The 115,343-nt window shown below is 49.5% G+C and carries 101 protein-coding genes and 2 tRNA genes (1 of these 103 only partly in view); 49 read left to right on the top strand and 54 right to left on the bottom strand.

The genetic code is table 11. The features are described 5' to 3' along the window. Nucleotides 1-191 precede the first annotated feature (191 nt). The gene (locus Pan54_RS08555) at nt 192-2,336 is read left to right on the top strand and encodes an SGNH/GDSL hydrolase family protein (RefSeq protein WP_146503083.1); all 2,145 of its coding nucleotides are present in this window, start codon (nt 192-194) and stop codon (nt 2,334-2,336) included. 140 nt (nt 2,337-2,476) lie between these two features. On the opposite strand, the gene Pan54_RS25800 is transcribed toward Pan54_RS08555, so the two are convergent. After that, on the bottom strand, nt 2,477-3,331 hold the full coding sequence (locus Pan54_RS25800) for a hypothetical protein (protein WP_165441674.1): 855 nt from the start codon (nt 3,329-3,331) through the stop codon (nt 2,477-2,479). Nucleotides 3,332-3,978: 647 nt separating this feature from the next. On the opposite strand from Pan54_RS25800, the gene Pan54_RS08545 reads away from it, so the two are divergent. Next, entirely contained in the window at nt 3,979-4,683 is a 705-nt protein-coding gene (locus Pan54_RS08545) for a hypothetical protein (protein WP_146503081.1), read from the top strand. Nucleotides 4,684-4,750: 67 nt separating this feature from the next. Here the strand turns inward: Pan54_RS08545 and Pan54_RS08540 are convergent, their stop codons facing one another. The 3 genes from Pan54_RS08540 to Pan54_RS08530 form a co-directional block, all read right to left on the bottom strand. Next, nucleotides 4,751-6,196: a sulfatase gene (locus Pan54_RS08540; RefSeq protein WP_146503080.1), complete on the bottom strand. Its 1,446-nt coding sequence runs from the start codon at nt 6,194-6,196 to the stop codon at nt 4,751-4,753. Nucleotides 6,197-6,349: 153 nt separating this feature from the next. Continuing rightward, entirely contained in the window at nt 6,350-7,828 is a 1,479-nt protein-coding gene (locus tag Pan54_RS08535) for a sulfatase (RefSeq protein ID WP_146503079.1), read from the bottom strand. 181 nt (nt 7,829-8,009) lie between these two features. Continuing rightward, nucleotides 8,010-8,095: transfer RNA gene (locus tag Pan54_RS08530), tRNA-Leu, on the bottom strand. Nucleotides 8,096-8,278: 183 nt separating this feature from the next. On the opposite strand from Pan54_RS08530, the gene Pan54_RS08525 reads away from it, so the two are divergent. From Pan54_RS08525 to Pan54_RS26770, 3 genes are all read left to right on the top strand, one after another. Further along, nucleotides 8,279-8,890, top strand: a complete 612-nt coding sequence (locus Pan54_RS08525) for an RNA polymerase sigma factor (RefSeq protein ID WP_146503078.1) — start codon at nt 8,279-8,281, stop codon at nt 8,888-8,890. A gap of 154 nt (nt 8,891-9,044) precedes the next feature. Then, the gene (locus Pan54_RS08520; RefSeq protein WP_146503077.1) at nt 9,045-9,674 is read left to right on the top strand and encodes a hypothetical protein; all 630 of its coding nucleotides are present in this window, start codon (nt 9,045-9,047) and stop codon (nt 9,672-9,674) included. A gap of 250 nt (nt 9,675-9,924) precedes the next feature. Then, nucleotides 9,925-10,152 carry an FmdB family zinc ribbon protein gene (locus Pan54_RS26770; RefSeq protein ID WP_146503076.1) on the top strand — a complete coding sequence of 76 codons (228 nt, stop codon included), beginning with the start codon at nt 9,925-9,927 and terminating at the stop codon, nt 10,150-10,152. A gap of 3 nt (nt 10,153-10,155) precedes the next feature. On the opposite strand, the gene Pan54_RS08510 is transcribed toward Pan54_RS26770, so the two are convergent. The 10 genes from Pan54_RS08510 to Pan54_RS08465 all read right to left on the bottom strand — a co-directional run bounded on the left by Pan54_RS08510 (nt 10,156) and on the right by Pan54_RS08465 (nt 26,136). Continuing rightward, nucleotides 10,156-12,471, bottom strand: a complete 2,316-nt coding sequence (locus tag Pan54_RS08510; protein WP_146503075.1) for a transglutaminase family protein — start codon at nt 12,469-12,471, stop codon at nt 10,156-10,158. Nucleotides 12,472-12,585: 114 nt separating this feature from the next. After that, nucleotides 12,586-13,143, bottom strand: a complete 558-nt coding sequence (locus tag Pan54_RS08505; RefSeq protein WP_146503074.1) for a glutathione peroxidase — start codon at nt 13,141-13,143, stop codon at nt 12,586-12,588. Nucleotides 13,144-13,272: 129 nt separating this feature from the next. Further along, nucleotides 13,273-15,549 (bottom strand): P83/100 family protein, encoded by a 2,277-nt coding sequence (locus tag Pan54_RS08500; protein WP_146503073.1) that lies wholly within the window; start codon nt 15,547-15,549, stop codon nt 13,273-13,275. Nucleotides 15,550-15,717: 168 nt separating this feature from the next. After that, nucleotides 15,718-18,174, bottom strand: coding sequence for a DUF1549 domain-containing protein (locus tag Pan54_RS08495; RefSeq protein ID WP_146503072.1), 2,457 nt, complete (start codon nt 18,172-18,174; stop codon nt 15,718-15,720). 163 nt (nt 18,175-18,337) lie between these two features. Next, entirely contained in the window at nt 18,338-20,818 is a 2,481-nt protein-coding gene (locus Pan54_RS08490) for a PPC domain-containing protein (RefSeq protein WP_146503071.1), read from the bottom strand. Nucleotides 20,819-21,058: 240 nt separating this feature from the next. After that, the gene (locus Pan54_RS08485) at nt 21,059-22,399 is read right to left on the bottom strand and encodes a DUF1501 domain-containing protein (RefSeq protein WP_146503070.1); all 1,341 of its coding nucleotides are present in this window, start codon (nt 22,397-22,399) and stop codon (nt 21,059-21,061) included. 365 nt (nt 22,400-22,764) lie between these two features. Next, a complete protein-coding gene (locus Pan54_RS08480; protein ID WP_146503069.1) occupies nt 22,765-23,871 on the bottom strand; it encodes a class I SAM-dependent methyltransferase in 1,107 nt (368 codons plus the stop codon). Then, nucleotides 23,871-24,320 carry a D-aminoacyl-tRNA deacylase gene (dtd, locus tag Pan54_RS08475; RefSeq protein WP_146503068.1) on the bottom strand — a complete coding sequence of 150 codons (450 nt, stop codon included), beginning with the start codon at nt 24,318-24,320 and terminating at the stop codon, nt 23,871-23,873. The genes Pan54_RS08480 and dtd overlap by 1 nt, the downstream gene beginning before the upstream one ends. 583 nt (nt 24,321-24,903) lie before the next feature. Next, nucleotides 24,904-25,356: a response regulator gene (locus Pan54_RS08470; protein WP_146503067.1), complete on the bottom strand. Its 453-nt coding sequence runs from the start codon at nt 25,354-25,356 to the stop codon at nt 24,904-24,906. Nucleotides 25,357-25,428: 72 nt separating this feature from the next. Next, nucleotides 25,429-26,136: a TIGR04282 family arsenosugar biosynthesis glycosyltransferase gene (locus Pan54_RS08465; protein WP_165441673.1), complete on the bottom strand. Its 708-nt coding sequence runs from the start codon at nt 26,134-26,136 to the stop codon at nt 25,429-25,431. Nucleotides 26,137-26,652: 516 nt separating this feature from the next. Between Pan54_RS08465 and Pan54_RS08460 the strand changes: the two genes are divergently transcribed. Further along, entirely contained in the window at nt 26,653-29,391 is a 2,739-nt protein-coding gene (locus tag Pan54_RS08460) for a protein kinase domain-containing protein (protein WP_165441672.1), read from the top strand. A 14-nt stretch (nt 29,392-29,405) separates the two neighbouring features. Here Pan54_RS08460 and Pan54_RS08455 read toward each other — a convergent pair whose 3' ends face one another. Then, the gene (locus Pan54_RS08455; RefSeq protein ID WP_146503064.1) at nt 29,406-30,488 is read right to left on the bottom strand and encodes a serine hydrolase domain-containing protein; all 1,083 of its coding nucleotides are present in this window, start codon (nt 30,486-30,488) and stop codon (nt 29,406-29,408) included. Between the two features lie 134 nt (nt 30,489-30,622). Continuing rightward, nucleotides 30,623-31,231: a superoxide dismutase gene (locus Pan54_RS08450; RefSeq protein WP_146503063.1), complete on the bottom strand. Its 609-nt coding sequence runs from the start codon at nt 31,229-31,231 to the stop codon at nt 30,623-30,625. Nucleotides 31,232-31,530: 299 nt separating this feature from the next. Between Pan54_RS08450 and Pan54_RS08445 the strand changes: the two genes are divergently transcribed. The 4 genes from Pan54_RS08445 to Pan54_RS08430 all read left to right on the top strand — a co-directional run bounded on the left by Pan54_RS08445 (nt 31,531) and on the right by Pan54_RS08430 (nt 39,008). Beyond that, complete coding sequence (locus Pan54_RS08445; protein WP_146503062.1) at nt 31,531-31,980, top strand: ExbD/TolR family protein; 450 nt, start codon at nt 31,531-31,533, stop codon at nt 31,978-31,980. A gap of 119 nt (nt 31,981-32,099) precedes the next feature. Next, nucleotides 32,100-32,729, top strand: a complete 630-nt coding sequence (locus Pan54_RS08440; protein WP_146503061.1) for an ExbD/TolR family protein — start codon at nt 32,100-32,102, stop codon at nt 32,727-32,729. Between the two features lie 325 nt (nt 32,730-33,054). Further along, nucleotides 33,055-36,450: an outer membrane protein assembly factor BamB family protein gene (locus Pan54_RS08435; RefSeq protein ID WP_146503060.1), complete on the top strand. Its 3,396-nt coding sequence runs from the start codon at nt 33,055-33,057 to the stop codon at nt 36,448-36,450. A 2-nt stretch (nt 36,451-36,452) separates the two neighbouring features. Next, the gene (locus Pan54_RS08430; protein ID WP_146503059.1) at nt 36,453-39,008 is read left to right on the top strand and encodes a hypothetical protein; all 2,556 of its coding nucleotides are present in this window, start codon (nt 36,453-36,455) and stop codon (nt 39,006-39,008) included. A gap of 357 nt (nt 39,009-39,365) precedes the next feature. Here Pan54_RS08430 and Pan54_RS08425 read toward each other — a convergent pair whose 3' ends face one another. Genes Pan54_RS08425 through Pan54_RS08415 form a run of 3 tightly spaced genes read right to left on the bottom strand, consistent with a single transcriptional unit; the run spans nt 39,366 to nt 41,537 of the window. Continuing rightward, nucleotides 39,366-39,773, bottom strand: coding sequence for an HIT domain-containing protein (locus tag Pan54_RS08425; RefSeq protein ID WP_146503058.1), 408 nt, complete (start codon nt 39,771-39,773; stop codon nt 39,366-39,368). Between the two features lie 25 nt (nt 39,774-39,798). After that, nucleotides 39,799-40,722, bottom strand: coding sequence for a phosphate acyltransferase (locus Pan54_RS08420; protein ID WP_146503057.1), 924 nt, complete (start codon nt 40,720-40,722; stop codon nt 39,799-39,801). 35 nt (nt 40,723-40,757) lie between these two features. Further along, nucleotides 40,758-41,537 carry an enoyl-CoA hydratase gene (locus tag Pan54_RS08415; RefSeq protein WP_146503056.1) on the bottom strand — a complete coding sequence of 260 codons (780 nt, stop codon included), beginning with the start codon at nt 41,535-41,537 and terminating at the stop codon, nt 40,758-40,760. A gap of 707 nt (nt 41,538-42,244) precedes the next feature. Here Pan54_RS08415 and Pan54_RS08410 point away from each other — a divergent pair. Further along, nucleotides 42,245-43,633 (top strand): FAD-binding oxidoreductase, encoded by a 1,389-nt coding sequence (locus Pan54_RS08410; protein ID WP_146503055.1) that lies wholly within the window; start codon nt 42,245-42,247, stop codon nt 43,631-43,633. A gap of 223 nt (nt 43,634-43,856) precedes the next feature. On the opposite strand, the gene Pan54_RS08405 is transcribed toward Pan54_RS08410, so the two are convergent. From Pan54_RS08405 to Pan54_RS08390, 4 genes are all read right to left on the bottom strand, one after another. Beyond that, nucleotides 43,857-44,177 carry an HPr family phosphocarrier protein gene (locus Pan54_RS08405; protein WP_146503054.1) on the bottom strand — a complete coding sequence of 107 codons (321 nt, stop codon included), beginning with the start codon at nt 44,175-44,177 and terminating at the stop codon, nt 43,857-43,859. A 396-nt stretch (nt 44,178-44,573) separates the two neighbouring features. Beyond that, nucleotides 44,574-45,044 (bottom strand): PTS sugar transporter subunit IIA, encoded by a 471-nt coding sequence (locus tag Pan54_RS08400; RefSeq protein ID WP_146503053.1) that lies wholly within the window; start codon nt 45,042-45,044, stop codon nt 44,574-44,576. Nucleotides 45,045-45,405: 361 nt separating this feature from the next. Then, nucleotides 45,406-45,783, bottom strand: a complete 378-nt coding sequence (gene hpf / locus Pan54_RS08395; RefSeq protein ID WP_146503052.1) for a ribosome hibernation-promoting factor, HPF/YfiA family — start codon at nt 45,781-45,783, stop codon at nt 45,406-45,408. A 236-nt stretch (nt 45,784-46,019) separates the two neighbouring features. Then, nucleotides 46,020-46,814 carry a DUF480 domain-containing protein gene (locus Pan54_RS08390; RefSeq protein WP_146503051.1) on the bottom strand — a complete coding sequence of 265 codons (795 nt, stop codon included), beginning with the start codon at nt 46,812-46,814 and terminating at the stop codon, nt 46,020-46,022. A gap of 496 nt (nt 46,815-47,310) precedes the next feature. On the opposite strand from Pan54_RS08390, the gene Pan54_RS08385 reads away from it, so the two are divergent. From Pan54_RS08385 to Pan54_RS08315, 15 genes are all read left to right on the top strand, one after another. Next, on the top strand, nt 47,311-48,357 hold the full coding sequence (locus Pan54_RS08385; protein ID WP_146503050.1) for an AAA family ATPase: 1,047 nt from the start codon (nt 47,311-47,313) through the stop codon (nt 48,355-48,357). Further along, nucleotides 48,323-49,225, top strand: coding sequence for a DUF58 domain-containing protein (locus Pan54_RS08380; RefSeq protein WP_207310086.1), 903 nt, complete (start codon nt 48,323-48,325; stop codon nt 49,223-49,225). The genes Pan54_RS08385 and Pan54_RS08380 overlap by 35 nt, the downstream gene beginning before the upstream one ends. A 112-nt stretch (nt 49,226-49,337) precedes the next feature. After that, nucleotides 49,338-51,764 carry a BatA domain-containing protein gene (locus Pan54_RS08375; RefSeq protein WP_165441671.1) on the top strand — a complete coding sequence of 809 codons (2,427 nt, stop codon included), beginning with the start codon at nt 49,338-49,340 and terminating at the stop codon, nt 51,762-51,764. Further along, nucleotides 51,761-54,214 (top strand): VWA domain-containing protein, encoded by a 2,454-nt coding sequence (locus Pan54_RS08370; protein ID WP_146503048.1) that lies wholly within the window; start codon nt 51,761-51,763, stop codon nt 54,212-54,214. Before Pan54_RS08375 ends, Pan54_RS08370 begins: the two co-directional genes overlap by 4 nt. A 192-nt stretch (nt 54,215-54,406) precedes the next feature. Continuing rightward, nucleotides 54,407-56,803, top strand: a complete 2,397-nt coding sequence (locus Pan54_RS08365; RefSeq protein ID WP_146503047.1) for a hypothetical protein — start codon at nt 54,407-54,409, stop codon at nt 56,801-56,803. 63 nt (nt 56,804-56,866) lie between these two features. Continuing rightward, a complete protein-coding gene (locus Pan54_RS08360; protein ID WP_146503046.1) occupies nt 56,867-58,606 on the top strand; it encodes a hypothetical protein in 1,740 nt (579 codons plus the stop codon). A gap of 42 nt (nt 58,607-58,648) precedes the next feature. Beyond that, nucleotides 58,649-59,680, top strand: a complete 1,032-nt coding sequence (locus Pan54_RS08355) for a hypothetical protein (protein WP_146503045.1) — start codon at nt 58,649-58,651, stop codon at nt 59,678-59,680. Nucleotides 59,681-59,727: 47 nt separating this feature from the next. Continuing rightward, nucleotides 59,728-60,969, top strand: coding sequence for an NPCBM/NEW2 domain-containing protein (locus tag Pan54_RS08350; protein WP_165441670.1), 1,242 nt, complete (start codon nt 59,728-59,730; stop codon nt 60,967-60,969). Between the two features lie 79 nt (nt 60,970-61,048). Further along, nucleotides 61,049-62,755 (top strand): S1C family serine protease, encoded by a 1,707-nt coding sequence (locus Pan54_RS08345; RefSeq protein ID WP_242631257.1) that lies wholly within the window; start codon nt 61,049-61,051, stop codon nt 62,753-62,755. Between the two features lie 22 nt (nt 62,756-62,777). Further along, complete coding sequence (locus Pan54_RS08340) at nt 62,778-63,827, top strand: S1C family serine protease (protein WP_146503042.1); 1,050 nt, start codon at nt 62,778-62,780, stop codon at nt 63,825-63,827. 242 nt (nt 63,828-64,069) lie between these two features. Next, nucleotides 64,070-66,154, top strand: coding sequence for an excinuclease ABC subunit UvrB (gene uvrB, locus Pan54_RS08335; RefSeq protein ID WP_146506365.1), 2,085 nt, complete (start codon nt 64,070-64,072; stop codon nt 66,152-66,154). 167 nt (nt 66,155-66,321) lie between these two features. Further along, nucleotides 66,322-66,954, top strand: coding sequence for a CerR family C-terminal domain-containing protein (locus tag Pan54_RS08330; RefSeq protein ID WP_146503041.1), 633 nt, complete (start codon nt 66,322-66,324; stop codon nt 66,952-66,954). Further along, nucleotides 66,951-68,093 (top strand): ABC transporter permease, encoded by a 1,143-nt coding sequence (locus Pan54_RS08325; protein WP_146503040.1) that lies wholly within the window; start codon nt 66,951-66,953, stop codon nt 68,091-68,093. Before Pan54_RS08330 ends, Pan54_RS08325 begins: the two co-directional genes overlap by 4 nt. Nucleotides 68,094-68,139: 46 nt before the next feature. After that, nucleotides 68,140-68,913 (top strand): ABC transporter ATP-binding protein, encoded by a 774-nt coding sequence (locus Pan54_RS08320; protein ID WP_207310085.1) that lies wholly within the window; start codon nt 68,140-68,142, stop codon nt 68,911-68,913. A 7-nt stretch (nt 68,914-68,920) separates the two neighbouring features. Then, nucleotides 68,921-70,009 carry an HlyD family secretion protein gene (locus tag Pan54_RS08315; protein WP_146503039.1) on the top strand — a complete coding sequence of 363 codons (1,089 nt, stop codon included), beginning with the start codon at nt 68,921-68,923 and terminating at the stop codon, nt 70,007-70,009. 80 nt (nt 70,010-70,089) lie between these two features. On the opposite strand, the gene Pan54_RS08310 is transcribed toward Pan54_RS08315, so the two are convergent. The 3 genes from Pan54_RS08310 to egtB all read right to left on the bottom strand — a co-directional run bounded on the left by Pan54_RS08310 (nt 70,090) and on the right by egtB (nt 73,565). Beyond that, nucleotides 70,090-71,124, bottom strand: a complete 1,035-nt coding sequence (locus Pan54_RS08310) for an alpha/beta hydrolase family protein (protein ID WP_242631256.1) — start codon at nt 71,122-71,124, stop codon at nt 70,090-70,092. 167 nt (nt 71,125-71,291) lie between these two features. Continuing rightward, entirely contained in the window at nt 71,292-72,254 is a 963-nt protein-coding gene (gene egtD / locus Pan54_RS08305; protein ID WP_146503038.1) for an L-histidine N(alpha)-methyltransferase, read from the bottom strand. A 45-nt stretch (nt 72,255-72,299) separates the two neighbouring features. Next, a complete protein-coding gene (gene egtB / locus Pan54_RS08300; protein ID WP_165441983.1) occupies nt 72,300-73,565 on the bottom strand; it encodes an ergothioneine biosynthesis protein EgtB in 1,266 nt (421 codons plus the stop codon). A 633-nt stretch (nt 73,566-74,198) separates the two neighbouring features. Here egtB and Pan54_RS08295 point away from each other — a divergent pair. The 4 genes from Pan54_RS08295 (at nt 74,199) to Pan54_RS08280 (ending at nt 77,046) form a co-directional block, all read left to right on the top strand. Beyond that, complete coding sequence (locus tag Pan54_RS08295) at nt 74,199-75,047, top strand: DUF692 domain-containing protein (protein ID WP_146503036.1); 849 nt, start codon at nt 74,199-74,201, stop codon at nt 75,045-75,047. Then, nucleotides 75,044-75,862: a hypothetical protein gene (locus Pan54_RS08290; RefSeq protein WP_146503035.1), complete on the top strand. Its 819-nt coding sequence runs from the start codon at nt 75,044-75,046 to the stop codon at nt 75,860-75,862. The genes Pan54_RS08295 and Pan54_RS08290 overlap by 4 nt, the downstream gene beginning before the upstream one ends. Before the next feature lie 105 nt (nt 75,863-75,967). Then, nucleotides 75,968-76,852, top strand: coding sequence for an ABC transporter six-transmembrane domain-containing protein (locus Pan54_RS08285; RefSeq protein ID WP_146503034.1), 885 nt, complete (start codon nt 75,968-75,970; stop codon nt 76,850-76,852). Between the two features lie 120 nt (nt 76,853-76,972). After that, nucleotides 76,973-77,046, top strand: a tRNA-Pro gene (locus Pan54_RS08280). Here Pan54_RS08280 and Pan54_RS08275 read toward each other — a convergent pair. Together Pan54_RS08275 and Pan54_RS08270 are read right to left on the bottom strand one after the other, a co-directional pair. Beyond that, entirely contained in the window at nt 77,028-78,521 is a 1,494-nt protein-coding gene (locus Pan54_RS08275; RefSeq protein ID WP_146503033.1) for a recombinase family protein, read from the bottom strand. The genes Pan54_RS08280 and Pan54_RS08275 overlap by 19 nt on opposite strands. 27 nt (nt 78,522-78,548) lie before the next feature. Next, nucleotides 78,549-78,755: a hypothetical protein gene (locus tag Pan54_RS08270; protein WP_146503032.1), complete on the bottom strand. Its 207-nt coding sequence runs from the start codon at nt 78,753-78,755 to the stop codon at nt 78,549-78,551. Between the two features lie 425 nt (nt 78,756-79,180). Between Pan54_RS08270 and Pan54_RS08265 the strand changes: the two genes are divergently transcribed. Then, nucleotides 79,181-79,960 (top strand): hypothetical protein, encoded by a 780-nt coding sequence (locus tag Pan54_RS08265; RefSeq protein ID WP_146503031.1) that lies wholly within the window; start codon nt 79,181-79,183, stop codon nt 79,958-79,960. Then, the gene (locus Pan54_RS08260) at nt 79,961-81,403 is read left to right on the top strand and encodes a hypothetical protein (protein WP_146503030.1); all 1,443 of its coding nucleotides are present in this window, start codon (nt 79,961-79,963) and stop codon (nt 81,401-81,403) included. 515 nt (nt 81,404-81,918) lie between these two features. Here Pan54_RS08260 and Pan54_RS08255 read toward each other — a convergent pair. Then, a complete protein-coding gene (locus Pan54_RS08255; RefSeq protein ID WP_146503029.1) occupies nt 81,919-83,091 on the bottom strand; it encodes a toprim domain-containing protein in 1,173 nt (390 codons plus the stop codon). 70 nt (nt 83,092-83,161) lie between these two features. On the opposite strand from Pan54_RS08255, the gene Pan54_RS08250 reads away from it, so the two are divergent. Next, entirely contained in the window at nt 83,162-84,070 is a 909-nt protein-coding gene (locus Pan54_RS08250) for a replication-relaxation family protein (protein WP_146503028.1), read from the top strand. Nucleotides 84,071-84,083: 13 nt separating this feature from the next. On the opposite strand, the gene Pan54_RS08245 is transcribed toward Pan54_RS08250, so the two are convergent. After that, nucleotides 84,084-84,536, bottom strand: a complete 453-nt coding sequence (locus Pan54_RS08245; RefSeq protein ID WP_146503027.1) for a SpoIIAA family protein — start codon at nt 84,534-84,536, stop codon at nt 84,084-84,086. Nucleotides 84,537-84,906: 370 nt separating this feature from the next. Between Pan54_RS08245 and Pan54_RS08240 the strand changes: the two genes are divergently transcribed. Together Pan54_RS08240 and Pan54_RS08235 are read left to right on the top strand one after the other, a co-directional pair. Continuing rightward, nucleotides 84,907-87,060 carry a type IV secretory system conjugative DNA transfer family protein gene (locus Pan54_RS08240; RefSeq protein WP_146503026.1) on the top strand — a complete coding sequence of 718 codons (2,154 nt, stop codon included), beginning with the start codon at nt 84,907-84,909 and terminating at the stop codon, nt 87,058-87,060. 60 nt (nt 87,061-87,120) lie between these two features. Next, nucleotides 87,121-87,555: a hypothetical protein gene (locus Pan54_RS08235; RefSeq protein ID WP_146503025.1), complete on the top strand. Its 435-nt coding sequence runs from the start codon at nt 87,121-87,123 to the stop codon at nt 87,553-87,555. 39 nt (nt 87,556-87,594) lie between these two features. On the opposite strand, the gene Pan54_RS08230 is transcribed toward Pan54_RS08235, so the two are convergent. Both Pan54_RS08230 and Pan54_RS08225 read right to left on the bottom strand, forming a co-directional pair. Beyond that, on the bottom strand, nt 87,595-88,551 hold the full coding sequence (locus Pan54_RS08230) for an ArdC-like ssDNA-binding domain-containing protein (RefSeq protein WP_146503024.1): 957 nt from the start codon (nt 88,549-88,551) through the stop codon (nt 87,595-87,597). Next, the gene (locus Pan54_RS08225) at nt 88,491-88,784 is read right to left on the bottom strand and encodes a hypothetical protein (protein ID WP_146503023.1); all 294 of its coding nucleotides are present in this window, start codon (nt 88,782-88,784) and stop codon (nt 88,491-88,493) included. Before Pan54_RS08225 ends, Pan54_RS08230 begins: the two co-directional genes overlap by 61 nt. A 180-nt stretch (nt 88,785-88,964) precedes the next feature. On the opposite strand from Pan54_RS08225, the gene Pan54_RS08220 reads away from it, so the two are divergent. Together Pan54_RS08220 and Pan54_RS08215 are read left to right on the top strand one after the other, a co-directional pair. Next, complete coding sequence (locus Pan54_RS08220) at nt 88,965-89,159, top strand: hypothetical protein (protein ID WP_146503022.1); 195 nt, start codon at nt 88,965-88,967, stop codon at nt 89,157-89,159. Nucleotides 89,160-89,412: 253 nt separating this feature from the next. Beyond that, nucleotides 89,413-89,784, top strand: coding sequence for a hypothetical protein (locus Pan54_RS08215; RefSeq protein WP_146503021.1), 372 nt, complete (start codon nt 89,413-89,415; stop codon nt 89,782-89,784). Nucleotides 89,785-89,824: 40 nt separating this feature from the next. On the opposite strand, the gene Pan54_RS08210 is transcribed toward Pan54_RS08215, so the two are convergent. The 3 genes from Pan54_RS08210 to Pan54_RS08200 are packed head-to-tail and all read right to left on the bottom strand — an operon-like array spanning nt 89,825 to nt 91,621. Next, nucleotides 89,825-90,613 (bottom strand): ImmA/IrrE family metallo-endopeptidase, encoded by a 789-nt coding sequence (locus Pan54_RS08210; RefSeq protein WP_165441669.1) that lies wholly within the window; start codon nt 90,611-90,613, stop codon nt 89,825-89,827. Beyond that, nucleotides 90,591-91,022: a hypothetical protein gene (locus Pan54_RS08205; protein WP_146503019.1), complete on the bottom strand. Its 432-nt coding sequence runs from the start codon at nt 91,020-91,022 to the stop codon at nt 90,591-90,593. The genes Pan54_RS08210 and Pan54_RS08205 overlap by 23 nt, the downstream gene beginning before the upstream one ends. Beyond that, complete coding sequence (locus Pan54_RS08200; protein WP_146503018.1) at nt 91,019-91,621, bottom strand: hypothetical protein; 603 nt, start codon at nt 91,619-91,621, stop codon at nt 91,019-91,021. The genes Pan54_RS08205 and Pan54_RS08200 overlap by 4 nt, the downstream gene beginning before the upstream one ends. Nucleotides 91,622-91,792: 171 nt before the next feature. Here Pan54_RS08200 and Pan54_RS08195 point away from each other — a divergent pair, with 171 nt between their 5' ends. Genes Pan54_RS08195 through Pan54_RS08185 form a run of 3 tightly spaced genes read left to right on the top strand, consistent with a single transcriptional unit; the run spans nt 91,793 to nt 94,452 of the window. Continuing rightward, nucleotides 91,793-92,926 carry a nucleotidyltransferase domain-containing protein gene (locus tag Pan54_RS08195; RefSeq protein ID WP_146503017.1) on the top strand — a complete coding sequence of 378 codons (1,134 nt, stop codon included), beginning with the start codon at nt 91,793-91,795 and terminating at the stop codon, nt 92,924-92,926. Next, nucleotides 92,907-93,374, top strand: a complete 468-nt coding sequence (locus Pan54_RS08190) for a hypothetical protein (protein ID WP_146503016.1) — start codon at nt 92,907-92,909, stop codon at nt 93,372-93,374. Before Pan54_RS08195 ends, Pan54_RS08190 begins: the two co-directional genes overlap by 20 nt. Before the next feature lie 37 nt (nt 93,375-93,411). After that, entirely contained in the window at nt 93,412-94,452 is a 1,041-nt protein-coding gene (locus Pan54_RS08185) for a CBASS cGAMP-activated phospholipase (RefSeq protein WP_146503015.1), read from the top strand. A gap of 80 nt (nt 94,453-94,532) precedes the next feature. Here the strand turns inward: Pan54_RS08185 and Pan54_RS08180 are convergent, their stop codons facing one another. The 4 genes from Pan54_RS08180 to Pan54_RS08165 form a co-directional block, all read right to left on the bottom strand. Then, nucleotides 94,533-94,883, bottom strand: coding sequence for a hypothetical protein (locus tag Pan54_RS08180; protein ID WP_146503014.1), 351 nt, complete (start codon nt 94,881-94,883; stop codon nt 94,533-94,535). Nucleotides 94,884-95,134: 251 nt separating this feature from the next. Continuing rightward, nucleotides 95,135-95,875 carry a VWA domain-containing protein gene (locus tag Pan54_RS08175; RefSeq protein ID WP_146503013.1) on the bottom strand — a complete coding sequence of 247 codons (741 nt, stop codon included), beginning with the start codon at nt 95,873-95,875 and terminating at the stop codon, nt 95,135-95,137. Then, on the bottom strand, nt 95,859-96,443 hold the full coding sequence (locus Pan54_RS08170) for a hypothetical protein (protein WP_146503012.1): 585 nt from the start codon (nt 96,441-96,443) through the stop codon (nt 95,859-95,861). Before Pan54_RS08170 ends, Pan54_RS08175 begins: the two co-directional genes overlap by 17 nt. 297 nt (nt 96,444-96,740) lie before the next feature. Beyond that, nucleotides 96,741-97,034 (bottom strand): hypothetical protein, encoded by a 294-nt coding sequence (locus Pan54_RS08165; protein ID WP_146503011.1) that lies wholly within the window; start codon nt 97,032-97,034, stop codon nt 96,741-96,743. Nucleotides 97,035-97,435: 401 nt separating this feature from the next. Here Pan54_RS08165 and Pan54_RS08160 point away from each other — a divergent pair, with 401 nt between their 5' ends. Together Pan54_RS08160 and Pan54_RS08155 are read left to right on the top strand one after the other, a co-directional pair. Next, entirely contained in the window at nt 97,436-97,684 is a 249-nt protein-coding gene (locus Pan54_RS08160; protein ID WP_146503010.1) for a hypothetical protein, read from the top strand. Nucleotides 97,685-97,971: 287 nt separating this feature from the next. Next, entirely contained in the window at nt 97,972-98,181 is a 210-nt protein-coding gene (locus tag Pan54_RS08155; protein ID WP_146503009.1) for a hypothetical protein, read from the top strand. Nucleotides 98,182-98,232: 51 nt separating this feature from the next. Here Pan54_RS08155 and Pan54_RS08150 read toward each other — a convergent pair whose 3' ends face one another. The 7 genes from Pan54_RS08150 to Pan54_RS08120 all read right to left on the bottom strand — a co-directional run bounded on the left by Pan54_RS08150 (nt 98,233) and on the right by Pan54_RS08120 (nt 104,229). Then, nucleotides 98,233-98,595, bottom strand: coding sequence for a hypothetical protein (locus tag Pan54_RS08150; protein WP_146503008.1), 363 nt, complete (start codon nt 98,593-98,595; stop codon nt 98,233-98,235). 588 nt (nt 98,596-99,183) lie between these two features. Continuing rightward, entirely contained in the window at nt 99,184-100,089 is a 906-nt protein-coding gene (locus Pan54_RS08145; RefSeq protein WP_146503007.1) for a replication-relaxation family protein, read from the bottom strand. Further along, on the bottom strand, nt 100,064-101,992 hold the full coding sequence (locus tag Pan54_RS08140; RefSeq protein WP_146503006.1) for a type IV secretory system conjugative DNA transfer family protein: 1,929 nt from the start codon (nt 101,990-101,992) through the stop codon (nt 100,064-100,066). The genes Pan54_RS08145 and Pan54_RS08140 overlap by 26 nt, the downstream gene beginning before the upstream one ends. A 1-nt stretch (nt 101,993) precedes the next feature. Continuing rightward, complete coding sequence (locus Pan54_RS08135) at nt 101,994-102,662, bottom strand: hypothetical protein (RefSeq protein ID WP_165441668.1); 669 nt, start codon at nt 102,660-102,662, stop codon at nt 101,994-101,996. Between the two features lie 71 nt (nt 102,663-102,733). Next, a complete protein-coding gene (locus Pan54_RS08130; protein WP_146503004.1) occupies nt 102,734-103,504 on the bottom strand; it encodes a S1 family peptidase in 771 nt (256 codons plus the stop codon). A gap of 63 nt (nt 103,505-103,567) precedes the next feature. After that, the gene (locus tag Pan54_RS08125; RefSeq protein ID WP_146503003.1) at nt 103,568-103,783 is read right to left on the bottom strand and encodes a hypothetical protein; all 216 of its coding nucleotides are present in this window, start codon (nt 103,781-103,783) and stop codon (nt 103,568-103,570) included. After that, on the bottom strand, nt 103,780-104,229 hold the full coding sequence (locus Pan54_RS08120; protein ID WP_146503002.1) for a hypothetical protein: 450 nt from the start codon (nt 104,227-104,229) through the stop codon (nt 103,780-103,782). The genes Pan54_RS08125 and Pan54_RS08120 overlap by 4 nt, the downstream gene beginning before the upstream one ends. Before the next feature lie 323 nt (nt 104,230-104,552). Between Pan54_RS08120 and Pan54_RS08115 the strand changes: the two genes are divergently transcribed. Genes Pan54_RS08115 through Pan54_RS08105 form a run of 3 tightly spaced genes read left to right on the top strand, consistent with a single transcriptional unit; the run spans nt 104,553 to nt 108,912 of the window. Next, nucleotides 104,553-105,359, top strand: a complete 807-nt coding sequence (locus tag Pan54_RS08115; RefSeq protein ID WP_146503001.1) for a hypothetical protein — start codon at nt 104,553-104,555, stop codon at nt 105,357-105,359. Beyond that, entirely contained in the window at nt 105,346-105,942 is a 597-nt protein-coding gene (locus tag Pan54_RS08110) for a hypothetical protein (RefSeq protein WP_146503000.1), read from the top strand. Before Pan54_RS08115 ends, Pan54_RS08110 begins: the two co-directional genes overlap by 14 nt. Nucleotides 105,943-105,951: 9 nt before the next feature. Beyond that, the gene (locus tag Pan54_RS08105) at nt 105,952-108,912 is read left to right on the top strand and encodes a CHAT domain-containing protein (RefSeq protein WP_146502999.1); all 2,961 of its coding nucleotides are present in this window, start codon (nt 105,952-105,954) and stop codon (nt 108,910-108,912) included. A 464-nt stretch (nt 108,913-109,376) separates the two neighbouring features. On the opposite strand, the gene Pan54_RS08100 is transcribed toward Pan54_RS08105, so the two are convergent. The 3 genes from Pan54_RS08100 to Pan54_RS08090 form a co-directional block, all read right to left on the bottom strand. After that, nucleotides 109,377-109,559, bottom strand: coding sequence for a hypothetical protein (locus Pan54_RS08100; protein ID WP_146502998.1), 183 nt, complete (start codon nt 109,557-109,559; stop codon nt 109,377-109,379). Further along, nucleotides 109,556-109,759 carry a hypothetical protein gene (locus tag Pan54_RS08095; protein WP_146502997.1) on the bottom strand — a complete coding sequence of 68 codons (204 nt, stop codon included), beginning with the start codon at nt 109,757-109,759 and terminating at the stop codon, nt 109,556-109,558. Before Pan54_RS08095 ends, Pan54_RS08100 begins: the two co-directional genes overlap by 4 nt. A gap of 404 nt (nt 109,760-110,163) precedes the next feature. After that, nucleotides 110,164-110,586 carry a winged helix-turn-helix transcriptional regulator gene (locus Pan54_RS08090; protein ID WP_146502996.1) on the bottom strand — a complete coding sequence of 141 codons (423 nt, stop codon included), beginning with the start codon at nt 110,584-110,586 and terminating at the stop codon, nt 110,164-110,166. A gap of 108 nt (nt 110,587-110,694) precedes the next feature. On the opposite strand from Pan54_RS08090, the gene Pan54_RS08085 reads away from it, so the two are divergent. From Pan54_RS08085 to Pan54_RS08075, 3 genes are all read left to right on the top strand, one after another. After that, a complete protein-coding gene (locus Pan54_RS08085) occupies nt 110,695-111,120 on the top strand; it encodes a hypothetical protein (RefSeq protein ID WP_146502995.1) in 426 nt (141 codons plus the stop codon). A 9-nt stretch (nt 111,121-111,129) separates the two neighbouring features. Then, nucleotides 111,130-111,468 carry a TfoX/Sxy family protein gene (locus tag Pan54_RS08080; RefSeq protein WP_146502994.1) on the top strand — a complete coding sequence of 113 codons (339 nt, stop codon included), beginning with the start codon at nt 111,130-111,132 and terminating at the stop codon, nt 111,466-111,468. Between the two features lie 77 nt (nt 111,469-111,545). Beyond that, on the top strand, nt 111,546-112,148 hold the full coding sequence (locus Pan54_RS08075; protein WP_146502993.1) for a dihydrofolate reductase family protein: 603 nt from the start codon (nt 111,546-111,548) through the stop codon (nt 112,146-112,148). On the opposite strand, the gene Pan54_RS08070 is transcribed toward Pan54_RS08075, so the two are convergent. From Pan54_RS08070 to Pan54_RS08060, 3 genes are all read right to left on the bottom strand, one after another. After that, nucleotides 112,125-113,363: an RNA polymerase sigma factor gene (locus tag Pan54_RS08070; RefSeq protein WP_146502992.1), complete on the bottom strand. Its 1,239-nt coding sequence runs from the start codon at nt 113,361-113,363 to the stop codon at nt 112,125-112,127. The genes Pan54_RS08075 and Pan54_RS08070 overlap by 24 nt on opposite strands. Beyond that, the gene (locus Pan54_RS08065) at nt 113,360-113,701 is read right to left on the bottom strand and encodes a YciI family protein (RefSeq protein ID WP_146502991.1); all 342 of its coding nucleotides are present in this window, start codon (nt 113,699-113,701) and stop codon (nt 113,360-113,362) included. The genes Pan54_RS08070 and Pan54_RS08065 overlap by 4 nt, the downstream gene beginning before the upstream one ends. A 281-nt stretch (nt 113,702-113,982) precedes the next feature. Next, nucleotides 113,983-114,351 carry a VOC family protein gene (locus tag Pan54_RS08060; protein WP_242631255.1) on the bottom strand — a complete coding sequence of 123 codons (369 nt, stop codon included), beginning with the start codon at nt 114,349-114,351 and terminating at the stop codon, nt 113,983-113,985. A gap of 24 nt (nt 114,352-114,375) precedes the next feature. Here Pan54_RS08060 and Pan54_RS25795 point away from each other — a divergent pair, with 24 nt between their 5' ends. Further along, nucleotides 114,376-114,516: a hypothetical protein gene (locus tag Pan54_RS25795; protein WP_165441667.1), complete on the top strand. Its 141-nt coding sequence runs from the start codon at nt 114,376-114,378 to the stop codon at nt 114,514-114,516. Between the two features lie 11 nt (nt 114,517-114,527). Here Pan54_RS25795 and Pan54_RS08055 read toward each other — a convergent pair whose 3' ends face one another. Together Pan54_RS08055 and Pan54_RS08050 are read right to left on the bottom strand one after the other, a co-directional pair. Beyond that, nucleotides 114,528-115,178, bottom strand: coding sequence for a class I SAM-dependent methyltransferase (locus Pan54_RS08055; RefSeq protein ID WP_146502990.1), 651 nt, complete (start codon nt 115,176-115,178; stop codon nt 114,528-114,530). A 16-nt stretch (nt 115,179-115,194) separates the two neighbouring features. Further along, nucleotides 115,195-115,343 carry the 3' portion of a DinB family protein gene (locus Pan54_RS08050; RefSeq protein WP_146502989.1) on the bottom strand. It continues 340 nt past the right edge of the window, so 149 of the gene's 489 nt are visible here — the last part of the coding sequence; its start codon lies off the right edge, out of view — the gene reads right to left on this strand; its stop codon occupies nt 115,195-115,197.

The following is a 115,343-nucleotide window of genomic DNA, read 5'->3' as shown; positions in this document are numbered from 1 at the left end:
ACGGACTGAAGTCCTGACCCCCACATGCTCTGGTGAAATTTTCCAAATGGGAAGCACCTAAAGGTTTCGCCTGGAAAATAAAGCCCCGGGAGCCGAGCCAGTCAAATTGTCTGGTTTTCACGCTTTCGCATGCTTTTGCTTTTATATATCCTCAAGTCTGGAAATTTCAACTTTTCAAATTGAGGAAGATTATGAACGCGATCCGCTTCGCCAGCTGTCTGTTTTTACTGACCTGTTCGATTCCTGTTCAGGCCGCTGAGGACGTTGCCTTTCCGTTGAAGGCAAAAAAGATTCTTTTCCTGGGAGATTCGATTACGAATGCCGGGGATTACATCGTCCATGTCGAAGCCCAACTCAGGGCTCAAGGACTTGATCCGATGCCTGAGATTATCAATCTTGGTTTATCGTCGGAAACATGTTGCGGACTTTCGGAACCCGATCATCCGTTTCCACGCCCGAATGTGCAGGAGCGATTGGAACGGGCTCTGGAGATCATCAAACCCGATGTTGTTGTGGCCTGTTACGGGATGAACGATGGGATTTACTATCCCTTCAGTGAAGAGCGATTTCAGCAATATCAGGCCGGTGTTCAGGAATTGATCGAGAAAGTGCATCGAGCCGGAGCGAAAGTTGTGGTGATGACTCCACCACCATTTGACTCGCTGCCGGTCAAAGAAAAAACCCGCCCGGCTGGAGCCGACGAGTATGCCTATTATGCCCCATTCGTCAATTACGATGACGTTCTCACACGTTATGGCAAATGGATTATGCAGGGGCTGAAAGAAGCCGATCAAGTGATCGATCTGCACACACCATTGACGGCTTACATCAAACAACAACGGAAATCGGACCCGGATTTTACGATGGCTCCCGATGGTGTGCATTGCAATGCGATTGGTCACGAGATGATTGCCAATACCATTCTCACCGCCTGGGGAGTGCAGTCGCGCGAGCCTCTTCCCAAAGAGTTGATCGATTTAGTCCGCCAGAAAAATCGAGTCTTGCATGATGCCTACCTCTCTCATGTCGGTCACAAGCGACCGGGCGGAAAACCGGGACTGCCCGTTGATCAAGCCGAGGCGAAGGCGAAGGAATTGAATGTAGAAATAGATTCGCTGGTGTCCAAATTGCGAAATCCTGAAACGACTCAGCAGCGTTCGAATAACGGAACACGTTACCAAATCCATTACCCCGCCAGTCTTTCAGAAGACGCATTGAAGTTGTATGTGGATTACTATTTGTGGATTCCCGAGGAAGCGAAACCCATTCGTGGTGTTATTGTTCATCAACATGGATGTGGCGTGGGAGCTTCGGAAGGTGGACGAACTGCAGCCGACGATTTGCACTGGCAGGCATTGGCGAAGAAGTGGAATTGTGCCTTGATGGGTTCCAGCTACGAGCCACGCGAAGGCGTGAATTGTCGATCCTGGTGCGATCCCCGGAATGGTTCCGGGCAGCAATTTGTGAAAGCATTGACCGACTTTTCTGTCGGAACCGGTCATGGGGAAATCGCAACCGCTCCCTGGTGTTTATGGGGACATTCGGGAGGCGGGTTCTGGGCTTCGCTGATGCAGACGAAGTATCCCGAGAGGATTGTCGCCATCTGGTTTCGTTCGGGAACCGCTTTTGGTTACTGGACGAAAGGAGATATTGAAACGCCGGAACTGCTGACTGGAATTTATCGAGTGCCAATGATGGGCAATCCTGGAGCCAAAGAGAAAGATCACAAACGCTTTAAAAGCGCTTGGTATGGATTGAAGGCAATGCAGGCTGCTTATCAGGAAGCCGGTGCAGACTTCTTTGAGTTCGCTCCGGACCCGAACTCCAGTCACGATTGTGGTGGGTCACGCTATCTGTCCATTCCGTTCTTCAATTTCTGGCTGGAACATCGTCTTCCAGAAGTTGCAGGCGATGAGCTACGACCTGCAAAGCTCGCACTGGCGGACTGGCAAGGAGAGATGCAAAGTAAAATGGAAGAATATCGTAAGACCGCAGCTGTCAGTGATTCGACTCCGCCACCTGCCCCTGCTAATGTTCAACTCAAGTCGAATGATAATCAAACGGTGACGTTATCCTGGACCGCAGAAGCCGATCTTGAAAGTGGGATCAAGGGATTTGTCATCACGCGTGATGGAGAAGTTGTGGCCACGCTTCCCGAGAAATCGACGGCTCGATTTTCTCGTCCACTGTTTCAGGGGCAATCTTATCATGACACTCCCGAAGCTCCTGTTCCTGCAATGACCTGGACTGATGATAAGGGTGGACAGAAATCGAAATACGCTGTGCAAACCGTAAACAGTGTCGATTTACGATCCGAGCTGACGGCTGCGAAGTAGCCAAATCACACACTCGCTTGCGTTTGTGCCAGTCTCTGCTGTCGGTTAGATCAAATATAACCTGACTACTTTCATATTAAAAAATGCAGTAGGGATTCATAATCCCTACTGCGTTTTTATCATCAATTACGAATTGTCACTTACGGTTGAACTCGGCTCACACGAGAAGTTCGAGGAGTTGCGGCAGGTTCGTCAGTCTCTTCTTCGCGAGATTTGGCAACGGCTACAGCAACCAGATTTTGGGCAGCATACAAATGAGCGTTACTGAAAACGCGTCGCGGTCCAGCAGGACCGAAATTGTTTTCAGTCTTAGCAGCCAATTCTGTCCAGCTCATATCATTGCTCAGATGCCAGGCTGCGGCTTGAGCAACGTCTTTGTTTACTTTGCCGGTAGCAATTATTTCGAGTAATTCTTGAAGAGCCACATTCTCGGTGTACTCTTCAGGTTTGACCAATTTGAACTCTGCAACGGGCGTTGGTTCTTTTTTGCCATGTTCAAGGCATACGGTATTGAGTGGGACAGCAATCATTTTATTGGCTGGAATCGAGAAGAAACCACCACCGCCACCAGCCCCGGCATTAAAACCGCCAATACCACCACCGCCACCGCCAGCACCACCACCGACAGGCTGTTGACCACCGCCACCAGCTCCACCTGCACCACCAGTTCCGCCACCGAGTCCATCATCGAACTGAGCAAGAACCTGAATTCCGACGATCGCTTTGGGCATTTCCACAGAAATGACCTCATCGGTCTTATTTTCCAGGAATAGCGTTCCCTCTTTGGAATCTTTCATGATCATCGTGTATTCGACGACTTCACTTTCAATTCCCTCGAAGAGTTCGACTTTCTCCGCATTCGGATCATAAGACAATTTCCGAATGGGTCGCTGACTGAGCTTGCCAGCCTGAATCGCTGCAGGCATCAATAAGAAACCAGCCACGACACATGCGATGGTTAAAGGGAGTGTTTGCTTGTGAACATGAAAAAGCATAGTGAATAACCTCGCGTTGATCGAAGACGAGCGTAACGAACATTTTGCGGTAGATTCAACCGCTTACAGACTTCCTGCGACACTCATGATACAGAATTCGCAGACTGCTATTACCAATGCTATCGTGTTTTCCAGTGGAGTTACAACGAAAAGTTTTTACGGAAACAAGTTTTGGTCAAAAGTTTTTCTTCACAATTGAGGAATGTAACAGCTTCAACAGCCATGCAACGTCAGATTTGCTGACTTTCGAGGATGTCAGAATTGATACAAGTGGAATAATCGGCAAAGTTGGCATTCCTCAAGCAGTTCCCCGAGTTTCCCACCCACATCCTGTTGGCAGAAATCTGTTGATTCATCTCAACAGGATTGTGCCAATTTCCTTGATTTCATTGATCAGGGAGACGATATCGAATAGGGACAGACCCATGATTATGAATTCATCAACAGTGATAATATTTACAGATGCGGTGAAGAACAAAAAACGCACTTTGCAGATCAATCAAAGTTTTCATTCTCAAGCTTTCTTAAAATTACGACTAATGAATCGCAAAATATTCAAAATCTTAATCCATTCAAAACAATGGTCCCTGCTCCTGCTTTTCGCTGGTTTGCTGCCTCTGTTTTCGGGATGCCAGCAAGGTAAAGCCATGTTGGGAAGAATTGGCTTGAAATCCGAAGATGCCGTCTATTCTTATTCTGATATTCAGCTCGACTATGAGACTAACTGCAAAACCAGTCTCATTCGCAGATCCTTTCCGTTTCTAACGCACCGGGTTGAGCAGACGAGTTTGGAAAAAACGGAGGAGTATCAATCGAATGCCCAGACTGTATCATTTGCGGATGGCAAATGGTCCAAGGCGAAAATCCAAATTCTATATCCTCACCCCGACGGAAGTCTCGATAAAGGACTTGCTCGTCTGGCGGTTACTCGATTTTGTCCAACTCTACAGGATTCGGGATTAGAACACACAACCACACGAGAACGACTGACCAATTTCATATCACTTGCCAGTTGCGAAGAGGATGCGGAACCTGTTGTGCAATCGAATCATAATTCCAGATCTGCTGAAGAAATCTGGGAGCTCGATATCCCGAAGGAAGAATTGGACATTCTAATTGCGGAACTGAAACATCGAGGATTCTTTGAAAATCAGGAGCGTCCCCGTGGTGAAGCGACCATGCATGTCGTGCTCGACAATACTCAGGTAACTAAGCGCTGGACCAACGAACCTCGCCTGGAAAATCTGATGCTTCAGGTTTACAACGAAGGAACTCTCTCTGCATTTGGTCGCAAAACGGAACCGATCGTGTGGAAAGCTGCTGTGTTCCGAAGCAGTTCCAACGGCTCCTGAATTACTCAAGCAACAATGAACAATTGTGGCTGGGGTCGAAGCGTAGCCACAGAATCTTCAGGATGGTCTATGGCATTTGACCAGCCAGCGTTTTCCAATGCTGAAGAGCCATGTTCAATTCGTCAGGATTTTCTTCCGCGAGATCGTTTGACTCGGAAATGTCATTAGCCAGGTTGAACAGTTCCCACTGGGATTTCTTATCATACAACGATTGATTCACAATTTTCCAATCCCCCAGCCGTAAGGCTGCCCGTTGTTTCTGTCTCCAGAATAGAACCTCGTGTGGATTTTCAGAACTCTCTTTCATGAGATAAGGTCTCAGATCAACCCCGTCGGTTTCACGATCACTGACCTTCAGACCGGCGGCTCGAACGAATGTCGGTACCAGATCCAGAGAAATGACAGGAGCCGGATAAACGCCTCCTCTTTCAGCCACACCCGGCCAGCGCATTAAGAAGGGAACTCGAATACCGCCTTCGTACATATCGCCTTTGAATCCACGGAGCGGTAGATTGCTGGAGGTCAATTCTTTTGTCGGACCGCCATTATCACTCAGGAATACGACCACAGTATTTTCCGCGAGCTGTTCATCATCCAGTTTTTTCAAAATCTGTCCCACACTCCCATCGAGATTAGACAGCATCGCTGCAAATATTCGTCGATGGATATCCTCAATCGAAGCAAACTTCTGCATGAACTCATCCGCACCTTGCAAAGGCGAATGGACTGCATTGTAGGCGACATACAGGAAGAAGGGCTGTTCTTTGGATCGCTCAATAAAATCACACGCTTCTCGTGTAAACGCATCCGTTAGATAATCATTTTCAACGACTGGCTGACTGCTGCGAAGAATTGGGTTGTTCGTGTCGTAAGCTGGCTCAGCATGATTCATGTGAGTTGAATAAACTCGATTTCCATATTGTACCCGCCCCAATGTTCCATCGGGCAATTTCTTGACCCGCAACATGGTCGTCACATCCTGAAATGGCGGCGGCACAAAATAGTGACCTTCATGCAGAAAACCGAAGAATTCTTCGAAGCCTCGTCGTTGAGGATGATAATAAGCGGTCCCACCCAGATGCCATTTCCCGACCAGACTGGTGCGATAGCCGGCTGACTTCAAACGATCAGCCAGAGTCACCTCCATCCGTGGCAATCCTACATCAGGATCCTCATTCACCGCTCCCACAGGATTCGTTTCATAACCAAATCGACTTTGATACCGCCCGGTCATCAACCCTGCCCGCGAAGGACTGCAGTACGAAGCTGAGACATAGCCATTCGTAAAGCGAACACCCTCTTGGGCAATGGAATCAATATGCGGAGTCGGAATTTGATGATTCCCCTGGCATACCAATTCGCCATAACCTAGATCATCTGCCAGTAAAATGATGAAGTTGGGGCGTGGTTGAGGCTGAGGTTTCTCAGCGGCAAGTCCAGTCGAGAGACCGAACCCAAATGCAAGGCAAATACAGGTCAGCAAACTCTGAAGCAAAGATCTGTCGAAAGGCATAACAAATTTCTCAATCGGTCCAAATCGCCCTCAGGTTGAGTTAGCGGAACACGTACCCCCAACTCTTGGGAATTGAATTGTTCGCATGGTCTTTGTTGGGTTACGCTTCGCTAACCCAACCTACCTTTTGCTTTTACCAGCTAAAGAGTTCTTTCAAAATTGCTTGGGAACCCGTCGTTGATTTTTAAATGAAATCTGTTTTAAACCTTTTGGGGGAACCTGAGCTTCTGCGACTCGCTTCTGCAACATTTCAGACAACTTCGCCTGAGTTTCTTTGTACTCCGGCTTGCCAATGAGATTGTTCATCTCCTGTGGGTCGGATTCGTGATCATATAATTCCTGTCCGTCGGCTCCGTCTTCTCCCCACTCAGTGTAACGATAGCGATCAGTGCGAATGCTGAAGCTGGAATGCAACTGGCTTAAAGCCGACTCCCGAGTGTGCTTCGTATGATTTTTCAGAGAGGGAGCAAAGCTAACCCCCTGCACTGTGCTCGGAGCCTTCCAGTCACACAACTCTGCCAGTGTGGGATAGAAATCCAGCATCTCCACTGGCCCCTCGACGACACCCCCCTGATCTGTAACACCCGGACCAGCGACGATCAACGGCACGTGCGTTCCATTCTCAAAGAGAGACATTTTCTGCCAGTGCCCATGCTCACCCATGTGATAGCCATGATCAGACGTGAACATCACGATGGTATTCTCTGCCAGCCCTGTTTCTTCGAGGGCGTTCAGGATTCGCCCGATTTGAGCATCGGCAAACGTAATTGAAGCATGATAAGCCTGAATAGCCTGCTGGGCAGTTTCCTGCGGCAGATCAATCTGTTGCTTCTTGGCCCGAATTGATTTCGCGGCTGGCTTGGGAATCGTATCCAAATATCCTTCCGGGACTTCAGGCACAGGAATAGAGTCTGCTGGATACTGATCGAAATATTTATGAGGAGCGACATAGGGAGTGTGCGGACGATACAAACCGACAGCCAGGAAAAACGGATTCCCCGTCTGCTTGTAATTTTGCAATTGCTCAATGGCTTCATCAGCGGCAATGCCATCGGTCTGTTCCTGATCGGTTCCATCGGCTGACATCCAGCTCAGAGTGCCGCCATAACTGCCCGGGACCAGACTGAAAATCTGATCCTGCTCAATCACATCTCGGCCACGGGGATTGATCGTAATATTCCACGAATAGGGATCATCGTGCCCACTGGTTCCGATATGCAGTGGAACATTGTAATGATAGATCTTGCCGATTCTTGTCGCCAGATAGCCATGGTCGCGAAACATCTGCGACATCGTCACAACATTTGGAACATGTTCGCGGATATAAATCGCATTGCGCGTCACAAGATTCTGGGTCGGATATAAGCTCGTCATGAACGAAGCCCGGCTTGGTCCACACAAAGCATATTGACAATGCGCATTGGCAAAACGTACGCCGCGTTGCGCCAACTTGTCGATATTCGGAGACTTGACCTGCTCGTGACCGTAACACCCCAGATCGCAATTGAGATCATCGCAAATCAAAAACAGCACATTGGGAGTTTCTGCAGCCTCGCCGTTTTGTCCTGAAAATATCAGATATGAAAAAGACAAAACGGCCAGAAAAAATAAGCGTCGTAAAAGAGCATTCATGTCGTCAAATTCCCTATAACCGAGCCGAGTTTATATTCCATAACAGGTATAAGAGGTCGCCTATGTGAAATGCAAGTCGTACAGGGAAAAATTACGAAGCCTGGAAACCATTGACAGCATGAAGTTTCATACTGTTAATGTCCTGAAAACTAACGTCGGAGCGGCCGACAAAGCGAAGAAATGCCCAGAAGAGGATTCGAACCTCCACGGGGTATTAACCCCACCAGGCCCTCAACCTGGCGCGTCTGCCAATTCCGCCATCTGGGCAGGCATTTCTCGTAGGCGAACTTTATCGTGGAGCGATGTTGGAATCAACTTAATGAGACAATTTCTACAGAATCTGACACAATTGATCCTCAAAAACTGACAAATTAACGGATTTCTCCAACATCACTCATGGAGATTCCGTATTTAAAGTAGCAGACAGGAATTCACAAAGAGTGTTCGGATATGAATCAAACAGAAATCGAAAATTTGCAGGACTCCCCTTCTTCCGCAGTCAGTGACGCGCGATTGATTGAGGATGCGCGACTGGGCGATAAAGAAGCCTTTCGTGGTTTAGTTCAGCGATACGAAAAACGATTATTCCGAGTAATCTATCGATTTGTCCACGAGGACACACTGGCCGAAGACCTGTCCCAAGAAACATTTTTGCGGGTTTATGAAAATCTGGATCAATTTGATCTTTCCCGTCGATTTGGTCCCTGGTTGTTTCGAATTGGGGTCAATTTGACTCTTGATTTCCTCAGAAAACGAAAACGACGGGGGCGAACGTCTGTCTTCAGTGAAATTCAACCTGATGAGCCCATGAATCCCGGGTCAGCCGATCCGAGAAATCATCTGGATTTATCAGAAGAAGTTTTACGAGTGATGGAAGATATCCCTGAAAAATATCGCTCTGTGCTCGTTCTCCGCGATCTGGAAAATTTTTCCACTGCGGAAATCGCAGCCATCGTCGGGCGGAAAGAAGCAACGATTCGCTGGAGACTGGCCGAAGCGAGAAATCGCTTCAAAGCTCTCTGGTTGAAACGTGCGGACGATTCTTCTCCCTTGGAAGTTTAATTGAGAATTGAGGATTTCTCGTGAACAATTCGTTCCGAGTGAAAGATTAGAGCCGTTTCCCTGAATGTGTAGCGGGTGGTAGACTGAAATATAGGGCTCAAACCATCAAAAAGCCGCTACAGTTAACTGCGAACTGCAGTAGGATTTGAGTTTAATGGGTGAAACCATGAGTTGCCGTTGTATTGAAAATCGTGAAAAGTTGGCATTGCTGGTCGGGCGGGATGCCCCGGATAAGCTTCCGGAAGCGCTTCGTCGAAGTGTTTCCAGTTGTCCCACCTGCCGAGATCATTACCGAGGTTTATGCGAATCAATCGGCATGATTGATCGCGTTCATGATGAACCGGTCCCAGAATTGAAGGCCTCGTTGTGGAATTCTCTGTCTCAGCGACTTCCCGAAAAGCGAGTCTCACGAAATCGACATCAGGACTGGAAGCAGCATTTTTTTCCGGTTTTTTCACTGACTGCTGCCTGCCTCGCTTTGGCGATTGTCTTTCTGGATGGTCGCTTCCAGGATAACCAGCAACGCGTTTATCAGACAACCTCTGCCAAGGGAGTTGGCAGCTATTCTCTGTTGCCTTTGAGTCCTGTGCTTGATGAGGAGTCAGCCGCATATCCACAAGCATCGTCTTTGCAGTTTGAACCCAACTGGTCAGGCCGCAAGACATTGTCTCCCTTATTCAACAATCCAGACCTGCTCGATCAGAATTCTCCCGAGTTATCGGATCAATTCCTCGAGGATATGCAGAAACTGAAAGCCTCTCGATCAAGAATGTTCAATAACTAAACCATTTTCAAATAGTTTCTGCAGTCGCTTGGACACGAATTGTCCTGATAAACCTTGCTTGTTCCTCTCGAACACTGCAGGTAAATTTTTGAAAATGCTCTATTAGATTTTGCAATATAAAGCTTCGGGTTGTGTGGCACTGGCTTCGCCAGTGCATCCCGGCGTCAATGATGATTTGATTTCTCATGCCGGTCATGTCAAAATCAGTTGAGTTATATCATGATCATGGAACTGGTTTCGGGTTTATAGCATGCCACTTTTTGAATATCGTTGTTCTGACTGCCAGTCTCAGTTTGAGTTACTGATTCGCTCTTCACAGCAACCGGAGTGTCCAACCTGCGGAAAGTCAAATCTGGAAAAACTACTCAGTGCCACTGCCGCGACCGCTGTCAGTCATTCAGGGCTTCCCATTGCGAATAGTTGCCCACCATCTTCTGCACCTGCCTGTGGTTCAGGTTGCTGCCGACTGCCTCATTGATTGCTATTGGCTGTTTTGTTCCTGAGAAGTCTTTTTCAAATCTTTCAAACCCAGCCATTGCTCGGCAAACCGCGTCAGTTCGTTCAATTGACGATCATTCAGTACCGGACGACCATGATCCTCTAGCCAGATCAGGTCTTCTTCAGCCAATGATCGTTCTCGCTGACGAATAGCCACCAAGGATCGAATATAGCGATGTTCGATTTGATTCGAGGGATCAATCGCAACCAGCAGATTCAAATATCGCAGTAAATCCTCAACACTTTCCTGCCGCTCTGCGATTCCCTGCAAATTCCGAATCATCCGAATCAGAATATCTCGTGATGACTGCGGTTCAAGATAGGCATCGTTCCAGGCAGTGTTGGATTGCAGTTCGACTCGAGTCATCACATCGACCAACCCGAGTATTCGTCCTCGATCAAAAACATCGACCATCATATCTGGTTCATCGTTGACATATTGTCGAACAATAAAATGCCCGGGCAAGCCGATGCCTCGTATATCAAGCTCAAGCTTTTCTGCCAAAGCGAGATACAAAACCGACAGGGAAATTGGCAAACCTTCGCGGTCGTCAATTACTTCGTTTAGATAGCTATTTGATTTGTGATAGTAGTTCGTTCGGCTGCCATGAAATCCGTTTTCCTCAAAGAGATAACGATCCATCACTTCCCGAAATTCGACTTCATTCAGCTTCTGATCTACTGACATGTTCTTGATCTCATCAGCCAACTCATCGATTTGTATGAGATAGGTTTCAACATCCAGTTCCGGGTTGTCGTATCGTGCCAGTAACAAAGCCAGTTGAGCGATACGAGGTTGTTTTCTTTTCAGTTCCTCTTCAATCTGCAGTCTGATTATTGAATCATGGACACGACGATTGAGACGACGAATTTCAGCTGCCCGCTGCTCCAGATCGGCAGCCATCTGATTCAAATAATCGCGACTTTCCAGCGGAAATGTTTGCAGTTTCTGAATCGATTGCTGGCTGATCAGTTCCTCCGTTTTCAATTCTTCGACCAGCAAATCCAGTTGATTCTGAATGTCTTCGGTGAGCTGCGAGTTCGAAAGTTCTTCTGCCAGCTCAAAGCCCCGAAAGCTGGCCTTGGTGTCGCGAAACTTGGCCAGTCCGACGGCATTCGATTTTTTTCCTACAGGATGTTCTTCCAGATCAATCACGAGTTCGTCATTGCAGTAACAACGGATATTAGACTGATCGATCGAAACTTTCAGCCGATTCCAGTCTCCAGGCTTATAGGCAGGCGAAGAGATTTCCTGCAGAACATGCCAGCTGAAAACATCAGCTCCATCAAATCGGGAAAGACGTAAGTTCCCTGCACTGGGGTAAAATCCGTAATGGCGATCCTGACGATCCGCTTGAAACACCAGCCCGGCAGCTCCGGCTTCGTCATTCAACTTCACAGAAACCTGAAGCTCAAACTTCTGATTGTCCAAAGGTGCCTCATGCCAGAGGCAGAGCGAACGACCACCGAATCCTTTTCCACTACCAGAAACCAGTATCTGGCCTGCCCGCTGACTCCAGGTTGCACCGAATAGCTCCTGCCATTTTTCTGAATTCAAACGGCCGATGGTTGTCCAACGAGAGAGTGTGATCGGATTCGGGGATTCCAGAATCGACTTCAAGCCCTCGACTGGCATGGCAAACCCCACATTGACGGTTTCCGCACTTTTGTAGGTGATAATCCCAACCACTTCGCCAGCTCGATTCAACAGCGGTCCCCCACTGTTCCCGTGATCAATCGGCATCGAGACCTGGATGAGATCAATTCCATTGATTTCCTGAGTTCCGGAAACGATTCCCGTCACCAGGGAATTCTTATACCCTCGCGGATGCCCAATCGCTGCAACGTCGTCTCCCTGCTCTGCTCGATTCCCCAGCTTCAAAGCAACGATCTTTCGATTTGCCAATTCCTCAGAATTCAACTTGAGTAGAGCAAGGTCTGAAGTCTCATCACTGGCGTAAATAGACTCAACTGTGTATTGCTGACCATCCAAAAATGTGACGCGGATAGGTCGGGCTTCTCCAATGACATGCCGATTCGTAGCGATCAAGCCGGTATGATCGACGACAAATCCTGTTCCCATTCCCAGCTCTTCGCCCTCTCTCCCCAAAAAAGCAACAGAAACAATGGCCTCGCGATTTTTTTCCGCAATCGATTTGAAATCGACAGGCGCTGAAACTTGCTCCTTCGCCTCTCCTGACTTCTGAACAACATCTTCTGCGCGAATAGAAGCACTGAAAAGGCAGTGAGTTAACAGAAACAAAAATGCCAGCGATGTCTGGTTCCAAAAAGATTTCATTATGTCTCCTAGATGAACTGCGAGAATCGTAATGAGTCTCTTACCAGTGGAATTGTGATATAAAAAAAGCCAACCTCTTCAGGCTGGCTTGGCATCTTGACGTCAGTCATTTGATTACTGACCTAATTCCCGTTCGATGGCAGCAATCACTTTGGGAGAATCGGGTTGAACTCCCGTAGCGAAGCGTTCAACGACTTGACCCTCTTTGTTCACCAGGAATTTTTCAAAATTCCAGCGAATCGGTCCTGCAAATTCTGGATTCGTCTGCTTGGAAGTCAAAAACTGATAGACAGGGGAAGCCTCTGTTCCATTGACATCAATTTTGGAAAACATGTCAAAAGTCACACCATAGTTTGCAGAGCAAAACTGTTGAATTTGTGTTTCCGAACCCGGTTCCTGCCCACCGAACTGGTTACAAGGAAATCCAAGAATCACGAATCCTTTATCACCATAGGTCTCATTGAGTTGCTGTAATGTTTCATACTGGGGAGTCGCCCCACATCGACTGGCAACATTGACAATCAGTACAACTTTCCCATCGTATTTTGAAAGATCCACCTCTTTGCCGTCAATCGTCTTTGCCGAGAAATCGAGTGGGCTGGAAGCCGGGTCAGCTGCAAAAGCAGATTGGCCTGCAAGTATTAGGACTGTCAAAGCACAAAATAATTTCATTGTTTCGCTTTCTTTAATTTTCCGCTGATATAAGACTTATCGTTGTGAGATCAGTTTTTCACATCCTATGACTGATCTTATAATTATTGTCCCATCCAGGAAAATAAATAGCTAGCGAATTTAAAAGTTTTAATTTTGAGCTGATGCCTGCTGAGAGCCCGCCAGTTGCTGTTCCAGCTTTTGCTTATGAGCAATAGATAAGGCAACCAGCGCTTCGTTCTGCTTCACTTGAGCAGCCAGTTCTGCCTGTTGTTTCTTTTCGTCTTCAGTAATCGGAGCCACCTTCTCAAGTTCGGCCAGTTGTTTCTTCAATTGTGGCAGAGTGTCCTGAAGTTTTTTGACCTTGGCATCCTGATCTTTGAATGCTTTGTCTGCATTCTGAGCAGCCACTGTCATCTTCTGAACAGCCTTCTTTGTTGCCGCCAGTGCAGTTTCAAGATCTGTCACCTGCTTCTGCTTTGCCGCTAGAGCGGCATCAGCGGCCTTTTGAGCCTTTACGGCTTCCGCATGAGATTTCGTCTGAGAATCGAGTTGCTGTTGAGTAGTTGTTAATTGTTGCTCCAATTCTGCGACAGCTTTTTGCCCCTCTTCACCTTCCTGTTTTTTAGCTTCTTCGATTTTCTTATTCAGCTCAGCAATCTGATTCTCTACATCTTGCTTCTGCTTAGTAGCCGTTGCAACTGCTGTCTTTTTCTCGGTGGCCGATTTAGTGAGCGATTCGACTTCCTTTTTCAGTTGACCAATTGTGCCTTCCTGAGTTTTCTGCTCAGCACGCTTCTTGTTCAATTCTGCGTTAGCCGCATCCAATTGTTTTTTTAGCTTGTCTTTTTGAGAATTCGCCTGTGTCACTTCCATTTCTCGATTACTGATGTCCTGCTTTTTAGCAGTCACCGACTGTTGACGGGCAGCAATCTTATTATTGAGAGCAGTCAGACGATCTTGTAAAGTTTTGAGTTTGCCTTCGGCTTGCTTCAGTTGTTCGGTCGAGAGTGCAAGCTGCTCGGAAAGACCGGGTGGATTTGTTACCAGAGAAAACAGATGAGTTCCCGTGGTGGCATCCCAGACTCGAACATCACCGGTCCAGTCCCCACCAATGGCACGTCCAGATTCGGCATCGTAAGCGACTTCCATACCGAGGTCAGGTAGCCCTTTAAACGCTTTGATTTCTTTACCATCGGCCTGCCAAAGTTTCACGACGCGATCACGACCAATCGAGATGATTTTTCCCTCTCTTGTGTAATCCATCGCAGAAACACCACCACCATGGGCATTCCACTTTTTGACTTCCTTGCCATCATTCAATTCCCAGAGACGAATCGTGCCATCTTCACTACTGCTGGCAACCAAGTTGGAATCAGGACGCCAGGAAACATCAGTGATCGCTCCCGAATGACCTTTGAGATTGAGATACTCATTCCCAGTCATTGCTTCCCAGAGAGTCATCCCATTGCTGCGATCAGCCGTTGCGAGTAGAACTCCATCAGGAGAAAATTCGGCTGCCGTAATCCAGTCGGTATGCTTTTTCTTTTCATAAAGAAGTTCACCCGTTTGCACAGAGTAGACTCGAATCATACGTTTTGGACCGCACAAGACGACCATCGCATGATCGGAACTGATATCGGCTGCCAGAACAGAATCGTATTCGTTACCGAGTTCAGCAACCCGGCTTCCTGTTTTAATATCAAAGACGATCACACGCCCCGAAGCTCCTCCCTGACCTCCGCCAGCCATCAACAATTGACCATTACGGCTGAACTTTAAGATCTGAGGCGTCCCTTCTGGAAAAGGCAGAACACCGGAAAGCAGACCGGATGATGTATCGTAAAGCAGGATCTGTTCATAACCGGAAATTGCTGCTAACGGAGCCCAGGGACTACAGGCCAAAGCAGTCACGCTGTTTCCAGAATTTGGAGTATGCACAGGCGCTAACGGCACAGAGACCGGCATCACTGGAGCATCGGCTGGTCGTTCTGTCGAAATTTCAATTTTTGCCAGATCGTTCTTTTTCTTGACGACTTTGCTTCCCTTGTTTTGCAAAGCCCCCATGTCGATCCAGTCTTTGATCAACGTCAATTCCTTATCGGGTATTTTGGGTTGATTCGGTGGCATGAATGGTTCGGATTCATGAGCAACAACCATATACAGATAAGATGAAGAAGCGTCTCCAGGCTCAACCGAATCACCAGAGCCACCCCCTGACATCAAGCCCGTAAAACTATCAAGAACCAATCCTCCCTTCTGATCACTGGCATTGTGGCAGGAACCACAACGTTGTCTCAAAATAGGAAGGATATGGTCGTCGTAAGTTATTTTTTCAACAGCAGCTTCTTCTTCAGCTGCTGAAACTTCAGCAATGTAAAGAGAAGTAAACAGGATCGCTGAGGTGATGAGAAATGTTTTCATCATGATTACTCGATTGGCAGGCAGGAAAAATTGAGGATCATTTGCAAGTCTTGGAAATTCCAATTCGCCTCGTGAAATGAAGTCTCGCTTCGTTGAGTTCCATTTTCGTTCACGATTTCTATACCAACAGATTTTGAATAATAATCTGGGGACGAATTGGGGATATCACTCTTAGTGATTGAACAAAAACTCGCGACTGTTCAGCAAAGCCCAGAAGACGTCTTCACAAGCTTGCTTGTAATTACTTTCTTCGGCAAACAGTGGCCGAAGTTTATTCAGTTCTTCTTCCAGTGGCTGACGACTCAAACAGCGAAGATACAATTCCTTGATCACATCGTCCGCAGGTTTCTTCTCAGCGACAAATGTCTTGATGACATTACTACTGGAAATTTTCTGGTTAGATGTATCGCCATTTAACAGATGTAGAGCTTGCGAAAGGGAGGGTTCCATTTTGACTTCACAAGAACAGACTGTCTCACGGGTCGCACGGCCAAATGTTGTCAGGAAGTAGTTCGAGGTCGCTCCATCTGCAATTTGAACCGCCCGAGAACCGAGTGGCAAACCTTTGAACTTGTCTTTGGTTTCAGTGACCTGGCTGATCATGTCCAGAACAGACTCGGCTTTGATTCGTCGTGTCGTCTGATGAGCGAAGTTCGTTTCATCGGTTTCATTCGTTGAATTTCTCTCCGTCGACCGCTGATACGTCTTGGAATTACAGATATCACGAATCAGTTGACGGTAGTCGTAACCAGACTCTGTAAATCGTTTCGCCAACTCTTTGAGCAGCTCAGGGTTGGTCGGTGGATTACTGACTCGGATATCATCGACGGGATCGATAATGCCAATGCCATAGAAGTGATGCCAGATTCGATTGACAAAGTTTTCTGCAAAGAATGGATTCTCTGGAGATGCCAGCCAGGTGGCCATCACAATTCGACGATCTTTACCGCTAACATCAGGCTTTCCACCACCAAGAAACACAGGGGTTGCATTCTGGTTTGTCACTGGATGCTTTACTTCTCCACCGCCGCGGTTGTAAATAATCTTTTCGCGACTGTCTTCAGCCTGCTTGCGTCCAACCTGAGCAAAGAAAGCGGCAAAGTTGTAGTAATCATTCTGTGTCCAGCGATCAAACGGATGATTGTGGCACTGTGCACATTGAATTCTCATGCCCATGAATGTTTGAGCAACATTCTCAGCAACTTTCAGATTGTCCCGTTCCAATTCGTAGTAATTGGTTGCTGGCTCACTGAATGTGCCGCCACTACTGGTGAGTAGTTCCCGGACCATTTGATCCAGAGGCACATTGTCTGCGATTTGTTCAGCCAGCCAGTTGTAATACAGAATAATCGATTTATAACTGACCTGATTGCTGGATCGCATCATGAGCCATTCTGCCCACTTGGAAACCCACAATTCGGTGAATTCTTTTTGCTCAATCAGTTCATCGATCACTTTGCTGCGTTTATCAGGATCCTGATTCTGCAGAAACGCGGTGTATTGTTCGGGTGAGGGTAACTGCCCCACCATGTCTATATAAATTCGACGGATGAAAATTTCGTCACTGCATACTGGGGAAGGATTCATTCGCAGTTTCTTCAATTTCAGCAGGACGAGTTCATCAATATAATTTGAAGGCTTTTCGTCTGTGAGTGTAAAATCCAATCCCTTCGGAAGCACAATCATTTGCGAACCAACGGTGTGAGTCGCAAAGCGAGCCATAACAAAAGCTTCGCCGCGTTTGGCGGCAGTCACCAGACCTGTTTTCGTATCGACCGTCGCAGAATTATCGTTACTGGACTGGAACAGAGCCAAATGGGTGACGTCCCGTTCGCTGCCATCGCTGTAATGAGCAAGTACAGTCAACTTCTGTTGAGTTCCTGCCCCATCTAACACGGCCTGTTCAGGATACAGAGCGATCGAATCACAGAAGGGAATGTCTTCCGGGTCTTTCGGACATTTATTGGAAATCCACTCGACAATATCTGTGCAGTAGCTGGAATCGACTTCGTAACATTTCCCGCCCGTGTGAGGAACCTGACCGGTTCCTTTTTCAACGAGCAGGCTGGCTTCAGGGACAGCCAGATTAATGCGGCGCCCAAGTTGTTCGCGTGTTATGCGGAAGTGATCCCCATCGGGATCGAATCCGAACAACGATAAATTGAAACCATCTTTACCGCGAGCGGCTCCGTGACAACTTCCGCTGTTACAACCGGTACGCATGAAGATGGGCATCACATCGAGCTTGAAGCTGACTGGACGAGGGGCAGTCGCTTCTTTCACCGTAATTGGCACAGAGGCCGATTGACCATTGAATGTGCATTCCAATGTTCCCGCACCATCGGCAACAGGCAAAACAGTTGCCCCTTCTAACTTTACACAGTTATCACCAGCAAGCTTGAAGGCAGCTTTCGATGTGACGTCTTCAGTGACGCCATCTGCATAAACGGCCTGAACAACCAGTCCCTGACGATCCTTAGCTGTTTTCAGATTCACCTGAGGAGGATACAAACCGATCCGCACAAGCGAGCGATCAGCGGCATCAGCGTTGTACGCTAAGCTCATCACTCCGAAAAAGGCTAGCAAAGTAATTGAAGCGGCGAGGTGGGATTTTATTTGAAGTCGCATTTGTGATTCTCTTTTTGATCTCACGAAATATCTGCGGAGGTGTGGTGGGACAACAGTTCGAGCGTTCTAATCAACCAGTTGCAGTTCGATAGTCGTTAGCTCTATTGAACTGCAAAATCTGGCCGAGTCAATGTCATTATCATATATCAGTCTAATTAAATGTTCAATTCGCCTGATTTCGTAGAGCTTCCTGTTGCAGCCGAAGCTGTTCGATTCGAGAAAGCACTTTAGGCTTGGGAGCTGCCGGCTTCTTTTCTTCAGGCTTCGGTTCAACTTTCGGTTTGGCGACAACGACTGGAGCAGGTTTATTGATACGCATGCGGCCTGTTCCAATATTGTGAACAATTTCTTCGCCATTCTCCATGACCGTAATCTGACAGAACAGATTCTTATGTTCTCCGACTGGAGATTCGGCTTCGGTTGAGATCGGGAAAACCAGCTCTGTCGTATCTTTAGTAATTTCCTTTTCAACCGTAGTGGTTTTATTAGGAAGTCCAATCAACTTCACCTTGGCAGGACCTTCGAATGCCGTGAGATTTTCAATTTCAATCGGTAAATCAACGGGAGAGCCCTGCTCAACCGCAATGGTCATATATTTCAGGTTCATGTATTTTTCGGCAACTCGCAGCATCGTAAATGGACTGTTGATGGTAATATTTCCATTGCCGACGCGGGCTGTCGCGGTGACGCAGATTGCTGATTCCCGAATAGCAGCATTTCCAGAGGCATTCAGCGGGATCAATGCTTCCGTCTGGCCTTTTCCAATTTTAACCGAACGACTGGAATTGACTCCCGATGCATTCTGCAGTACGACGACGCGAATTTCTGCGTCGAAACCTTCATCACGCTGCGCAACGACTTTGAGATTCATTACTCCACCACGAACGATTGGTACTTTCGGTTCAATAATCTGCACATCAAATGGTATTTTTTCTGTGACAGTGACAGGCATGACATCGAAGTTTTCGACCCACACGTAATTGTTATTCTGACCCCGAACCTGAAGTAATTCCTGCTTGAGCGGTGCAGTCAAGACCTGCTTGTCATTTTTCGGGTTTGTCCACTTCCCGATGACACTAGCGAGGTAAGAGTCTAACTCGACATTCTCATCGACATGAAACATCAATGGAACAACTCCCGTGCTACTCCAGGATTCTGGAGACTCCAGTCGAATACCAGGGGGAAGGTTATCGGCGAGAAACTGGACAGCTCCGCCAAAATTTTCCCGTTTGATACTCGCTAGAATTGCAAAGCGTCTGCCTTGAGGAACTTCGACATCTGGCTGAACGTAACGAGATATATCATTGGTGGTAATTTCCATGGCAGGTTCGACAGGAGTGACTTCCACTCGATAATGGAAATCAGTACCGCCGTTACCCAACTGGTCTGTAACCTGGAAGTAGTAGGTGCCATCAGCAGGAGCTTTGAAGCGAACCCAGCTATCGGGACGCCGACTGTCATCATCGCCAGCCAGTCGACCACCTTTATCATTATAAACATTAATTACCGAATCGATAGAAGACCGCACACGGCGAGCAATAACATCGAGATTGACTTGCTGGTTTTTCTTCATTTCCATTTTGAAGTAATCGACATCTTCATTGGAGATGAGAATTCCGTTAGCCGCTGAAGGAATCGAGATCAAAGTGGCTTGCTCGCGTTGCTCATTCGGCTCAACTTCAATCACATTTTGTAGTGGAGAAACCCAAAAGCGATTGTGAGTTTGAGCAATTCTCCCATTTTGAGATGGGTAATGACCAAATTTGAGTTCCTGCTGGGTGGGGAAAGTGACTTGTTGCTCAAATTCGCCAGTAACATCCCCATAAAATTTGACATTCAGTGTTTCCCCCGGTTGCCCGCCGGAAGGAACTGTTCCAGTTGGCCTGGGGAAGTCTCCAATGTGCAATCGATAATACGAAGCTCCATGCCCACCGTAAGATGCATCGCGGATTTCAATATAGTAGGTCCCATCTTCGGGAACAATAATTGAGGCAAATCCATCCTGATAGGTCAAAGCATGGTCATCACAGGCAGCGAGTTCAAAACGACTCTCGTTGAGAATCGCAATATAGGGATCAAAAAAGTTATTACCGGCGAATTCTGTCCCGAGTCTTAACCCTTCGACCTCAATGGAAAGCCGCTCACCTTTTTTGGCTGTCACTGTGAAGTAGTCGACATCTTCGTTATCGATACGTCCATGAACTGTCACATTATTTTCGATGGGCTGCGGAGCGGTAAATTCTGTATTCGGCTCCTTTTCATTAACGACTGGTAAAGTCCCCACAAAGAAAGTGACGACTTCAGAAAGACCAGACTTCGTGCGAACACGCAGCCGATGTGGACCAAGTGCAGAGTCATCCAGAACTTTGATCTTCGCCTTGACTTCACGTCCCTTTTTATCTTCAGTCGCAGTGACTTCAGTGATTTCCAGACCAGGCTTGAAAGTCACAACTTCGACGGCATCTTCGAGACGATTACCGGAGAATGTCACTTCAATTTGCTGGCCGACCTGTCCACCATATGGCAGAACCCTGGAGACATCGGGATCGGTTGCAAAAGTTGACTGCAAATTAAATGTCAAAACAATAGCCGCTACTGAAAGCGTACTGAACAGCTGACAGAAATTAGAATTCCGTCCCATCATGAGCAATTCCCCCCTGGCTCACGTGATTTACATTAGCAACATGCCGATACGGCCATCGTTGACCGTAACGCAAGACCTACTTTACCAAAAAACGCCTTTTAGCAGGCTCCTGGCGGGTCATTATGTATCAGGATGCAGTGCTGCATTGCAGAACAACTGAACCCAAAAATGATCGACATCTATCAAAAAGCCCCCAACGTAAGTCCATTAATTGACTACGCTGGGGGACTGTTTATTTGATTAAGCAAGAACTTCGTTGATGACCTTACCGCCATCCACAATTTCGATTGGACGATCACCAGGTGCCATCAACTCTTTGTCCGCAACGATCCCCATAGCATGGTAGACAGTCGTGAACAAATCAGCGGGGCTAACTGGATCGAGATCCGGCTCAGTTGCTGTCGCATCTGAGGTCCCATGGACATAGCCCTTCTTAATTCCGCCACCTGCCAAAGCAACACTGAAGACTTTCGGCCAGTGATCTCGACCGGCGTCTTTGTTGATCTTAGGTGTACGACCAAATTCAGAAGAAACCATGACGAGTGTTTCGTCCAGCAAACCACGTTGTTCGAGATCAGTAATTAGAGTTGAGAATGCCTGATCGAATGCTGGCATAGTCCCTTTGAAGCCATTCACAATATTGCTGTGCATGTCCCAGCCGCCATAGGTCAGGTTTACCAGGCGAACACCTGATTCAACCAGACGACGAGCCATCAACAAGCGAGCACCGGCCTGGTTTCGACCGTAGGCATCTCGCAACTTGCCATCTTCCTTTTCAATATCAAACGCTTCACGAGCCTGTGGCGAACTGATCAAAGAGTAAGCTCGCTCGTAGAAAGAATCCATCGCGGAAATCTTGTCGGATTTCTCTAGAGAGCGGAAGTGATCATTCACTGCATCCAACGCACTGCGGCGTGTGGCGAAGCGGGAATCATCGATTCCTGCGTACATATCCAGATCGCGAACCTTAAAGCCAGCAGATGCTGGATCGCTCCCCAGGCTGAAAGCCGCATAAGAAGAGCTGAGGTAGCCAGTCCCTGCAAATTCATTTGGTTGATTTGGAATACAGACATAAGGAGGAAGATTATTACGTGGGCCATACTCGTGACTGACAATCGAACCGATACTTGGATACTGCAAGGCAGGGCTCGGACGGTACCCGGTAAACATATTATGAGTGCCACGCTCGTGAGCCGCTTCGCCATGAGTCATCGAATTAATGACGGTCATACGATCAGCAACATTGGCAGTTTTTACCAGAGACTCACCAAACAGATGCCCCGGAATCTTCGTCTTGACTTGCTTCATCTCACCACGGTATTCAATCGGAGCAAAAGGCTTCGGATCGAATGATTCCTGATGTGCCATTCCACCGGGCAGGTAGATATGAATAATTGACTTCGCAGTTCCCTCAAAGTTTGAATAGTCTTTGAGATCTGCCTGTGCAGACTGGAGACGGAACAAATCGGGCAGTGTCAGTCCGGCACCTGCAATTGCACCGACTGACAAAAAACCACGTCGCGACAATTTGCGAAAATGCGAAGGATTACAAGTATCCTGATAAGACTTAGAGTGACCCATTCGTGATCTCCTTGAGGTAAACTGAGGTTGGATTCCGATTCACGGTTGGAATACATAAGCCAACTTGAAAGCCAAAGGACTCTCAGGCCATGTGTCCCCGTCAGGTAAGGATATTTCGTTGACCCCCCGGTCAATGAGATATCTTGAAGGAAGGTTGAAGAAGGCTTGGGGTGGGTTAAAGGAGGTTACTGTTTAATTTGCACTACTCTATTTTATCGACACAATGCATCAAGCCTAACAAACCTTTTTGAGTGTACATATCAATTCACGCAAATGTCAACAGTCTACTTGCCTAAATGCAAGAATCTGCGATATTTTTTCCGGCTGAAATAAAAAAACTGAAGTTTCGCTTATTAGACACTCAGTTAGTTGTTTGCCTTGACGATTGAGTAATCTCCTTGCGGATCGATCCGAATCTCTGCAAAGTATTCTGGCAAATGTTCTTCGTACCAGTGAGGCATTTTTGTTACGAGAAAGAATTTCCCATTCGGCTTCATCGCATTGAGAGCGGTTTCAATAAACAACTGGGCGATTTTAAAGTTGGCAAAATATGGAGGATTTGCCAGCACGAGATCGAATTGACCATTATGCTGGAATTCTCCGGAGTGTGTTTGCACAATCGTAAACCGACTTTGCTCTGCAGCATCCAGATTCTTCTCAATATTGTGTTGAGTACATTGTACCGCACGTGAATAGGAATCAATAGCAGTTATACTGACATTCGGAGCAGAGCACATGGCCGCGATTCCCACAGCCCCGCAGCCACAGCCGAGATCAAGGACCTGCATTCCTTTTTTCACCTGCATCGATCGAATGAGTGCCCAGGCACCTGGGTCGAGTCGCCGATGTGAAAAAACTCCTGGCCGGGTTTCAAATTCAAGTTCTCGTTCTTTCACTTTCGCAGTGAAATGACTGGTGAAATTTCGGATTTTATTCAGTGGTCCAGTTTTCGTTGCCGAATAAATCACTCCCGTTTTTTTAACCTTTCGGGTGACCTTTTTGTGAAGTTTCTGCATCTGCTCGTGCAACCAGCGATCCTGAGGGGTGTTGACGGCACAGTACATCATGCCTTTGTCGGCCAGTTGAAGATAAGCTTGCTGAAGCATTTCCCGAGTGAGCTCCGCATTCCCCTGCCTTTGTACGGGAACACAGACAACATCATATTCCTGATCGGGTAAATCAGGACTGCAAATGATTTCCGGACGATGATCGGCTTCTTCCCAGTAGGTTTTCGACAAAGCAGCGTAATGACTATCCAGATAATGACATTGGACTTGGGAATCGGGATTTTGACTGGCCAGGTAACCGGCCAGTTGACCGCGCCCATGGCTGGTACAAAGTATCCGCTCGGCCTGCAAGGAGGCCAGATGCTGGATCAGTAACTGCTCTTCCGGTCGGGGAGGAATGTAGGGAATTTCGTCAAATTCCGGATCGGGAGGCGGGTTGCGTTTTTTTGAGTATTTCCTGGGCATTAAAACCGTTTTTCACTATCGATGAGCATTGTTACAGGGCCTTCATTCATACTGGCAACTCGCATCGTTGCTTGAAAGGTACCAGTCGCGACTTGAATCCCGTGACCACGGATTTCGGCAACAAATTCCCGGTAAAGTCGATTCGCATCTTCTGGGGCAGCCGCCTGAATAAAACTTGGTCGGCGACCTTTACGGCAGTCACCATACAAAGTGAACTGACTGACGACCAATGCAGAGCCCCCGGTCTCGACCAGCGAACGATTCATTTTGCCATCAGCATCCTCAAAAATTCTTAACGAGGCGATCTTCTCAGCCATCCAGGTGACTTCCTTACGACTATCCCCCTGCCCAACTCCCAGAAAGACCAGCAATCCCTGTTCAATCTGCCCGACTATTGTTCCTTCGACTTCAACGGAGGCAGAGGAGACACGCTGAATGACCGCTCGCATTAAATTTTACACTTAAACCCTGTTCCAATTGGAAACCGGATTTCCTTTGACATTTTGAAAAGGTCTTCCCGGGTGGCGGGGGCGCTCCGCTTCAGCGGAAGCCCCCGGACGTTTAATCATTCGGGGGCTTCTCTTCGAGAGCGCCCCCGCCACCCGGGTTTGATTGTTTTCCGTTAAATCTCTGGCACGAACCTGTGTTCTTACAAATTGTTGAATTTCTCCGGTTTTCATTGGGAGCGAGGTATAAAATAAGATTATTGGATTGTTCCGACTGAAACTTCGGGATGTGTGACACTGGCTTTACTATTGCAAGTCGTATCTATAACTGAAGTTACGGCAGATTGATGAAGTCAGCGATACCCGATTATTAGTTGGAACAGAGCATGAGTAACATTTAGCTCGAATGAATTCGAACACTCACGAATTTAATCAGATGCTTTGATTATACAAGCGCGGATCGCAAATGAGTTTGTTCTCATGTGTTTGACTTAGTCGCTTGCTGTACGTGTCTCGAAAACTCTCAGTTCATCGATCACCCGGGGGACATCGCTGCGTTTCGGCCCCAGCCACCCAATTGGATTGATTAAGTTTCCGATGGTTTTTCCATTTCGCGTAGATAGGCTAGCAGGCGATCTCGCTCGTTAGTCAGATGCCGGACGCGCAGTAATGAACGAACTCTGGTCATCAATTCGAGTCGGTTGATCGGCTTGGACAGGAAATCATCTGCCCCAGCTTCGACCGCCTTTTCGATATCAGCTGAGTCACGCAGAGCCGTAATAACCAGGACGGGAATATCGGCAGTTTTTTCATCTCGTTTGAGTTGTTGACAAACTTCAAATCCACTCATCTTGGGCATCATGATATCGAGCAATAACAAATCAGGTTCAAATGCCGTGACTTGTCTGATTGTATCCTGACCATCTTCAGCCATCGCAATTTCATAGTCGCAACCGGCAAGATAGGCTTCGATCAACTCTCGATTTTGCGGATTGTCGTCGGCAATTAAAATTCGATTCGGTTTGATCTCTTCAGTCATCGCTTAACTCCCATCATTCCTGGGATTCCAATAATGTCATCATTGTTGATTCAGGTCGTAGCCGGGAGCGATTCAATCTCCAGAGGCTTCCGACCAGTTAGCCAGCCACTCTTCGGTTCTGCGAGGCAAGTTGTTTCGGCCAGAGAGTTTCATGGCGAGAAGATGCCCTCGAAGCATCCGTAAGTTAGCCATTTCGTCGACATCGTACCAGAGAGGCAGGAGTTTCATCGAAAGCCCAAGCTCTTGGATGCGTTCGACCGTCTTTTCAAGAACACTCGATGAGCTCCACTCAATCCCCTCAAACATTTCAGGCTGAGGGGAAGACAGCCCAACCAGATAGTAGCCTCCATCTGCTGAAGGCCCAAGCACGCAATCGACCGAAAAGAGCCATTCGTAAGCCTGTTCGAGGTGTGAAACCGGCAGGGTGGGACTGTCGGAGCCAATCAAAATCGCGGACTTCGTTTCGTGTTGCTCGAATGCGAAGTGGAAATAATTTGCCATCCGCTTTCCCAAATCCGTATCTGGCTGTGGCCAGTAGACAGCATCTTTCGATCCCTGTTGCAGGAGCCAGTCGAGTGCTGTTTTGTTATCGGGAGTATACCCCAGAATGAGCCGATCTGCCGAATGACCAAATCGTTCGATAATGTCTGCGACGAAGGCTTCGTACAGACTGGCTGCATTTTCGTAACCAATTTCTACCCCCAGTCGCGACTTGACTTTCCCCGGTTCGGGATGCTTTACAAAAACCCCTAAAACCGTTTCCTGATGAGGAAAATTCATCGTTACCCTCGAATTCTGATCCATTGTGATCATAATTGTCTAAAATAGATTAAGGTTAAGATTGTACTTCGGTCTCAATAAACTTGCGAAAAACTTCTTGAAACAATTGCAACTCTGGCTCATATCAACGTATTCTTAACATGAGTATTCAATTCGCGCGGGTTGTTCAGACTGGGTATTTTTCTGGTAACAGTTTTTTCAACCCTTATGCAGTCGGAGTATCCCGGCAATTAAGCCGATATTTGAGTTATTGAATTTGATCGGAATTGTCTTCGATCCTGAAGTCTCCTATCCACAAACTCGTTCGAGTCAAATGATTTAAAGTTGTCGATGATGATCAATGTTTTCTCTGAACTCAGGCTCTTTATCCGAGTTATTGATAAATCTTGATAATCATTAACAGTTGTCAAATCGAAAGAATCTGTTTTCTGCTCTTTGAGCAGACAGTTATATTTGTTTCAGTCTGGAAGTTATCCTCGTATTCTCGAGGCCACAACCGGGATGGATACGATACCTATGAGCTCCTTAACAATGAACGCGTTTTCGGATGCCCTTAAAAAAAGCGGCCTGATGACCGATCAGGCCTTTCAGACGCGAATCGCGGAGTTGGAATCTTCAGAAACCGATCTGAATGATTCCAAGGCGACTGCACGGGCATTCATCAACGCGGGCGATGTCACCGCCTGGCAAGCTGAGAAATTACTGGCTGGCAAACATAAAGGATTTTTTCTCGGAAAATACAAATTGCTCCGTTTACTGGGGCGAGGCGGTATGAGTGCGGTTTATCTGGCCGAGCATTCGCTTATGAAAAGACGCTGTGCCATCAAGGTGCTTCCTGCAAACCGAGTTGACGATTCTTCCTACCTGGGAAGATTTCATCTCGAAGCTCAGGCAGCTGCGGCACTGGATGATCCCCATATCGTGCGTGCCTACGATGTCGATCAATTCAGCGATGGCAAATCGGTCGTTCATTTCCTGGTGATGGAATATGTGGAAGGCCGAGATCTGCATCAGGTGATCATGCGGGAAGGTCCGCTCACTCCTATTGATGCTGCCGAGTATATTCGGCAGGCGGCGACGGGGCTGCAACATGCCCACGATTGCGGTTTGGTTCACCGAGATATTAAACCGGGAAACTTATTGCTCGATTTGAAGGGGACGGTCAAAATTCTCGATATGGGACTGGCCCGTTTCTTCGATGAAACTGATGACAATTCTCTGACGATTCAACACGATGAGCGAGTCTTAGGTACTGCGGACTTTCTTTCCCCCGAACAGGCGATTAACAGCCACAATGTCGACCATCGAGCAGACATTTACAGCCTGGGTTGCACTCTCTACTTCATGCTGACAAAGCACGCCCCTTTCGAGCAGGGTAGCCTCGCCCAACGGCTGATGGCCCATCAAACTCAAGAACCACCTCCGGTCACCAAATATCGACAGGATGTTCCTGAAACCTTGCTCGACATCCTGAAAAAAATGATGGCCAAAAAGCCGGAAGATCGGCAAGAGAATGCCGAGGCTGTTGCTCAGGATTTAAAAAACTGGATTGTTAACAATGCAGATCAGCAATGGCTTGAAGATCACGAACGTCAATGGGATTCGAGACCACATACCAATGCAAAACCCGCTGCCCCCGACATTCCGATACCTAATGCCCCCTCGACTGATGAATTTGGTGACTTCCTGACGATGATTGGAAGTGAGGAACCGGGTTCAGGTCTCAAGCCAGCCAGTGGTTCTGGCATGTTAAGCGGTTTTCCGGGACGTAAATCGGGGGTACAAAAAAAACAGACTCCCGATAATGGATCGAGCGTTAATCCCGCTGAAATGCCTTTAGAGACCAGCCCGACGCCGAAATCGAATCGGAAAATCTCTCCGACTCACAATTCTTCAAAAGTTTCCAAGCCGATCAGTTCGGTCGCCAAACGGAATTCGGAAATCAAAGGCCATTCGAGTTTATCCCTCCCGGAATCCGTACAAACGATCCTGGATAAGGCCAAAGAAAAACCTGCTCTGTACGGGGGAATTGCAGCTGCGGTTCTCGCTCTGATCCTGCTTCCCATGTATCTGTTTTCAGGTGGGGATAGCAAAAAGGGACCTGGACAGGCGGAGGCTCCACCGAAAAAGGAAGCGAAGGAACCTGAAAATGAATCTCCCAATATGACCGAGGAAGTGCCCATTGTGGGTGTCAACATGACGGTCGGTGAAGGAGAAACATTTGAGTCCATCAACGAAGCGATTGAATACCTGAAGAATTACAATGACTCACTTTCGTTCCAGGATGAACGCAAAATTATTCTCAAGCCAGATGCCAAATATTCTGGAACGGTGGAGATCCTCGAACCCTCATTCAATTTCCCGAAAAAACTGCGAATCATTGGCGAATCGGATTCGAAAGTTGTCTGGAAAGGGGATGGATCTCAACCCTTACTCAGGCTCGATAACGTCGAAGGCCTCGTGCTGGAGAATATCGAATTCGATGCTGCGGGAGCTTCCGTCGCCATCGAAATTCAGGACACCTGCCCAGGCGTAACCATACGAAATTCCCGAATTGTTAACTTCAATCAAACGGGAATTGACCTGGCTGGAACAGCTGGATTATTCACCACCGTTGTGAAAGTAGAAAACTGCTCGTTCAATACATCAAACGCTTCTGCCAAAGGAATTGTGGTTCGCTCTGGCGACGCGACCAGCGAAAGTCTGCAACTGCTCCGTTGTCAGTTTGAAGGCCCTTTCGCTACTGGCATTGAATTGCAATCCGATTTTGTTCGCTGGCTCGATATTAAAGAGTGTACATTTCAAAAGCTTGGCCGAGGTATTTTTATCGATCCCGGCAATCCGACACTGGTCTCACTCGCGATTGGAAACAATACGTTCCATCAATGCGAGCAGGCAATCGTGATGCGTTCTATCCCTTCTGCAACCAGCGATGACATGGTCATTACACGGAATCTGTTTATCGATTCTCAGCAGGCCGATTTTTCTGTTCTGAATGGTGGAGAGGCCAGCGGTTTAACGGCTTCCTTGCGTGCGAATCCAGCCGGAGCTTCCTTCAATTGGACCACCCGCAGCAAATCCGAGTCAGACAATTCTCCCACAATATTTGCGGAAAATGCTCGATTCGATGTGCAGGACATCACACTGAAAAATACCGATCCTGCCCAAGGTAATTATCTCAAACCTGATCAGGGTAAGGGGCGAGTCGCCGGTGAATCTGGCTTCAAACCTTACGTCGGTGCGGTATCTCCTTAAATGACGGCTGACTGTTAATCGATAGACTTCAGATCCAGTTCCAGTGCTTCGAGAAGTTGTCGAAATCGCCGTTGATGCTGCCCTTCTCCGGGACGACCATTCGCAACAATGACCACACTTCTCTGACGAACAGGATCGGCAAAGGCGATGGCACATTGCGATCCCCCATGCCCGAATGTTTTTGTGGAACATTGAGTGCCAAATCCATAAGGGACGGTCTGAGGTCCATATTCATTTGAATCGAGAATGACTCCTAGACCATAATCGACAATATGCTGTAATGTTTGGTCGACTCGTCCTTTTCGATGTCTCAGAACCATCTGATCAATAGAAGCTTGGGAAATCACCTGACCAAACTCCCCTTTCCCTTCGGAACGCAGCATGTCAAAGAAAAGTCGTAAATCGGCTGCCGGGCCTCGAAAGCTCGAACCGGGAGAGGGGCTTAACGCTTTCATTCGTTCCAGATAGGGACTCAACTCCAGTTGTCCTTTAACACGATCATAAAGCAGAACTTCATGTGCAGAGGATGCGTGAGACGAATCAGCAATGCAACGGGTTTGCTGCATACCAGCCGGATTCAAAATTTCCTGCTGGATGAAATCGACATACGATTGACCGGAACGCTGCTCGATCACACTTCCGAGTAGAAACCAACTGGTCGAGGGGAGATAAGCAGCGGACTTATCCTCACTCCAGTTCTCGACAGGTTGCGAGTTGGCAATCGTCTCCAGGATTTCCGGCCAGGAAGCTTCCGGCCAATGAACAGAAACTTCCCTCAAAGACGAAGAGTGAGTTAACAAATTCCTGAGAGGGATCGAAGCATGCTGTGAATTCTGAAACTGAGGTAAAATTTCTCCCAGCGTTTCGTCAATGGATAGCGAATTGTGTTCTTGCAGAATCAGTATTCCTACAGCAGTAATCGGCTTGGCAGCCGAGAGCCAACACAGGGAATCTTCTGCTTGTAATGGAATGTTTTGATCAATGGTTCCAAAAGCTTCGTCGAAGATTTGATCTTCGACCGAAACGCTCAGTTGAACACCATAATGCAGATTTTTAGCAATCCCCTCTTCGACGACCTGTTGAAAACGATTAAACATCCTTAAACCTTAATTGTGGTGTGCAATTTACTTATCGATTTGACGCACGTTCTTCGCGATATGCCAGCAGGCATGAAAAAATGTCACTGCCAGAATTTCCAGCAGTGACATTCATTATCATTTCGATCAACGAATTACTTGGCGTCGGCGTAGCGTTTCGCGACGGCATCCCAGTCGACAACGTTCCAGAATGCGGAGACGTAGTCGGGACGGCGATTTTGATAGTTCAGATAATAAGCGTGTTCCCAGACATCCAGTCCACAGATCGGAGTACGACCTTCTGAAAGCGGAGTGTCCTGGTTTGGTGTGCTTTCCACAACCAGTTCGCCATTGCTGACAGATAACCAGGCCCAGCCACTTCCGAAGCGGGTGGCAGCGGCATTGCTGAATTCGGTTTTGAAGGCATCGAGAGAACCGAATTTCTTGTCGATGGCAGCTGCGAGATCGCCACTTGGAGCTCCACCACCATTCGGACTCATGATGGTCCAGAACAGTGAGTGGTTCGCATGCCCGCCGCCATTGTTGCGGACCGCTCCGCGAATCGATTCGGGCACTGCACTCAAATCACTCATCAGATCTTCGATCGACTTGCCTGCCAGATCGGCGTGGCCTTCAAGGGCGTCGTTCACTTTGTTGATGTATGCCTGATGGTGCTTGGTGTGATGGATTTCCATCGTTTTGGCATCAATGTGGGGCTCGAGTGCATCGTAGCCATACGGAAGTTGTGGTAATGAATAAGCCATTCGTTGTCCTTTCTCGACACGGTTTGTTAGTCACTATAGAATGTAACCTGAATCATATCAGTATGATTGAAGTCGATTCATTCGTACTGGGTCCATTTTAAGTTTGGCAAATCCCAACCCGGGATTTTTGCCCTGACCTATCTCGATTTTAGAAGGGTCTACAAACTTCACAAGGGCGATGGCACTGTTCGTTCGGACATTTTTTGATTCCCTTTAGATAAATTCGCAGATCAAACAACTTCTTTGGCGTTTCTACTTACAGATAAACGAATTTCAATTTTCCCTGATGCGAATTTCATATGAACTCAGGCTTTCTCAATTCTGAACTTCCCTCCCGTAAACGCTTCGGAAATGAAGCCGACCTGGATATCACGCCTATGATTGACGTGACATTCCTGTTGCTGATTTTTTTCATGGTCACTTCAACAATGCAATCCGCTCCTGATATAGAATTGCCGGTGGCTCATCACGGAACCGGAGTCAGTCGCAATGAGAATGTGATTGTCTCGGTGATCGACCGCGACGGAATTCCCATCCTCATGGCTGGAGATCCTCCGGCTCCAGAGATGTCGATGGAAGAAATTGTCGAATACGCGAAGCAGCTCAGTGAAGCGGGAAAGACAGGAATTATCGTGAAGGCATCTGGAACAATTCCCTCTGGTTATATCAAGCAATTGACGCAGCGTTTGCAGGCCATTGGCGATGTGCGTTTCCATTATGCTGTCAGCGATCAGACTCAGGTGCAATGACAAACCTGTTTCAAATGAATCATCGTCTTACTTTACTTAACGACTGAGACCTAATGCCGATTACGTTTCGTTGCCAGCAATGTCAGCAATTGATGAGAATCAGCAGGAAGAAAGCAGGAATGCTGACGACCTGTCCGCGTTGCGGCAGCGAAACTCCGGTCCCGCTGCTTGAAGATAATGCTGAAGTTTCTTTGAAACCTAACCAGAAAGAGATCGTTTCAGAGCCTGAAAGAAATCTACAGAATACTCAGAAGGATCAATCGGGAATAAAGACTCTGGCGACAGCCGAGAACTCATCGGATGCAGAGGAAGAAGAATTCCAATTACGGAGGGCTCAAACTGATTTTGAGGAGATGGATCTGACTCCGATGGTCGATGTCACCTTTTTGTTACTGATTTTTTTCATGGTGACGGCTTCATTTTCCATTGAGAAATCAATTGAAGTCCCCCCGCCCAATCCTGATCAGGAAGGAGCTTCTCAAACGATTCAACCGCTCGAAGAGCTGGAAAACCAATCGATTCTTGTCGAAATCGATGCCGAAAATCGTTTCTTTATTGAATCCGAAGAAGTTCAGGATTTTCGGGAACTTCCCACACTGCTCGCTGACGTCCGTACCCGGGATTCGAAGAATGAAGTGATTATTACCGTTGATGAACGTTCGCATCATGAATCAATCGTTCAGGTGATCGATGCGGCTCAGGAAATTGGACTGCAGCGCATTCGCTGGGGTGTGATGTCGAATGAATAAGATTGCCTATCAATAATTAAATATCTAATCCTCTTAAAAAGTCATTCCAACAAGAGTGTTGGGGGCGCTCTCGTAGAGAAGTCCCCGAATCGTTGAACTTTCGGGGGCTTCCGCTAAAGCGGATCGTCCCCCCAAATTAGTCGTAATATGATCAAGTTGAATAGACGTACTCACTTTCAGTCGACTGAGTTTTTTGAATTCGCATGTTGCAATCTGACGCTAAGTGTCACTGAGGTAGATTGTTAACTCATGTTTCGTATACAAGATATTCCAACACGATTCTCAAAGACTGCGTAACAAACAACTGTGTAACACTGCGATTGCCATGCCTTATCTGGACATTTATCATAAAAAGGAGCTCATCCGTCAGCTTGAGTTGACGCGAAAAGAACCGGTCACGATTGGTCAGCATTCCTCGAATGTGATTATCATTGATGATGACGATATGCCAGTGTTATACGCCAGAATTCTCTGGAATAAGCGGGCGAACTGCTACGAAATCTCCAGTGCGAGTGAGTCTGATCTCGTGATCTCCGGTCAGAATCTGCGCAATAAAATGCTCAGGAACAATGATGAGATCGAGATTGCAAACTCCCGACTGATCTTTTTTGATCGAGATCTGGTCGAACTCATCAATCCCTCCTCTGAAGAGATTGAAACTGAAAACGTTGAAGAGGAAAAAAGTAAACTGAAGCCCAGCAAGCCTGTCAAAGAGAGTCGCCAAGATAAAAATAGTGTCCGGGAGCAAGTCAAACTTTCACGTCCGATTCAAGCCAAAGAAGAAGAATCTGTCAAAGCCTGGTTGACACGCTCGCGACGTCCGGGGGAACGGGAGGCGGCTCGTTCTCCACTGGTGACAACACTGACCATCGTCGCCATTCTGCTGTCTCTGGCAGCCGGCGGTGTCTATTTGCTGATTGGTCGACAGTCTGCCCAGATGTCCTACCAGGCTGCCAAAGAGGATCGCGAGCAGAAAAAGTTTTCTCAGGCGATTATCAAGTATGAAAAATTTCTGAGTGATTTCCCGACTCATAAATTAGCAGATACGGCTCGTGTGGAACGCGATCTCTCAGAAATCGACAAGACCTTATCGGGTGCAGGAGCCGATTTGATGTCTGCCATTGAAGCGATCCGTGTCTTTGTCGAACGACATCGCTCCCGCGAGGATTTTCGAGACTGGTATCCCCTGCTGGCGACTTATTCTCGTCGAGTCTCGCTGGAAGGATATCGGCAGGCCAGCCGACTGCACGATCCTGAATTTGTCAAACTGGGAGATGAAGGCCGTCAGCTGTTTGGACGTTTCAAAGCGACCGATGGTTCCGATGCAGCCGAAGAGCAGGAGATTGCTCAGGGTAAACGAAGCGCACTTGCGGACCTGCTTGAGTTTGATGTCAAACAGAAAAGCCTGAATGAACTTGATCGAGCATTGAAAGATCAGCAATCCGCAGAAGCTTTTCAGATATTTCGAAATGCGGTCAATCGGTATCCCGTTTTTTCGAAGCAGAAAGAATTTACCTCACGTATTCAACAGGCGTTGGAAATTGAATTGAAGGGAGTCAAACAGGTCGAGCAGGCTCAGCCCGCTTCTGTCGCTGATGCAGCCGGTCCTGTACTGCAGAAGACTTATCTCTTCGATCTTCAGGCAAATCGTCTCGATGTCGAAGCCGATGGCAAACCTGTCTGGCTGGTTTCTGACAACAATTGCTTTGCAGTCGAACGCATGAGTGGTCAACTCAAGTGGATAACAAAAGCCGGAAAGAAACGTGCATTCGATCCGCTGGATCTCTCGGTCAAGTACGACTGCTGGCTCGTCTCAACCCAGGAGAATTATGGCCTCTCACTCGTTCGCTGCAGTGATGGAGAAATACTCTGGAATACTTTGTTCAATTCACCTGTCACTGTCGAGCCGACAATTTCGGGAAGTGTGATTTATGTCGTTACCGAAGACCAGAAACTCACAGCCATCGATGCTGATTCCGGCGAGAACATGAAGTCTCTGGAGTTTCGTCAACCACTTTCTGCCCCAGCTGCGGAGTTGGATTCCCGCTTATTGTGCTGTGTCGGTTCTCAGGATGTTGTCTATCTGATAGACCGCCAAACCTGGGAATGTGTGGAAGTTCGTTATTATGGTCATGCTCCGCAGACAATTACATCGCGTCCGCTGATCATATCAAAGAATTTACTGGTCGTTGAAAATGATCAATTGCGAACGGGTCGTATCCGTGTCCTGCAGCTTTTGGAGAAAGCGTGGGATTTCAATATTGTTCACGCAGAGCGCCTTCCCGGTAGAGCACTCGGACATCCCGTGCTGTGGGGAGACCGATTGTTTCTGGAGATGAATGGTCCTCAGATCGCGGCCTGGCAACTTTCCGATGATCCGGGAGATGCATTCCTGAAGCGGATTACAAACGCAAGTGTTCCCTATTCCGCCGATGTCCGGTTGTATCTCAAGCCCTTTGAAGGAGATCGGGTGTTGATTGCGGGAGAAAATCTCCGCAAACTGACACTGCTGACCAATGCATTTGCTCAAACAAAAACATCAATCGAACTTGGACATGCGACACAGGGAATTCAAATGCATGGCGTTCATGCATACGTTGCCGGAGTGAAAGATCCGCGAATTGGCTCGCAATTTTTTCACTACGATTCACAGCAGGATGAAACCTACTGGCGTATCAATGTTTCCTGTGACCTTGTCGGATTCCTGCCAACTTCTCCAGAGACGAATTCTGCAACTGGAATCGATCAGGCCGGGAGAATATTTCAGTTGACTCGAAAGACAACAGGTCGGCTCTCAACAACACAGCCAACCGAATCTCTTTTCAGCAATCGACCGCTTCAGTCGACAGGTCAATCTCAGGTTCATTTTGTAAGGCAGGAAAGCACTGGCCAGTCGGTCGTTGTTTACGAGAATGAAGTCAAAATCATCTCCCCTCAGGGACAGGTGGAACGTTCTGGGAAATTGCCGGAAAAATGCATGTTCGCTCCAGCAATCAGTGGCAATAATATTTTATGGGCAGGCCAAAAGGGAATTCATCTTACCTCGCTGGCCGATTTTCAAGATGTTGCCGATCCCTGGTTTACTGAAGTGAACGCCGAAGGCTCCCCTTCCCTGAGAGTCTCTCAGTTGATTTCTCTCACTGGGGAACGATTTATTGCAGTCACAAACGGTCAGTCAATTATTGAACTGACGATCAGAGAAGATCCCCGCCGGCATCTGGCAGTGACTGGACAATTTGATTGTGACAGCACGATTGTGGATCAAGTCGAAGTTGATGGCGAAATCATATATATTGCCACCAGCGATGGTCGATTACTGGAAATTGATGACCAATCGCTGTTACTGATTCGGCAAAGAACTCTTCCTGGAAATCCATTAAGTGGTCCTCAACGAATCGGTCCACATGTGCTAATTGAAATTGAAGGAAATCAACTGTTTGCGCTTTCAACGGAGGCAGAACAAACCAACTGGTCGCTTTCTTTGCAGCAATCTGCACTGGCAACCGAAGTGATCTCGCTCTCTGACAATCGCTTGCTGGTCTGCCTGCAAAGTGGTGAGATATTCGTCGTTGACTCTCAATCTGGTCAGATTATCAAATCGCTGAAATTGACCTCAGCAGTCAGTTGCCCTCCGCTCGTGCGGTCTACAGAGGTTGACTTTGCACTGATTGAGGGAACTGTCGTAACCATTTCGCAAACTCAACTGGAAGGTCAGGAGTAATCATGCCTTCCTCGAGATCAGCATCATTTAAAGCGACTCACCAGTTTTGCACCAGACTCTGGAATGATTCAAACCGATTCCTGATTTGTCTGGTATTGATCGGGATGAGCGTATTCGATTCGTCTCACCAGATTTATGCACAACCGGATCCTCCGACCACCGAAACAGAAACAACGACTGAGAAAACAGAGGCCAGGAATACCGATCAACTTCCGTTGATTCAGGACATGAAACTACCCGATGTTCAATCCTTGCTCGAAGGCGAAAAGACCGACTGGATTGTGTTAATTGGAGATCGTGTCCTGCAGGTTCCCGCGATCTGGCCCAGACCAGACCAAATGGCCTGGCTTGAGCAGGAGCAGAAGCAACTGCTCAATAATCGTCCTGCAAACGAACCGGAGTTGAGCGAATGGCTGGGCGAATATCGAAATAAGTTTTATATTTACCTGGCAGTCGAGCAGGAAGGTGTCGAGGATGACTATCGGCTGCACATGCGATATGTGGACTACATTTTGTACCACGAAGAAATCTGCCTGAGAAAAGTCGATGAGCTTTTATTGCAAGGGAATATTGAAATCGCCCGTCGATTATTGACGGCCGTTGGCCATTGGGAATTGGAGAATAACGAGAAGAGAAAACAGGAACGTCTCACTCCCCTGCCCTGGCCTGGATTGATAGAACGAGAACGCTCCCTTTTAAGAAGTGAAGTTCGACTCGCTCAGAAAAACAAGGACTGGACCAGAGGTTTTTCATTAATCAAACGTCGATTTCCGTTTGATCGAGAAGATGCACAACTACCAATTCTCGCAGCTGAACTTCTGGAACAAATTGCTGAGGAATCATTACAAAGCTTCGATTATCGGCGAATACGATTTTACATCTCACAAACGTTTCAGATGTTCCCGAAGAATAAGAAAGCCGAAGATTGGCAGGCCCGTCTGCTGGAACTGGCAGAATCTCAGATGAACCTGGCCGAGCAGGATAAAAAACAAAACCTTGATCGGGAAGCTTCGTTGCGGGCTCAGCACAGCGTTAAGATCTGGCCGAATTCGAGCCAATTGAATCGACGTCACAAGGCTCTGCAGGAACGCTATCAAACTCTCGAAGTTGGTTTGTTAAAAGATGGTTCAGGCACGGATCTGGTGCTGAACAGCTTGCGGAACAATCATTGGTTTTATGTCGAGCAGATTTCAGAGGGCTACCCAAGATTTCAGTCTCGATTCATTGAAACCTGGCGGCCTGACGATCTGGGGCGATTGATTCGATTGCAGATCTCACTCAAGCCTCAGCCACTGGAATCTCGACCCGTTGTCGATAGTCATCAGCTGACGGCTGTATTGCTGGAAGAGACTTTACAACGATCGCCACGAGATCAGGATCTCTACTCCAACTCGATTCAGACCGTACAAATTCTCTCTCCAGACGAACTCGAGATTCAGTTTGAGTCGCAAACACCTCATCCATTGGCCAGATTGGCAGCAGTTCTGCGGCATCGAGATCTGAAATCGGGAATGATTTTGCAGTCGAGTCATTTTGAACAAAAACCTTCGGAGTCACCTTTAGAATTTGAAAAGCCCGGCAGGCAGTTTGTGAGGTCGCATGTAGGGCGGGTCGCTGCAGAGCGTCGTGGAATTGTTGAAGTTCATGTCAGAGAATTTGAGTCTCAGAATACGATGTTACAGAGTTTGCTTCGTGATGAACTCCACGTACTACCTGAAACACCTTCCCGCTTTGTGGATATGATTCGAAGTGACCAGCGATTCTTTGTGAAGGAATATGCTGTCCCCAGAAACTGGGGATTAAAATTTCACTTTGAAGGCCGACTCGGTTCTCAAGCCGAGTTGCGTCTTGCATTACTTTCGATGCTGGATCGCAATGAATTAATCGAATCCGTGCTTCCTGGCGATACCCCAGGAAGACCATTGCATCAATTGAGCAGTTCATTGTGCCCTTCCACTTCACACGCATTTCACCCCAGTCCCTATCTTCCTGAATTTGATGAGCTTTCGGCATTCGCTCTCGTTCAATTGCTGAAAAAATCACCTCAGTTTCCGAAAGAGATCTGCTTAGGCTACCCGCCAAATGAATATGCTCAAAATCTTGCCGAAGTCATTAAAAAAAAGTGGGAGCGTCTCGGCATTCCCACAAAACTTATTGAATTTTCCAATGAGTTGGATGCCGTCAGTTCGCAATCAGAAATGACAAATGAGAACGTCGATGTCGAAATCATTTCTTACTGTATGTCGGCTCCACATTATGAATTGCCAGCATTGCTGAGTTTGCATTCCCGGTTAATTGTCGATGATCTGGCTAAGTTTCCATCCTATGTGAGAGCGACCCTGCTGGTATTGGAAAACGCGCGGAACTGGGATGATGTCGACATATACTTAAGGCAACTTCAGGATCAAATGATTGTGAATTCGTGGTTATATCCAATTGTCGAATCACGTCGCTTTATGACGATCCGCCGTGAAGTCCGCAATTTACCAGAGCAATTGATCGAGCCATTTGAAACGATTGACCACTGGATGGTTGACCCTGTTGCCCCAGCGTATTGAATGATGATTGGAGTTTTGCAAATTCCAATAAATTCATAACCCGACGCATCAGCGAGGAGCCCGTGTGGAATTTATGATCAGCGAGATCTAGTGCATGCCATCCCTGTTGAAGGGATGGCAAAACAAGCGATGTTTATGCTTCGCAGATCAGTTATTACATGAAATATCAGGCACGACTTGATATCAGAGTTTAACCGAATTATTAATCGAAAGCCGTCCCCTTGCTGACACTTTGGGTTAAGATGCTTTGGATATTTCGCACAACGTCTTCGTAAACTTTATGAATTCTGTCTTTTTGCAACACTTCAGTGTTCACGATTAATTGTCATCGATTTACGCCTCCGCTCTCCTGTGAAGTTACATCTTCATTCCATAATTCTGAATCAGTTCCTCCCGGATCGATTCCACTTCACGCGGTTCGTAAGAGAGAGTCTCTTTGAGATTCCCCCAGACCGGAGCAGGCCAGCAGGCATCTTGAGGATGGCGGCCGATCACATGAATGTGCAATTGTGGCACGACATTTCCCAGGCTCGCAAAATTGACTTTGGGGAAATTACGAGTCTGCTTAAGGTACTTTGAAATTCGTTGACATTCCTGAAGTACGCATGTTCGAGTCTCTTCTTCCAGATCGAGTAAATCAATCTGATCCATCTCCGGAACAAGAATGAACCAGGGGATCGTTTTGTTTTTATGGAGCAGGACAGTGCAGATATCGTAGTGTCCCAGGAGATGACAATCGGCTTGCAACTGTGGATGTAGATTCATGTGAGAGTTGCTCTGAAGAGAGAAATTATGTTGCGGAGGCTGTGGGAGAATTTCGAACGAGTTCCAGAGCATAGGCCAGTGAGTTTAATCGTGTGGAGACGTCATCAGCACGAGACATGAAGACTACGGGAACCGAAGTGCCACAGAGGATGCCTCCGAATTGACATTTAGCTGTGTACATTATTGCTTTGACGGTCAAGTTTGCTGAGAGCAAATCGGAAAACAACATACCATCGGCTTTGCCGATCACTGGATCCTCAATTCCCTTACGACTTCCCGCGATTGCATGATAAGCCAGATCGAACGAAAGCGGTCCAGAAGCGTGACATTGCTCTGGAAATTCCTGTTGAGAAAATCTGATGAGTTCAGGCATTTCGAGTGTTTCAGGCATTGCTTCATTGATTTTTTCGGTCGCAGCCATCAAGGCAATGTTGGGAACTGAGCAACCCAGCTTGTGGGCAGTCTCGATCAATTGAATCATCAAATCTTTTTTTTGATCAACCGTCGGCCGAATGGAAATTCCAGTATCGGTCATGAGAAAGACTTTTTCATCCCTCGGAATTTCCATCAGTACGATCTGCCCAATTGCACGCCCCGTTCGTAAGCCAGTTTCACGATTCAATATGGCTTTCATCAAATCGGGAGTCGCGATTTGACCTTTCATCATCAGCGATACATGGCCTTGATGAATCAATTCGACAGCTGATTGAGCGGGCGAATCGCTATCGACAATTTCAAATTGAGTCGCATCCAGTTTCAGTTGCTCGCACAATGATCGAATGTCATTTTCCAATCCGCACACGTAAGGTTTCACCCATCCAAAGGCGGCTGCCTGATGCAGGGCCGTTAAGACCGTTTCATCGGCACCACCAGCGGCAGCCACTCCAATTGGTGACTCCGTCTGGCTGGCTCGTTCGTACAAAGTCTCAAAAGTAGGCAGGTTCGACATTAACGGAAGCTCTCAAGCATGGTTGGATTTATTGTCTACTGATCGGTCCACTGTGGTGGACGCTTTTCGAGAAAGGCCTGCATACCTTCCTGAGCATCGGCTTTCATGACATTGTCTGTCATCACATCGACAGCATCGTTGTAGGCCTGAGGCTCACTCAGAGAAAGTTGTCGATAAAAGGCTTCTTTTCCTACGCGAACTGTCATTGGGCTTGAAGCGATTATGGATTGACAAAACAAATCGACTGTGGCGTCAAGTTCACTGGATTCGACAACCCGATTGATCAAACCGACTTCATAAGCCCGTTGAGCAGAAAGTGGTTGCCCTGTCAGCAGCATTTCCATGGCCACTTTCGCAGGAACGGCTCGGACAAGTGGCACCATAGGCGTTGTGCAGAACAGACCGATTTTCACACCCGGTGTCGCGAAGCGAGATTCGTTCGTGGCGACCGCTAGATCGCAGGCGGCAACCAACTGGCAACCAGCCGCAGTCGCCATCCCCTGCACTTTCGCAATCACCGGTTGAGGAATCCGACGAACCATTTGCATGACATTCGAACAGACTTCAAATAATTCCCGATATTCCTCGGATGGACGTTCAACCATCTCTCCAAGATCGTGCCCTGCACAAAAGGCTGGCCCATTGGCAGAGATGACAACGACTCGGATGGACGGTGTTGTTCCAATCCGATCCAATTCCGCCTGCAATGTCTGCAACAGAGAAAGCGACAAGGCATTTCTTCGTTCCGGTCGATTCAGAATCAACTGACAGATTCCCTCAGCCGTTTCAGTGAGTAGAATTGGGGTTTCATTCATAGTCGCACTACTCTCATCGTTTTAAATCATTAGGTCCACGAAGATGAATATTAGTTGTGCGCGTAGTCGATCGCCAGTGATCGATTGAATCGGAAGGAAATCCTGATTTATGCACTGCAGGGACACAAGTAGTTGAGTAGATTTCACATAGAGTGTCAATTTTTCAAGGATTTGTGAGGGTATTAACGTCGATGAAGATATTGAGAGTCCAGAATTTCAATGTCTTCGTTGAACCCGATATTTCATCCGTTATGACAATTCGCCAGAAAATATCGCTTCTCCTTCTGCTGGGATCCTGCAGCCTGGTCGGTTGTGCGACTCCTCTGTACCAAATGCCATCCGGGTACAGCAGCACCTACGTAAAAGCTGCTCAGGTGACTCCTGTCGAGATCACCCCTCTTCGTAGAAATGAACAGCGAAGTCGCTAGACGATGTCTAGTTTTAATGGAGCGGCTTGCGGTGTGAAATGCCCTTCAAATGAAGACTTGCCCCGTTACGGCTAAAGTGGGCGCGCTCTAATTTCAAGGTTGGATGGTGTGCTTAAAGCCATCGAGATCGTATAGTAGTTCTTAATTGTCGATTTGACTTCAGCTCAGACTACTAAATTGTCACTATTTTTTGAGCTCGCAACAGTTGTAAAGCATGACAGTGAAGTGCGTAGCTGTTATTGGGCAGCCAAAAAACAAAAGCCTGACAGGGTACTACAGATGGATCTTGAAAAATTCTCAACCTCGGCTCTTAGAATTCTTCGTGACGATCAGCTGCTTTCTGATCCTGTCGAACGTCTGGTTTATGAATCCGACGGCTATCTGGTTGAACGCCGCATTCCCGATCTGGTGATTTTTCCGGAATCAACGGCTCAGCTTTCAGCGGTTATGAAACTGGCATTTGAAGAGGGAATTGCTGTGGTTCCCCGAGGAGCGGGGACGAGTCTGGCTGGGGGGTGTCTGCCCGTTGATGGCGGTGTGACGGTTTGTCTGTCTCGTATGAAAACGATTCAAGAGATCAATCTGGAAGATCGTTTTGCGGTTGTCGATGCCGGGGTTGTCAATGGGCAGTTGAACCAGAAATTGCTGGGTAGCGGTTTTCATTTTGCCCCCGATCCCTCCAGTGCGGGGGCTTCCACCATTGGTGGAAATATTGCGACTAATGCAGGTGGACCGCACACACTGAAGTATGGGGTGACTTCCAATCATGTTCTCGGACTTGAAGTTGTCCTGCCAGATGGAAGCATCTTTGAATTTGGTGGACCTCAAGGATTTCACACTCAATGGGACTGGTCCGGTTTGTTTACCGGGAGTGAAGGGACCTTTGGATTTTGTACGCGGGCGACAGTGAAACTGGAACGATCACCGCAATCCTGGAGGACGAGACTGGCCGTGTTTGATCAGTTGGATGATGCGGTGGCAGTCGTCAGCGAAATTATTGGAGCGGGGATCATTCCTGCGGCTTTGGAATTGATGGATCAGGGCATGCTGCGGGCGATAGAAGATCGCTACCACCATGGTTTACCTGTTGATGCTGGAGCAGTTCTGATTATCGAAGTCGATGGTCCCGAGCAGGCGACATTACATGAGATCGAACGGATTGACAGTATTTGTGCATCCGGAAGTTGCCGCGAAATCCGAAAAGCAGAAACAGCAGACGAGCGAGTCGCGCTGTGGAAATGTCGCAAGCAGGCCTTTGGAGCAATTGGAAGCCTCAGCACAAGTTTCTGTACACAGGATGGCGTCGTCCCGCGAACGCGATTACCCGAGTTGCTCAAAGATGTCATCCGGGTGGCTAAAAAATATGACCTGACGATTTTCAACGTATTTCATGCAGGGGATGGAAATATTCATCCCATCATTTTATTTGACGAGCGAAATCCAAAGCAAATTGAGCAAGTTTTGCTGGCCAGTGAAGAAATTCTCGAACAATGCCTGGCATATGGGGGCACAGTTACGGGTGAACATGGGATTGGCATTGAAAAAATCGATTTCATGGATCGAATGTTCAATGAAGTCGACCTGGAAGTGTTTCGGGAATTGAGAACAGTCTTCAATGCAAAACAGATTACGGGACGAGGAAAACTGATTCCAGCCACTGTTCACTGATCACCGCTCACTGGCCTTTACGTCCCAGAGACCTAAATTCCTGAATCGATCATGTACTCAGGAGTTCTCGAATTTCCAGGAGCTACTTTCAGATGCTGTAAAAAATTGCCAGCTTCTGCAAAATCGTGCAATATTTTGATGCAATGTTGCTAAATCCGAGTCTGTCACACTCAAAAATCAATTATGCTTGAGAAAGTAGCAAGCCCCTCAAATTCAATCTCGCCTAAGAGGGGCGAGAACGATCAACATAGAAGTCATTTTCGAACAGATCCCTCATTTGTTGAACCGCCTGTTCAGCAAAGGGGCCTTCAGCTTCAATAATGAGATGAGTTCCCTGATCTGCACGGAGCGTCATCAGGTCGAATACGGCTTTCGCGTCGACTACCTGATCAAGTTTACGAATGTGAATTTCACATTCATGACTGCGTGCAAGCTCAGCAATTTTTGAGCATGGGACCAGGTGGAGACCGTGTTCAAGATTTACGATCACTTCTTCACTGCAAGAATGAAGATCTCCCATTTCGATATGTCTAGGCTCCATCATTTATAATTCTTCCCGTTCAATAAGGGATTAGCAGGTGATTTAATCGTAGGACACAGAGATTCACAAAAGGTGACCCTGTTTCCAGAGATAATCCTGCCAACCTGTTTTTCAACGTCCGTGTCAGCCAGGTTGAAGATTCCGTGCTGGTCAGTCTAAAGTAGAAATGAAATCGCGAAACATTGAGACACTGATGTTTCGTCTCAAGCTTAAGAGGTGTTTCAGATACATTCATAATGATTGTCAATCGCTTCAATACAACATCAATAACTGAATTGAAGAATCGAGAACAAATCAAATTATAATCATATGACCATGCAGTATGCGATAGCATTTTGTTAATTTCAGCTTGAATTGCCTCGATTAACTAAAAACCAAGCAAGAATCATGCCGATAACGTTAAACTTCGTCCTGGTCAGCCTCAGTAAGGAGCTCAAGAACTTCATCTGGAGTTCTAGATTGGCGTAAAAAGTTGCAAAAATTCTCATTCCGCAAATGTCGTGAAATTGTTTCCAGAGCACGTAGATGATCGCCTGGACGGTCTGGAGGAGAAATCAACAGGAACAAAATGTAGACATCTTCGCCATCTAAGCTGGCAAAATCGACACCTTCTGGAGCAATTGCAATCGTGGCAATCAGTTCATCGACTGAGGGATGCTTTGTATGAGGGACTGCAATTCCCTTGCCAATTCCAGTCGAACCAAGTTCTTCCCGCTTGAGAATGGCTCCGACAATGCTTTCTTCGTTGTCCGCTGAAATTTGACCGTTGACTCGCAATGAGCCAACCAGCTTTCGTATCGCATCTTCCTTGTTTTCAACTTTGAGGTCTGTGATGACCGAATCTTTGACCACAATTTCAGAAAACTTCATAACGCAATACTCCGCGGAAGGTAAAACTTTAAAAGGAGATTAATAATATCTATGCTTGTTCAGTGAAGATTCGATCGCTGATAGAACGATCTGAATCTGACAATTTGCACGCTTGTTACTTCATTGAGAATTGTAACTTCATTTTCGACCAGGTCGTAATGGTTTGAAACAGAGTACACATCGATATTGCGACGTTCTCTGACAATCCAGCTCATTCAATTTCGTTTATCAAATCGGAAATCGCATCTAACGATGTGATGCATCCAGATTACCAATTCGCAACTGGCACCGCCATTGTCGATATATTATTTTTTCAAACGAAAATCGAAGTGCTTACCATTTATGAGTCAACGACTACGATTTATTCATCGTCGTCATCGAGATCATCATCGTCGTCATCATCCTGCGGTAGCATGGATTCTGCAATTTCATTGAGAGGCTTGTCGCGACGATGATCCTGGAGTTGCTCTTTATATTTTTTGATCTGATGTTCAATTTTGTGTAGAGCATGATCAAAACAGATTTGTGCGTCTTCGCCTTCGTAATGGGAGACAAAATCGTGTTTGTGTTCGGCGTTGACTAAAATTTCAGCTTTGACTCGGTTGCCGCTGAAATCGAATGTCACCTGGATCTGAGTGACACGTTCAAAATAAGTCAGCAATTTTTCGGATTTTTCACGAATGTAATTCTGGACGGGTTCGCCCACACTTCCATGCCGACACGCGATTTCAATCTGCACTGCGGATACTCCCAAAGATGACAATCTTTTAATTCTCTAATGTGTGATATTCACAAAGGACGTCGTCAGTTCCTGTCTGTTTCCAGATCAAGATCAATTTCGTCCGATGCCGTAAATTCATGTTTTCCTGATACAATTCTTAGTCGATTGTAAGCAGCCCAGCTGATCCGTCAACGATCTCGGAATTCTCTTGATTACAAATTCTGATTTCAAGCTGATCAATCTACGAACATCGATCAAACGCCCAGTTGACGTTCCAGCGAATCGATACGTTCTTCAAGTCTCTGGACGGTCTCTGTCAAATCGGAAATCTGACTTTGCAGATCCAGCAATTCTTCTGAGGGAGGCGAAGCGTTCACTACCTGATTTCGATTTTCCGGGCTGCTTACAAATTTTGGGGCCGAATTCGCAGCACTCTCCTCCTTAGACTCATCTGAAGAACTGTTTGGCAATTCAGGCCCATCTGATGAACTGTAAGCCAGCATTGTTCCAGGTCGCGATTGTTCAGCTTCTGTGTACAGAGCGTGATCGACTTCGATACCACGACGGCTCAAATCGCCAGACGATTGGACATACTTCATCTGCATCAATTGATTCAACTCACGACGCAAATCTTCCAGCGATTCAATAGCCGACATTCGACTCGCCCGGCTGCGGAGCTCCCCCAATTGTTGGCGTCCTCGAAGCAATAATTCTCCCATGACTGCTAATTGAGCGGCTGTCCATGGGGTAATATCGCGTAAGCGATGTCGATACCGCTCTGTGCGACCGCCAGCCGTCTGCACTGCCGAGATCATGCCTCGTTGACGCAAACCATCGAGAATATCTTCAATTTCAAATTCATCGTAATTGGAAATTGGGTCTCGGTTACTTTTCTGATTGCAACCTGTTGCCAATGCTTTCAACGTGAGCGGATAATACTCGGGGGTTGTGAGCGACTTCTCAATCAATACCCCTAATACACGACGTTCTTTTTTGGACAATAATCCCAAAAACTGAATGTCGCCATCATTTTCATCAACCAGTTGCATTCCATTCTCCTGTTTCGCATCCCATTCTTCGGGACGAGCGTTTGCGAATTTTGACTGTTAGATTTGTAACGTAACGCTGTTCAGAAAGGAACTGGAAACCATAATGAGTTCAGATAAAGACATCCTGGTGCTTTACTGAAGCATCTTAACCCGAAGCGTCAGCGAGGGGACGGCATCCGATGATCAATTCTGGTCTTAAAAATTGGAGTTATCTCCCTTTCATTGACCATGGTCGACATGGAAAAGATGCAACTGATTATGAATTCCACGCCGGCCCCTCGCTGAGGCTTCGGGTTGAAATTGAAACTGCTCTTCCGAAAAAATTTCGGCTGACTCTTTTCGTAAGCTGGGGTGGAAGACTAGGATAAGTCGTCACTTGATGTGATCATTAGCGCCAAGAGCAGACGTATTGAAGATTTCATGAAGTTCGTTAGAACTATTATTAACAGACCTCATGCTGATTTCAGACAACCTTCCCTTCAAGAAATAACGACTCATGAGTGAAACCTCACTTCCCGAAGATTCGATCGAACGACTCAGCAAAGCCTATCGAGATGTTTGCGAGCAGATGCAGCAGGTGATTGTTGGCCAGCAGGATGTGATCGAACAATTGATGATCGCACTGTTTAGTCGCGGGCATGTGTTGCTCGAAGGAGTTCCCGGCCTGGCCAAGACATTGATGATCAGCACGCTTTCCCGCTGCTTGTCGCTGAGCTTCAGTCGCATCCAATTCACGCCTGACCTCATGCCAGCTGACATTACAGGAACCGATGTGCTGCAGGAGAATAAAGAAACCGGTAAGCGAGAGTTTCGCTTTTTGCATGGGCCTCTCTTTCACAATATGGTGCTAGCCGACGAAATTAACCGAACGCCTCCTAAAACACAGGCTGCTCTGCTGGAAGCGATGCAGGAACATCATATTTCTGTCGGACAGACACAACACGTGTTGAACGATCCCTTCTTCGTCATGGCGACTCAAAACCCAATCGAACAGGAAGGAACTTACCCCCTTCCCGAAGCCCAGCAGGACCGCTTCATGTTCAAAGTGTTTGTCGATTACCCGAGCTTTCAAGAAGAAAAGTCGATTGCCAAAGCGACGACCGGGATTCAGGAAAATATGATCAAGGAAGTGCTCGATGCCGACGAAATTATCGAATTGCAGCGGGTCGTTCGCCAGGTTCCGATTTCCGATCACGTTGTCGAGTACACACTCGCACTGGTGCGGCAAACCCGAATTCGTGAAGATGTCGCCCCCGATTTTGTGAAGCAATGGTTGAGTTGGGGAGCCGGCCCGCGTGCAGTTCAGTATCTGATTCTGGGAGCAAAAACACGAGCGTTACTTTATGGTCGCTCTCATGTTTCCACCGAAGACATTGCGGCTTTGGCCAAGCCTGTTTTGCGGCACCGTATTGTGACTAACTTTACTGCTGAAAGTGAAGGAATTACGACCGATGATGTCATCGAGCGTCTTCTTCAGGAAACACCTTCCAAGGAAGGGGAACTGAGTCGTGATCCAAGACTCAAAAAGATATTTGCCGCCTGAGGCCGTCAGCCGGATTTCCAAACTTGAAATCCAGGCTCGTGGTGTCGTGGAAGGTTTCTTAAGCGGATTGCATCGCAGCCCCTACTTCGGGCAGTCGATTGAATTCGTACAGCACCGGGAGTACGTCATGGGAGACGACATCCGGCGTATCGACTGGAAAGTCTGGTCGAAAACGGACAAATACTACATCAAGCAGTTTGAAGAAGAGACGAATCTCCGGACCTCCATTCTGGTCGATGTCAGCGAGTCGATGACTTACGGTTCTGGAGAATTCACGAAACTCGATTACGCCTGTCTGATCGCTTCGGCCATTTCCTATATGCTACTCCGACAGCAGGATTCTGTCGGATTGACGACTTTCGATGATACCGTTCGCGATCAACTCCCGTTCCGCAGCAAAAAAAATCACCTGAATGATATTATTCGCACACTTGTCATGTCGGAGCCTGGCTCGAAAAAAACTGGCATCTTTCAGATTTTGAAACGGACAGCCGAGCAACGTGTACGTCGTGGGCTTGTTATTTTAATTTCCGACTTATTTTCCGACCGCGAAGAACTTTTCAAGGGTTTGAAGCTATTGAGACTTCGCGGACATGACGTGATGTTGTTCCATGTGCTCGATGCTCAGGAAGTCAATTTTGAATTTAACGGCACGACGAAGTTTGAAGGTCTTGAAGAAACGGGGGAGTTGATTTGTGATCCTCGGGGATTAAGAGCGGATTATCTTGCAGCCGTCGAGGCTTTTTTGAGTGATGTCCGGCGGTTCTGTGCAGGTCACGTGATTGACTATAAAACAGTGATTACTACGGAACATGTCGATGCGGTTCTGGCCCATTATTTGAAACATCGTGTCGGCATGAGCAAATAACAATACAAGCACGAAGCGCGAGCGAGTGTGTTTACCTCTCTCTTAACTCAATCACCCGCGCTTCGTGCTTATAATTAACTTATTAAAAATAAGACTGTAATATTGAATGTGGTTGTCTCAATTTTTTATACATCCCTGGATGGCAGCTGGCGGAGTGGCCTTAATTTCCATTCCGATCATAATCCATCTGCTCAATCGGATGCGATATCGAACGGTTCGGTTTGCCGCGATGGAGTTTTTGCTTCAAAGTGAGCAGCAGAATCGCAGTCGAATATTGATCGAACAACTTCTGTTGCTACTTCTGCGCATTCTGATCGTCTTGACGATAGTTGCCTTATTTGCCCGCTTATTACTCGATCCATCTCAGTTGGCTTTATTGGAAAAGCCGGAAACTCATCATCTGGTTGTCCTTGATGACAGCGGTTCAATGCGTGACCGTTGGGGGGATACAACAGCCTTCGATGAAGCTCTGGGGACGCTCAAGCGATTGGCCTCTGATCTGGCCTCACAAGGTGGAAATCATACACTGACACTCCTGCAGACTTCCCATCCCGACCGTTCATCTGCCAGCTTAACACGTCGTCGGATCGATCTTTCGCTCGTTGGAGAACTGGAAGATAAACTCGAAACGATGCAGAATGAATGCGGGTACGGTCAAGCCAGTTGGACAGACGTATTTCCAGCAATTGAACGTCAACTGGCTGTCGACAAGAACGCGTTTCAAATCGTGCATATTCTTTCAGATTTCCGAGCCTCGGAATGGGAAAACTCGCCAACTTTGAAAGTGGACCTGGAATCGCTCAAGGATGAACAGACTCTCGTCAGTCTGGTTCCAACAGTTCCCGCTCTTCACGAAAATTTAGCGGTGATAAATTTCACCGGCACCTTGCATACTGCTGCCGTCAAGGTTCCACTGCAGTTGACTGTTGAAGTTGCCAACTACGGCGATTCAGTTGTTGAGAATGTTCCTGTTCGGGTTCTGATTGATGATGAGCCGATTCCGCAATTAATCAGTATTCCACAAATTAATGCGGGCGAATCGGTTCAGGAAAGTTTTGAAGTGGCGATCGCCTCGACTGGCGAACATGTGATTTCCGTTCAGATTTCACCTGATGCCATTGCCGCCGATAACACTCGCTATTTGACGATCGATCTGCTGGAGCGTCAAAGAATTCTGATTGCCGATGGTTCTGAACAAACGCGAGAGGCAGACTATGTCGCAGACGCCCTGGCTGCCGACCCACAGATTACGGGCTTCGAAGCCGTAATTATCCGACCGGATTCGATTCGCGATCAGGACCTCTCGACTTATTCCTCAGTGTACCTGCTCAATATCGATCACCTGACTCCTGATGTTTTGAAACAACTCGAAGATTATGTGTCTGCCGGAGGTGGAATCGCCTGGTTTATGGGGGATCGCATTGACAGTTCATTTTATAATGAGCTGGCGAGTCTTGAATTGGGAGAAGAAGCGGAGACTTCTTCAGAAAATACAAACGGGCAATTTACTACGACTCAGGCAAAGTCGTTATTTCCAGTTCCAATCGCTGCCTCTCCTGTTGATTTGCCGCGAGCCGATGACACAAACCCCGGGGCTGATTTGCAGTTAAATGACAATCCGATTTTTGAGATTTTGAATGCTGCAGACGGTTTGCTGGCCCTGTTCGTCAATATTTATCAACATATCCCTCTGGCTGATGGTGCAGAAATTCCCAAATCCGTCAACGTGATTGGTCGCTTACGAGATCAATCTCCCCTGTTTCTGGAATCGCGTTTTGGAGAAGGCCGCATCTTCATTTCACTCACGTCAGCTGGTCCGGTCAATAATACAGACGAAAGTCGCTGGCATAACTGGCCGTTCGATATGAACGCCCCCGGCTTCACCGTATTTCATCTTGAACTGGCTAAATCGATCGCAAGTCGCACACAAACTCGAGAACCAAGTCTGGTCAATACCCCACTGAAAATAGAAATTGACCCTGCGGTTTCCTATCCGGAAGTTCGCTTCAATCCTCCGGCTGAAGGTGGGTTGAGCCCCACTTCCATTACCGCGACCGCCCCCAATGTGACTGATAAGAATCAGCCTGAAACGTCCGCAGATGCACCGCAGAAACTGATAGCGGAATTTTTGGATACGAAAATCCCAGGCATTTATCGAATTGTGACTGAAGACCTGGCACGGGAGACGACCACAACTCTGGCCGCTTTCAATGTCCCTGTGAGTGAATCGGAAGTCGAAATCACAACACCGGAAGAATTTCGTCGCGAGTTAGCAGGAGTTGATGGAATCATCGTACAGGACTTCGGCAGTCTGGAAGGATTGGCACGGGATGACCCGGGACGGGAACTGCGATTGCTGCTTCTGCTGCTACTCGTGGTACTGTTTGTCGGGGAACAATGGCTGGCTTATCGGCTTGGTTACCGTTCCCGAGACTCGGTTTCCTCGAGAGGTTTCACCTCGCGAATGCCCTCCGGTAAGCAATATGTTTCGGGGGGGCAACGCTCATCCTCTCCAGCGGCTAAGGGGGTGGCATCGTGATCGAGAATCTCGTCTCACCAATTCAGATGGCCTCTCCAATCCATTCCATAGTGTTGCTGGCTCAGGATGCAGTTCGCTTTACGGACTGGAGCTGGCCACAAGGTGCATGGGAATGGACAGTCGTACTGGCGATCTTAGTGGGAGTGGTCGTCTGGTCGCTCGAACTCTATCGGCGGGATGCTCAGGAACTTGCCCTCGGTTGGCGAATTTTTCTCCCAACTTTACGAATACTAGCCATTATTGGTCTGATCATCGTGCTGTTGAATCCGCAAAACCGTACTCAAACCTGGGCGGATCGCTCTTCTCGCGTTGCCATTCTTGTCGATGTCTCTTCCTCGATGGGAAACCCGGCTGGGGATCCCAAAGAAGATCAATCGGCTGAGGACTCGGATTCACGGGCATCTCAAGTCATCGCGTTGCTTGCCAATTCCAACTGGCTGAACGATCTCCGCGAACAGCATGAGGTTTCTGTTTATACATTCGATACGGCTCTCTCAAGTCGAGTTGCGACTTTCCCCCAATTAACGACTGATGCAATCTCAAACAATTCGGAGCAAGAGGTAGAGATAGAGGAAATCGACTGGGAAAATGTTTTGCAGCCTCAAGGAGCCGAAACGCGTCTTGGCGAAGTCACTGCGGAATTAATGCGAGAGTTGAACGGTCGCACATTAGCTGGAATTGTTGTGATCTCTGATGGTGCGGCCAATGCCGGTGTCGATGCCCAGTCGGCAAACGATGTGGCTCGCCAGTTGAAAGTCCGGTTGGTCGCCCTGGGAACCGGCGGGATTGAACCTCCCGTCAATCTGGAGATGGCCAAAGTTGTCTCGCCAAGTGATGTTCAATTGGGCGACCCCTTTGATATTGAAGGATTTATTCGTGGAGAAGGGATTAGTGGCCGATCCGTCAAAGTGGAATTACTGACACGGGAGCCCGGTGAGGATACTGCGTTTTATCCAGTTGACGAACAAACCGTGACCGTGCTCGAAGATTTAACTCCTGTGCAGGTGACATTTCCAATCGTACCCACGATTGAAGGCGAATGGGAATATCTGCTGCGGGCAACTGCAACTGGATCTATTCGGGAAGTGAAACAGAGTGACAACGAACGGATTATTGCGGTGAATGCCTCTGAGCGTCCGGTGAATGTGCTGGTTGTCGCCGGCGGCCCCTCGTGGGATTACCGATTTCTTTGCGGGACCTTGAATCGTCATCCCGGTTTTAAAGTCGATGCTTATCTGCAAACAGGAGCGGTAGGAATCAGTCAGGATGTCGAAAATGTCCTGCTGGATTTCCCGAAAGATAAAGCTGCTCTTTATGAATACGATGTCATCATCTGTTTCGATCCAAACTGGTTAAACATTCCCGAAGAATCCCGTCGTCTGTTTGAAGAATGGGTTGGCAGTGAAGGTGGTGGCGTGATTTTCGTGGCAGGCGATGTTAACACTCCCTACCTTTCCGGCTCACGGGATGACCTGACGGGAATTCTGAATCTGCACCCGGTCTTTCTCGATACCATTTTGCCCGGCATCGATCTCGTCTCTGCTTCCACGCAAGTGCGACCGATTCAGTTAACTCCCGAGGGAGAAGCTGCCCCCCTGCTCCATGTGAATGACAATCCCGAAACCAGTTTGGAATTCTGGAAGTCGTTCCCAGGATTCTTTCGTTTTTATCCGACGAATGGCCCCAAAACCGGTGCATTGGTGTATGCAAAGGCTGGAGGGGTTGGGGATTTGACGGAAGCCGAACCGCCTATTCTGCTGGCTAGCCAGTTTTATGGCCAGGGACGCACCTTCTATATTGGCTCGCCTGAGTTTTATCGATTGCGGGCTGAAGATCCGGAATTCTTCGAACGATTCTGGACGCGAATTTCACGTGAAGCCGCTCAAAATCGCTTGCGCCGCAGCAACCCCCGTGGTTCCTTGCTCGTGGACCAGGAAACGGTTCGACTGGGGGAAATGATCAAAATTCGTTCACGACTGCTCGATGCGGAATTTGAGCCGTTGATTGCAGATAAGATTGATATCGAAATAGAAACACCCGATGGCCGTCTCGTTTCGCCAGCTCCGTCGTTACGTCCCGATTTGGGACAGGCGGGAGGATATCTGGGAGAAATTCGTGCCCAGCAAGCCGGCCGATATCAAATTCGTTTACGCGTCCCCGGCTCCGACGAAATGATTCGTGAATCGGTCATGGCAGAACTGCCGGACTTGGAAAATCGAGATTTGCGACAAAATATTCGACAATTGCAAACACTAACATCCGGGACTGGTGGTGGATACTTCCCCCTGGCAGAATCGGATCAAGTCAAAGCTCTTCTCCCCGACTCCAGCGAACAGTTCCTGCTGGGAGAACAAATTCAAACATTATGGGATCGTACCTGGCTCATGTGTCTGATCGTCGGACTCCTCAGTCTCGAATGGCTAACTCGCAAACTGTTAAAACTGGCGTAAAAAAGGTGAGAGATGAGTGGAGAGAGGTGAGAGTGAAAAGCAGGCAGCCTGAGCAAGAACTACTGTGAAATAAATAAATCGATGAAACAATTACCCCAGCAGACACGTCTCATTGATAAATACATTGAGTAAAACTGAAGCGTTGAAACCAAAATCCAAACAACTAATCCCTAACGCCTAGCGCCTACAAAAATGGACCTGAAAATTCCCGAACAGATTGACCAGATACTCTCGCAACTGCGAGCGGCTATTCGTCGTTATGTCGTTCTGCGAGGAACTGCACTGGTTTTGACTGTCATTGCGATTCTGTTCTGGATCACACTCGGCATCGACAATGCCTGGTTTGGAATTACGCGTCTGGAAATTCCCCGCTCGGTTCGATTTGTCATTCTGCTGATCTGTTTGTCGATAATCGTGCTGGTCTTTTATCAAACGCTTATCTGGCAAATGCTGGTTAAGCTGCGTCGACGAGCCTTGGCATTATTACTGGAACGCACTTTCCCTGAGTTGAATGATCGGTTGATTACGGTTGTCGAATTAAGCGAACAGGATAAAAATCAGCCCGCCAGTCGTGGCACCCTCTCCGACAAAATGGTGCAAAAGACAATTGATGATGCCGGGAACCTGGTGAAATCGCTGGAGACAAATCGCGTCTTCGATTTTGGACCACTCAGAACCGCGATCGTTCTGGCCTCTGTTGCAGTCGTCTCCTTAGCGGCTACTGCGGCAGCCAGTCCGGGTACGTTATCGCACTGGTCGAATGCTTATCTCAAACTGGCCGAGGAATATTGGAACCGAAAAAATGGTTTGGAAATCGTCTCGATTGCACAGCCGGGAGATCGTGTCCGCGAGTTTAAAAATCGAACTCTGAAGCATGCAGCAGGCACGGATTTGACGATTGTCGCACGAGTTCAGGAAGGGAAAACCGCTCCCGATCAAGTGATGATTTCCTATCGCACCAAAACCGATACACGTGGTAAAGCGGTGATGGCGCCTGCTGGTGAAGGTGAGTTTCGCTATACGATTGGAAATCTGGTGGACGATTTGCAGTTCACAATTACGGGCGGGGATTTCACGACGGTCGAGCCTTTTAGTGTGATTACGGTCCCGGAACCTGCCATCGAGTCATTGGTTGCAAACTGCACGTTCCCGGAATACACCGGGTGGAATCAGCCAGGTATTGGAGATGAACGCGAGCAGGTCATTGGAACTGCTGAGTTGAATGTGCCGATGGAAACGACACTGGTCCTCCAGGCTGCGAGCACCTCTCCGATTCGGATTGTTCGTATTCTCGGTCGACGATTCGAGTTGACTATTGAAAAGAAATCGGCAAATGAAGAGCCGGTCGCCATTTGCCGATACCTTGATGATTTGGGTGTGGCCAGGCGGGAAGTCAAACTGACACAAAAATATTCAGGACCATTCCTTTCAGAGGATGGTCGTCAAATATCAATACCGGCTCTGATCACTGAGGTCGAAAGTACGATCCAGAATTGTTTTGATAAAGAAGCGGAATCGTGCTATGCCGATGGTATCGTGATCGATCGCGAAGATAAACTCAGTATTTTGCTGGAAGATGTCGACCAGATCGTCAACCTCAAACCAATTCGAATTCATGTACGCGGTGTGGTTGATGAATCTCCTGAAGTGAAAACTCGACTGGTGGGGATTGGTCGTGCGATTACACGAAAAGCCTTCCTGCCCGTGGAAGGAGAATTGCAGGACGACTACGGCCTGATTTCTGCTGCGTTTCAATATCGACTGGAGCAGCAAAAAGAGCCTGTCTTATTGCCTCTGAAACGGCAGCCTGTCGACACACGGTTTTATGAAATCAGCCAGCAGGAAGAATCGACTAGCGAACGATTTGATGTAATGCCACTCGATCTGGAAGTCGGCAATATCCTGTATCTCAATCTCACCGCCACCGATAACGACACGATCAATGGTCCGCATCTGTCACTGAGCGAAACCTATCGATTGAAAATCGTAACGGATGAAGAACTGCTTTCAATTCTTCATCAGGATGAACTGAATCTCAGGCGGCGGTTTGAACAACTGATCGAAGAGCTGACCCGCTCGCGTGATGACTTCGCCACTGCAATGACCGAGAACGCAGACGATCCCACAGATGACTCACTCCCCGTTGGCGATGCTGTGCAGCGAAGTCTGAACACATTGAGAAAAGATTCTGTCGAAACCGATGCCATTCGCGTTGCGTTTGAGAGCATTCAGCTTGAAATGGTAAACAATCGCATTGATACGCCTCAGGTCAGAATTCGTCTGCAATCGAAGATTATTGATCCTCTAACCGACCTTTTAGAAGATGAATTTGCGACGACTGAAGAACATTTTCGATTGCTTGATTTTGCACTTCGAGAAAGTACTCAGACAGACATCACTGCAGACCTGTGCTTGAATGATTTGGATGGATTATTGACTGGTTTGCGACAGATTCTGCTCGAAATGCGGAAGCTGGAGAGCTTTCAGGAGGTGATCGAACTTCTCAAGGGAATTATTGATGAGGAGAAGGCTCTGAAGGCACAAACAGAGGAAGAGCGGAAAAATAAGCTGATTGATCTGCTGAATTAGGTTAAGATGCGGTATAAAATGTGCAACGAGTATTTGTAATTGAATCTCTCATAGGAGTCTGAGGTGATGGACCTGTCTCGACCAGAATCGAAATTGATGACAATCCCTCTACTACTTCTGTTCTTTTTCTGCTCTTTTCCTGCGGAAATCTGGGCTCAAAACGACTCTGTTGAGACTGAATCGCCTGCAGATGCTGCTGAAGACGTAAAACTCACCGAAAAACAGCAGGTTATCTTCGCTAAATATCAGAGGTTTTCCAAAACCTTGACTCAGCTGTACGGCTACATGAAGGAGACCGATCCGGCCCGAGCGGACCTGTTAATGCGGGTTATCGGAAAAAGCAATGAGGCTCGAATTGACTCGCAAATGGAAGTGCTGCTCGAATTACTGGCAGCCGAGACGCCTCAGTTTGCAGGAATTGTGGAACGTCAGGACGATTTGATCAGTTCTCTGGTGACCTTGCTCGATGTCCTTCAAAGTGAAGATGAACGTCAGCGTCTGCAGGATGAAATCGCCCGAATCGAGGCATTAATCGGCGATATCAATAAACTGGTTGTCGATCAGAAAGGTGTGAGGGCTGGAACGGAACGTGGTAAACCGACCGAAGGGCTGGAAAAAGATCAGTCGAAAGTGACTGAAGATACCGAAAAGCTCGCGAATAAAATTGACGAACAGGATAAGCAACGCCAGGAAGCTGCTGAGGGAGAAGAGAAGAAGTCGGATTCTGAAGATCAGAAGCCTGATGATTCTGAACCCGGAGAACAAAAGCCTGGAGAATCGAAACCGGGCGAAATGAAGCCTGGCGAATCCAAGCCCGGAGAACCAATGCCACCTCCAGAAGGCGATACTCCTCCCAGCGAGCAAAAGCCTCCCGGCGAATCTCCGATGCCGCAGGAAAATCCGATGCCTCCCGGCGAGAACTCCCCTTCTGAGCAATCTCCATCAGAACAGGAGCCTTCTGAGTCAAAACCTCAGGAGAAAACCGAGCCAACAGCGGGGAAGGAAGAGATAGAATCTGCCATTGAAAAGATGCAGAAAGCCATTGAAGAACTGAAACAGAAGAATAAAGACAAAGCTTCTCGTGAGCAGGATCGGGCGATCGCTGAGCTGGAAAAAGCCAAGGCCAAACTCGAAGAAATTTTGCGACAGCTGCGTGAAGAAGAACAGAAAATCATGCTGGCAGCTCTGGAAGCCCGCTTCCGTAAAATGCTGCAGATGCAATTGACGATTCGAAAAGCGAGTGGTCAGATTGAAGAAATCGAAGAAGACAAACGACTTCCCCGGCACCGGGCACGTTCCATTCAATTAGCCCGCGACGAGCAGGATATTGTCGTTGAGGCAGATAAGGCATTAATCATTTTACGGGAAGAAGGAACTTCCGTTGCATTCCCGGAAGCGGTTCTGCAATTGAGGGAAGACATGCGGGTTGTCTCCGAACGGCTCAATGAATTTAAAGTCGATGAACTGACGATCGCGATTGAAGACGACATTATTGAAGCACTTGAGGAAATGGTGGAAGCTCTCCGAAAAGAGTTGGAAAAACTTGATGAGAAGAAAAAGAAGCAGGGTGAGCAAAAACAGGGCGAACAGCCCGATCCGGCTCTGGTCGATTTAATTGCAGAGCTCAAACTGTTGCGTTCCCTGCAATATCGAGTCAATAGACGCACCAAACAATACGGACGACAAATCGATGGCGAGCAGGCTGCTGACGCTGAACTATTGGAATTACTCGACGAACTCTCGATCCGACAAGCACGCATTCAACGAGCTACTTACGACTTATCGACGGGCAAGAATGAGTAAACAAATCAGGCACGAGTTCATCATTTGAACGAAAGCAGTTTCATGAAATATTTAAGACTGATACAAGTCTCAATGATTTGCATCCTGTTATTTGCGACGGCAATTACCATCGCTCAGGAGAATACCGCTGAGACAACCTCGAAGTACAAACCCCTCAATCGTGATGAGGTCATCAATCGTTGTGATGTCTTGGTTAAAGAGCAGGCTCCCGATAAACTGGAAGCTTGGGTTGAATTTGCCGTCGAACACCCTGCCCTCCCCTCGACTGAGTTGATTGTCAATGCATTGGGAATCTCCAATTCGCAAACTCAGGAATTCATCGCTAAAGTTCGCTCAAGTTCTCCTGCTCAATTGCTGGTTTTGATTGATGCCGAAGACTTAAATGTTCAGGAACCCTGGCTATCCGCGAATTTTCGACTGTGGTTTGTGACTCAATTGATTCAACGAAACATGCTCGAAGAGGCAATGGAGCAGTTATCCGCGATCGACAATCAATTAATCGCAGAACCGGCGGTCTTCTATTTTAATCAAGCTGTCAGTGCTCATCAGTTATTGATGATTGAAGACGCACGAGAATCGCTGACGACACTGCTAACAAAATGTGAATCGATTCCTAACCGCTATCGAATGTTAGGCGAATTGATGGAGCAGGATGTTTCCCGCTGGGAAGAAAAAAGCCTGGGAGAAATCTCTCGGAAGATGCGGGATGTGGAACGAAGACTCGAAATTGGTCGCAGCGGACAGAAAGTCCAGAAAGTCGAACAGGAAATTATCGAATCGTTGGATGAACTGATTGCCAAACTGGAACAGCAGGCAGGCGGTGGCGGAGGAGCGGGAAGTGGATCGCAAAACAATCCCAATGCCCCGGCTCAGGACAGTTCTGTCAAAGGCTCGACAGCTCCCGGTGAAGTCGACGAGAAAGAGCTTGGTACTCAGGATGGCTGGGGAAATTTGCCTCCGAAGGATCAGGCTAAAGCGAAGCAAATTCTCGGAACACTCTTCCCACCCCATTACCAGCGAGCGATTGAAGCCTATAATCGTAAAGCCGCTCAACGTGGACAGCAAACTCCCTGATCGGGATGCAGGACGCACTCGAATCCTTTATGAGACAGGAGTCACTTTTGAAATCATTTTCATTCATTAATTCCATTCCAGGAACGGGTATTGAATTCCTTTTGCGGACTGTCCTGGTCACATTCGTGATGTTGGGACTGACACGTTCAGTCACTTTGGCTCAAGTTGAAGTGACCAGTCTGGATGGACAGACTGTGGTTGGCGAACTGGTTTCCCTTGATGCCAAACAATTGGTTCTCAATGCCGGGGATGCGGTTAAGGTTGTGGCATTGGACCGGGTGATGAATATCACCTGGCAAGATCACAAACCTGTCAATACGACCGAAGAAGCGGGGATTCAGAACCTGCTTCTTATAGACGGATCGCATCTGATTGGTCGAAATGCAATCACTGATGGTTTGAATGTGACTTTCGAATCGGCCTCACTTGGTGCGATGACCGTTCCGTTGAAGAATGTCAAATCGTTACGTTTTAAGACCTTGAATGCAACCACCCGGGAACAATGGAACACCCTCATTCAAAAGCCTTACTCGGACGATCGTCTCGTCATTCAAAAAGGCGAAGTCCTTGATTTTCTAGCGGGTGTTGTCACACAATATGACACGGAAAAAGTTCAATTCCTCTATGATGGAAATGAAATCCCAGTCCGGCTGGCCAAAGTCTTTGGTATTATTCATCCGGCAGACATGATGCCGAATCAGACTGCGACCTGTTCTCTGAAAACAACCTCTGGCGAATCGTTATTCGTCAACCAGGTGTCCGTTTCTGAAGGGCAAATGATGGTGAGAACGGGCCCCGGCGAACAGGTCGTCTTGCCACTGGAATCAATTGCTCAACTCGATTTCAGTTTGGGTCGGATTGTTTATCTGTCAGATATGGCACCTGAAGGAACTGAGTACACTCCGTTTTTCGATACGGTCTGGGAATTCCAACGCGACCGAACTGTCGATGGTTCCCCATTGCAAATTGGCAAAAAGAAGTATTCGAAAGGACTATGGGTTCATTCAAAGACGACATTAACTTACCGACTCGCGGGCGAGTTTTCTCGGCTCCAGGCAACACTCGGAATCGATGCTGCTGTTGCAATGGCAGGTCACGGGAATGTGGATGTTGTCATTTCGGCTGATGATGAAGTGCTTTTCACGCAGAACATTTCGGCTCGGGACTCCGCGATTCCGCTCGATTTATCGCTGACTGGAAAACGTTTTTTAAAGATAACTGTCGACTTTGGAAAAGGACTCGATATTGGCGATCACTTGGATATTGCAGATGCACGACTCATTAAATAGTTTGCCTGACTCAAATCAGACTCAAAACAGCTTTCGTCCAGTGAGAGCTGTTATGTTTTGCTGCGCAGTGCTCTGTGCTGTGAGTTTTTCTCAGAACGTTTTTGCTCAAATTGAATTGCCCAAAGACGTTCTGGACGCAGAGCAGGAGCGAATCGCAGTTATCGATAAGGTGACTCCGGCTGTTGTTGCGATCTTTCCTCCCGATGGACGTGGGGGTGGATCCGGCGTTCTCATATCACCCGATGGCCTGACACTGACAAACTTCCACGTTGTGGAGGGAGCAGGTCCCTTTTTGAAGTGTGGGTTGAGTGACGGTATTGTTTACGATGCCGTGCTGATCGGGATCGATCCAACGGGTGATGTCGCCATTATTCGACTACTGGGACGCGACGATTTTCCTTTCGCTCCACTTGGAGACAGCGATACCGTCAAAGTTGGCGACTGGGCTTTTGCGATGGGAAATCCATTTCTACTGGCTGATGATTTTGTGCCCACATTAACATTCGGTATGGTGAGTGGCGTGCAGCGTTATCAGTATCCAGCAGGTACGTTTCTGGAATATACCGATTGCATTCAGGTCGATACGTCGATTAATCCAGGAAATTCTGGTGGACCGCTGTTTAATGAACAGGGAGAAGTGATTGGCATTAACGGGAGAATTTCCGTTGAAAAGCGAGGTCGTGTGAATGCCGGAGCTGGCTATGCGATTTCGATTAATCAGATCAAAAACTTCAGTGATCATCTTCAAAGTGGACGCGTGGTCGATCACGCGACTTTGGGAGCAACGGTCCGCACCGATGAATTTTCGAATGTGATTGTTGCTACTGTTTTACCAACCTGCAGTGCCTTCTTTCATGGATTGCGAGCGGGCGACGAGATCGTTTCCTTCGGTGGTCGGCCGATTGGGAGCGTGAATCAATTCAAAAATGTGCTGGGGATTTATCCTAAAGGCTGGAAGATTCCTCTGGTATATCGTCGTGATGGAGAACGTTATGAGATCTATCCTCGCTTGGAAGCATTGCATTCCATCGGAGAGTTGATCGAATTCGCCTCAGCCCCTGCACCAGCCGAAGAGCCTGAAGAAAAGCCGAAGAATGTTCCCCCGATACCAATGCTCCCGCATCAGAAAGCACCGGAGATCCCAGAGGAATATGCTCATTTATTCGAAAGCAGAATCGGATTCGCGAATTATTATTTCAATCGAATCAAGCAGGAAGAGTTGCTGGCGACATTGAAAAGTCTGGGAAATTATGGTCAGTCGAGTCAGAAATGGACCTTGAGTGGCAACGTGAAAGACGGAGGGGCATACCGACTAGTCCTCGCAGATTTTGCCAGTCTGTTCGAAGTCCCTGCGGAAGGTCAGGTTTTTCTGTTGGATTCGGGGCGTCCAGAAACGTTCACGGCTGGTCCTTATTCTTCAGGAATGTTGATGTCGCTGCGGGAATTGCAGCAACTATTGATTAGCGGACCTGAGAACTTTTCAGAAATTCTCTATATTGGCAGCGAACCTCTCGATGGTGTGGGTGCGAAAGTCGATGTGCTTTCGACATTGCATGAAGATCGACAGATTCGCTGGTATTTTGATCGGACGGCAAAGCAACTGGTTGGCTGGGATACTAAGTTTTCAGAAGATCGCCCGGAATGCGGAGTTCGCATTCCAGGTTGGAAAACGGGGGGGCCGTACGCAGTTCCTCAGGAATTGAAGATTGTCGTTGCCGGTCAGCCGGAGATCATTTTGCAAGTCAATGAAATGAAGACCGAAGCGGTTGATGATCCAAAACTGTAATAAAATTATCGAATACAATTGAATGGCAACTCCAATTTTAACAATCCAACTCCGACAAATACCGTCCTGCATCATTACAGCGACAGTCCTCCTGGCATTTTCAATTGGACAGTCTAATCAAGCCGTGGCTTCACAAAGCGAAGTCCTGCAGGAAGTCTTGCCTAAGACTGTCAAATTGTATGGGGCGGGTGGCCTAAAAAATCTGGCCAACTATGGGACTGGCTTCTTGATTTCCCCGGATGGACATATTCTGACGGTCTGGAATCATTTACTCGATACGGATCAGATTATTGCCGTCCTCGACAATGGTCGCCGCTTACCAGCTCAATTTATTTCAGGAGCAGGTGAAGCCGGTTTGGCGGTGTTGAAAGTGGAAGTGATTAATGCTCCGTATTTTGACCTCACGGAAGTCAGCCGCAGTGGACCAGGAACTCCCGTGCTCGGTTTCAGCAATATGTTTAATGTCGCAGCGGGTGATGAACCGGTTTCGGTGATCCACGGCGTCATCGCCATGCTGACTCCACTGACAGCCCGTCGTGGACGGTTTGATATTCCTTATAAAGGGGTTGTTTTTATTGTCGATGCAGTGATGAATAATCCGGGAGCAGCTGGAGGAGCTTTAACGACGCAGGACGGGAAGTTACTGGGGATTATCGGTAAGGAATTGAAAGACAGTCGCTCAAATCTTTGGATCAATTACGCGATTCCCTTGTCTGATGTGCGTGAAACGATTGAGAAACTCGTGCGTGGTGAAGTGATAACAGATGACAGCATTGAATTGCCGCCTGTCATCAGACCGGTAGATACGTCAGGATTAGGGTTTCGTCTCGTGCCCGATGTCGTTCCTCGCACTCCTGCCTATATCGATTTTGTGATGCCGGGCTCGACTGCAGAAGCGATTGGATTGCAGCAGGATGATCTGATTGTGCTGATCAATGATGAACTCATTCAATCGTGCCGGGAGTTTTATGCCCAACTCCAGGAACTCCGCAAAGGAGATGCCCTCCGCATGACTGTTCGCCGTGATCGGGAACTGGTAAATGTGGAACTGATAGTTCCGGAACTCAATTGAGACAATTCGGAAACGGACCTCCTTATTTGTGCTGGATGTAATCTCATACCTCACCATGCCTGTCACTTAGTTCTGGGACGTGCCACCCAGAAGTAGGTTGGGTTAACGAAGCGTAACCCAACAATTAATGAAAAATCAATGGGAAGACTTGAGTGTCGAGGTATTGGGTTTCGTATTTTGCGAACCTAACCTACGGACTACAGACTTCGATTTATCGAACAAAAACTTTTGAAAGTGAAGCGATGTCTGGTTTTCAGCTTGTCAGTGATTTTGCTCCTGCTGGGGATCAGCCTCAGGCGATTGAATCATTGCTGCGAGGGCTGCGAGAAGATAAACGTGATCAGGTTTTGCTGGGGGTAACTGGCTCCGGTAAGACGTTCACGATGGCGAATGTGATTGCGGAAATGAATCGCCCAACACTAGTTCTCTCACACAACAAAACGCTGGCGGCTCAGCTGTATGGGGAATTCCGCGAGTTCTTTCCAAATAATGCGGTCACGTATTTCGTCAGCTATTACGACTACTATCAGCCGGAAGCGTATATTCCACAGCGGGATATTTATATTGAAAAAGATTCGTCGATCAACGACGAAATCGATCGTCTGCGATTGCTTGCAACCAGTGCGTTGGTCAGTCGGCGGGATGTGATTGTCGTTGCCAGCGTGAGTTGTATTTACGGTTTGGGATCGCCCAAAGATTATTTGGACATGATGATTCCATTGCGAATTGGTCAGGAAGTCGATCGTGATGAACTGCTGCTCAAACTGATAGATATCCATTACGACCGCAACGATTTTCAGCGGGCACGAGGGAAGTTTCGGGTGCGGGGAGATGTGATAGAGCTGTGGCCGGCATATGAAGAGTTTGCTTATCGAATCGAACTGTGGGGCGATGAAATTGAATCGCTTTCGATCATCGATCCTGTTTCCGGCGATGTGCATAAGATTCATAACGACATTTACATCTACCCTGCCCGTCACTTCGTGCTGCCGCAAAGCCGGATTGATCAAGCCTTGGTGGAAATTGAAGACGAGTTAAATACTCGGCTGGAAGAATTTCGTCGTGAAGGTAAGTTACTGGAAATGCAGCGTCTGAGTGCCCGGACTCGTTACGATATCGAGTTGCTGCGCGAAACCGGATTTTGTCCCGGCATTGAAAACTATTCGCGTGCGATGGCTGGCCGAAAAGCAGGTCAGCCGCCTTATACATTATACGATTTCTTCCCCGATGACTTTCTGATGTTCATTGATGAATCGCATGTGACGATTCCGCAAATTCGTGCGATGTATGCGGGTGATCGATCTCGGAAAACATCACTCGTCGATCATGGATTTCGTCTGCCGATGGCACTCGATAATCGTCCGCTGATGTTTGATGAATGGAATGCGAGACGGAATCAAATCGTATTCGTTTCTGCGACTCCAGCTGACTGGGAACTGGAACAATCGGAAGGAGAGATCGTTGAACAGATTATTCGTCCGACAGGTTTGATTGATCCGGTTGTGCATGTGCTACCTGCTCGCAGACAGGTGCCTCATTTATTGGAGCAGATTAAAGAACGTACTGCTCGCAATGAGCGAACGCTTGTCACGACGCTCACAAAACGGCTGGCGGAAGATTTGACCGGATATCTGCAGCAGGAAGGCATCAAATGCGCCTGGCTGCATTCGGAGCTTGATACGATTGAACGTGTCGAAATTTTACGAGAACTTCGTGAGGGTATGCACGATGCCGTTATCGGTGTGAACCTGTTGCGGGAAGGTCTCGATTTACCGGAGGTCTCGCTGGTGGCAATTTTGGATGCCGACAAGGAGGGATTCCTGCGAAGTGAAACCAGTCTGATTCAAACAATTGGCCGGTCTGCTCGAAATGTGAACGCTGAAGTCATTCTGTATGCCGATTCTGTGACCGAAAGCATGCAATTGGCGATGGGCGAAACGAATCGACGTCGTGAAATTCAGATGGAGTACAACAAGAAGCACGGCATTACTCCGGAAACTGTCCGTAAGGCGATCAAGCGAGGAATAGAAGAAGAACTCGAAGCCCGGCAGTTCGTGCAACAGGTTGGCGGGATCAAATCGGAAACGGAGTTTGTGACACGTGAGTATCTCAACGAGCTGGAAGCGGAAATGCTCAAAGCAGCCGAGGAACTTGACTTCGAGCGGGCAGCTGAGTTGAGAGATCGAGTTGAGCAGCTCAAAGGGCGAATCGGTGAGCAGGTTCCTGCAGGCGATGCGAACACACCTGGTTTTGCTAAAGGAAAAGGGAATCGCCGGAAGAAGACTGGTCGAAAAGGAACGCCGATGCGGGGGCCGAAGAAAAAGTGAACTTTTTTTTGCTGATTGTTAATTACGAATCTGTGGCTGCGATTCGGTCTGCCCCCAGCCACCCCTGAATGACTGAATTGTTAATTTTTCAGATTCCCGTTTGTATTTCAGTGCTGAACATCTATTATTGATTCAAACAGCCGTTTGAAACATATGTATGAATCTCGATGTCTGAAATCACAAAAACTCGAATTATTGATGCAGCTGGCGAGGTCTTTGCGGAAAAAGGCTTTGAGCAGGCGACGGTTCGTGAAATTTGTAAGACGGCCGACGTGAATTTGGCTGCTATCAATTACCACTTTGGCGATAAGCAGAAACTCTATATTGAAGCAGTTAAACGAGCGCATTGTGAAGGGGAAGAGGACGAACCGCTTCTCATTCCAGCAGAATTGCCAGCCGAGAGGAAACTTTATTACTTCATCGAGCATATGATGGCCGACATGCTGGATCGGGAGTCTCCGACGTGGCATGTGGAACTGATGATGCGTGAGATGGCACGGCCAACTTTGGCTTGCACTGAGTTGGTGCAAAGTTATATCGGACCTAAGTTTTCGATCTTAATGAACATCATTGAGGAAATGGTTCCGTCAACATTAACTCTCTCGAAGAAACATCTGCTGGCATTCAGTATCGTTGGCCAGTGTCTACTCTATCGATTTCATCGGCCCATCGGGAAACTGCTGATCGGCGATGACGAATTCGAATCTCTGTTCGATGTGAGCTATCTGGCACAACATATCTGTGAATTCAGTATGCAAGGGATTCAATCGCTTTCAGTCAGCCAGGAGACTTCATTATGAGATGGCTGGCCTGGCGGATGCTGACCGGTGACCGCACGAAATATCTGGGAATCGTGTTTGGAGTGGCGTTTGGTTCTTTATTGATCGCTCAGCAGTCTTCAATTTTTGTAGGACTGATGCGCAGAACATCACACATCATCCTCGATGTGACGGAACCGGATATCTGGGTGTTGGATAAATATGGGCAGAATGTCGATGAGATCCAGCCGATGTCGCTGAATCGACTGTATCAAGTGCGTGGTGTCGCAGGAGTGGACTGGGCCGTCAAAATGTATAAGGGACTGGTCCGTATGAAGCAGAATGATGGCGATTTTCGTCAGGCGATTCTGATTGGGATCGATGATTCGACGATGATTGGTGCTCCTAAAGAGATGATACAGGGATCAATAGCCGATCTTTCGCGTCCTGATGCCATCATTATAGATGAGGCTGGTTATTCTCTAACTTATCCAAACGAGCCTGTGGAGCTCGGGCGAACGATGGAAATTAACGATCATCGTGCAGTGATTGTTGGCATCTGCAAAGTAAGTGCCCCCTTTCAGACATTTCCGGTCATCTTCAGCAGGTACTCTCAGGCAACGCAGTACGCTCCACGGGAGCGGAATATTATGTCGTTCGTCCTCGTGAAAGCTGAGCCTGATGTAAATAAGAAGAAACTTTGCCAGGCAATCACAGATCAGACAGGATTGCAGGCGATCCAGTCAGACGATTTTTTCTGGTTCAATATCAGTTACTACATCAAAAATACGGGAATTCCAATCAATTTTGGGATCACAGTGATGCTGGGTTTTATTGTGGGAGCGGCAATCGCAGGACAAACATTCTATCTGTTTACGATCGAAAATCTGAAACAGTTTGGCACTCTCAAAGCGATGGGAGTCACAAATATTCGATTGCTGCGAATGATTTTATTGCAGGCATTAATTGTTGGGACAATCGGTTATTCAATTGGAATTGCGATGGCGTGCGCCTTCTTTGAAATTACTGGTGCTTCTGGACAAGCCGATCTGAGAGGTATGTACGTCCCCTGGCAAGTGATGCTGATCACAGCGGGAGCCGTCAGCTTGATTGTACTCGTGGCGAGTCTTTTAAGTATTCATAAAGTGCTCGTACTTGAGCCAGCAGTTGTATTCAAGTAGCAGGTATAATCATGATTCTGAACGCAAGAAATTTGCTGGAGTGACCATGACGATTGATTTCGCTAAAGAGCATCCCAAGCCCGCCGCGATGAATAATGCAGCGGTTCGTTGTCGAAACCTTACGAAAGAGTTTCGAGCTGGTGAGACGATTGTGCGTGCACTTCGTGGAGTGGATGTTGAGATCGGTTATGGAGAAATGACGCTTCTGGTTGGCCCGAGTGGTTGTGGCAAAACGACATTAATTTCGATCATCGCCGGTTTGCTCGATCCGACCGATGGTGAAGTCGAAGTACTGGGAGAGAATCGCAGGGAGTTGACAGGCACCCGGCTAGTTAAGTTTCGTCAGAAAAATATTGGCTTTGTCTTTCAGCAATACAATTTATTACCTGCATTGGATGTGGTGGAGAATGTCTCCATCCCATTAATCATTGGAGGAGTCTCTCGGAGTGAAGCCAAAGAACGAGCCACTGAGGTCCTCAAGAAAGTGAGTCTGGAAGATAAGATTCATTCCAGGGTGTCACAGCTTTCAGGGGGGCAGCAACAACGGGTCGCAATCGCAAGGGCACTCGTGCATGATCCGCGACTAATGGTGTGTGATGAACCGACAGCCGCTCTTGATGCCGCATCCGGACATAAAATTATGGAATTGTTACGCGAAGTCTCGATCGACAAGGATCGAGTCGTGATTGTCGTGACGCATGATAACCGTGTCTTTGACTTTGGGGATCGGGTGATCGAAATGGCAGATGGAGTCGTGGAAAACGTAAAAGTAAATCAACCCTCTCAAAACAAGAGTGCCAGCAGTACGAAAGAGAATTGAAAGCGCAATGAAAATCCCCATCATTCCAGTGATCGCTTTGGCAGCCATTACGTTTGCTATTTATCATGTGATGACTTCCCAGGGGCCTGTCTCTCAGGCAGAACCGCCCATTGAACCGGCTCGGTCTCCGTATGCGAGTAAGTTGGCTGGTGCGGGAATTGTGGAATCTCGTACTGAGAATATCGAGATTGCTGCTGATGTTTCGGGAGTCGTCTCCGAATTGCTGATCTCTGAAGGACAAACGATTGATGCAGGACAACTGCTGTTAAAGCTCGATGCCCGGGATGTCGAAGCCGATCTGAAAATTCATGAAGCCTCATTACAAAATGTAATGGCTCAGTATCAGCGACTCGAACGGATGCCGCGAGCTGAGGAAGTTCCTCCGGCAAAGGCAGATGTCACAGAGGCGGAGGCAGAAGTACGCCAGACGAAGGATGCCTATGAGCGTCAACAGAAGTTGAATCGAGAGAAGATCGGGACTGATGAAGAATTAGTCACTGCTCGTTCTCAGTTGGAAGTTGCTCAGGCGAAGCTGGAGAAGGCTCAGGCGGATTATCAATTAGTGATTGCCGGCACCTGGCAGCAGGATTTGCTGGTGACGGAATCCCAGGTACAACAGATGCGGGCTGAGATTCAAAAGACACAAACAGAACTGGAACGACATGAAGTTCGGGCACCAACTTCCGGTTTTCTGTCGGTGAATAATGAAACGAAATCGGTCTGGGAGGTATTACAAATCAACAGGCGGCCTGGTGAATATGTCGGCACACCTCCCGGAGAGGCGATTGTTATTTTAGCCGATGCGGGGCAGCGACGAATTCGTGTTGATATCGATGAGCACGATTTGCCGCGGTTTGAACCGAATCAACCTGCAATCGCCTTTCCTCGTGGAGATGGGAAAACATCTTATCCACTGAGTTTTGTCAGAGTTGAGCCGTACGTTGTGCCTAAGAGATCTTTAACGGGTGACAATGCGGACCGCGTTGATACTCGTGTTCTGCAGGTAATTTACGAGTTCGAGAATAGTAACTCGCGGATTTATGTTGGTCAGCAGATGGATGTTTTTATTGATTTGAGCGAGAAGAATAAGAAGTGAATTTGAATTTGCCGAATTCACACTGATGGAATGGATGGACACGGGTATTCATGAATATCCTTCCGTCTTTCAATAAATTCCTATTCCTTGGATTTCACCCACTCCGTTTTTCTCTCCTGCTTCGAGAGCCAGCGACAGGCGGGGACTGGTATGCTTTCGTGCCCCCCTTCAAATACCGTTACTCTTGTTTCACCGGCATGCCTACGGAGATAGATTCGGGTGTCATATTCTGTGGTGGGAACAATGTCGGAAGGTTGAGGGTTACTCAATGGTTGTTCCTGACTCAAGGTTTCGATTTCCTCTGGTGAGATTAAAGGAGCCTGCTTCTCTTGAGCAATTTTATTGAAGGCATTGATGGTGTGCACAATCGGAACGGAGCCAGTGTGACCATCGTGAATTCCTGTGTTCAAGTCGAGTGGTAAGTCACCCACATTTTGAATATGAAAGATGGGGGATCTCGCCTTATATTGGGCATCGACTTCGGGAGATTGTCCGGGAACTCCCTGAGTACTCGCCTGAACCATACGGGCATAGTTGGAAGGTTTTCCTCCCCGGGAATGAAACCGATACCACTCGGCTAAGTCGCTGATGCCAACCCAGGCAGAGACCGCAGAGAATCGATCGGGGTAATACCCCGCCATCAGCATCGACATATGTCCGCCTCCCGAACTGCCTGCCAGGTAAATCCGAGAAGTGTCAACTTCAGTGGAGTCAATCACCTTCTGGATGCAGTCGAGAATATCCTGACGTGCTAACTCTGAACCGCAGGAAGCCGGGTTATCGTTTCGACCACGAAAATTGGGATGCAGATAAATCCAGTTTCTGGCAACTGCCTGAGCAAACCACACATTATTATTTTGCTTATAATCACCACTCCAGGAATGCAGGAAGATAAATAGTGGTGTTGGCTCCTGCATCGCTTTAGGGGGAATCCAAATCAACGCGGGTTGAGTCGAATCATCAAGCGAGCTTTGGAAAGTCATCTTAGTGAGTTTTGGTAATTCCGCAGCATTCAGATTGAACTGACCGGCAGTTGAGATAATCAGGACTGCGAAGGTCACCAAAAGGATATTTCGTGACAGGAGAAATTGATTCGTGAGCTGAAATCGATGCATAAAATCACTACTTATTAAGAATGAGAATCGGCTTGCCTGATGTTATGAAAATCAATATTTGAATCATATAAAAATGAACCACGGATGGACACGGATAAACACAGATAAAAATATCCGTGAAAATCTTTGTCCATCCGTGGTTCAAAATATACAGACGATTAATGCGATTAGAGTCGATAATTGCAAACTGCAAAATACTGGTTAGGATCGGTCCAGCAGCGGTCTTCATGAAAACCAGCTTTTAAAGCCATTTCTCGGAAACTGTCCATCGAATATTTATGCGAATATTCGGTACAGATCGACTCCTGTTTTTCAAAATGAAATGTTGATTCTCCAATATTGACTGACTGTTTTTTCAGACTGATAAGATGCATTTCGATGCGATGCTCTTCCGGATTGAAAATAGCCTGATGCTCAAAGGCGTCCAGATCGAAGTTCCCATCTAATTCCTGATTGATTCGATGGAGTAAATTCTTATTGAAGGCGGCGGTGACACCAGCGGAATCGTTGTAGGCATCCTCAAGAATATTCAAATCTTTGATGAGATCATACCCAATGAGTAAGCCTCCATCTGGATCGACTAAGTTTGAAATATTACTCAATAATTGAACCGCCTGTTCAGGTTCGAAATTTCCAATTGTAGAACCTGGAAAGTACACAACTTTTCGGTAGTCGTCTTCAATCTGGTTATCCAGTTTGATCGGCTGTGTGAAATCGGCGTGGATTGGTTTGATGGACAAATCCGGGAAATCAAAGGCAAGTTGTTCAGCCGATTTAAAAAGATGTTCTCGGGAGATATCGACCGGCATATACACCGTACTTTCAGCAACTTCTTCGAGTAGCAATCGGGTTTTACGACTGCTTCCGCTTCCCAGTTCAATGAGAGCAATCTTCTCTCCGAGTGTCCGCGCCATGTCATGAGCATAACGATCCATGATCTGACTCTCGGTCCGTGTGATGTAATATTCATCCAGATCACAAATCTGGTCGAAGAGCATGCTTCCCTGTTCATCGTAGAAGTATTTGCTGGGAAGTGTTTTTGGCTTTGAATTCAAGCCCGAAATGACATCCGCATAGAATTCTGTTGTCTCCGCAGAATCCTGCAGTGTGATGGTATTATAATCAGTCATTGATCGATGTCCTCAAAATCATCTGGCGAGATATGTTGTTAGCATTTACTTTGCAAGCCGTATGCCAGAAAACTGCCAACGGGTCTCTGGTGGGAAAAAATTGCGGTAAGAGCTACGAATGTGACTGGCTGATGTTGCGCAGGAACCTCCACGCAGCACGAACTGATTGCACATGAACTTCCCATTATATTCCCCAATCGCTCCTTCAGGAGTGTGATATCCGGGGTATGCAGAATATTGAGAGCGCGTCCACTCCCAGACATCTCCAAACAACTGCTGATAAGCCGAACCTGCCCCTTCATTCGAGCAGATTTGAGGATGATATTTCTCAGACTCCACATAATTTCCTTGAACGATCAATTCCGGATATTTGTCAACAGAGTCTTCAGCTGCAATCTCCCATTCAGCTTCTTCCGGTAGCCGACATCCGGCCCAGCGAGCATAGGCATCCGCTTCAAAATAACTGACATGCGTAACCGGTTCCTGGCCATCAATTGACCGCAAACCGGACAATGTGAACTGTGACCAACCATCATCAGTCTGGTGCCAGTACAAAGGTGAACTCCATTTTTGCGACTCGACGGCCTGCCATCCCATGGATAGCCAGAACTCAGGACGCCGATAGCCTCCCTCCTCTATGAACACCAGATACTCTGCGTTCGTCACAAGTCGATTGGAGAGTGAGAATGATTCTACAAACTGACGATGACGAGGAAGTTCATTGTCATAACAGAACTCCCTTTGCCTGGCTCCAATTTCATAAAGCCCCTCTTCGTGAGCAATCCATTTACGCTCTGGAGAATTCCAATTCTGGTTCACTGATTTTTGAGTGCGATATATTGGAAACAATGGGTTGCAGGAGAACATATGCTTGAGGTCTGTCAGCATCAATTCCTGATGTTGCTGTTCATGCTGCAGTCCGATCTCCAGAATTCGTAAAGCATCATGATGAAGTGATTCAGTCTTTATCAACTGCAGAATTATCTCATCAATTTTATGGCGATATTCGAAAATCTCCTGCACGCTTGGCCGTGTGAGTAACCCTCGATTGGCACGCGGAAACTGCTCTCCCACGCTATTGTAATAGGAGTTGAACAGAACTTCAAAATGAGGATTCCAGGGCTCGTAACTGGATAAGATTTCCTTGAGCAGGAACGTCTCAAAGAACCACGTGGTGTGGGCCAGGTGCCAACGTAAGGGACTTGCATCGGGCATCGATTGAATGACGAGATCTTCAGGCAGTAAGCCTTCGCAGAGTTTGACCGATTGATTTCGTATCGAAAAATATCGCTGAAGTAATTCATCTCGGATATCATCTGCGAATTCGGAATGATTAAGAGTTGAAGTGGCGATGGCATTTTTTCCTTAACTGGGAATTACATCAACTCAGAGATCCTCTGAATTGTATCATTGTCTATATTCTTTCGATTTTATTCTGCTCTTATTCGAATACGACCCCTAATCAGAATCTGTAATCCAATTTACAATTGGTGAAATACTGAGAAATTTCGATACTTTTTGCAGCATTAACATGTTTGCCACATTCATCGCTCAATGAATCTCTACAAATTCCCAACTCAGGTGTCCCCTGAGTGATTTGAATTTCGCTTAGAAAAATGAGCGAGTTGTTTATCGCATTGCTCAATCAAATCACAAGAAACACTGCCATCACGACTTCATCAACTCGGAAACCATATAAGGTTCATCTCACTTTCAGACTTAGATCTGAAAAGTGGAACCACAACGACGAGTTTGATGCTCAGTGGCAGATTTTCTTCATCTCGAAATGGAATTTGTTATTCATGACTGCCAGATCAGTGCAGAAATCAACATTCTGAGCAGGATTGTGTGAACAGGTTTGCATTTTTCCGGCTACCATTTCAATAATGTAATGGTAGCAATTTTTTCATCATAAACATAAAACGAGTGAAGGAGGGATCCACCATGATGCCCGCCATCGGATATGCCGTTCGCCGTGAGAATCGGTTCATCTTGACCGACCCGAAACTGAACGCCGCAGAAATTACATTTGAACATGCCGACCTCCCCCTGTGGACAAAAAACTTCATTGGCGGGGACGAAATTGATTATGTAGCCGTCCATGCACTGAAACTTTCAGTCGGCAGTCCCGATCCTCCGGGACGCGAGTACCTAGAAACGTTGAAGCAAGTGGCGATTGAAAATAACGCCACTTCAATCAGTGATCATCTCGGCTTCACCCGTGATGGAGACGATGGCGTCGAGATGGGGCACTTCGCACCTGTTCCACTCACTCCAACCGCTCTCGATGTGACGTGCCGAAATATCAATTATGTTCAGGAGTTCCTGGCTCCGTTTCCTTTTTATATTGAAACGATTGCGTATCTGTTTCAGCTCGAGGGGACGATGACTGAGCCGGAGTTTCTGATCGAGATGTTTAAGCGAACCGGCTGTGGCTGGTTGCTCGATGTCACCAATGTCTACGCCAACGCTCGCAACTTCGGATTCGATGCGAAAGAATTCGTCGCCGAAGTCATGCCGCATGCTTCACGCGTGCAAATGCACCTGGCGGGTGGCTTCTGGGATGAAGAACAACAACTCTATTTCGATACGCATTCGCAACCGATTCCCGATGATGTCTGGGAGTTGTATGAATACTCATTGAATCTGGGCAAAGGGAAAGTCGATGCCGTGTTTATTGAACGGGATGCAGAATTCCCGGGTGAACAGGAGTGGCGTCGGGAATTGCACAAGATGTACGACATCGCCGATGCCTCTTCAAAAGGACAGGCATTCGCAGGGAGTGCAGGATGAACTTACCCGAAAAGAATATGACCGAAGAAAATATGACCGAGGAAACAAAGCCGCTTTCACCCGAAGCCGCTGAGATGCAGTATCGAGATATGATTCAGAAAGTCGCCCGCGCGATTGCTCAGAATCGTACTGACGATGTCCTGCCCTATCTCGGCAAAAAGTATGAAGCCAAGCACGTCGAGATGTTTATCGATGGAAATTACGATAAGCGAATCGATGTGCTCATCAGGCTCATGCCTTTCGTCTCCGAAGATGAGGACTTCGAAAACTTCGAGGAATTGGCGATGCAGTTTGCCGATTCGAAACAGGTTCGCTCTTACGAGGGCAGCACCGAAGAGTGTGATGCGATGCTCGAATGGCTGGAGGAAACTCAGAATCTGACACTGGAGCAGCAGGACACAGTCGCTTGTCAGCGGGCACGTTACGATGTCGAACATCAGGCACGTGCCAATCGCTCAAAGCATATTCGCTTTCAGGAACTGGTGACTGTCGCAGTCGAACTTCTTGAACAATTGGGTGATAACGATGAATTGACAATTCATGTCAACCCGGCTGTCAGCTGGTCCTATCTGAAATCGAAAAAGTTCCTCGATGAAGATGAGAGCCCGCCGGTCTCAGCCTTATACTACGCCGATGACGATGAAGTTCGCACCGCCATGTTCGAACCGGCTGGCCAGATTCTATTGGATCGTCTCATCGATCTCTCACCCTGCCATTTCTCTCAATGGGCGGCATTAGCAGATGAAATTGATCCTGCTGAACTCAAAGATTTCGCTAAGGGATTGACGCAACTCCATTTGATCGCCTTCAGTTAAATAGTATTTGAGGCGAGCCGAGTCAGTCATGACTCGGGTATTGTCACGATCACTTTTTCCGCGATCACTGCGCAATCCCTGTTATTTCTTAGATTGATTCACATCATGGAGTCCCCGACCGCGATCCTTCCCGATGGACTACCTCCCAAAGCAACGGTGTTTGGTGAACTCTTCGGATTGATCCATCAGAATCGCTGGCCGGTCATTCTGGCTTATGTGCTGCTCGTGGTTGAGAATTTGCTCAGGCTGGCTCAACCATTTCTGTTAGGACAGGCCGTCAATGGATTATTGACCAATTCCTATCTCGGCCTCTGGTGGTTTCTCGGCGGTCACGCCAGTCACATGTTTGTGCAATTCGCACGGCAAATGTACGACACACGCGTCTATTCCCACATGTACGCGAAGCGAGTTACAAATCTCGTCTGCTATCAACGAGAAGCAAAAGTCCCGACATCCCGCGTCGCCGCCCGGGCGGCCTTGTCGCGTCAGTTCATCACCTTCGTGGAACAGCAGGTCCCGAAATTGGTCTCTGCCTTATTTTCGTGCGTTGGTGCGATTGCGATGCTGTTTTATTACGATTGGCGAATCGTCATCGCCTGCCTGGTCATCGCCCTGCCCGTTTTCGTGCTCAACTACATTTACAGTCACAGTGTCAAAGGTGTCAGCCGGGTATTGCATGATCGCTGGGAAGATGAAGTGGAAATCATCGAAAAAGCTAGCGATGAAGAAGTTGCCACACATTACAACGGCATGACCAGTTGTTGGGTCAAAATGTCCGACCTGGAAGCCCGCACGACTGGCCTGACAGAATTCTTCGTCATGGGACTGATGGCGTTTGCCCTACTGACGATTTGCCGCATCCCAGGCATTCTTGCCGGCGATATCTTCGCCGTCTTCCGCTACCTGATGATGTTCGTCATGGGCATCGACACCATCCCCCGCCTCGTCGAACAATTCGCCCGCCTCAAAGACATCGTCCAACGTCTATAACGGACTACCCCAGAATCAACTGGCATCAAATTCGATTTGCCTCAATCACTTATTTCCCACCACGCCTCCAACTCCAACGACTTGCAGCCACCAAACCCTCGCGATATCATACCCTCACTGCGGGACGTAGCGCAGCCTGGTAGCGCGCTTGACTGGGGGTCAAGAGGTCGCAAGTTCAAATCTTGTCGTCCCGACTATTTTCAGAATCGAGCCCTTCGGCGAGTACGTCGAAGGGCTTTCTCCATTCAGGGACTAGAGTTACGTCGTCCAGAGAAAAGTTCAAACAGAGGATTTCGAGGATTTGACGTTTAGCCCGCGTATCGGCGTTAACCCATTTCTCTGAAAGGGTTTGAGAAAGTTCAAACGCTTTCACTGCCACGTCTGCTTTTTCGGACTTTGAACGATTCATCGCCTCGACTTTGAGCGTCATTGACGAGATGCGATCTCGCAGCTCGCGGTGCTTTGAGGCAAAAGTCGACTCGTCGATCTCTTCGAGTAGGCGAAGATTCAGAAGCTGATCGAGTTGTTTGTTCAACCGGGTAATCTGTTCCTGCAAGTCCTCAACCTTCTCGGTCGCCTGCGACTGCTGATCCTTTGAACGAGCGCGCAACGCGTTGGCGAACCAGCGTCGCACTTTCTCGTCTTGCACTTTCAGTTGCTCGAACATGGCCAGCACCTGCTCTTCAATCTTCTCTTCTCGAATTCTGATTCGAGGATGGTCCCCTTTCGTGTACCGGGCGCAGCGGTAGTAGCGATAAGTAGACGTTCCTCGCTTCGTCTTCTTCTGCTTAACCTCGCCGGTAATCGGTCGTCCGCAATGGCCGCACGTAATCAACTCGCCTGCATACAGCAATTCATGAGACTGGTAGGTTTGCTCCCCCATCAAGACCTGCACGCGGTCGAACGTGCCGCGATCGACAATCGGACGGTGAGTGCCTGGGTACCATTCGTCGTGGTACTTCAGCTCTCCGATGTAGGCCCTGTCTCGGAGAATGTTGTGCAGTTTGCTGCGAGCAAATCGGCGTTGCGACGCCGTGTAAGGAATCCCCTCTTCATCGAGTTGATCGACTAGCGAATCCAGCGTGTGGCCATGGAACGCGTACAGTTCGAAGATTCTCCTAACGCGTTTCGCCTTCTCTTCATCAATATCAACCAGGCTTCTCCCCTCTCGACGGACGTTGACGTAGCCGTATGGAGCTTTTCCCACGAAAAGCCCGCTTCGGACACGACGGTGAAGCCCGTCTTTCACGTCAATCGACTGCTGCTCCGTGTAGAAACTGGCCATATTGGCCAGCGTTCGCCGCATCATGCGACCGGCAGGCGTGTTTTCTGTTTGCTGGGTGATGTATTCAACCGGCAAGCCATAGTCCGCTTCCAGCCGTTCAAGCTCGACGTAATCGAAAAGATTGCGTGCGGCACGGTCGACTTTGAAGAACAGCAAAGCATCCAGCTTGGCCGCGTTCTTTTTGCAGTAATCGAGCAAAGTCTTGAATGACCGACGTTCTTCGCTCTTGGTCGCCGTTTCAGCGATGCGGAACAACCGTACGATCTTGCCGTCCTGAATCTCGGCGTATCGTTCGAGTGCTTCTTCTTGCACTTCCAGCGAAAACCCTTCGCGTTCTTGTTCACGTGAAGAGACTCGGGCGAGGGCAACAAATCGCTTTGTCATCGTCCGGCTCCGAAGGATTCTGGGTGACTACATTTCGTGGATGAACTCAAAGAGTTTCGTGACTCCTAAAAGTATCTCCAATGCGTCTTCGGCAGTCAACGAACCACCGTAGTAAGGTTGCCACGTATCAAGAGTTTCAAGAATCAATTCCTCCGTGACCCAATCTGGTGCCCCATCTGGAACGGTATCTTCCACTCTCCTCTTGCGATTGGCGGTCGGTTTCTTCGCTGTCATGGCCGCCTACTCCGTTTCCGGGTGACGGCAATCTGCATATGGAGCCCGAAAAGCCCATGATCACAAATGCAATCAAAGTCAGTTTTCGAATTTGATTGTAAGTAGGAATGCACTTCTGGGCTCCGGCTCTCGACGCAGTGATTGCGAGTCATGTTTGCCAAAGCCTAAACGCAGCCTGAATTCCACTTGCGCGGACGCAAGGCATTCACGTTGATCACGTCGAAACCGTCCAGAGTCCGTTTCGCCACCGTTGCGCGACTTCAGTCTGAAACGGTTTTCTGAAACCGCACTGCAACCGTGCAAGCACCGTCAACTGCAACGCCGCTGCTCCCGTTGCGCGACGGTTCTTCATCGTCGAGCGGAATCAGCGATTGAGTTGATGATTCAGATTACACCGTATCACCATGGGACGAATTGAAACCGTAGTGCGACGGTTCATCGGATTGAACGCTTTGAAACCGTTTCGATGTCAGCTTCGAAGTTGGGACCGTATTGACACGGTTGCGTTACTCGGGCACTCTGTCGCCACCACTCCCCCACTCCGAATGCCTCACCCCAAAATTCCTGGATTCATCACGAGAGCGAACGCGCAAAAAACGTATCGCCGTTCAAAAGCATCTTTCATTCGCGATATCGACAGTGCTTTTGATCGAAATGACTTGTCGTTTTTGAATCATTTTCGCGTCGCGCTTAATGACGGCACTCAACTCAATGGTAAGGAAGCAACCAAAGAGGCTCTCCTCACTCTGCAGGCGAAGCAGCCGCGCTGGTACGTTGAAGTTGCGTTTCTCGAATCAAGGTACTGGGACGGGCCCGACACACAGACGCCGGAAAAAGAAAGCGAAGACAAGAGTTCTGTAGAGCCAATCGAAGACGGATTGGATTCCGGTCTACAACATCGGCTGGATCTGGCGGAACAACAAATCGCGTCTCAGGACCAGACGATTGTCAACCTGGAAGCCGACAAACGATTTCTGCAGTCCGAGTTAGAAAACCGTCGGGGTGAGATCGACAAGTTACGTGGGTTCTTCGAAAGTGTTGGCGACGCAGCTGACAGCACCGCGAAACTACGCAACTCTGGCGAGCCGAGGGAAGTCCTCGAAGTCTCGTCCAAGCCAATTGGGAAGTCGCCAAGAGAGGGGAGTCGACTGGTCCGTCATCTCCCAACATTCCATCGCTTCTTTCAATCCGTAATCAGCCGCTAAATGGAGAAACAGGAGGCACCATTCTCTGGCTTTGAACCGTTGAACTCAAACTATGTTTATTGTCCGAACCAATTCTTTGATGTTTGTATTCCGCACTGCTCTCGTGGAGCGGTCCGAATCATCGCCTATGTCTTACGGCAAACGCTTGGCTGGCTGGATGAGAACGGTGTGCCGTTGAGGCAGGAGATCCAGGTCAGCTACAGCGAACTGATTGAACGTGCTGGAGTCAGCCGGGGAGCAATTGGACCAGCACTGCAAGAAGCTGTCGACGCAAAGTTCATCCGAGCCGTCCAACGCGGTTCACCAAAGAGTCGAAGGAACTCGGGGCGATCTGCAAAATATTCCTTACGCTGGGATGACGGCAACATCTACACGAACGATCCAGCGAAATTCGCTGGCCTGTTTTCAGGAGAGGGGAATCGGACTCCTGTACCCAATCAGTTCTTTGACAGGGTTGTGTGTCTGGAATCGCTGGCGGTGACCAAAGTAGTGGGCACTGTAATTCGGCAAACTGTCGGGTATCAAAATCAGTTTGGCGGACGCCGAACATCGCACCCATTATCATTCACTGCCATTCAACGCCTGTCCAAAATCGGCGATCGCAAGACTGTGACGGAGGCGATCCGGCTCGCACAACAAAATGGTTTTATTGAATGCGTTGAGCAAGGGTGCTTCTCACACAAGAAATCGCAGCGTCGGCCTGCTGTGTACCGAGTTCACTGGCTTCAGAATGCGGAAAACTCGGACATCAGTTCAAAATCCCCACCAGCGTCCTATCGGTTCAAGAATCCCACCAGCATCGGTTCAGAAATCCCACCAGCCGATCGGTTCAAAAACCCCACCAGCAATAAAAGGAAAGCTCCAAATGAAAGTAACAAACAACAGAGTACTGTTGCTGCAGAATTAATTGGGCAATTGGTTAAACAAGGAATCGACCAACATGCGGCAGGGCAGTTGGTTGAAGAAAGGGGAGTCGACGTTGTCGGTAATCAGTTGGGCTGGGTAGACGCACGTCATCCGCGTGACAATCGCCCCGGCCTGCTTCGAAAGGCGATCGAAGAAAACTGGGAAATGCCAGCTTCTATCAAACTCAAAATGAAACGCGACTCGCTCCGGAAACGCGAAGCAGAGCAGAAAGCCCATCAGGTATCAGAAGATTCGAGAATCATCGAACTCAAAAGGGAACGATTGCAACGCAAGAATGCACTTCAGCAACATTGGGATACTGCATCGCGAGAACAACGCTCTTTCTGGATTCGCAAGGCGGCGAAGTTCGAAACAAGTAAGTCCATCGCCGAAATTATCCGTCGTCAAAACCCGTCATGTAAGACCCCACGGATTCAAGTCTTGGACATCATTGCTCGCGAACAGAACTTGCCGCCGATACTCGCCACCAACAGTTCGGACGATTGGGAACGATGCGACCGGAGGTCGCCACATTGATCTTGTTTCTCCCAGGGCACAACAGCACTGTTCGACAAGCAAAATAGTTCACCTCAATGAATGAAATCGGGATCTGTTGGCTGACCCAAAGGTTGATCCGCAAGCGAGTCAGGCAACAGGTCGTATGACGGGTCGATGAAATCGAACCCGTTCTTCGCTTGGACAAGCCAAGACTTCTGCTTCTCGATGAGGGCTCCGCGTCGACGGGCTTTGCCCGCGACCCGCGGAGCTTACGACGACGTTGGCGGAGCAACTGCTTCAGCCCCGCGGGTCGCGGCCAACGGCTCGTTCCTCGCCTGCGTCCTCGACGCGTCGCCGCACTCCTCTTCGCCAATGTCGGAGACGCTCCGCAGATCGGCTATCGCCGATCACACCACTGCTTCTCACGCCGCATATCACATGACGCTAATACTGGCGTTCTGAGAAGCGTTTCCGAGTGCAGTGTGGTAAGACAGCCTGAAGAAGCACTTCGCCTCGCTCGCGGCCAGAAAATGCTTCACAAGGCATTGTTATTCTCACACCCTATTCCCGATTGATTTGTCAATCTCGGTCCATTCGGCGTCAGTGAGATCTTCGGGCTGCCGCCCGGCGAATCTCCCTTCAAACATTCTGCTTGAGCAACCAACTTTGACATCAACGTTCGCTTCGGCGAGTTGCCACAGCAACTCTTTGAAGGCGTTTTCACCTTCTTCATCAAAATCAGGCATCAGGATGATGCGATTACCACCGACGGAATGTGCGTATCGAATCAGTGTTTCAACCTGAGTATCGGTCGCCTTGTTGCCAGCGAGCCCAACGGCCACGACGCCAAGGCTCTCCATTCGCAAAACTTCGTTCATACCTTCAACGACGACGATGCCACGTGCCACCAGGGACTCGCGCACATACTCTTCGTTCATGCGAGTCGAATGCCCACCGTACAATTCCAGGCCCTTCTGAAAGCCCTGTACAAATCGGTGCTTACCGGGCTTCTTCCCCTCGGGACGACCGTCCCGAATCCACTTCTCCCATTTCTCCTCAAAGGAAAGGTCGCGGCCAGAATAGCTGACCACCTCGCCTCGTTCGTTGCGGTGCGTATAGACAAGATAACCTTTGCGAAACAACGATCGTCCATTGCCTGGAATCCAGCCGACGCCCCACTTTCGGAGCAACTCGGGGGTCATCCAAGGACGGCTTCGCACATATTCCGCCGCCTTGGGACTCATCTCGGCTACATCGACAATCAGGTCATCACAAAGGTCGGCAATCTTCCGGGCGGCTTCCTTCTCGTGACGCACCAGTGGAACGTTGACGGGCTTGGAAGGAGGGGATTGATCCGCAATCGCCGGTCGAGCGTCTGCTTGTTTTGGAATGGCGGGAGAGTCAGACGTCGAAATCTCGCGCAACTTCGCGACGGCGTCCTTGAATTCATCGCCACGCAGTTTGCCGCCGCTGGGTGGTCGCTGATGTTCCAGGCCGTGAATCAAAGTCAACAAGTTGCCTCTCACACCGCAGGAATGGCAGTAGATGCGGTTGACCGGATCGTCGAGCTTGATCGTTAGATTCCCGTACTGGCTTTCACTGCAGTTCTCGTTGAAGACACAGGCCATCCGATGCTCGCCAGATGCAGCATCGGTCAATCGCTGTCCGAAATGAGCCAGGACCTGATCGACTGGCGTTTCAGCGATCAAGGTGTCTACGTCCTTCATGTAGCCAGTGTTTCGTCGTTTCATGCAAGAGGAAGTAAAAGGGAGCCATGCTAACATGCATTGAACCGGGATGGCAAAAAGATCAGAGACAAAGATCGGCCCGCGAGATAACCAGATATTGATGGCCCTCGATCGCTGTCCTCTCACGGTCTCGCAGTTGATGAAGCTTAGCGCAACGTTCGAGTCACGCTTTACCGATCCGTCAAACCTACGGAGACGTCTGAGAGCACTTTCAAAGTGCGGCTTCATCAAGTCGTGGCGATATGGGTTTGCGACGGACGGGCAACCACCGAAGTACTTCAAACTCAGCCGAGAGGGCTTTCGCTTTTTGTATGACGATTCTGTGGCACTCCCCAGACGTCGATACTTTGAGGAAATTCGTCTCGGGCATCATCAACACACGCACGCCCTCGCGGAACTTATTGTTCACGTGATTTGTCAGGCTGATCGAGAGGGGATTCGAGTGGTGCAGTACGCTCGCGAGAACAGTGTTCGGATCGACGCAGCTGGGTTCACACTTTACCCCGATTGTGCGTTTCAACTCGTTGATGCGTTCGGTGGGAAGTTCAACTTTGTCGTTGAGTTGGACAATGCGACGGAAAGAATCAGGACCACCAAAGACACAGAATCGATTGAACGGAAGATTCGCGGTTATGATGCTCACCAATATCAGTTTCGTGCCAACGATAGCCACCGCTACCTCGTGCTGTTCATCACGACAAGGAGTAAGTCTCGCTTGGAGCGAATCCTGAGTTTGGCAGGAGAGATCATGGCGAATCCGGCAAGAACAGTCTTTGTGGGCGGCGACCTTTTTGAAGTCATCCGGTCAAATCCCTTTGCGGATGCTGTCTTTCAGGATCATCGCGGACTCAAACGGATGATGATTCCGCGAACCCGCGAATCTTCAACGAGCCGATGCATTCGACAGCCGAAACCTACGCAGTCGAATGTGCAACCCGCATTCGCCAAATCAGCGTAAAGCAAACCACGGATCACATGTAACCCTCGTAGATCCATGTCCTTGCCGCACTTATCCCGTCCATTCGAGTGTCTTGTGTTGGTTCCGCTGATTCTCCACCAAACAGCTTGGAAAATCCCATTCTTTGGGCCGGAGAGTTTGTCCCCAAACTGAAAAACTTCACATCTGCGTTACGACAGGGCATGGCAATGCCTTCAACGGATTGTTCCCATTGCGAATCCGCCAGGACTGCCACTCGCTCGACTTGTTCGAGCGACGTCTCATCAGACAACACTTCGGCCCACGGTGTAGTTCCATCCCATTCCGTCATGTAGGGCAGATGAAAGAACAGGCGAACCTTACCAGCCGCCTGACCGACTGTGCGAACGCTGGAAATGACTTCGCTTAGCAACGCCGTATCAATCTTCAGTGCTGTCGTAACTTCGATGACATTGGTTCCGTTGATTTCAGTGACAGAGTGGCTCATCTCGTTCTCCCCATGCCAGCTATTTGCGCAGACTCGGCGATTGACAATTCAAATCGCCAATCATAACGCGTCTATGAAATCTCCGCGAACTCAGTGACCCGATCCTTTGACCGTGGTAACCTGTCTTCCCGTTTGGCAGCCCCGTCGCTTGATGGGCATGGATCGTGATCGAGCGGTCATCTGTTATCTCTCGCCTGACATCGCTCAGCAGTGTTGACTGCGGTGGCGTCGTATCAACAGGGCTGAGTGAACCGAATCGAACAACTTCGGACGTCCTGGGACAACAGACTGCCACCTGCGGATGAGGACACAACGGGCCCGCTCTCGTTGTCTGATTCAATCCGGGGGCGGGATTCTCTTTTGACTCACAATGCGCTTTCGCATTTCCGTTCCCACCGGCAGTACACGTGGCCCGATCGGCATGGTTTCCGTGCTTGCATCGGCACACGAGGCGATTGCGAGGCGACACTCGCTCTCACTCTGGATTCAGTCGAGAGAGGGGCAAGTGTCGTACAGCGTCGATTTGCCTGACGAATGTCGCCGGACATTTCTGCGGGAGATTCAAGACGTCTATCCGGGATGCACGATCGAGCCCGAAGCAAATATGCCGACCAGAAGCGATCGTGAACGTTGGGGTATGAATCTTCGATTGTTACCTGACATCTTGCCGTTGCGGACATTCGAGAGTTTTGTTGACGACGCCGATCAACGCACATTAGCCGATCCCATTTCAGGCCTGCTTTCCAGTCTGCATACCGGAAAATCGGGACGAGTTGCCTGCGATCTTCGTCTGACGATCAAGGCTGCACGACGCTCTCGACTTGTTGCGTTGGAACGGATCACGCGACGGTGGCAGTACCGTTTCGCAACCGAATCGCTTCGTGAAACATATCTGCGATGGAGTACTGACCACCGTTTCATCCGCCGACAATTAGCAGCTCTCATTTGGCGGTTCACAAAACGTGACAAGATCTCCGAAAACATGCCGGACAAAGCGGGAATGAAATTGCTCGAATGTCGTATTTCTGCGTTCTCAACCGTACCATCTGACTCGAAGCCATTGGCGATCAGGAAGCTGAACGAAATTGCCAGTGCCTTGGGCCGATTTACCGACGGCACAGTCCATTTTCAACGTTTCCGAATATCGAAACGTGACAGAAGCCATCGCACTTTTCTGATGTCACCCCGGGAGATTGCGACAATTTGGCACCCCATCACCGTATCAGGTGACACCGTTTCACGCGTGACACGGTCTGAGTTCCGTGAGATCGAACCGCCGATTCATCTTGTTTCAAATAGCAAGAGTGCAACCGTGCTGGGACGCGTGAAGTTTCGCCAACAGCGAAATCAATTCGGCATCGCGGTAGACGACTTGCGTCGTCATGTGCTGGCTATTGGGAAAACGGGCTGCGGAAAGTCGACTTTCTTACTCAATGTCGTTCGGCAACAAATGGAGGCGAAGAGGGGAGTCGTCCTGGTCGATCCCCACGGCGACTTGGCAAACGAGGTTTTGAACCATGTTCCCAGTCGGAGAACAAATGACGTTATTTGGTTCGATGCGGCTGAAGCCAACGTAGGATTCAATCCGCTGGTTGGCTCTCGCAATTCCGATCCGAACCTCGTGGCCGACGCCGTGCTGACATCCTTCAAGAACGTGTTCGGATTCGACGAAGGTTCCGCACCCCGGCTTTTGCATATCTTCCGCAATTGCCTCTTGTCATTAATCGGAACTCAGCACGCTTCGTTGTCGAGCATCCAACGATTGTTGACGGATGCGAACTTCCGCAGGTCAGCCATGTCGAACATCACGAATGAGGCCGTGCGAGAATTCTGGTTAACAGAATTCAATCGCTGGAATGACCGCGACCGGGTTCAGTATGTCGCCAGTCTTCAGAATAAACTGGGAGCATTCACCACGAACGAACGTCTGCAACGTATTTTTGCCCCGCAGCGAAAGGGGATTGAGTTTCGAGAGATCATGGACCGTTCGCAGATTCTGATCTGTAATCTTTCGAAAGGCCAGGTCGGGCACGACGCGTCGACGCTGCTGGGATCGCTCTTGCTCTCCAGCTTACAGATCGCAGCCATGAGCCGCGCCGATATCGAAGAAGATGACCGTACGGATTGTGTCGTCGTCGTAGATGAGTTTCATTCCTATCTCGCGGACGGTAATTCAACAATGGCCGACGCTTTGGCTGAGTCACGGAAGTACCGCACAAGCTATGTCCTTTCCACCCAAATGCTGGAACAGCTCGACTCCGATACCTTGGCGGGCGTACTGGGAAACTGCGGTTCGACACTCTGCATGACAGTTGGTCCACGTGATGCCGAAGTGCTCGTCGCACTTCTTGGGAGTGGGTTGTCCAAAGAGGATTTGATGAAGATTCCGAAGTACCATGGGTATCTTCGCCTTTTGATCGATGGAAAGCCCTCCACCTTCTCGATGACGACGCTGGCTCCGGCCAGGCTGAACAGTCCTCGTGCAGAAGTGGTTCGCCAGGTCTCGCAGCAGCGTTACGGGTAACGATAAACGTAAGCCGCAGAATATTTGACGTCATGCCCACACCGTGGCACGCTCATCCCGTTGGCGAGAAAATCACCAGAGTCGGCTGATTGCGATGTGGTTCCTGTTCTGGAGCGAATCGCAGACGAAATACGAGTCTTGCGAGACGTACTCGACGAAATCCGGACCGATTTCCAATGGGCAATCCGAAATGGCCAGACTGAAGTAACTCAGCCAACACATTCAGACCTGCCTGCAAACTCCGAGCTGACAGTCACCGCGGGAGACACTGTGGAATTCGAATACGGTGGCGAACCTGCGATTGCTGATGTGTTGAAGGTCAATTTGGATCGGCACCTGGCGACAGTCCGTCTGATTCCAAACGGGACCGAGATGGAAGTTCACATGGACACACTCTCGAAGGTTCCGGCAAGGACCGAAATCCGACGTGGATACGAACCAAAATTCGATTCATCTGACTTGCCTTCGTTGCCGGAACCAGGATCGCTTTTCTGAAGCAATCGCCACTCAGAAACGACGAGTGACCCTTCGAAATCAAAACAGATTCGGCTGTGTCATTGGCGCTCTTTGAGTTGAGGAACTCTCGTTTGCTTCGTCGCTGGAATTCGACAGGAGCCCATCAAGTATTTTGGCGGCACAGTCCCGAATGTGTTGCAGCGATTCCTGAAGTGTTTCGCGAGAGCCATTGTACAACTGAATGTAGTCGCTCGCGGCAGAACCAGTTTTCAGGCCAATCCGGTGACAAACTGCGAACGCGACAGCTTCAGCCTCGGTCTCTCTGATTGTCTTTGTCGTGTCCTGACGTCGTTCTCCGCGATGAAGTAGCTCGTGTGCAAATTCATGGATCAGAACAGAGAATTCTTCGGCGGGATTCAGTCCGGGTCGAATGGTGATTCTTCCACCAGTCGATACGCCAAGTGCTCCGCTCTCAATGTAATCCGTGTCGAGTTCGATGCCCGCATCTCGGATCTGTGAGCGAATTCGCTCAATGAAGTATCCTGGCTCACCTGTGACTGCTGCAAATCCCGGCAGGTCGTCTCCTTCCGTCTGTGCCACATCGAATACATGAACCGTTCGAAATCCGACGACGCGTTTTTCCTCTTCGCCATCTCGTGATTTCTCGACTTCATTTTCCTCATCTTTCTTCCGCATCACGGGAGCCAAAATTTTGATTCCGCGTTCGCCCTTCTTCACGCTCCTTCCGAGTTTTTTCCAAGCATGAAAGCCAGCGACTTGTGAGGCATCAGGCCGTTGCAGAGTGATCAGCATCACGTTTCCAAAGCTGTATCGATGAAACTGTGACAGTACTTTCAGATACGCAACGAGTTGCTCACTCTTTCCAGCGTCGAGCTCTCCGCACAGAGCTTCGAGACTCTGCTCGATCTGTTCGTTGAGTTCCGCTGCCTTCTCGGATGCCTTCTTATTCAGTTTCAGTAGTCGGAAGGAAGCAAAGCAGTGATCGCTCCACCTTGGCCGTCTTCGATAAACCACAAGTTTTCTGGTTTGTCACCCGCTTCGAAGACCTGAAGGTAATCCAACCCCTGATGCTGATCAGCGAGTTGCCGTAGCACGCCGAAGCATTTCAAGATCGTCTCGTTTGTGTACATCTCGATCGCAGCGGGTGTCGCAACGAGCGGCTCGTTCGGCCCCGGTTGAAACATTTTGTTCGACTCCGGGTCGTCAAGTGAGATTTCCTGGGACTTCAGTGTTGGTGGTTCAGACATAGGTGACCGAGGCTGCCACAATCGCCGAACGGGCGCAAACAAGTTCTCGACTTTCTCGCGTTGAAAAGTCGTCGATTTTCTTGCGCGACGTCACGGTCACAGGCAATCTGGCCACGCTTTGCCACTTCTGTCAAAGCCCGCATTCAGCGGTTGTGTTCTTTAGCAAGTGGAGTGACTGAAATGTTTGTCGATCTCGAAGATGGACGTTGCCGAAGCTGTCAGGGGCAGTTGGAAATCTGTGGAGCCGATGACGCCACACTGGATGTGCAGTGCACTGAATGTGGAGATGGCTACACGGTCGAGCCCGATGCATTCAACGATGGCGGAATCAAGTACTGGCCGGAAGCCATGGTCGAATTTGGGGAGGAACTGTGATGGATCCTCAACAAACATGGACTGACATGCTCGGCGCCCTTGAGTGCAAACAATGGGAGGATGCAACGGAATTAGCGAAAGCGCTTCTTGGATGGCTACGCCGAGGCGGATTTCCGCCCAACGTGGTAGGTGCCGCGACCCTTGGCCGAAAATGGCACTCGACGCTGGCGTCGTCCGGCTGCGAAGCAGCTATTCAGATGGTGGAGGCGATTCAGTCGGCTTCATCTCTCGAACCGACGGAAGGAGGGGAGTGATGTTGCACCCAGATCGAATCTGGTGCATCGCTGAAGTCGCGTCGGCTGAAAAGCTGGCGAAGGCACTGACCGAGACGACATGGTGTTGCTGCCAGGCGTTCAAAGTCTCGGGGCACCCCCGCTACATCTGGTTGAACGACTCAACATCTCCGGACGGCGCCCAGGAATACGCGGTCTGTCAACTCGGATTAGCTCAAGGCGACATTCGTCAGCTCGAATCGATAACATTCGGCTGGTGTGACATCGACAAGGCTCTCCAGTTCATTCGTCAAACGCTCAACGGCGAGGATGACAACAACGAATGGTCTCGTCCGGTCACCGCAACCATCCAGAACGCCAAAGAACATGGCCGGTGCGGCCATTGCGCCTGATTCTCAGGTACCGCCCTGCATCAACTATGCAGGGCCATTTTTATTCGAGCCAGAGCAGGCTTAAGACCTGCCCGTAGGAGGGCATTGGAATCACGTCCTCGTAAAAATACTCTGCTTCGAGACCTTTGTTTTCTGAGATCCAATCGTCCAGATCAATCTTCTCGGGCTTCTTCGGTAATTCTTCCCCGTTGAAAAACTGGGCTGCGACGCTGTATCGAGGAACTGCTTCGCCGGCTTCAATCCACATTAAGTCCTTCAGGGCTTCGCTCGCTTGCCACCACTTGATCACGCCGTCCTTCGACATGACCAATGCGAAGTAGTCTTCGGTCACATCAGCAATTCGGTAAGCCGTTGAAGTTCGCGTCGTTCCAAATTGGTTGGCGAGTTCGTTAACGAATTGCGAGGTCGGTCGAGACTGTCGCATCGCCGGCTGAAAGAGATGCCTCGGCATAAGCAACTCAGCAGCAAACGTGTTGGCCTCCATCTCCGGCGGACTGGCTTTGTATCGCGCAAGCATGTCTGCACTCGTGCAAGACATCATTTGAGTTACCGACTTATGGAGGGACCAATGGCCCAATTCGTGTGCAACTGCAAATCGTCTCCGCCCTGCCTCGGCAATCGTATTACTCACCCTAATGATTCCATTGTCACCCTTGCGAACGAGCCAAGCATCGGCGGACTTAAGATCATCATCAAGCACTACCACACCAAGGGCCATAGCCAGATCTTCGAGAACGAGATCGGAACTGCTCTCGAAACCGTAAAGGTTCCAGAGCCTTGATGCTTCAGCTGTCGGAAGTGCAACGCTAGGTTTCGGTTTCTGTCTCATCAATATCAGCCAATGCATCCAGTCGTTCGATGTCGTCCATTAAGCGACGCAAGTCATCTTCGTCGGCGGCTTCTTCAAGTTTGCGGAAGTAGGCTGCCTGAACTGATCCCTTCAGCTTCCCCGCGATCATCCCATCTAGGCGTTCACGCAGTCCTTCAATCCTCGGCGCGACAACTGATGTCAGCTTTTCCACGATGCTTGCCCGTTTTTCTCTGGCGGCAGCAAGCTCATTCTTTGCATTTGCCGTTGCGAGGGCGCGCTGAACTCGCGAAACAGCGTTTGTGATATCTAACCCACAACGGGCAAGCTCATCACGAACCTGTTCCTGATTGAGAGCACTTACGGGCTCCGACACAAAGTCAATGAACCGGTCCCAAACCTCGTCAGCATATCGATCTAATTCGTTCATTTTCGCGACCTCCCAAGTTTCACGAAGGCCTTGTCTACTGCCCGTCGAAGGCGTTTTTGTGCGTTGTTGACATCAGATACATCCAATCCAAGGTACTCCGCAATTTCGGCAGGCTTCGTGATTTCGGCCTCGATGCACTCGAAGAGTGACTTCGCCAATTTGTCGTCTCCCAATACGGCAAGCACGGCTTCTCGATTACGACGCCGTGCTTCCTCGTCAATGACGATTTCATCAGGCCGCTTACTCTTGCCTCTAAGTTCATATGCCGGCTCGATGTGCTTTTTTGCCGTGTCGATCCTACGTGTTTTGCGATTCTCGGCGCTTTCCACAAGGTGGTTGATCTTGCTGTCGACCACACTCAGCAAGAACTGCAAAAAATCAGGGTGTTTGGTTTTGTCCCATGTCCGCGTGCCATCGAGGAAAGCTTCAATGGCTTCAGCTGCGAAATCCTGAGCGGACGGGGCACCCGGAATTGCTCCACCCTTGGCATACGGAACGCCCCGCCAGTACAGCTTTATGAGCTTGGAATGGGCGTGGAGCGTCAGTTTCCCGACCAGCTCCTCCCATTCAACTTCCGACAACTTGGGTACTTCGATCAAGCCAAGGCCTCCGAACCGTTTTTCGCTGAGATTTGCAGCTTCCCGGCAATCTCAGAGACGCCGAAAAATTTTTGCGGAATGCACGGCAAATTCCGTCTGTAGGCCGGCATGAGGTAATAGGGCATGGCAAATCCGCCACAGCAGAACATTCATAATACAAGGTGAACGCAAATGTTAAAAGAAATAAGAGCCTCGGCAAACGCCGAGCTTGACGAAGTGCTTGAGCTGCTGTGCGAGGCACTTCAACCAACGCCAACCCTCTGGGGTGATGCACAGCAGAAGTACAACGCAGTCGGCACTTGGCTTGCTGCTCCCGAATCGAAGCTGAACTTGCTGAAACCAGATATCAAGTATCAGGGCTCAGCGTTAATCGAGACAGTTGTTCGACCGTGGGGACGCGAAGAATTTGACGTCGACTTGCTCTGTATTCTAAATACGGACCGAGTACAACACCCGAATCCGATGGCGGTGTATGACTTGGTTGCGGCTAGACTCGCCGAACACGCCACGTATCGACGCCTGATGACACTCAAAGAACGGTGCATCGAACTCAATTACGCGGGCCAATTTCATCTCGATATCGTGCCTGCGATTCCACGATTCGGGTTTGGACGAAAGCTCATGATCCCAGACAGGAAGCAAAAGGTCTGGATTCCCACTGACCCGTTTGGGTACGCGGATTGGTTCTTCGGTCGGACACCGGTCACGAAGATCGCCAATGAGCAATACAAAGCCCGAGCGGACGTTCAACCGTTGCAGCCTGCGAAACGAGCCCAAGACATTGCTCCATTGCAGCGGACCGTACAACTGATGAAGCGTCGCAGAGATCTGTTCTTCAACGGAAATGGGGATGCCCCGAAGTCAATCGCTTTGACGACATTGGCATCGAAACACTATGACGGAGAGGCAATGTGCACCGACGCTTTGCTAACGGTGCTGTCCAGGATACAGGAAGAAATTGACAACACTTCCGGAGTTTTGGTGATCCCAAACCCTGTTGATCAATCAGAGAATCTCGGACGCCATTGGAATGATCGATCATACGCTCGCTTCAAGCGGTTCATCAGCCAGTTCTTGGAAGAAATGCACGAACTGCTCGAACTGCGCGGGTGGGACAAAATCGCCGAAGCGTTGGAAGAACTATTTGGTGATCGTGCACGTGGTGCCGTTGAAAAGTATGCCAAGAGTGTGGAATCAAAACGTCGAAACAGCAAATTGGGGTTTTCGGCTGGCCCAGTCATCCTGACTCCTACGGCTTCGACAGCAACAAGGATGGTGCCGCGAAATGAATTCTTCGGCAACTAGATTCCGTAAACGGATATACGGCCTTCCCGAGCAGGCGGCACGCGTCTGCCTTGTTTGTCCGGATTTCAAATACAACATCCGCGAGGGGGCGCTCGTTGGAACAGGTTCGATGCAGCCTACACCAACGTGCTGCTGTTATCGGTTCCGGCTGCGGTATCGCATTGGTGAGAACCCAAAGGTCTGGATTCTCGACCCAGCTCTTCGGTGCCGGCATGACCAAAGCAAAATTCCACATACCTATCGTGAGGACGAGCCATGTGTTTTTCGACCGGGAGTCGATTGGTCAGATGGCAAGACACTGGCCTCGACCGTGATACCATGGCTCGCAATGTGGCTGATGTATTACGAGTTCTGGCACGCGACCGGGGAATGGCTGGGCGGCGGAGAGCACCCCGAGGTACCGATTGATTCAAGTGAATCAGACAATCAATCAAATGAACCGGAGTGAATTAAGTGTTTAAGATTCTCAGTCTCGATGGCGGCGCATCCGTGGTGCCTTCACCGCGGCGGTCCTTGCCGAAATCGAAAATCGTTTACAGCGCCCAATCGGAGACTACTTCGATTTGGTCGCTGGCACATCGACAGGCGGGCTGATCGCAGCAGCTGTTGCCACTGGCATGTCAGCATCCACGATCGTGGAATTCTACAAAGAGAAGGGTCCAGAGGTGTTTGCTCCACGCCCGAATTACAAGCCGAAAGGGATCGGTCGCAAGATCGGAATGCCAGTTGCCAGATTCGCAGCCAAGAAAGCTGTCGGTGTGCAATTGGATGACTTGCTGCAGACGAAGTATGAAGGTGGACCACTGCGATCGGCCGTTGAGGGGGTCTTTGGCCAGCAACTGATGGGAGATATCACCCGATGTCGACTGGTTGTTCCAGCCGTCGATGTAACTGCTGGAAGAACGATTGTCTTCAAGACTCCGCACATTCCCGGAATGACTCGCGATCGTCATTACAAACTTGCGGATATTCTGATGGCGACGACTGCGGCACCAACGTTTTTCCCGCATGCGATGCTAGGCGAAAATGGAGCCGTGGTTGACGGAGGCTTGTGGGCCAATAATCCGAGCCTTGTTGCCTATACCGAGGCGATGAAGATTCGAGAGTGTGCTTGCCGAGACGTTGATCCTCACTTTGATTCCGCCGACGTTCACATCCTGTCGATAGGAACTGGTGAGCCACGGTACTCACTGGTCCCTCCAGGCGACAGCGCGGGCATTGGATGGTGGGGCCCGAAGGTGTTCGATGTGGCGTCGATTTCCCAGTCCCAAGGCGTCAGTTTCCAACTCAACTATTTGCTGGGTGAGAGGTACTCGCGTATCAATTTCGAACTACCTGACGCATCGTGGGCGCTTGATTCTTTGCAGCACCTTCCAGCACTCTTGCATCAGGGGAGAACCGTCGCACACGACAACCTGACACGAGTGTTTGACGTCTTCTTTATCGACTCAACTCCCGACTTTGTGCCGTTTGAAGATTGTGGCCAGCCAACATCGCCGGTCGAAGCAGTTGGACGAACTACTTAACATAAGTCGCGTTATGTTAAGCCGAAGATTGGCTTGGAGAAGCGGAGAAACCCGATCGTGGTGGGCAATCGCCCACCCGCTTACGATGATTCGATCGGTGTGTGCCAGTGGTAGCCGAGGGCGTTGTACAGTTTCGCCCAGTGGTCGGTGTAGAAGTCGTAGCCTGCACCGTTGATTCCCAGAATCAACTCACCATCGCACTCGGCGGCGAGAATTCCTGTGTCGCCGACTTCTTGCCATTCTCCGCCAATGTATTCGCCCGAATCTTCCTCTTGGGCGATTGGCTTGAGCATTTCTTCGATGTTTTGGACGTCGATTGAATTTGTTGGCAGGAAGACGGTTCCCCAGATGGGCACCCAGGTAATGGATTCATCGATCCGTTCGATCCAGCGGCCTGGAATGCTGCTGAAAGAATTGACGAGTCTGTGCACAGCATCGCGGTAGGATTTGCAGTGGAGACAGCTGCAATTGCTGTTCGTGTTGAAGACTTCGAATCCGTGACGGGCTTATTCCATGAGAAAAAGGAGAAGGAAGTAAAGGTCCCAGCGGGACACGATGCTGCCATCTGATTGCCGGCGATGTCAAAAGCAGATGCCCGAAGGGAAGCTTTTGACTGCAATATCCGGCGATCAGGTAAGGTAGCTGTGCCCCGATGGAGACCACTTCCCTCTCCTGTCTGTAGCTACCGAGGCGTTCGTGGGAAAACCTCGAAGTTCGGTAATTGCGGACGTCCGACGATCTCCGATTCAACAACGAAATAGAGATAACCTGCCGATCCAAGGCGACGTTTCCACTCCTCCACTTTCAACTGGTTGCAGAAGTAGATGCCGATCGCACCCTGATTCTGGGCGTTTGCCGCCAGAGACGTCGTAAGACGCTGCTCAGAGTCAACGCTGCCGGTGTCGTCCATGTCTGACAGTATCAGCGTCACTGTTCTTGCATTGGAACTGCCGTAGTTCGGGTGATACGTCAGGTAATCGATGGCGTTTCGAACGCCGTCATGCACAAGCGATCCTCCCCCATCCGCCTTCTCCAGCAGGAAGTCGCGGAACTTATCCGCAGATGGAAACTCGCGACGCAGGTCAAGTGGAGATCCTTCCCACATCAGCGACTTTTCGGTGCCAGAAATCTGCGCCAAAATGATCTTATCGGTCTGGCTGTCCGGCCGGCGAAAGTAGCGGTCCAGGACATGGATGGCGAATTCATACGCCTTTCCGTCCTCGGCCATCTTGTCCGTGAACGACCCTGACAGGTCCATCACGATCATCACGACCTGTTGAGTTGGTGCGGATCGACTTGTGGACGGCTCTGGTCGAAACACGTGCTGCTCAGCTGCTGATCTGTCGCGCTTTTCACCACAGCCGGCGAGCGCGACCGCAGCCAAAACTGCTGCGACGAGGTAGAGTTTAGAATTTCTTTTCATTGAGAGGCTCCCTTTCGATCAATTCGATCTTTTCATGAAGGTTGATTGAAACATAGATGGTGAAAACCAGGACCGACACATACGCGGCCGTGGCGAACAATGCGGTGAATGAGAAGGAACTCCCACCCCAGGAGATTTCCGTCACCGCGACATAAAACAGCAGGGCGTCCGACACCAGGACGATTGCACCGAAGACCAGCACAAACGTGTCTGCATTGCCTTGTTTTCTGAGGCGATTGTCGATGCCGATCTTTTCGAACAGCCAGAGCTTGAGCACCTTGCTCCACAGGCCATACACAGCGATCAACATGAACAAGGCCATGATGCTTGCCATGTCGAGTTGGTACGTCCCCTCGTAGTCGTCCATCCAACCCAGCATCGGCAGGCGAGACAGTCGGCGGTTGAGAACCGGCACCAGCGTGCGAAATCCCTCGGCGATGATCGAAAGGTAGATCACGCCCATGACAACTTTGCTAGCGAACTGCCATGCCCAATACGCTGCCCGGGCACGCAGCAGTCGCCACTCCAATTCCGACCTCGGAATACATTTGCGAAGTGTTTCCTGCATCCATAGACTCCCATGTCGCGGAGTAGTTGAGCCGCCTGAATGCCGCGTCCAGTTCAGTGGCTGGTGCCGATATGCTTCGACTGTGAAGCGTCATTCAACCGGCACATGCAGCACATGATTACGCAGTGCTGAGGGAGCCTTGCGCAGACGCAAGGAGATTCACCGTCGAAACGGTGTGGCGAAGCGGCAGGTCATTTGAGAAGCAAATGTCCGAAGCGAAGCCGCAGCGGATCGCGGCTTTCCCATCAAATGTCGAAGGACGCCCGAGGAGCATGCTCCCCGGGCGTGGTTGGATGACTACCTGCGTTTTGCGATTTCGCTGTAGCAGTGCCGAAGTGCTTCGGCAGCCGGAAGCAGGTCGTGTTCAGAAAGCACGTTGGTGTGCTTCCAGTCGCCAGATTCCGCATCGCGATAGGAGCGTCTCAGTGAGACGTTGTGGCGAGTGAATGAGTTGCCGTCTTTGGTTTCGATCGTATCCGCGAATACGGCGGCAGATACGTCACCAAATCGAACCTTGAAGACTGGTTCGGATGCCGGGGGTGTTGCGTCGTTTTCGGCTGGACGCGAAGCCTTGGCTGATGTGTTCGCCATGATGGAAGAGAGGAAAGAAACAAAGTGCAGTTCCTCGTGGCGTACGAGGTTGCATGGCCCATCGTGCGTGTCGCATGCCCGCGGTCAAGGGGGCGAGCGGGTGGCCAAAGGCCAGCGGCGTCCCGGTTGCGAAGCGTCCCCGCGAAGCAACCGTTGGTAGTCGCCGCGCCGCGAGCATCCCTTGTACCGCATAGGGACCGACACGCCACAATGCGGCCTGCTCCGAGTCGCTCAGTCCCCTCCTGCTCGCCGAATTCGCGGATCACCAAATGGCGGCAATGAAGTTCGATCCAAATTGACTTGCGCGGATTCTGGTTCTGTGGCATCGTGACCTGCCTCGGCAATGTACGTCGGGGAATCGCGAACTTCAGGTCCTTCCAACCCCAGAACAGGAGCATGCCATGGCGTCCAACGCCCCCGAAAAGACCTTCCGAATCGGACTCGTTTCCGCATCTGTCTTCGTCAATGAGATTGATGGTGACGGCGGCAAGCGAACCATCCGCAACGTCAATCTCCAGCGGCGATATCGCGACGGAGACGACTGGAAGTCCTCAACATCGTTTGGCCTCGCCGACCTTCCCGTCGCACTCCGCGTGCTGCAACTGGCACAGGCGTACGTCGAAGAGCGAGAGGCCGAGGTCAACAGTTGACCGTTCGCAACCAGACGGCAGTCTCAATCGAGACTGCCGTCATTCAGCGTCACTTCGGGAGCACTCAACGCATTGCTCCGCTTCCTTCCAATCTGATTCTGCTGGCTCGATTTCCCAGTCAAGTATTTCAAAATCTTCCAAGTGGTGATGGACGCCTTCATCCATCTCGCAAAGGACGATGTTTCCTGCGATTACATCGTCATCTGCTTCGACGAATCTCTCGCGGTAGGTGACCTCCGAATATGTCACTCTGAATAAAGCCATGATGATTTTGGGGGATGAAATAGATGGTTTGGAAACGCCCGGCTCTGCAAGGTGGAGACTTGTACTACCTTGCTGAGTCGGGCACGGTAGGGGTATCTATTTCGTCCCCAACAACGTTATGGCACGCGATGAAAGCGATACCGTTGATTCCAACTCCTCGTGACAATCTGATCGGAGCTGACGGATCGCAGTCCGATCCGAAGGCGAAACGGTCGGGCATTGCACGAACGTGAAGCCGCCAGGATTGGACTGCATCCAAAGCAATCTGTTGAGCAACGCCGTCCCTATTGGGACGGCATTCGCTCGTTCAGCTGGGCAACCAGTCTCAGCGTCGGATCGACTTGATCTGGATACAGCACTGTTGATGCTTTTTCGTTTCCGGTGGCGTCGCGATATGTGCGCCAGACGATGATGCGGAAGATCGGCTTACGACGCCGCTTTGCTTTCGCGAAAACGCCGGCACAGAGCCGACGATCCTGCGTGACAGCGATCGGTTTCCAGCCTGCTGTACTGGACGGCAGTGCGGTCCCGTCCGCTAACTTCAGCGGTTTTGACAGTCCACAGACTGCTTTGACGAGTGATGAAATGCGTGCCATTGGATCAATGGGAAGGAAGTAAAAGCCCTCGCGGGCGATCCCGGCCGTCATGCCGACCGCCGTCGTCCAGAGAGCGTGCGACCTTGACGACGGACAGCGGGAGGCATGAACAATCGGGGCGGCCAAGAGGGCGCTTGGTCGTCAGGGAATGCGGAGCCAACAACAAACACAAACAGCCCAAAGCAAACCGGGCTCGTTGGGGGTGTGACTTGCTCGGCCCGTGGCCGAGTGTTGCTGCTCTTTTGGATCGAGCCGAAGGCGAAGATCGTTGTTCAAAGAGCCAGCAGCAGTGCCGGCTGTAAAGCCGGCTGCATTGGAATTGCCGGAAACGCGGCGTGGATCGACCGACCGTGGAAGGGATACGAGGGTGAGCGTAGTGAGCCCGAGTGACCGTACTCTATGCAGCAATTGCAATGCAGCCGGGTTTTGAAGCGAGCATCGCGAGCGGAAAAGACCGGCACCAAGTCACGGGGGGCAAACAACTTACAAAAACAACCCACACAAACAGAGGCGTTGGATGGAACAACGCCTTACACAACAGGTTGTACAACGGGTTTCGCGACAGTAACGCAACAGGTTTGATTCGAGCAGAATCATTCCCCTCAAAGAAAGGAAATGGACCGTCGCGGCAGAGAGTCGCTATGAGGGAAGAATGCGTCTTGCCTGCCCATTTGCGTCGTACCAAATGGGTTCGCTGAAAATGCGATTCGCGGTGAAATCATCGAACGACACAAAACGCAGAATCGGCGCCGCGGGATGATCTTTCATTGCTTCGATAACGGACGTCAATCGCCGCTTCGAAGGCAGCACGAAACAGACTCGGACCTCGATGGCGTTTGGAAACTGCTCCCGATATCCCTTCGACGCTGTCCACAGGTCGTATGGTTCGAGTTTCTCCGTCAACTGCGTCAGCGTCTCGGTTCCCCGATCGAATTCCCAGGCAAGTGCGAGTTGCCAAACGGTGCCGTTGCTGGGGATATTCAACGAGGATAACGCATCGGGCCAAACGCGGCGTGTCTGTCCTGAGTTATCGAGGACCGAATAGCAAATAGAATAACGCTCGTGAAATGGTGCCCTCCCAGCGGCGGATTCGTTTCTGTCGTACTCAAGATACCAGGTCGATTCCGGCAATGACTGTGATCGCCGTGCATCTTCGAATCTGAGCAAGGTTTCCCCCATCCCCGCACGATGCTGAATCGTATGCGGTTTCGGTGGAGAACTTGAACCAATTCTCTGAGGCCGTTGCCCTGTGAAATCGAACAGCAACTCACCACCGAATTCGAGCAGCCGATGAAACCGTGGCATCCGACCTTCATGAGGCCGTAGCGTCACCTGCAAATCGAACGATTCGATGATCCGATTCGCAGCCATCAATCGAAGTCGGCGGCGAGTTGCCTCTCCGGTCTTGTCTGATGGGAAATGCCGCTGTTGAATCAGCGGCGTATCCATCCACAACACGGTTCCCAATTCTTGCAGGATATGGATGTCTCGATTCTGCATGCGTATCCCTGGAATGTCTTTAGAATTCCCACGGTTTACCATCATCTGGCTCCTCGTTCTGGAATTCTTCGGGCAAAATTTTCGTTTCAAAGTCCGGCTGTGGCGGCAGAATCAGTTGCGTGTTGGAATTGCCACTGGAGTCCGGCAACGATGACAACCCGGTGTTGTGAGGATCATTGACGGCAATCCGAATTTGATTGATCAATTGATCTCGGAATCGTTTCCGCAGCGCAGAGATTTCATCTGGAGTTGCATACCACGGAATCGCTGCCAGGATTTCGTCGTGTGTAGCGATCCGTCGAGACGCCGATTTTGGAGTGCGAGCGAGCTGGTCAATGCTCAACGGCAGTTGTCCCCAACAGCAACCCAGGCCGCGTACATAAAACGCACATTCTCCTGGCTTGAACTTCGTCAACTGCGAAGCTGTCATCAGGTTCCATTCTTCCGACGAGAAAAACTGCACGCTGGTTGTGATCATTTCCGTTCGATAGACCGGAACGAGAGTTTGCTTTTCTGTAATCGACCAGCCACGTCCGATACTTTGTGATTGACTATTCGTCTCGGTTGTCGATCCGCCATGCGATTGCGTACTGGTTGTCCCAGCGTTTCTGGCATCCGTGACAACCTCGCTCAGTCGTCCCATCTGCTGACGAACGCTGGTCGAATGATTTCGAGAATCACCAAAGGAGTCCTGCCACGAATCGCCAACGCTCGATGAGCCGCCTGTCGTCGATTGTTCACGATGGTTCTGGCCGTGATCGGTCAAGGTGGCAATTTCGTGGTGATCCAGGAACTGTTGCGGTGTTTTTTGCTCATGCTTGATTCGCATTGGGTCGAAGCTCGATAACGACAGTTCCTGAGCAAAGAACTTGGCATCGCTTGCCCCGTGCTGAAGATAAAGATGAACACGGCATTGGCTGATGATGTTGTTCAGGAACTCATTCTCCTGCCTTCCGGGGAACCGCGAAGAACCCTGAAACGAAAACCAGAACTTCGTGCAGAACTTCCGGATCTCGGTGAGTGCTCGGTTGATCAGAGGCGCGCTTAGATCGAACACAGGCAATTCATCAAGTACGCAGAGGTAATTTCGACGGGACTCAGCTGGGCGTTCCATGACCGCGTTCAGGAACTCCGACAAGTACAGATTTGCGATCATCCTCTGGTCTTCCGCCGAGAGCATGCTCTCGGTAGCGAGATCGAAAATGATCGACGTTCCTGAGTCGATAACGTCGTTCATGTTGAGCACATTGTTGTCCGTGCGTCCGAGAATCAGTTGAACGGCAACATTTTCCAACAGGGCCATCAGGCGTGATCGCGTACTGGAAATCTCAAATTCACGATCCGAGGGCTTCATGTCCGGCAGCTCGGCAAGTTGAGCCTGTGCCAAGACGTCGGGACAGAGACGCACCAGCAGTTTGAAAATAGGGCTGTTAACGTTCAGTAGATGCACCAGATCCGCGACATTCAGACCACTCACAGCGCCAATGGTGAGCAAAGTTGTCGTCCACTTTCGCAACAACGGCTTACCAATGACGCCCGACTCCCCTTCTCCAACACTTGCCAACAGCAGGTGCCGCATGTGGCCGACACGATTTGCGACACGAGCGCGGAAGTCATACTCGTTTACCCCTTCGCGATTGACGTGCAATGGCCTGAGACTCGCAACGCGGCTCAAATCCGAGGCCCGAATGTAGATCACCTTCTTGCGAGCTCTTGACGGCAGCATCAAAATCTTCCGCCGTAGTTTTTTCGCGGAGTCGCCGTGTGGGCAGAACCACAGTGCAGGCCAACCGTTCTTGATGTGTTCAACGAACACCCATTCGGCGATGTTCGTTTTTCCGGAACCTGACACACCACTGGCCATGATTCCTGCGCCCATGTTCGGGTCGCGGGTGGCTGCCAGAATTGCTCGTCCCATCTTTTCTGGCTTCTGAAATCTGGGTTTCATTTCAAGTCTCCTCGTTTTGTTGCAGGAGGTCCTCAATCGCTTCCGATTCAATTCCTCCGATGTTGTGATTTCCTCGTGTCATGACCTGGAACATTTGGTCTCGATACTCGTTGTCCGCTAGTTCTTCGAGATACTCTCGATCCTCATCCCCGATTCGCATGCGATGAATCTCGTGAATCTTGTCCTCGTAATCACGACGCAGGACTCTCAAGAGCAGCGCGTAATTCGGCCCCATTTGATTCCTTCGTTTCTGTTCCTGTTTTCGAGCTTTCTCAGCGCTGTGAGCAAACGACTGAAAGACACCAGGTTCGAAAACGATCCAGAGAAGAATCGGGAGCGTCGCAATTGCAGTGACCCACGCGACGACAGCAACGCGATACGCGGGCAATCCATAAATGGAGATAACGTGAGCACCAACTATTGGCCCGAACAAGAAAGCGTTGCCGTAGAACGGCATCGTTTCGTCGCCAAAGTATTGAGTTGCTGTACGTCGATCCGTGGTTCTGAATATGGAATTCGCAGCCAGCCAATAGGCCATCAAGGGCGGCACCAATGGTGCAACAAATTTAATGTGCGGCGGGGTGATCGGCCGATCCATCCCGTGAAAGCAAACACCTGGGTCGATCAGCGTTCGCATCAGCACCAGACAGCCGAAAAGGATGGCAGCCATGACCGTCACCCTCATCAGCAATTGAAACCAAAGCGAAACTGATCTCCAAAAGAGACGAATCTCGCTCATGGTTAGTCCTCCATCGTGCTCTGAAGGAACAAACCGATAATCTGCGCGATCTCTGCTTGCTTCTGGTTGGAGGAGGGTTTTCCGTCCAGCAGCGTGCGGTATTTTGCCTCCACAAGAAATTCCTCGACCTCGAAACATCCAATGCCCCGGTCACCGGAATATCCGTGGTAGACGCCAACCACGCAGATCAGTCCGTGCTTGTCATAGCCAATAATGGGCGAACCGCTTCCCCCGGCACCGAATCGCGAATCCAGGTAGAAGAATTTTCCGCTGTAGTCACCATCCCGCACGTTACGACTGGAGATGTCGATCTTTCTGAGCGTCAATTCGCCGTCCGGAAAGCCGACAAGCGTGGCGGTATCGTGTCGTAGTTCTCTGCCATGCCTTGAAGCGAGCGGCAGGAAGCCAACTAGGCCATCGGCACGAAAACGAATGAGTGCCAGGTCCCGAGCTTCGTCGCGGGCCAGGATTTCAATTCCATCACGAGCGTCGACGCTGCCATGGGGGTACACGTCAATTTGGAGTTCATGACCGTATTCCACGACATGGGCATTCGTTACCGCGTACTTTCGTCCCGCATCGTCTTCCCGTACGATGAAACCCGACCCTGATTTCCAGTCTGTACGGTCGCTAATCTTGATGACGGAGCGTATGAAAAGCTTGTGCCGCGCGGACTCGTTCATCACGGACACTGCTTCCTGTGCGTCTGCCGCAGTAAGGGAGACCACAAGAACGCAGCAAACGGCCAGCGCCTTTGAGAGTTTATTGATCATTTGGAGATTCCTAAGTAAGACGCGGGCGACTTATGCAAGCCGCCCGCGTTGGAGTTGGTGGGATTAGCTTGCACTTTCAGTAGGCTTCGATGCCTCCGTCTGCTTCGCCATCGATTGAACGCGTAATGCGTTTCTCAGGCATTTGATGCAGATGATGGCTTCATCGAGCAAGCCAGCCTTGAACGAAACGGTGACGCACTCCTTCTTGGAGGTGCCGCCGCACCACTGACACAGCGATTTGCTGTTGAAGTCGTGGACTTCAGCAATGACGGGTTTCATGACTGATCGCCTCCTTCATCGGATTGAATACCGACCAGGTGGGCTTCAGCAGCCTTGAGCAGCGTTACCGCCGCTCCGATCTCGGTTGGACCGAGATACTGGCTGGTCTTCCATGACTTCTCGTTCCCGTCGTAATAGCGACGATTGCAACTGATCGTGTGATTGACTGGTGAATCCGCATCCTTTCGATGCGCAAACACAGCCACACTGACCAGTCCCAGCGACCGACGCCAGATTGGAGATTGAGACATGTTTGGAATTCCCTTTGTATTTGGGATTGCAACTGCCGCACGTTGCGAATGAGAAAGCGACAAGACAACAACGGAACGGCGCACACCGACCGCCACGCATTCAGTGGGCTCGTAAAGAATCAGGCGAATGCCACGGACCTGCTCCAGAACCATTGCTGGATTCAGCAGGTCGCAATTCGCCGATGCGACAGCCATTTCGGCCTCCTTTCGATTCAGGGATTGGATCGGACGAAGGCATTAGAAAATGAGCTGGAGCGACCCTCGCGCAGACGCAAGCCGATGGCTCAGAAAATTGACGTCGGTCACGTAGACTGATAGGCTGTTTTCAACAATTCCCCCTCCGATAATGGAGAAACAACCTGAATCACCGGCGGACTACGAACCAGTCGAAGTCACGTGGGACGAACTGATGCAATTCGCAATCGGTAAGGCCACGGACAAAGTTTTCCAACGCGTATCGCAAGCGTTGGACGCCCCTCAGCATCCGCTTCATTACCTGACTCAACGAGGCCTTAACAATGACCGAGCCGGACGAACTACCGGAACACCCGATCAACGAGCGTCTGGCTGAAGGCATTGGCGACGGACCGACACGTGAAAGCGAATCACAGCAAGACCTGTTTCTGAAATGGATTCGGGAACAGGCAAGGAAGAAGCTAGAATCCGGCGATCGAAACCGAGAGATCATTTCTGTTCGCGTTGATGACTCATTCAAAATATTCATCAACGACGTCTACTTTTCTCCGACTGTTCGCCCCATTGAATCTCGCGAGTCCTGGGCTGTCCTTGGTCGTCGCTATGGAAACGTCAATCAGACGACCGTCAAGAGATGGGTCACAGGTACTGATCCTCAGCTATCTCACATCTCTATTGCCTTCGCTGCGGAAGATGCGTTTTTTCCGCGTGGGCATCACGTGGCAATCAACGCCTATGCTTTTGCTTTCCTGGTGGCTCGCTCATCCATCGGCACGGCAGTAGAAGTTGCCGCTGAAAGCATCTCTGAAGAATTGAGCACGCTTCTTGAAGACTGGGCAGACGAAGCAAAAGAGACTGACGGGCCGATTCCCGTGTTTGCCTTTGACCAGAACGCGTGCGAAGAAGCACTCATTTTATACTTGGTCATGAGAACGCCAGCGTGGTGGAAAGCGATAAGGACGGGGCAACGGAAATACGAAGAACAAGCTGCAGACTACATTCAGCATGTTGCTCGTGATCTTTTCCCAACCGTCTCTGAATGGGATGCTGAACGCGTCAAAGCATTGATCGAGAAACATTCCGAGTCATGGACGATTATGGAGGAGGTGCTGCCCTATGAATGGCTCTGAAAAATACGACATCACCATCGCCGAATTGATGCAGTTCGCCGCTGGCAAAGCAGAAGGCGAGGTATTTGACCGCGTCTCGAAGGCGTTGGGCGACCCGAATCATCCCGCTAATTACCTCCTGCACCGCCAACGGGGAACCCCCTCTCAACGGAGCCGGATACAGCCTCCCAACATTCCAGATGCTGAAGATTCAGCCCTGAACCAGTCGCTTGACCATGCGATTGCCGAATCTGCGTATGCAGAGATTCAAGAATACATCGACTGGGAGCAACAACGGCTTGAAGAGGCAATGATTTCAGAGCTCCCAGATGAATACAGAGCTGATACCGAAATGGTCTATCGTTCGGATCCATCCGTCGCGTGGCGCGTGCTTGAACCCTATCTGGAGCGACTTCGGGCAGTCGTCCGCGATGAATGGGATTGGCTGAGACTTGAGTCCGAGAATCGATTTGCCAGCGAGTCAGAAACGGCTATCGCATTGGCCGATTTCCTAGGAACGTACCGTGACGAATTTCCTTTCGACCCCCAAAAACTTGCGGTCGCCCTTGTGCGACTCGGTTTGTCGCGACTTTGTGGTTCATAAGGGGGTGGCATGCAGCAGGTATTCAATTGGGAACAGTCGCTGAAATGCGGTACGCTCCCCGATGATGTCAAGGGAATGTGCGAGTCGGGCAGAGTTGAGGAACTCATTGCGTGCCCAGATCACGTTCTTGAAGAATGTTTGAGGCAATTTCGAGATGGCGATTCGGCATACGGCTGGGCGATGCTGGAAATCGGCAAGGCCGACATAGACAGTCTTGGTCCTCGAGTCCTGTGGCTCAAGCGTCTCGCGGAAGCGTCGATTTTTGGCCTGGGTACGTTTCACTACGAGCACGTCGAGTCCGCACTTCAACCAAGAATCCACTTGGCAATCCGCAAAGAGTTCAAGCGTCGCGGCATGGCGCATGCAGGATTATTCCAGAATCCGCCGGTCGACTTCGGCACGCTCAAGGAACACTGCGATCCGGACGGCTTTCTACCGGGGATCCTGTACGCAACAACGTTTCGCTATTTCCTCGTCAAGAGCGCAGAGTTTCACACCGCCTGGCTAGTTTTGGTGGCTGACGAAGTAGAACGATGGCTTTCTACAGGATACGAACGCGACGCAAATGAAACCCTTCAGTGGATTGAAGAGCACATTGAAAGAGCAACAGCGGGAGAACCGTCCGAAGAAGATCGGACCAATATTCGAATGGCTGCTTCGTTGTGCGGTAGCGCGTACAAGCGGCTGACAGCTGATCTCGACACGTCAGCGCGACTGTACGAGTTGGCAATCGAACATGGCCAGCCATCAGGAGATGACAGAGCTGCGGACACCTTCTACCTCTCGGAGATTCGACGGAAACAGGAGCGTTTCGAGGACGCACACGATCTACTCCAACAGATTCTTAACGACACCGATGTTCACGACGAAGAACTGCTGGCTCTGACGCGTCAATCGTCGAGCCAAATCGAAGTCGAACTCACCGGGAATCCTTCTCGATTACAAACGGCAGCCGTCCCAACCCCAGAGTTTGCCAATTTGCCAGCCGTGTTTGAGACGTTGCATCGATTTGCATCGAAATTAAAACACAAGCAACCGCTTCGAGATGATGAAATCGTCGATGGAATCCAGCTCTTCCTAATGGCGCAGGCTGAGCTCATTATGGCTGAAGATCAATGGCCAATTGATCCAACCATTCTGACGACGTCAATTCAGATGGCATACTCGCTCGATGATGCTTCAACTGCAGAAACTCTGCTCCCTAAGCTTGTGCGGTCATATAATGCAAGCTGGATCAGGATTGCCAGCGTCGAAAGACGCCACATCGAACAACTGCTTCGCGGATTAGCTGAGCGAATCGACTTTACCGAGGAACTGTATCTACCTGAAGAACCAAGAGGTACCCAAAACGAACCTCTACGGCTCGACCACGTCAAATCACAACTTGCTCTGAAGTATTTGCACTTCCTTGAAACTGGTGAAGCTGGCCTTTTGGATGGCGTTGACTGCCCGGCGATTATTGCCCAACGCAAAGAACAGTTCCTCAGGCGAACAACGCCTGACAGCCTACTACCTCTAATTGCTGATACGAGGCAGTTCGCAGAGTTCGTCTGTGCTGATTTCCTCATTGACAGCGGCTGCCCTGCCGAATTGCTTCAACCGAATCGAAGTGAGGAAGCAATTGGTGAATTCGCAGTTTCCGTGCAAAGAAACCATCGAGTTGACGAGCTGTACGCATTTCTGACGAGTACTGCAAACTGGGTCCGCCTTGGTTACCGTGAACAGGTTATTGCTTCGCTGTGGCGAGCTGGAGATACGAGCAAGCAAGCAGCGAATTTTGAACTGCAATGCGAGAAACTCGCTGAGTTGTTGATGGCCAAAGACATACTCTTTGAGAGAGAATTGTTGGCCGGAGCAAATGAATGCGCATCCGCCATACAGGATATTGAACTGTCGAGAAACATGCTCGTCGCCGACCACGTTGTGCAAATCCCCGTGCCCTCAGACGAGAGTCCGACCCTCGATTTGCTTCCTGGTGACGTCTCGGTCGGCTTCCTCGTGCACCTTCCAAATGTAGATACGCACTCTGTGAAGCGGCTCAGTGCACTTTACCTGTTCTTCACCGATCGTGTGGAATGCACTGTTTCGGTTCGTGCTAGCGAAAATCGCCGCAGTGTCCACGAAGCGACGACGAAGCCGAATCGGGTCGTCTGGAATCCTCGCAAGCCTGAAACAGTAGTCGACCTGCGCGACACGCTGATTGCCGCACGCGACAAAGCTGAGGTATCACTGCCACTTGCAACTTCTCTTGTCGCGTTCACAGACTTCACGACATTGAACACACCCTTGGCAGCCACGGACCTGAGTCAATGCACAACAGTCGTCGAAAGCCTTCAACCGACATCGGAGATTTCATTCTGCAAACCAACGATTGCATTCTGGGGCGGTTTTGGTGAATCTTTTTCCAACGACCTGCCACACGCCAAGAGCGAAGCGGAATTGTTCGAGCAATGGGAGCGGTCAGGATTCTGCCACATCCATCCCAGCAGTCGCGGACGTTCTACTCGAAAGCAATTCATCAATGCAGAATGGCAAGGTTCGGACATTCTTCACATTTCAACGCACGGCAATGCGTATTCTGGCGTCCCAGACGCCAGCCACTTGATGCTCGGCAGAGGCGCTCACGGAAAAGGTACCGTTATTCACTACAACGACATCCTTCGGTGCGACTTCTCAAACGTCCGGCTCGTTGTTCTGATAGCGTGCTTGACGAAGTTCGGCGACCAATGGGCGGGCGACGAAGACCTCTCGCTTGCTTGGGCGTTCCGCGCCGCTGGTGTTGAGTTGGTCATCGGTTGCCGCTGGGAAATTCCCGACCTTTCCTGCCTGACATTTACGCGGCATTTCTACCAGCGACTTGTAGGTGAACGTGAATCCGTGAGCAAGGCATTTGGCAACTCAATCGCTGCGATCAAATCGGAATTTCACGAGCACCCTCAAATCTGGAGCGCGTTCGCATTGTTGAACTGAGGCCGCCGATCGGCAACATTTGTTGATTGCTCTCACAACAGGCTGCTACAGGATGTCACGATGAACTGGCCGAACAGTACACTCCTTGAGTGCCGCATTGCTGCGTAGTCCACGTAAAATGATTAGCATCTATACGTCCACATGGTGAGGCGCAGTATTTACCGTCGGAGAACTTGCGTCAATTGTGCCCGGCTCACACCGAGGTGTCGGGCCAATTCAGCACTTGTTTCCATCACGTAAAACTCGACTTTCGGCGAACGACGAAAGGTGCTGATAGGAAAGGCTCCAAGCTCAAGGAGCCCGTGTTCGCATAGAGTAAGACTCGGGGAGCTTTGAAAAACCGGATCACAATCCGAACCAAGACCCCTCAGTCACAAGTTGTTTCGTGACTGAGGGTTTTGTCTTTGTCGGTCAATGGACCAGAAGTCCGGTTCGGGTCTCAATTCAGCTCAGAATCCGATCCCTTATCCGAACCGCAATGAATCTCGTTTAGCCATCTGTCCAGGATACGGCAGGGAATTCACCGCCATCTTGAAGCGGCCTGTCGAACTTTGATCGCGCCGGACTACAAATGACGGTTCGACATTAGTCACGACCAGAGCCATTCGCGAACTGCCGGATGTCATCACCTTGACTGCGATTTTCACGTACCCGAACTGCAGTCGGTGGAAACCACCGCTGCAGCGAAGGGCAGTTCCTTCGTGCTGGCGGCTGATGCAACGGACGCGCTCACCTGATGCACGACATTGGACCTTCGATACTGAACGAAGATGTAACCGAAAGCGTCATCGTTCTGATTCATGCTTTTTCCCAACTGTTGATTCAATCGCCGCCAGCGAGTCGTCAAGAGACGAATTCACACGGCCCGCGCGGGACTTCGTGAATCGGAGATTGTCCGGATCAACGTAGCTCGATTGAAGGAAAGACCATGTCTTCCTGTGAAATTGGCAGGAATTGGCTGAATCGATCAAAACGCATTGATCGTTAGCAACATCCTCCGACGATTCGCATTCAGTTCGTTTCGGGTTTCAAACACGTTGCTCGGAATCTCTTGCAGCATTCACTGCTCACGCTCCAACGATACGGATGACGTTAATTGCGTCAATGAGCACGCAGCACATTAAGTGTCAGGCGAGACGGGAGACTTGAGACTCGCGAAATTGAATTTGATGCTGCCTGATCTTGTGGCAACTTGACGCAGAAAAGTATTCGTCGTGGCGAATCCCCCAGAGTCCTGTTATGTCTGAATTGTTAGGGCCGTGACTGCTTCAGGTCGCGGACGATCCGCTTCGCCATTGCTGTGCGGTTGCGTTGCAGTTCCTCGGCGAAGTCGAGAGGAACTTCGGTGTTCTCATCCCATTTGTTGGCCCACAGAATGATTTCCAGCATCGCTGGAACGAGTTCCAGACCCTTATCGGTCAGGCCATAGATGAATCGCTTGCCGTGTTCCGGGTCAGCGTGTTTCTCGATGATGCCCTCGGATTCCAGCGTTGTCAGTCTGGCGGCAAGAATGTTGGTCGAAATGCCTTCGCCAGCGTTCAGAAAATCCGCGTAGTGCTTGGCTCCCTTGAACATCAAATCACGCAGGATCAGAAGGCACCAATTGTCGCCAAAAATGGATGCACCGTAGCGTATCGGACACCCGTGCCAATCTGCGGAGGATCGTTTCGTCATTCTTACACTCTAGCGGGATTTCCTGAACTTGCAAATAACAAGCACGTGGGCTATTGTTATGCAAGCTTGCAAAAAACAAGTACACTGCACGCGACACAGGGAGCCACAATGCAACCAACAAAGATCATTCTCGGTACACTCGGATATGCTGCGGTTACGTTTCCGCTCGCCTATGTTTGGCACCTCGTCTTATTCAAGACGACTTACGAAGAGCTGGGCTACTTCACTCGCGACGAACCGATCATTGCATTCGGTTTTGCCTCAATCATCATACAGGGCATGGTTTTGTCGTTGATCTATCCGTCATTGTACCGAGGTAAGTCGATTGCTCGTGGCGCCTTGACGCTGGCCGGTGTGATGGGACTGTATCATTGGACGATGCACGTGCTTGCCGAAGCAGCCAAGCATCAGATTGAACCGCTCGCCACGTGGTTCGCGTTGGAAACGACGTACCTTTCCATTCAATTCGTGCTTGGAGGTTTCTTAATCGCACTAGTCCACCGAAGCCGAAAAGCGTCGACACAACCCCAATAGGACGCGATCATGAGAGAGGGCGAGGAGGAACTTATCGAACGAATCAGACCGCTGATGAAACGCCGCAAGGGTTACTCGGAGAAGAAGATGTTTGGCGGCGTCTGCTTCATGATCAACGGCAACATGTGCGTCGGTCCTTGGAAGGGCGCGTTGATCGTTCGTCTCGACAAGGAAGGCCATGAGGACACCCAGTCAGAGCCGCACGTGAAGCCAATGGACATCACGGGCAAGGTGATGAAGGGTTGGGCGCTGGTCGAACCAGCCGGGATTGAATCGGTCGAAGAGCTCAAGGCGTGGGTCGAACGAGCAGTCAAGTTTGCACGTTCGCTTCCCGCCAAACCCAATTGACGCAACGGCTGGTGTGTTCGATTCATAGGATGCCGTGAGCGATTGACCATGTACGTTTTGAGCAGCGAGAAAATCGAATGAGAGAATTGGCCATTTTGACTTTTGTTACCGTCGACGGTGTGATGCAAGCACCTCACAGCCCCGAAGAAGATACGTCGAACGGATTTTCCCAAGCCGGTTGGGCACGGCCTTGTTGGTATGAAGTGATGGAACAAGTCCAGCGCGAGGCCATGTCTGATCCGTACGATTTGCTGTTGGGAAGAAGAACGTACGAATTCTTTTCTGCGCACCACTCGTCCAGTGCCGCGACAGACAATCCCGTCGCAGCGATGTTGAACAAAGCAAAAAAGTACGTCGCGACAAACACGCTGAGCAATCTCACGTGGAACAACTCTGAGGCAATCTCAGGTGACATCGCGGCCGAAGTGTCGCGACTTAAAACGCAAGATGGCCCTTTGCTTCAGGTTCACGGAAGCTGGCAACTGGTCCAAACCCTGCTCGGCAACAACCTCATTGATGAGTTCCGACTGTGGACCTTTCCAGTATTGGTCGGTTCGGGAAAACGACTCTTCGGCAACGGCTCAGCCCCGGCAGGACTCAAACTGGTGAAATCAGACACGACCACCAATGGCGCAGTCATGTCCATTTATCGCGTTTCAAGTTTCGAGACGACGTTGTAAGAGTTCCTTCACCTGTGGGGTGGGAGCGGAATCGAGAGCGACTTCACGGCAGCGTTCCGCTTCGGTCGAGTTCCCGCAACGTCGATGCAAGTCAGCCAGCACAGCAGACCAGAGGTAGGACCCGGCGAGCCACGTTGGGGGCTCAAAACCGTCAAGGATTGCGAGGCCTTCGGTAGCGCCTTTCCATTCTGCGACCGCGACGGCGCGATTCAGTCTGTGGATCGGCGACGTTACCCGCTGCTCAAGCAGTTCGTAGCACTCGGCAACTTTATCCCAACGTGTTTCGGCAAAGCACGGCGCAAGGCAATGTTCGGCTGCGATTCCGGCTTCAGCGTGATATCGAGAGAACGAGTCACCCTCGGCAGATTTCGCCAACCATTTGAGCCCTTCCTGAATGCCATTCTGATTCCAAAGGTCGCGGTCTTGTTCTTCGAGCAACAAGAGTCCGCCAGTCCCGTCCTGCCGCGCCGACATTCGGGCTACGTGCAAATGCATCAAAGATAACAATGCGCAGGTTTCCGGTGACTGACCAGCCGGATGTTCGGCAAGAAGATTCGTCAACCGGATCGCTTCGTCACATAGCTCACGACGCAGAGCCATCTCAGCGCTGGACGACAGGTAGCCTTCGGTAAACAGCAAGTACAACACTTTGTGGACTGCCGGAAGGCGAAGCGAAAGCTGCTCCTGCGAAAGCCCATCCATCTTCGGGCGCAATTCTCGCAGGCGGCTTCGGGCTCGACCGAGCCGTTTGTAGACATTGGCTTCGCTCGCGAAGAGCCGAATCGCGATCTCCCGCACGTCGAAACCACAGAGAGTCTTGAGAGCAAATACAAGTTGAGATTCAGGTGGAATCGCATCATCGCAGCAAACAAACAGCATCCGCAGCAACTCATCTTGCAATTCGCCCGCCAGAAAGACGTCAGGCCCATCTCCGGTCCCAACGTCGTCTGCAGCTTGTTCCTGGAGGATGCGGCGACGCCGAGTCCGCTGCCGCAGCTCGCCCATCAGGTTGTTCTGCGCAGCGCGAAACAGCCAAGCTGACGGGTTGTCCGGCAAACCGGAGATCGTCCAGTGCTCAAGCGCGGACATCATCGCCGACTGGACAGCGTCTTCAACATCCTCCGTATGCTCCACTCCAATCCGACACGCCAGCATGGCAACAAGCCTGCCGTATTCGTGTCGGAAGAAGTGGTCAACAAGCGAGGGAGCGGTCAAGGTGTCGTGATCTCCCGCACTTCCACGCTTGAACCGGGCATCGCCACACCCGGACTTTCCCGAGCAACTTCGACGGCTTCCTCGATGCTTTCCGCTTCGACAATCATGAATCCGCCAACTATTTCCTTGGCTTCGACGAACGGACCGTCCGTCGCACCTTCAGGTGTAACGACTTGCCCACTGCCAAGCTTCCCTCCCATGTCGACGATGTTCGCCGCGAACTTCTCCTTCCAAGCGTTGAACTTGGCAAACATCTGCTCCATCTGAGCGGGCGATGGATTGCCGCTCTCGTTTGCCTGCTGACTTCGTTGGATACACAAATACTTCTTTTTCGCCATGTCACTTTCCTTTTTTGATGAGTAACTACAACAGGCCGCCGTATCGGCCAACACCCCATGACGCGCGACGACGATAGTTTTGGACACTCTTGATGAGTTTTTCTCAATTTCTGTCTCATTGGGGATGAATTCGACCGATGGGCAGCCATGATCCGCGATACAAGTAACTGCGGCGTGGCGATCACATTTTCTCCGCATCCGAAACAATCCAAACCGGAGACTCTGTTATGACGCTGTGCAACTCAAACACCGGCCCCGCGTCGAGTCGCTGATGGCAGAGTCTACTTGTCGGACCAAACAGCGAATTCGTTTCCGCTTGGTTCTGAAAAGTGAAAGCGCCGGCCACCGGGAAAAGTGAACACCGGCTTAGTGATAACGCCGCCCCATCGTACTATCTTCTGAAGGGTTTCTTCGAGCCGTTCGCTATAGAACACGACCAGTGCCGAACCAGAACTCGTTGAGGCCACGAGTTCCGACTGGAAGAATCCTCCGTCGAGTCCCGCCCCATCAAACGCTGCGTACTCGGGTCCATAGTCAGCAAATGTCCATCCGAAGCAAGATTCGAAGAATGCCTTTGTGGTGACGATGTTGCGTGCAGGTAGTTCGACGTAATTGATTTTTTCGTGATTGTTAGGCATTTGTTGTTTCATTCCTGGTGTTTCAATTGCGGCAGCATGGTTCCGGCACTGCCACCGAGCGGAATTGTCGAGTCTTCTTCGGTAGTTATCCACCGCGATCTCGAACATCGCGGCCGCGGCGTGGCGATCACACTTTCTCCGCATCCGAAACAATCCAAACCGGAGACCCTGTTATGACGCTGTGCAACTCAAACACCGGCCCCGCTCTTCTTTGCTGCGATGAAATAACTAGAGGCTCCGCTATAGATCACTTCAGTGTAAATAGCCTGAAAACCGCCATTCGCTATCAAATCGTCTAGTTCAGAGCTCTTAAGTCTTCTTATGGGGATAGGAATTATTCGAACCGCACACAGTATCCGAACAAACTGAATCTGAAGATTAACCAGGAACGACATCTTGCCCCGCAAGCAAGGTGTTACAGAAATGAATACTCCTTCGGGCTTTAGCATTTCATGAAATCGCTCGACGACATCCTGAGGGTTGGGCACCGTGTGCAAAATGTTGAAAGCTAGAATCGCATCAAACGACTCTTCTTTGTACCTTTCGTCAAAAATATCCGCTTGCAGGAAACTTACGTTCTGCAAGTTTCTCGCGTCCGCTTTCCCCTTTGCTGCTTCAACCATTTTCGATGAGATATCAATGGCGTGAATCTCTTTCACTTGGTTGGCGAGCTCACAGGCCGCAGTTCCTGTTCCACATCCATAATCCAAGACAACATCACCGACCTTCAGGTGCTTCCTCGCGTTTTCTCTGCTCTTCCTGTGGATATGCTCGAATCTTTGCTCGGTCTTGTCATAGTTACCTGCAGATTTGTCCCAAAACTCTTCCGGTTCACTCATTGTCTTTATGCGCCTATTACTGATAAACGGGCTTTAAGCCCAAGGAAGCTCTAACGGTTGCGATTTGTCCTGCGTGCAGGAACTCATGTTGCGAGATACCAATTGCCGCCGCTATGGGATTTGGTGCAAACGCAGCGAGATGTATCGGGGACGGCTGCAACGCAG

It is taken from the genome of Rubinisphaera italica (genome assembly GCF_007859715.1).
In the GTDB taxonomy this organism is placed as follows: Bacteria; Planctomycetota; Planctomycetia; order Planctomycetales; family Planctomycetaceae; genus Rubinisphaera; species Rubinisphaera italica.
Note: the sequence above shows the minus strand (reverse complement) of the source record. Positions and strands in the feature narration are given on the sequence as shown.

What these genes read in the sequence shown, in the direction of transcription:
- Pan54_RS08495 (WP_146503072.1), bottom strand. Translation starts at nt 18,174, where the DNA reads ATGCGACTTCAAATAAAATCCCACCTCGCCGCTTCAATTACTTTGCTA.
- Pan54_RS08240 (WP_146503026.1), top strand. Translation starts at nt 84,907, where the DNA reads ATGCGCTTTCGCATTTCCGTTCCCACCGGCAGTACACGTGGCCCGATC.
- Pan54_RS08245 (WP_146503027.1), bottom strand. Translation starts at nt 84,536, where the DNA reads ATGAGCCACTCTGTCACTGAAATCAACGGAACCAATGTCATCGAAGTT.
- Pan54_RS08160 (WP_146503010.1), top strand. Translation starts at nt 97,436, where the DNA reads ATGGCGTCCAACGCCCCCGAAAAGACCTTCCGAATCGGACTCGTTTCC.
- Pan54_RS08065 (WP_146502991.1), bottom strand. Translation starts at nt 113,701, where the DNA reads ATGGCGAAAAAGAAGTATTTGTGTATCCAACGAAGTCAGCAGGCAAAC.
- Pan54_RS08075 (WP_146502993.1), top strand. Translation starts at nt 111,546, where the DNA reads ATGAGAGAATTGGCCATTTTGACTTTTGTTACCGTCGACGGTGTGATG.
- Pan54_RS08250 (WP_146503028.1), top strand. Translation starts at nt 83,162, where the DNA reads ATGGCAAAAAGATCAGAGACAAAGATCGGCCCGCGAGATAACCAGATA.
- Pan54_RS08525 (WP_146503078.1), top strand. Translation starts at nt 8,279, where the DNA reads ATGAATCAAACAGAAATCGAAAATTTGCAGGACTCCCCTTCTTCCGCA.
- Pan54_RS08120 (WP_146503002.1), bottom strand. Translation starts at nt 104,229, where the DNA reads ATGGCTGTCGCATCGGCGAATTGCGACCTGCTGAATCCAGCAATGGTT.
- uvrB (WP_146506365.1), top strand. Translation starts at nt 64,070, where the DNA reads ATGTCTGGTTTTCAGCTTGTCAGTGATTTTGCTCCTGCTGGGGATCAG.
- Pan54_RS08170 (WP_146503012.1), bottom strand. Translation starts at nt 96,443, where the DNA reads ATGCAGGAAACACTTCGCAAATGTATTCCGAGGTCGGAATTGGAGTGG.
- Pan54_RS08175 (WP_146503013.1), bottom strand. Translation starts at nt 95,875, where the DNA reads ATGAAAAGAAATTCTAAACTCTACCTCGTCGCAGCAGTTTTGGCTGCG.
- Pan54_RS08440 (WP_146503061.1), top strand. Translation starts at nt 32,100, where the DNA reads ATGCTGACGACCTGTCCGCGTTGCGGCAGCGAAACTCCGGTCCCGCTG.
- Pan54_RS08310 (WP_242631256.1), bottom strand. Translation starts at nt 71,124, where the DNA reads ATGCATCGATTTCAGCTCACGAATCAATTTCTCCTGTCACGAAATATC.
- Pan54_RS08315 (WP_146503039.1), top strand. Translation starts at nt 68,921, where the DNA reads ATGAAAATCCCCATCATTCCAGTGATCGCTTTGGCAGCCATTACGTTT.
- Pan54_RS08445 (WP_146503062.1), top strand. Translation starts at nt 31,531, where the DNA reads ATGAACTCAGGCTTTCTCAATTCTGAACTTCCCTCCCGTAAACGCTTC.
- Pan54_RS08320 (WP_207310085.1), top strand. Translation starts at nt 68,140, where the DNA reads ATGACGATTGATTTCGCTAAAGAGCATCCCAAGCCCGCCGCGATGAAT.
- Pan54_RS25795 (WP_165441667.1), top strand. Translation starts at nt 114,376, where the DNA reads ATGGTTCCGGCACTGCCACCGAGCGGAATTGTCGAGTCTTCTTCGGTA.
- Pan54_RS08190 (WP_146503016.1), top strand. Translation starts at nt 92,907, where the DNA reads ATGAATTCTTCGGCAACTAGATTCCGTAAACGGATATACGGCCTTCCC.
- Pan54_RS08535 (WP_146503079.1), bottom strand. Translation starts at nt 7,828, where the DNA reads ATGAATGCTCTTTTACGACGCTTATTTTTTCTGGCCGTTTTGTCTTTT.
- Pan54_RS08060 (WP_242631255.1), bottom strand. Translation starts at nt 114,351, where the DNA reads ATGAAACAACAAATGCCTAACAATCACGAAAAAATCAATTACGTCGAA.
- Pan54_RS08385 (WP_146503050.1), top strand. Translation starts at nt 47,311, where the DNA reads ATGAGTGAAACCTCACTTCCCGAAGATTCGATCGAACGACTCAGCAAA.
- Pan54_RS08270 (WP_146503032.1), bottom strand. Translation starts at nt 78,755, where the DNA reads ATGACAGCGAAGAAACCGACCGCCAATCGCAAGAGGAGAGTGGAAGAT.
- Pan54_RS08490 (WP_146503071.1), bottom strand. Translation starts at nt 20,818, where the DNA reads ATGATGGGACGGAATTCTAATTTCTGTCAGCTGTTCAGTACGCTTTCA.
- Pan54_RS08480 (WP_146503069.1), bottom strand. Translation starts at nt 23,871, where the DNA reads ATGCCCAGGAAATACTCAAAAAAACGCAACCCGCCTCCCGATCCGGAA.
- Pan54_RS08430 (WP_146503059.1), top strand. Translation starts at nt 36,453, where the DNA reads ATGCCTTCCTCGAGATCAGCATCATTTAAAGCGACTCACCAGTTTTGC.
- Pan54_RS08355 (WP_146503045.1), top strand. Translation starts at nt 58,649, where the DNA reads ATGAAATATTTAAGACTGATACAAGTCTCAATGATTTGCATCCTGTTA.
- Pan54_RS08285 (WP_146503034.1), top strand. Translation starts at nt 75,968, where the DNA reads ATGGAGTCCCCGACCGCGATCCTTCCCGATGGACTACCTCCCAAAGCA.
- Pan54_RS08130 (WP_146503004.1), bottom strand. Translation starts at nt 103,504, where the DNA reads ATGATCAATAAACTCTCAAAGGCGCTGGCCGTTTGCTGCGTTCTTGTG.
- Pan54_RS08115 (WP_146503001.1), top strand. Translation starts at nt 104,553, where the DNA reads ATGACCGAGCCGGACGAACTACCGGAACACCCGATCAACGAGCGTCTG.
- Pan54_RS08485 (WP_146503070.1), bottom strand. Translation starts at nt 22,399, where the DNA reads ATGGGTCACTCTAAGTCTTATCAGGATACTTGTAATCCTTCGCATTTT.
- Pan54_RS08195 (WP_146503017.1), top strand. Translation starts at nt 91,793, where the DNA reads ATGTTAAAAGAAATAAGAGCCTCGGCAAACGCCGAGCTTGACGAAGTG.
- Pan54_RS08555 (WP_146503083.1), top strand. Translation starts at nt 192, where the DNA reads ATGAACGCGATCCGCTTCGCCAGCTGTCTGTTTTTACTGACCTGTTCG.
- Pan54_RS08135 (WP_165441668.1), bottom strand. Translation starts at nt 102,662, where the DNA reads ATGGCTGCCATCCTTTTCGGCTGTCTGGTGCTGATGCGAACGCTGATC.
- Pan54_RS25800 (WP_165441674.1), bottom strand. Translation starts at nt 3,331, where the DNA reads ATGCTTTTTCATGTTCACAAGCAAACACTCCCTTTAACCATCGCATGT.
- Pan54_RS08460 (WP_165441672.1), top strand. Translation starts at nt 26,653, where the DNA reads ATGAGCTCCTTAACAATGAACGCGTTTTCGGATGCCCTTAAAAAAAGC.
- Pan54_RS08295 (WP_146503036.1), top strand. Translation starts at nt 74,199, where the DNA reads ATGATGCCCGCCATCGGATATGCCGTTCGCCGTGAGAATCGGTTCATC.
- Pan54_RS08090 (WP_146502996.1), bottom strand. Translation starts at nt 110,586, where the DNA reads ATGACGAAACGATCCTCCGCAGATTGGCACGGGTGTCCGATACGCTAC.
- Pan54_RS08405 (WP_146503054.1), bottom strand. Translation starts at nt 44,177, where the DNA reads ATGATGGAGCCTAGACATATCGAAATGGGAGATCTTCATTCTTGCAGT.
- Pan54_RS08110 (WP_146503000.1), top strand. Translation starts at nt 105,346, where the DNA reads ATGAATGGCTCTGAAAAATACGACATCACCATCGCCGAATTGATGCAG.
- egtD (WP_146503038.1), bottom strand. Translation starts at nt 72,254, where the DNA reads ATGACTGATTATAATACCATCACACTGCAGGATTCTGCGGAGACAACA.
- Pan54_RS08260 (WP_146503030.1), top strand. Translation starts at nt 79,961, where the DNA reads ATGGAGAAACAGGAGGCACCATTCTCTGGCTTTGAACCGTTGAACTCA.
- Pan54_RS08080 (WP_146502994.1), top strand. Translation starts at nt 111,130, where the DNA reads ATGAGAGAGGGCGAGGAGGAACTTATCGAACGAATCAGACCGCTGATG.
- Pan54_RS08290 (WP_146503035.1), top strand. Translation starts at nt 75,044, where the DNA reads ATGAACTTACCCGAAAAGAATATGACCGAAGAAAATATGACCGAGGAA.
- Pan54_RS08255 (WP_146503029.1), bottom strand. Translation starts at nt 83,091, where the DNA reads ATGAAGGACGTAGACACCTTGATCGCTGAAACGCCAGTCGATCAGGTC.
- Pan54_RS08540 (WP_146503080.1), bottom strand. Translation starts at nt 6,196, where the DNA reads ATGCCTTTCGACAGATCTTTGCTTCAGAGTTTGCTGACCTGTATTTGC.
- Pan54_RS08545 (WP_146503081.1), top strand. Translation starts at nt 3,979, where the DNA reads ATGTTGGGAAGAATTGGCTTGAAATCCGAAGATGCCGTCTATTCTTAT.
- Pan54_RS08105 (WP_146502999.1), top strand. Translation starts at nt 105,952, where the DNA reads ATGCAGCAGGTATTCAATTGGGAACAGTCGCTGAAATGCGGTACGCTC.
- Pan54_RS08470 (WP_146503067.1), bottom strand. Translation starts at nt 25,356, where the DNA reads ATGACTGAAGAGATCAAACCGAATCGAATTTTAATTGCCGACGACAAT.
- Pan54_RS08225 (WP_146503023.1), bottom strand. Translation starts at nt 88,784, where the DNA reads ATGTCTGAACCACCAACACTGAAGTCCCAGGAAATCTCACTTGACGAC.
- Pan54_RS08400 (WP_146503053.1), bottom strand. Translation starts at nt 45,044, where the DNA reads ATGAAGTTTTCTGAAATTGTGGTCAAAGATTCGGTCATCACAGACCTC.
- Pan54_RS08145 (WP_146503007.1), bottom strand. Translation starts at nt 100,089, where the DNA reads ATGATGGTAAACCGTGGGAATTCTAAAGACATTCCAGGGATACGCATG.
- Pan54_RS26770 (WP_146503076.1), top strand. Translation starts at nt 9,925, where the DNA reads ATGCCACTTTTTGAATATCGTTGTTCTGACTGCCAGTCTCAGTTTGAG.
- Pan54_RS08425 (WP_146503058.1), bottom strand. Translation starts at nt 39,773, where the DNA reads ATGAATCTACATCCACAGTTGCAAGCCGATTGTCATCTCCTGGGACAC.
- Pan54_RS08420 (WP_146503057.1), bottom strand. Translation starts at nt 40,722, where the DNA reads ATGTCGAACCTGCCTACTTTTGAGACTTTGTACGAACGAGCCAGCCAG.
- Pan54_RS08455 (WP_146503064.1), bottom strand. Translation starts at nt 30,488, where the DNA reads ATGTTTAATCGTTTTCAACAGGTCGTCGAAGAGGGGATTGCTAAAAAT.
- Pan54_RS08215 (WP_146503021.1), top strand. Translation starts at nt 89,413, where the DNA reads ATGTTGCACCCAGATCGAATCTGGTGCATCGCTGAAGTCGCGTCGGCT.
- Pan54_RS08340 (WP_146503042.1), top strand. Translation starts at nt 62,778, where the DNA reads ATGGCAACTCCAATTTTAACAATCCAACTCCGACAAATACCGTCCTGC.
- dtd (WP_146503068.1), bottom strand. Translation starts at nt 24,320, where the DNA reads ATGCGAGCGGTCATTCAGCGTGTCTCCTCTGCCTCCGTTGAAGTCGAA.
- Pan54_RS08410 (WP_146503055.1), top strand. Translation starts at nt 42,245, where the DNA reads ATGGATCTTGAAAAATTCTCAACCTCGGCTCTTAGAATTCTTCGTGAC.
- Pan54_RS08210 (WP_165441669.1), bottom strand. Translation starts at nt 90,613, where the DNA reads ATGAGACAGAAACCGAAACCTAGCGTTGCACTTCCGACAGCTGAAGCA.
- Pan54_RS08505 (WP_146503074.1), bottom strand. Translation starts at nt 13,143, where the DNA reads ATGAAATTATTTTGTGCTTTGACAGTCCTAATACTTGCAGGCCAATCT.
- Pan54_RS08055 (WP_146502990.1), bottom strand. Translation starts at nt 115,178, where the DNA reads ATGAGTGAACCGGAAGAGTTTTGGGACAAATCTGCAGGTAACTATGAC.
- Pan54_RS08125 (WP_146503003.1), bottom strand. Translation starts at nt 103,783, where the DNA reads ATGAAACCCGTCATTGCTGAAGTCCACGACTTCAACAGCAAATCGCTG.
- Pan54_RS08150 (WP_146503008.1), bottom strand. Translation starts at nt 98,595, where the DNA reads ATGACGGCCGGGATCGCCCGCGAGGGCTTTTACTTCCTTCCCATTGAT.
- Pan54_RS08465 (WP_165441673.1), bottom strand. Translation starts at nt 26,136, where the DNA reads ATGAATTTTCCTCATCAGGAAACGGTTTTAGGGGTTTTTGTAAAGCAT.
- Pan54_RS08500 (WP_146503073.1), bottom strand. Translation starts at nt 15,549, where the DNA reads ATGATGAAAACATTTCTCATCACCTCAGCGATCCTGTTTACTTCTCTT.
- Pan54_RS08390 (WP_146503051.1), bottom strand. Translation starts at nt 46,814, where the DNA reads ATGCAACTGGTTGATGAAAATGATGGCGACATTCAGTTTTTGGGATTA.
- Pan54_RS08220 (WP_146503022.1), top strand. Translation starts at nt 88,965, where the DNA reads ATGTTTGTCGATCTCGAAGATGGACGTTGCCGAAGCTGTCAGGGGCAG.
- Pan54_RS08325 (WP_146503040.1), top strand. Translation starts at nt 66,951, where the DNA reads ATGAGATGGCTGGCCTGGCGGATGCTGACCGGTGACCGCACGAAATAT.
- Pan54_RS08155 (WP_146503009.1), top strand. Translation starts at nt 97,972, where the DNA reads ATGGTTTGGAAACGCCCGGCTCTGCAAGGTGGAGACTTGTACTACCTT.
- Pan54_RS08520 (WP_146503077.1), top strand. Translation starts at nt 9,045, where the DNA reads ATGGGTGAAACCATGAGTTGCCGTTGTATTGAAAATCGTGAAAAGTTG.
- Pan54_RS08140 (WP_146503006.1), bottom strand. Translation starts at nt 101,992, where the DNA reads ATGAAACCCAGATTTCAGAAGCCAGAAAAGATGGGACGAGCAATTCTG.
- Pan54_RS08275 (WP_146503033.1), bottom strand. Translation starts at nt 78,521, where the DNA reads ATGACAAAGCGATTTGTTGCCCTCGCCCGAGTCTCTTCACGTGAACAA.
- Pan54_RS08330 (WP_146503041.1), top strand. Translation starts at nt 66,322, where the DNA reads ATGTCTGAAATCACAAAAACTCGAATTATTGATGCAGCTGGCGAGGTC.
- Pan54_RS08415 (WP_146503056.1), bottom strand. Translation starts at nt 41,537, where the DNA reads ATGAATGAAACCCCAATTCTACTCACTGAAACGGCTGAGGGAATCTGT.
- Pan54_RS08205 (WP_146503019.1), bottom strand. Translation starts at nt 91,022, where the DNA reads ATGAACGAATTAGATCGATATGCTGACGAGGTTTGGGACCGGTTCATT.
- Pan54_RS08085 (WP_146502995.1), top strand. Translation starts at nt 110,695, where the DNA reads ATGCAACCAACAAAGATCATTCTCGGTACACTCGGATATGCTGCGGTT.
- Pan54_RS08365 (WP_146503047.1), top strand. Translation starts at nt 54,407, where the DNA reads ATGGACCTGAAAATTCCCGAACAGATTGACCAGATACTCTCGCAACTG.
- Pan54_RS08435 (WP_146503060.1), top strand. Translation starts at nt 33,055, where the DNA reads ATGCCTTATCTGGACATTTATCATAAAAAGGAGCTCATCCGTCAGCTT.
- Pan54_RS08510 (WP_146503075.1), bottom strand. Translation starts at nt 12,471, where the DNA reads ATGAAATCTTTTTGGAACCAGACATCGCTGGCATTTTTGTTTCTGTTA.
- Pan54_RS08165 (WP_146503011.1), bottom strand. Translation starts at nt 97,034, where the DNA reads ATGGCGAACACATCAGCCAAGGCTTCGCGTCCAGCCGAAAACGACGCA.
- Pan54_RS08450 (WP_146503063.1), bottom strand. Translation starts at nt 31,231, where the DNA reads ATGGCTTATTCATTACCACAACTTCCGTATGGCTACGATGCACTCGAG.